Consider the following 115,343-nt stretch of genomic DNA (forward strand, 5'->3'; position numbering starts at 1 on the left):
CCACCACCGGTGAACTGCGGTGCGCGGATCGAACCCTGACGCGCGCGGCCGGTGCCCTTCTGGCGGTACGGCTTCTTGCCGCCGCCGGAGACCTCAGCGCGGGTCTTGGTCGAGTGCGTGCCCTGACGCTTCGCGGCCAACTGTGCGATGACCACCTGGTGCATCAACGCCATGTTGGGCTCGACGTCGAACAGCTCGGCGGGCAGCTCAACGCTGCCGTCCGTCTTGCCATCCGGCGTGCGAACGTCGATCTTCTTGGAAGCCATTACTTCTCACCTCGCTTGACTGCGCTGCGAACGACAACGAGTCCGCCGTTACGACCGGGGATAGCGCCCTTGATCAACAGCACACCGTTCTCGGCGTCGACCTTGTGCACCACCAGGTTCTGTGTGGTGACGCGATCGGTGCCCATGCGGCCCGACATGCGCGTGCCCTTGAAGACACGGCCCGGGGTGGCACAGCCACCGATCGAGCCGGGACGACGGTGCACGGCCTGCGCGCCGTGGGAGGCGCCCTGGCCCTTGAAGCCGTGACGCTTCATGGTGCCTGCGAAGCCCTTGCCCTTGCTGGTGCCTGTCACGTCGACGAAGTTGCCGTCGGCGAAGATCTCGGCGGTCAGCTCCTGGCCGACCTCGTACTCGCCTGCGGCCGCCTCGTCCTCGAGACGGAACTCGGCGAGGTGCCTGCGAGGGTTGACCCCCGCGGCGGCGTACTGACCGGTGACCGGCTTGTTGACCTTGCGCGGGCTGATCTCGCCATAGGCGAGCTGCACGGCGCTGTAGCCGTCGCGCTCGGGGGTACGGATGCGGGTCACCACGTTGGGGCCAGCCTTGACCACCGTGACCGGGACGACCTTGTTGTTCTCGTCGAACACCTGTGTCATGCCCAGTTTGGTACCCAGAATACCTTTGCGTGCCATTAGTTCTGGTTCTCCTACTGGATGTTGACGTCGACGCTCGCCGGCAGATCGATGCGCATCAAGGCGTCAACGGTCTTCGGCGTCGGGTCGAGGATGTCGATCAGCCGCTTGTGGGTGCGCATCTCGAAGTGCTCCCGCGAGTCCTTGTACTTGTGCGGGGACCGAATGACGCAGTAGATGTTCTTCTCCGTCGGCAGCGGCACCGGTCCGACCACGCTGGCGCCCGTACGGGTAACGGTCTCGACGATCTTTCGCGCCGAGGCGTCAATTGCCTCATGGTCGTAGGCCTTGAGCCTGATGCGGATCTTTTGTCCCGCCACGCTTGTCCTACCTCACTATTAACGGGCCCGTGCTCGGGCCTGGTCCTCATGCGCGAGCCCTCGGGTCTCCCCGCGAGCGCACGCTGGCTATGCCGCCGCTGTTTATCTGTCAGTGGTTCACCGACCCCCGCGCTCGGGTGTGTCGCCCTCACGCACACTCGTCCGCGTTGAGAAAACCGTCGCGATCGAGGTTGGAACCGGATGCGCCCGTGAAGGCGCCGGTCGTATGCCCGGCCAGGCGAACCTGGCTCAGGGCAACCCGAACAGTATGCCTCAGATTCGGGTGTCCTCCAAATTGCGGGCGTAACGGGATACGCCATGGTCAATCGGCCTGCCCGAGCCCTACGAGGCGGTTATATCTTACTAAAAAGTAAGATATGGCGCCGCAGGTGGGGAGAATTCCTGCTGGGGACCCCCGAGCGGTGCTCAGCAGCAATAAAATCGACGCAGGCTCACATCCGGGGGGACGAGATGCCATCGGCCTACAGACTTCCTCAGGCCGCGCTAGTGGTTTTCGGCGTGGTCGCTCTTCTGCTCTATCCACTGGCCGTGGTGTGGCCGTCGGGGTGGGCATGGCACGCGGGCGCCCCTCACCAATCGATGTATTTCATGATGATCGTCGGCATCTACGCGACGCTGGGCATCTTCCTGCTCAACGCGGCGCGCGACCCACGGGCGGCGCTCGTCGTGGCCTCCGGCCTCAAGCAGCCCAGCGGGCGCGATCTTACTGGTGAGTAAGATCGGCTGCTGTGACCTCTCCGACCGCGCCCTCCCCGACCACGACCTATCGCATGTGGCAACGCCTGGACGGGCTGCCCGCGGGCAGCAGGCTCTTCTCACTCGCGGCGATGGCCCGCGTGCCGTACTTCGCATCGGTGCTCCCCCACGTGCGACGCATGGAACCCGGCCTGGCGCAGGTCGACGTGCCGAAGTGGTTCTACGTCCACAACCATCTGCACACCGTGCATGCCATCGCCTCCTGCAACGCCGCTGAGATGGCAATGGGGATGCTCATGGAGGCCACGGTGCCGACCAGTCATCGGTGGATTCCGAAGGCGATGAATGTGCAGTACCTGGCCAAGGCCACGACATCGCTGCGCGCCACCGCACGCATCGAGGCGCCCGATTTCGCGTCCATCACCGAGGGCACCGACCTCGTCGTGCCGGTGAGCGTCACCGACCGCAGTGGCTGCGAGGTCGTGCACGCCGAGATCACCGCGTGGGTGACACCGGCCTGAAACTCGGGCGTTTCGTTGATCCGCCGCTGGGGCGGGTTAGCTACAGCGGGATCCAGATTCCGAAGAAGTAGAAGCCCCAGCCGTTTTGGCCCGGATCCCATATCGGCTGCTCGTTGTATCCCCAGTAGTTGATCGGCCCTTGATTCCATGCTCCGCCCGGCGGCGGCAGCGGCCCATTCCACCCTGCCCGCGGTGGCGCCCCCCAGCCCCACGGCGCCGCCCCATCACCCCACGGCGCACCACGAAAGCCGCCGAAGGCGTCAGGAGGCCGCGGCCCCCGGAAGTCACCTGGTCCGCCAGGTCCACGGAAATCGCCGGGACCACCGGGACCACGGCCGACACCAGGGCCACCTGGCCCTTGCGGACCCCCGTGGGACTCACCCGATCCCGGTCCTCCTACGCACTGCGGTGGCATGCAACCACCACCGCCGCCCCCCGGCGCCGCGTATGCAATTCCTGAACCGAACCCCATCAGGGCCAGCCCTAGACCGCCTGCGAGAGAAACTCCCGCGACAGCATTCTTCAGGTCCATTGCCTTACTCCTCAGTCCGGAGCTGTACTCCGGTCTAGCCCGACGCCTCGACGGTAGATAGCTTGTCTATGGTTGCCTCGTGCGCAGGCTAGGAGCGAGCTGTGCAGCAAAAGAAGCCACGTTCGACAAACCATGCCGACCTGCCCGTCGAGGAACAATGCGCCTAACTGGCGAATCGCTACTCGAGGTAGGTGCCGTGACCCTCGCGGACAAAGTCGCCGTCGAACCGGAGCACTTCGTTGACGAGCTGCCCGCGTTGATTGCGGTAGTTGATCACCAGCACCGACTCACCGCGGTACACGGCGATCACCTCGAAGTGCAGATCCGGCAGCAGCCCCAGCGCGTGCACCCAGTAGTCCCGCAGCGCGGGCTTACCGCGCACCACTCCCCCGGTCTCGGGCAGGAAGCGCGCCGCGACCGGTGACGTGAACTCCACGTCGTCGTGAAAGTGCGCGAGAATCGCCTCCACGTCATGCGCGTTCCACGCACGCACCCACTCCTCGGCGAAGATCGCGGCATCAGGAGTCGGCACTGCGGATCACCTCTTCAGGCTCGCCCAGAACGGGCACTGGTGGATCTGGTCGAAGTCAGTGACCACACTGACCCCATCGGGGTGCAATGACAACCGATTTCCCGCGGCCGGGTCGTGCCCGAGTTCCGGCCACTCGGGCGCACCGGCAACTGCCGGGTCGCCCGTGCGGACGAAATTGCTCCAGTAGTCGATCATCTGGTTCGACAGTTCCTGCTGGGCCGGATTCAGCGGCGGCGCGCCGCCCACGTCAAACAGGTAGCGCAGCTCCAGGGAGTGACTTGCCCCGACGGGGAAGGGCAAGGTGCGCAACGGATCCGGAGCGGGCGCCTGCCGATCGGTGAACTCGTAGGCGTAGACGGGGCCCGTGCGTCCGATCTCCTGGGCGATGCGGTCGTCGATGCAGGCGAACATCGAATCCGTCACGGCAGCCGAATAGGCCAGCGGCGCACTGCCGTCGTAGCCGTCCAGTGGGTAGTGGCCGGCAACCGCGGTGGCGTCAGCACCGAACGCGTCGGCCAGCGCCTTCGGGTAACCGGCCGCAACGAGTTCACGGCCACGGAGGTACTCCAACGCCATGAACAGGGTGAATTCGTCGCGGTTGCTGCCGATCGCGACGGGCACGCGTGCTGCCTGCCCCTTGGCGAACGCAGTCATTGGATCCACCGGTAGCACCGCGGTTCCCGTCACCGGACCGCTGATCCCCTCGTCACCGAGTCGGTAGTACCGCACCGGTTCTCGCAGTGCCTCCACCGGCAGTCGGCGCAGGCAGTCGGCCGCGGTCGCCGGATCCGGACAGCCGACATCGCGCGCGTAGTCGAGGCTGATGCGCTCCGCCTCAGCCAGGCCGACCTGCGCCTGGCATGGGGCACTCTGGATTATCGCGGCGCGAAACAGGCCCTGCGATTCCGGCGCCACGAGGTGGTCGCACACCGCCATGCCGCCCGCCGACTCACCCGCGATGGTGACGCGTTCCGGGTCGCCCCCGAAAGCGGAGATGTTGTCGCGCACCCAGCGCAGCGCGGCCTGTTGGTCGGACAGCCCGTAGTTGCCGACTGCGCCGGCCGGCCCCAGTGCGGGATGCGCGAGGAAGCCCATCGTGCCCAGGCGGTAGTTGAGGGTGACCACCAGCACGTCACCGCGCGAGGCCAGCCAGCGCGAGTCATAGATTCCGCCGCTGCCGTTGATGAACGCCCCACCGTGGATCCACACCATCACGGGCCGAGCAGACTGCTGTTCGGACACCGGTGGCGTCCACACGTTCAACATCAGACAGTCCTCATCGGTGCCCCTGCCGTGTTCGAGGTCCTCGCTGACGTCCTGCAGGCAGCGCGGACCCACTCGCGTCGCGTCCCGTACGCCCGGCCAGGGCTGCGCGGGCGCGGGTGGTTGCCACCTCAGCTTGCCAACGGGTGGCGCGGCGTACGGCACTCCGGCGAACAACCGGTGATCCGGTGCGACGACGCCGCGCAGCGCACCGGTGGTGGTCTGCACCAGTGCGGGGTCGGTCGGGGCCTGCGACGGGGCGGCGTCGTGCGCCGGGACGGCGGAATGCCCGCACCCGATGCTCAGGAAACCGGCGGCGAGCAGCGCGACAGCTCCTCGACTGATTCGCCGAATCGTTGCGGGCGCCACGTCCGCCGAGCCTACTCGTGCCGATCCGGGCAATCCCGCCTTCGCCGCCCGCCTATGAACATAGAATTCCTTGACACCCGTCAAATCCCCCATTCCGCGAGCGAGGAGTCGGCATGAGCACCCCCACGATGGACGATGCCGCGAAGGTCTTGGCCGACCCATCGGCGTACGCCGACGACGAGCGGTTGCACGCTGCGCTGACTCATCTTCGGGCGAACAATCCCGTTGCGTGGGTGGACAATCGGCCATATCGGCCGTTCTGGGCGATCACCAAGCACGCCGACATCATGGCCGTCGAGCGCGCCAACGAACTCTTCATCAGCGAGCCACGCCCGCTGCTGGCCACCGCTGCCGCCGACGATCTGGCCAAGCAGCAGCTCGAGGCAGGCATGGGCCTGCGCACGCTCATCCACATGGACGACCCGCACCACCGCAAAGTGCGCGCCATCGGCGCCGACTGGTTCCGACCCAAGGCGATGCGCGACCTCAAGGTGCGCGTCGATGAACTTGCCAAGCGCTACGTCGACAAGATGGCCGACCTCGGCGGTGAATGCGATTTCGTCACCGATATCGCGATCGACTTCCCGCTCTACGTGATCATGTCGCTGCTGGGCCTGCCGGAGTCCGACTTCGGCCGCATGCACATGCTGACGCAGGAGATGTTCGGCGGCGACGACGACGAGTACAAACGCGACGGCGGATCGCTCGAGGATCAGCTGGCGGTACTGCTCGACTTCTTCACCTACTTCGCCAAGTTGACCGCGTCGCGCCGCGAGCAGCCCACCGACGATCTCGCCTCGGCAATCGCGAACGGACGCATCGACGGCGAACCGCTCTCGGACGTGGACACCGCGTCGTACTACGTCATCGTCGCCAGCGCCGGACACGACACCACGAAGGACGCGATCTCGGGCGGTCTGCTCGCGCTGATCGAGAACCCCGGCGAACTGGACCGGCTGCGCAGCGATCCCAGCCTGATGGGAACCGCAGTCGAGGAGATGATTCGCTGGTCCACCCCCGTCAAGGAGTTCATGCGCACCGCCACCGCGGACACCACCATTCGCGGCGTCGACATCGCCAAGGGCGACTCGGTGTACCTGGCCTACGTGTCAGGCAACCGCGATGAGGAGGTGTTCACCGATCCGTTCCGCTTCGACGTTGGACGCGACCCCAACAAGCACGTGGCCTTCGGTTACGGCATCCACTTCTGCCTGGGTGCCGCCCTGGCCCGCATGGAGATGAGCAGCCTGTTCACCGAGTTGCTCAGCCGCCTGGACACCGTCGAGCTGGCGGGTAAGCCCGAACTGAGCGCGACGACGTTCGTGGGCGGCCTCAAGCACCTGCCGATTCGCTACTCGTTCAAGTAGTTTCGCCGGCCCTCGCGTGCGTCGCGAGGAAGCCGTCGACGGCGACCACCGCGACCTCGCGGTAGTCGAAGTCGGCCATGGTGCTGAGCTTGCCCAGCACGATCGGTCCGAGCAGCAGTGCCACCGCGCGCATCCTGTCGATCTCGCCCAGCATCTCGATCGCCTCAGCGCTGTCGAAGACCGCGTCGAAGGGCGCCGCGTACTGCTCGGCCACCCGCTCGCGCAGTGTGGCGACCTCATTGCTCTCGGCCGACCGCTTGTCTCTACTCCACCACGTGTGTTCCAGATCCCCGCCGAGCGCCAGCCATGACATGGCGGCCAGGCTGATGGGCGCCTCCGCGACCAGATCGGCGAAACCCTGCAGCGCTGCGATCAGGCGGTCGCGGACCGAGCCGCCCTCGGGCGGGATCGGCGCGGGCGGGATCAGCGCGTGAAACGCCGCGGCCAGCAGGTCGTTCCCACTGGGGAAGTGGCGATACAGCGTGGCGCGCGCCACGTTGGAGGCACGGGTCACGGCATCGACGGTCACCGCACTGGGCCCACCGGTGCTCAGAAGCGCCGTCGCCGCATCCAACAGCCGGGCCCTCGACCGGGCCGGCCTCGGGTCGGTACGCACCGACGTCACCTCAAGTCACCTCCACACAAGAAACGAGACTGTTAGTCTCGGCGCAAGACGGGTAGTCCCAAAAATATCGCACTCTCCGGAAGGGTTGCGCATGGTTGAGGCACTCGCCAAGCCCGATCAGCCTACCGACCGTGCCCTGGCACGTCTGTCGACGAGGTTTCGCGCGTGGACACTGCTCATCGCGTGCCAGGCAGTCCTGCTCGTCATATCGTCGATGGTTGCGCTGAACACCGCACTGCCCGATATCGCAATGGCCACCGCGGCGACCCAGACCGAACTCACCTGGATTGTCGACAGCTACACACTGGTGCTGGCGTGCCTGCTGCTACCGGCCGGCGCCCTGAGAGACCGGTACGGACGACGCGGCGCACTGCTCGTCGGGTTGGGGTGGCCGGCGCGGGCGCGGCCTTCGTCATGCCCGCCAGGTTGTCGATCCTGACCTCAACCTTTCCAAAAGAGCAGCGTAACAAGGCAGTTGGCATCTGGGCCGGCAACGCCGGATGCGGCGCTGTGGCGGGCATGCTGGGATCTGGTGGCCTGCTTCACTTCTGGCCCTGGCAGTCGATATTCGCCGCATTCGCGGCAGCCGGCGCCGTGCTGTTCGTCTTGACGCTCACCGTCGCGACATCCAGGAGTCCGAACCCAAGCCCCTGGAGTGGCTGGGCGCCGTCGTGATCGGCGGCGGTGTCGCCGTCCTGGTCTTCGGCATTCTCGAGGCTCCCTCCCGAGGGTGGTCGAACGCGCTGGTGATCGGTTGCATCGCGGCCGGCATCGCATTGTGCGCAGCGTTCGGCGTGATCGAACTGCGCCGATTCCACACCTTGCGCAGCGCCGGCAACGACCGCCCCAACACCGGGGTCAACCGCGCCTCGTCGACGCCGTAACTGCGCTCAGCGGACCGCTGATCCATAACCGCCTTCACCAACGCCAACATGTGATTATGCGCGAACCGCGCCGCACCAGCATGAGAGGCCAACGCCCGCAACTGCGTTGGTGCGGGATCCAACGCGAACCGGTACGCCTGCACCGTCCAACCCTGCGGAATCTCGAACCTAGCCACTGACAACAACCTCAGCCCGCTTTGTTGCGGTCACCGCTGGCATCGCCCTATTCCGCGCGCCGCCGCGGCCGTCTAGGCGCGCGCACACCGCGGTCAGCACCTCGACCATGTCATCATCGACGGGCTCGCCCCGGTCGGTGACGAGCACCCTGCGGCCCTGCGCGGACAACGCGGCTTCGAGGTACTCACCCCCGAAACGTGCCAACCGGTCACGATGCTCCACAAGCACCACCGAAGCAGACGGGTCTGACAGGGCCCTCCACAACTTCGGCCGTCTCCCATTCAGTCCCGATCCGACCTCGGTCACGACCTCGCCAATCACATGCCCGTTCGAGGAAGCCCTGCCACTCAGCCGTGCGAACTGCCGATCCAGGTCCGACCGCTGATCAAGCGCAGACACCCGCGCGTACACGACTGTGCAACCAGCCTCCCCGGAAGCCGGCACACCGACCCAGATCGTCCCCGACCCCAACCGGCCAGCGGACACCGGCATTCGGCCCTCACGCAACCACCGCCACGCAGTCTGTGGACGCACAACCTTCGCCCACGCCCACCTCAACCAACTTCACACACCCGCCAAAACACACACTCGATCACGAATACCCACATCTAGCCGAGCAGTTCAACACCCCGCCTCGGGCTTCGCCTGGTGGTCTTCGCCGGTCTGTCACTCATCTCGGTCGGCTTCCTGCTGCTGCGCGGTGTTGAGGTGGACTCCTCCTACTGGGCCGTCGCCTGGCCGCTGCTCGTCATGAGCTTCGGCATCGGATTACTCACGGCACCAACCACTTCAGCGATCATGAACACCGTGCCCGACGACAAGCAAGGCGTCGCATCCACGGTGAACGACACCACGCGCGAGGTTGGCGCCGCCCTAGGCATCGCCCTGGCCGGATCGCTGCTGGCGGCCCAGTACACCAGCGCGCTCGAACCGAGACTGGCGACGCTTCCCGCACAGACCCGCGATGCCGCCGTCGGATCGCTGGGCCAGGCACTCGAGGTGGCCAGACGCATGGGGCCAGGCGGCGCCGAACTCGCCGATCAGAGCAAGGCGGCGTTCGTCGAGGCGATGCACACCTCGTTACTCGCGTTGGCCATCACGGTAGGCATCGGGGCGGTGGTGGTCGGACTGTGGGCGCCCGGTCGCGATGACCAGCAGTTGCGACTCATCCGCCGCATCAGGCTCCGATGAACTCCGCTGCCCGGTGACCGATCATCACGATCGTGGCGTGCGGCCCTCGGCTGGTGATGTCCGGCATGATCGAACCGTCCACCACCCAGAGACCGTCGACGCCGTGCACCTTGCATCGCGCGTCGAGTGCACCGTCGGCACCCATGGGAACAGATCCGCACAGATGCTGTGACGTCGACCAGTGCGACTGCCGCGCTTCGTATCCCGTACCGGCGAGGTCATGCGCCAGGTCCGCGCCGGCCCGCAGCGCGGCGACGTCGGCCGGCTCGCTGTCGTACCGATGATCGATGACGGGTGGCACCGTCGGGTCGGCCGAGACGAGGGTTATCGCGCCGCGCGCCCGTGGGCGCAGCAGAGTGACCCCGAGGTGTGGCCGGTCCTCCGAGTCGCCGTCGGGCCCGCCGGTCATGGCACCGAAGCCCGCCGTGTACGGCCGGATCTCCAGGCCGTCGGACGTCGTCAACACCGCCTCCAGCGGCGGGCGTCCCGGGGCCGCCGGCCAGTCGACGGGAAGCACCCACTCCGGGTGATCGACGCAGCGGGTCCCGACCGGCAGGTCCACGACGACCGGCACGCCTGCGGCCGCCAGCATCGCCGCGGGACCGACCCCGGACACCTGTAGGAGATGGGCACTACCGATTGCACCGGCCGACAACACGATTCGATCGGCTGTCACCTCAACCGGGCCGTCCGGGCCGATGCACTCAACACCGACCGCCCTGCCCCCGACCAGTCGAATCCGCGCCACCCGGGTTTGGTCGAGCACCGACAGGTTGGCCCGACCCACCGCGCGCCCGAGGAATGCGCCGCCGGGCCCAACCCGGGTACCCCGGTCGATGTTCAACGGCACAGCACCGACACCCACCGCTCCCGCGGCGGCACCGTTGAGGTCATCGATCCAGCCGTAGCCGAGCGCGCGTGCCGCATCAATGAAAGCGACTGCACCAAGCTCGAATTCGGCGACCCGGCGGATGACCATCGGACCGTCCGAGCCGTGCAGCGGCCCGTCGAAGTCCAGGTCGTTCTCGATCGCCAGGAAGTGCGGCAGAACGTCGTCCCAAGCCCATCCGGGCAATCCCCAACCGTCGAAGTCGGTGCGTAGCCCCCGGCAGAAGTAGCCACCGTTGACCGCACCCGAGCCGCCCACGACTGCCCCACGCATGATGACGGTCGTACGCTCCGGATCCGAGGTGAGCGACGTCTCGTACCGGCGGACCACCGAGCTGGCGTCACCGATCGGCAGGCGTAGCCCGTCGCTGATCTGGGCCATCACCCGAGGATCGGACGGGCCGGGACCGGCCTCGACCATCACGACCCGGCAGCTTGGGTCCACCGAAAGGCGTTCCCCCAGAACGCAGCCAGCACTGCCCGCACCGACAATCAGGACATCAGCGTGCAAGGCGGCGGCGCTTCAGGTCCGGATCTGGGGCTTGAGTGCGCCCGCGTGGCGCTCGCGCACGACACCCGTCCACAACCCGAGACCATACGCGATGTCGTCGAGCCGCTTGAGTAGCAGATAGGACAGCAGGCCGACGCGGTGGTGCTCGTCCTCGGCGTCGGCGTTGCGGGTGGCCCAGTCGACCACCCCGTCGACGATCGCGGCCACCAGCACCACCTGGCGACACCGTTTGAAAAGCAGTGCCACGACGAGCGCCACGGGCCAGTAGTGCCGACAGATCGCGGAGGCCAGTTGCAGCGCGGCGGCCCACAGGCCGTGGGCCGCGACGGCCGCGACCTCCTTGGGCTCGGTGTCGACCGAACTCAGCGACTTGGCGATGCGGCGTCCGGTGAGCACTGCGACCACCGTGGAGGCGAGGTAACCAATGCCGGAGCCCATCGCCATCAGGACCCAGACCAGAAGGGTCCAGCCCGAGATCACCAGCGGCGCCGTCTTGCCTGGGTGCCGCACCGAGAGCGGCGCGGCAGAAGAACCATAGAATGCCTTGCGCACGAACCACTCTCGCAACTGCGTGCGGTGATCGTGGCCGACCAGCGCGATGGGCTCGTAGCGCAGGCGCGCACCGGCCTCAATGAGACGCCAGCACAGGTCGACGTCCTCACCGGCTTCCAGCGTCTCGTCGAAGCCGTCCAGCTCCGTCAGCGCCTGGCGGCGGCAGATGATGGCCGCGCTGGGTACGTAGGACACCTGACCGAATGGCACCACGGGCGCCTCCCGGTGCCCGAGGTCCAGCGACGAGCGCACCGCCTCGTAGCGGGCCACCATGTTGTCGGGTTCGTGCAGTGCGACGATGCGTGGGGCGACAAGCGCCACCGCGGGGTCACAGAAGTGCCCCAACAACGCCTCCAGCCAGCCCCGCCGCGGCACCACGTCGGAGTCCAGGAACGCGACCAGGCTGGTCTCGCACACCCGCAGGCCGGTGTTACGGGCCGCTCCCGGTCCCCTGCTCGCGTCATGCCGCAGCACCGCCACGTCACAATGCGAGGCCTCCAGGTCAGCGACCTGGACCGGGACCACCGAGCCGTCATCGACCACGATCACGCGCAGGCCGCGCAACGCCATCAGCAGACGTTTGAGCCCTAAGTCGTTGTCCCGCACCGGTATCACCACGGTGACATCCCGATGGGACGGGCCACTCGCGGGACGTGGATGGGCCACCGTGGCGTCCAGCAGCGTTCTGGCCAGCTGCGCACTCTGCGCGTCATGAACCTCGAGACGTCCGCCCCTCAGCATCGTCTGCGCGGCAGGTGCCAGCCGCAACAGACGGGTGGGTGAGCCGCCGAGTAGCGCCGAGCCCTCCCCGAGAACCTTCACCCGCCGATCCACCTGGACGGCGAAACCGTCGGGCAGCCGAGGGCCGGTCACGTCAGCATCCCCCGACGGTCGGGCGCCCAGGCCTCGATCCGGCGGACCGCGGTGTCCACCATCTCGGCCAGCAGACGCGCTCCCTCGTCGGCGGTCGCCGTCATCGGGTCGCCGAGTACGCCGACGGGACTCACCGCAGCGACACCGCCGTCCCGCATCCTCGGCAGCAACTCCGAGAGCGGCGCACTGTTCCCAGGCACCCGCTCATCGAGCCACACGTCCTCCGGCGAAATATGTAGCAATACAGACGTTTCGGTGTGGCCGGCATGTGCGTCGCCGCCGCGGACGGTGCACGAACACCAGCCCACGTCACGCCCCTCGTCGCGCAGCAAAGCGACCGCGCCAACCAGCGCCTGGACGTTTCCGCCGTGGCCGTTGACGAAGACCACCCGCGGAGCCCAGTGACACGCCGACCGGCCGAACTCGATCAGCAGCAACTCCAGCGCAGCCGTGCCGATCGACACCGTGCCGGTGAAGCCCTCGTGCTCGCCGCTCGCGCCGTAGCTGACGGCGGGGGCCAGCGCCCAGTCGCCGGAGAGCCGCTCAGCAACGTTCTCCGCAACCGCGACAGCGATCCGGGTGTCGGTGTCCAGTGGCAGGTGTGGACCGTGCTGCTCGGTGGCACCGATGGGGACGATAAGTGCGGGCAACAGATCCTGGACTTGCCTCGACGTCGAGGACCCAAGTTCACTGGGGAATGCCACCCGCCGATGGTAGGCCGAATTCACCTGGTGTGCGCCGATTGTTGGCGTATGAGAAGTATTGGCTTTGCCGATTCTTCCCACAACACCCGCCGAAGCATCACGTCAGCCACGTCAGCCACGTCTGCACCACCGGTGGTCCACCGCCGGACTAGGAGGTCAGACACTCCCGGTGCCGGGCACGCCGAGCGCCCGGGTGAAGCCGGGGGGCACCAGGATGTCATCGAGGCCCAGATCGTGGACCGAGGCCTTGCCCAGCCCCCGCAACGCCGAGTCGATGCCGCCGTGCAGGACATCGAGCACGTTCTCGACGCCGGCCTGTCCCTCGGCGGCCAGGCCCCACAGGTAGGCGCGGCCGATCATGACCGCGCGCGCTCCCAGCGCCAACGCCTTGACAACGTCGCTGCCGCGGCGGATGCCACCGTCCAGCAAAACCTCGATGTCTTTGCCGACGGCATCGGCGATGGCCGGCAGCGCCCGGATCGAAGCCGGGGTGCTGTCCAGGTTGTTGCCACCGTGGTTGGACACCGAGATCGCCGAAACACCCGCGTCGACAGCGCGTTTGGCGTCATCCACGCGAATCACGCCCTTGAGCATGAAGGGTCCGCCCCACAGTTCACGCAACCACGCGATGTCCTCCCACGTGGGCGGAGGCGTGCCCATCCACTCGCCGTAGGCCTGGAAGAACGGCGGCCCGGGCTCGCCCTTGGCGCCCTGATTGGGGACCGACAGCGCCGGTGGACGCATAGTCTTGGCCCACTGGTAGAACCAGCGTGGTTTGGTGAGCACCTCGGGACTCATCTTGACGATGGTCTTGAGGTCCATCCGCTCGGGGATCTTCGGGCTGCCCCAGTCCCGGCCGTGACTGAAGCTCCAGTCGGTGGTGACGATGAGGCCGACCGCACCGGCGGCACGTGCCCGTTCCACACGCGCCGCGATCGCCGCACGGTCGCCCAGCCAGTACACCTGGAAGAACAGTTTGGGGTTGACCGCGATGACGTCCTCGATGGGCTTGCTCGCGAACGAGGACAGTCCCATCGCGGTTCCCCGGGCCGCGGCGGCACGTGCCACCGCGACCTCGCCGTCGGGATGCACCGCCTGCACCCCGGTCGGTGAGATTACCACCGGCAGCGAAATGTCCTGCCCCATAACGGTGGTCGACAGTTCACGCTTCTCGTGTGCACCGATCACGTGGGGTGCGAAGCCCAACTCGCCAAATGCCGCGACATTGTCGGCGACGGTCAGGCCCTTCTCACTCGCCGAGATCAGCGAAGAGTAGGCGGACTTGGGCAGACGCTTCTTCGCGCGCTCCTGCGCGATGGCGACGGTTTCGAACCAGGTATCGCGGGCCATTGTCAGACGGGACTTTCGTTGCAGAACTTCTTGGGCGGGACGGTCAGAAGCTTGAGCGGGATGGGCCCCTTTCGGCCCCCGGCACGCGAGTGGTCGCCACTCGGCTTCGGCTTGTCCCGTTCGAGCGCGAGCGCAGGCTCGCCGTAGCCCTGCACGCATTCGGGATCCGGCCCGTCAAGCGGCAGGCCGGTGAAGAACTTGGCGGCCATGCATCCGCCGCGGCACGCGTCATAGTGGGCGCAGCCAGTGCATGCTCCGGCCGACTGCGGTTCGCGCAGCTCGCGGAACAGTGGCGCGTTCTTCCACACACTGTCGAAACCGCCGTCGGACAGCACGTTTCCGGCAAGGAACTTGTCGTGAATGGCGAACGGGCAGGCGTAGACGTCACCGATCGGGTCGATAAGGCACACCACCCGGCCGGCTCCGCACAGGTTCAGGCCGGCCAGTGCGCCGGGCTCCCCCAAACCGGACAGGTGGAAGAACGAGTCGCCGGTGAGCACATTCTCACCGCGGGCGACCAGCCAGTCGTAGAGCTGGACCTGCTGCACGGGCGTCGGGTGCAGCTCATCCCACACGTCGGCGCCGCGGCCCGACGGCCGCAGCCGCGTGATGCGCAGGGTGGCGCCATAGTGGTCGGCCAGCGCCTTGAAGTCGTCGAGCTGATCCACGTTGTGGCGGGTCACGACAACCGAGATCTTGGCGTCCTTGAAGCCCGCCTCGGCGAGGTTCTCCAGCGCGCGGATCGCCATCGCGAAGGAGCCGGGACCCCGGACCTCGTCGTTGACCTCCGCGGTGGCGCCGTCGAGCGAGATCTGGACGTCGACGTAGTCACTCGCCGCGAGCTTGGCCGCCACCTCGGGTGTGATCCGCACGCCGTTCGTGGAGAACTTCACTCCGACGTGGTGGGCGGTGGCGTAGTCCACCAACTCCCAGAAGTCGGGTCGCACAGTGGGTTCGCCACCACCGATGTTGACGTAGAACACCTGCATGCGCTCGAGCTCGTCGATGATGTCCTTGCACTGCTGCGTCGACAGCTCGCGCGGATCGCGCTTGCCGGAGGCCGACAGACAGTGCACGCAGGACAGGTTGCAGGCGTAGGTGAGTTCCCAGGTCAGGCAGATGGGGGCGTCGAGGCCGAGCTCGAACTGGTCGACGAGCCGCCCGACGGGCTGGGCAGGCGCCGTTGGCGCGGGCGCCGTTTCAACCACCGGCGCGGGCGCCGTTTCAACCGAGGTCATGGGGTCTCCTTGCAGACGAGCATCTTGGATGCGACCAGCACCCTCAGGGCGTGCAGATAGGGCGCCTGTAGATCGTCGGTGATACCCGCGGCCCGCAGTGCGGACCTGGCATCGCTGTGATCACTCAGCGAGTTGACCACTTCGACGATCTTTCGATTCTTGAGAAACGAAAGCTTGCGGGTGCCAAAGTGATAGAGCAGAGCACCGAATGGCTCGGGCCGCACCGCCACCTGGTGGTGCAGCCGCCAGCCGAGATCGGGATCGAACGCCGCCGCCCCCGGGGCGGCGTCCACCGACTCCGAGGACAGAGGCGCCGACATCGTCAGTAGACCCCGCACATACCGTCGATCGAAACCTCTTCGACCAAGCTCTCGGTGACGAGTTCTTCGGCAACCTCTGCGTGCTGATTCGGCTCCATGGGATTCCGCCTTTCGTGTCGTGGGTCTCGACAATTGTGACCGAGGTCGCAAGAATATGGCATCGAGTGCCGAAACGGAAGGGGTGGCCCGATGAAATCTGACTCCGGTCGAGAGACCGGCCGAAACGCCCCTGCCGCGGGAGACGTCGCGCCGCGCGTCGGACGCCGGCGTTCGACCACCCAGGACCACATCAGCGCCGTCGCGCTCGAACTGTTCGCCACCCGGGGGTTCGACGAGGTCAGCGTCGACGACGTAGCCCACGCCGCGGGTATCGCCCGCCGCTCGCTCTTCCGCTACTACCCGTCGAAGAGCGCCATCCCATGGGGCGACTTCGACGCCCATCTCGACCACATGCGCGACCTGCTCAACGCGGTACCGGAAGGGGTGCCCGTCCGCGAGGCCCTGCGCTCGACGTTGTTGGCGTTCAACAGCTTCGATGTCGCCGAGACGGCACGGCACCGCCAACGTATGCGGGTGATCCTCGAGACGGACGCCCTTCAGGCGCACTCGATGACGATGTACGCGGGTTGGCGCGCCGTCATCGCCGCCTTCGTCGCAGGCCGCCTCGGCCAGGGCGCGGGCGACCTGGTGCCCCAGACCGTGGCCTGGACCATGCTCGGCGTCGCGCTGTCGGCCTACGGGCACTGGCTGGCCGATGAGACCGCGTCGCTGCCGGGCGCCCTCTGCGCCGCCTTCGACACCATCAGTGCGGGCCTGGGAAACCTGGAATCGAAGAAATCTTGATTTGGGCCGTCGGAGTTGACCCTCCAACGGCGACGATGAGGGTGTGAGCGACGAATCGGATCCCCCGGGCGCCCCGCGGGTCCTGTTGGCGCTGTACGACGAGGCCCTGCCGTCGGTGTACGGCTACTTCGTCCGGCGCTGCAGTGACCGTGCGACGGCCGAGGACCTGACCTCCGAGACATTCCTTGCGGCCATGGACGCCGCCCGCAAGGACGAGCCACCGTCGATCACCGTGCCCTGGCTGATCGGGGTGGCACGCCACAAACTGGCCGACCACTACCGGCGCAGGCACGACCGGTTCAGCATTCCAGTCGCCGAGTTGCCCGAACCCGTGGCACCGACGGATGACTGGGACGCCGAACTCGACCGGATAGTCGCCGAGAGCGTGCTCGCCCGGTTACCCGAACACCACCGGACGGTGCTCGCGTTGCGCTACATGGACGACCGTCCGGTGCCCGAATGCGCGGAGTTGATCGGACGCACGGTGCACGCCACGGAGGCGCTGTTGGTGCGCGCCCGTCGCGCATTCAGAAATCAATACCCAGAGCCGGAGGGAGGGGCGTGATGAGCCAGTACAACAGCCACGATCCGCTGACTGTCCTGCGCGGCGCCGACCACCCGGTCCCGCCCGATCCCGAATTCGCCGCTCGACTGCGCGCGCGTCTGGAATCGGCTCTGTCACTACCGAATCGAACAGGAGATGTTGCCATGAGTGGCACCGATACCGCCATCGCCGAACTGAACGACACCGTCGCCACCACCGCCACCGTTCCGCGCTCGGCCGCCCTTCCCTACCTCGCCGTCGCGGACGCCCGCGCGGCGATCGCCTGGTACCTCGATGCGCTCGGGGCCTCGCTGATAGGCGATCCGATCGTGATGGAGGACGGCCGGATCGGGCACGCCGAACTGGCGCTGGCCGGTGGCGTGCTCTACCTCGCCGACGAGTACCCCGAACTGGGCCTGCGGGCACCCGCCCCACAGGCGGCCTCGGTGAGCCTGATGCTCGCGGTCACCGACACCGATGCTGCGCTGGAACGCGCCCGTGACCGTGGCGCCGTCGTACACCAGGACGCCCACGAGGCGCATGGATCGCGCAACGCCACCATCGTCGACCCGTTCGGCCACCGGTGGATGTTGAGCGGCCCGATGACGGGCGCCGCCGTCGGTATCCAGCACGGCGACGTGGGTTACGTATCGGTGTGGACGCCTGACGCAGAGAGGGCCGCCGAGTTCTACGGCCACGTCCTCGGGTGGAGGTATGACCCGACCAGCCACCGGGTGACCAACACCCGCGAGCACATCGGGCTGTTCTCGGTGCCCGGTGCGCCGACGATGTTCTGCTGCTACGCGGTCACCGACCTCGACGGCGCCCTGCAGTCGATCCGCGATGGCGGGGGCCGGGTCGGGCAGCCACAGGAGTTCGACTTCGGCACCGTCGTGGACGCGACCGACCCCGCCGGCGCACCGTTCGCGGTGTACCAGCCCACCCCCGGCCAAGCTCGGCCCGACCTCAACGGCGCTGGGCCAGGCGAACTCTCGTACATCACCTACGAGGTGCCCGACGCATCGGCATTCAAGGCCTTCTACAGCCGGATGCTGTTCTGGTCGTTCGAGCTGGGCCGGGTGGACGACGGCTGGGGCATATCGGGCACGCACCCGATGGCCGGCGTGGCAGGCGGTAGCGACCGCAGCGTTACGGTGCCGATGTGGACCGTCGACGATGTCGATGAGGCCGTCGGCAGGGTCCGCGAGGCCGGCGGCACCGTCATCGACGAGCCGTCACGGCAGTCCTACGGCCTCTCGGCGCTGTGCACCGACGACCAGGGCACCCGCTTCTACCTCGGCCAGTTCTAGCGATTTCGGCGCGTTTTCCGTCGCTCAGCGAATGAAACCGCGCCGAAATCGCGTCAGGATCAGGAGGGGGTAGGCAGGACGTCGGCGATGGGCGCACCGTTGGCGATCTTGGCGCGCGTTTTCATCACCTTGCCCGGCATACCGCCGCCGACGACGCCCACCACGACACCATCGCGCTCGTAGAAGGCCAGGAACTTGCGGCCGTCATCCTCGACGATGTGCACGATATCGTCGGCCTCGGGCTCGCCCAGGCACTGGATCTTGACGTCGTACTGATCACTCCAGAAGTAGGGCACCACGACCGCGGACGTGGTCGCTTCGGCACCAAGCAGCGCAGGCACGATCACGCGGGCCTGTTCGGCGACGTTGCTCCAATGCTCAACGCGCACTTGGTGCCCCAAGGCATCCTGCCAGGACGCCACATCACCGATCGCCCACACCTTCGGCGCTGAGGTTCGGCCCGCGGCGTCGCAGATCACGCCGTTGTCGACGGCGACACCGCTGCCCTCGAGCCAGTCGGTGGACGGACGCGAACCGATGCCGATCACGACGACGTCGGCGTCGAGCTCGGTGCCATCCGACAGCTGCACCTTCTCGACGTGGCCGGTGCCACTGACACCCGAGACACCGACTCCACAGCGCACATCAACACCCTCGGCGCGGTGCAGCCGGGCCACCAGCTCGCCGATCTGGGTACCGAGCACCGAGGCCAGCGGGGCAGGCTGCGGTTCCACAATCGTCACCTCGGCGCCGAGCTTGCGCAGGCTTGCCGCAACCTCGCAGCCGATGAAACCGGCCCCGATGATCACGGCGCGCTTCACCGAGCCGGCGTGCTCACGCAGCGCGATGCTCTCGCCAAGAGTGCGCAGCACGCGGACACCCTCGAGGTCGGGCAGCGACGGAATGCGTTTGGGCACCAGGCCTGTCGCGATGACGAGTTCCTCGTAGGCCACCGTCTCGCCGTTAGCCAGGGTCACGGTCTGCGCAGCAGTGTCCAGCGCGCTCGCCCCGGAGCCCAGCATCAGCGTGATGTTGTTCTCGTCATAGAACTCTGCGGGTTTGAGCAGGACGTCATCGGTCTCCGCCCGCAGCACTTCCTTCGACAGTGGCGGCCGATCGTATGGCAGATGCTCCTCATCGCTGACGATGGTGATGGGTCCGCTGTACTCGGCACGACGCAGTTGCTCGGCGGTGCGCGACGCGGCAAGTCCACCACCGACGATGACGATGCCTCCACTAGTAGTCACGTGGGCTTTCTTACACGATGCACCGACAATGCGGTAAGTCACCCCAACCCGGACAGGGCTTCAGGGACGGGTTCGCTCGATGATGTTGGACAGCACGACGATGCTCTCACTGCGCTCGATGTCGGCACTGGCGCGAATGCGCTCCAGCGCCTCCTCCAGGTGACGCATGTCCCGCGCCAGCACGTGCAGGATGGCGTCGGACGTGCCCGTCACGGTGGCGGCACTGACCACTTCGGGGATATCGACCCAGGCCCGCCGCAACTCGTCAGGGGCGATCGTGCCGTGACAGTAGACCTGCACATAGGCCTCGGTGGTCCACCCGATGGCATTGCGGTCCACGAGGGTCGTGAATCCACGAATGACACCACTGTCGAGCATGCGGTCGACACGCCTCTTGACCGCGGGTGCGGACAGGTTCACGCGCTGCCCGATCTCGGCGAAGGTGGCACGGGCGTGCTCGGCCAACTCGGCCAGGATTGCCTCGTCGGTCTCGTCCAGACGGTCCATGAGACAGCCCCTTCCCGCTCCACGCAACAAAGCTTCACAATCCTACGCTTGACACAATAGATCGCTACCCAATACGCAATGAGTGGTGATTGATTGCGAGATCAGCGCTCCATATCGTCTATTTCATGACGATCTCACATATCGCGGCGTCGGTGGCTGCGGTGACGCCGCGATCCCGCAGTCCGCGGCTGCGCCACTACGTCATGACGGCTCCGACACACTTCGCCGTGGAGTACGCAATCAATCCCTGGATGGACACGTCGACACCCGCCGACGCCGACCTCGCGGTTCGCCAGTGGCAGGCGCTGCACCAGACCTACGTCTCGCTGGGGCACACCGTCGAACTGGTTGATCCGGTCGCCGGCCTACCCGACATGGTGTACGCCGCCAACGGCGGCCTGATCGTGAACGGCGCTGCCGTCGTCGCGCGTTTCGCCTACCCGCAACGCGCCGATGAGGCAGTCGCATACGGACAGTGGATGACTGACCACGGCTTCGAGACCGCCGTTACCGAACACACCAACGAGGGCCAGGGCGACCTGCTGGTCATCGGCTCAATGGTGTTGGCGGGCCACGGATTTAGGACGGATCGGCGCGCACACGACGAGGTGGCCGCCATCCTGGGAATGCCCGTTGTCAGCCTCGAGCTGATCGATCCGCGGTTCTATCACCTCGACACCGCGCTCGCAGTCCTCGACGACGACACCATCGCCTACTACCCGCCCGCCTTCAGCGAGGAGGCGCGCGCCCTGCTGCAGGACTTGTTCCCCGACGCCATCCAGGTCGCCACGGCCGATGCCTATGTGTTGGGGCTCAACGCCGTGTCGGACGGATTGCACGTCGTGCATCCGGCCGCTGCCACCGGCTTTGCCAAACAGCTCGACGATGCCGGGTTCGAGCCCATCGGCGTGGATCTGGCCGAACTCCTCAAGGGCGGCGGATCTGTCAAATGCTGCACCCTGGAGGTGTATCCGTGACCATCCTTGAGGACATGATGACCGCAGCGGCCCCTCGGACCGGATCGGTCACCGCGGCGGCGATCGCGGTGGACGATCAGTACGCCGCGCACAACTACTCCCCGCTTCCGGTCGTCGCCGCCTCTGCCGAGGGTGTGTGGATCACCGACGTCGAGGGCCAGCGGTATCTGGACTGTCTGGCGGCGTACTCCGCGGTCAACTTCGGGCACCGCAATCCCGAGATCATCGCGACCGCACACCACCAGCTCGACACCGTCACGCTGGTCAGCCGGGCGTTCCACTCCGACAGACTCGGACCGTTCTGCGCCGCCCTTGCGCAACTGTGCGGCAAGGGCATGGTGCTGCCGATGAACAGCGGCGCCGAGGCCGTGGAGAGCGGCATCAAGGTCGCCAGGAAATGGGGCACCGACGTCAAGGGCGTACCCGCCAACCAGTCCAATATCATTGTGGCGCGCAACAACTTCCACGGCCGCACGACGACGATCATCAGCTTCTCCGACGACGACACCGCCCGGCGTGGTTTCGGTCCGTACACGCCGGGTTTCCGCTCTGTGCCCTTCGGCCCCGACGATCCCCACGCCGATGCGCTGGCCGCCGCCATCGACGAGAACACCGTGGCCGTGCTGATCGAGCCCATCCAGGGCGAGGCGGGCATCATCGTGCCCCCCGACGACTACCTGCCGAGGGTTCGCGCGCTGTGCACCGCGCACAACGTCCTGATGATCGCCGACGAGATCCAGGCGGGTCTGGCCCGGACCGGGCGCACCTTCGCCTGCGAGCACTGGGGCGTGGTCCCCGACGTCTATCTGCTCGGCAAGGCGCTCGGCGGTGGCGTGGTCCCGTTGTCAGCCGTCGTCGCCGACCGCGATGTGCTCGGCGTCCTGCACCCCGGGGAACACGGCTCCACCTTCGGCGGCAATCCACTGGCGGCCGCGATCGGTGCCACGGTGGTCTCGATGCTGGGTCGGGGCGAATACCAAACCCGCTCCGCAGAACTCGGTGGCGTCCTACATGGGCGACTGCGCGCGCTGATCGGTCACGGCGTGCTGGCCGTGCGGGGCCTCGGCCTGTGGGCGGGTGTCGACGTGGACCCGAGCATCGGCTCGGGCAAGGAGATCACCCTCCGCTTGGCTCAGCGCCGTGTTCTCGTCAAGGACACCCACGGCTCCACGTTGCGCTTCGCTCCGCCGCTCGTGATCACGGAGGAGGAGATCTGCTGGGCCGTTGACCAGTTCGCGGCCGCGCTGGCCGACGCCCGCGCGAACACCACTCTGCACTGACCCTCGACTGGAGGCACCATGACACGACCCACGGTGAGCCTAACCACGCAGATGCTCCGGCGTCGGCCCGTCATCGGTGCGCCCGTCGCCCACGGCGCCGACGACCACCTCAAACGCACCATCGGCGTGTTCCAACTGACCATGTTCGGTGTCGGTGCCACGGTCGGCACGGGTATCTTCTTCGTGCTGTCCGAGGCCGTTCCCGAAGCGGGTCCGGCCGTGATCCTGTCGTTCCTGCTCGCGGGCTTGGCAGCTGGGCTGGCCGCAATCTGTTACGCCGAAATGGCCTCCGCGGTACCAGTTTCGGGGTCGACGTACTCATATGCCTACACCACGCTGGGCGAACTGGTCGCCATGGGCGTCGCCGCATGCCTGCTGCTCGAGTACGGGGTGTCGACCGCCGCGGTGGCGGTGGGCTGGAGTCAGTACCTGAACAAGCTGCTGGAGAACATCTTCGGATTGAGTCTGCCGCAGGCGATCACCGCCGCACCGTGGGATGCCGATCCCGGCGTGATCAATCTTCCCGCGATCATCCTGGTCGTGATGTGCATGCTGTTGCTCATCCGCGGTGCGTCGGAGTCGGCCAGGGCCAACACCGTCATGGTCATCATCAAGCTGGGTGTCCTGGCCATGTTCGCGGTGATCGCCTTCACCGCGTTCCAGACCGACCGGTTCGCCGACTTCGCCCCGATGGGTACCGCAGCCGTCGGACTTGCGGCCGGCACGATCTTCTTCTCCTACATCGGCCTGGACGCCGTGTCCACCGCCGGTGACGAGGTCAAGGACCCACAGCGCACCATGCCCCGCGCCATCATCGCGGCACTCATCATCGTCACCAGCGTCTACGTGCTGGTCGCATTCGCCGCGCTCGGCGCGCAGCCGTGGAAGGAGTTCGAGGGCCAGAGTGCGGGGCTGGCCGTGATCCTGGACAACATCACGGGAAATATCGCCGCCAGCACCATAATCGCTGCGGGCGCGGTGATCTCGATCTTCTCGGTGACGCTGGTGACGATGTACGGCCAGACCCGCATCCTGTTCGCGATGGGCCGCGACGGCCTGCTCCCGGCGATGTTCGCGAAGGTCAATCCTCGCTCGATGACGCCGGTCAACAACACCATCATCGTCGCGATCGTGGTCAGCATCCTGGCCGGCCTCATCCCGCTGGACAAGCTCGCTGGCATGGTGTCGATCGGCACGCTGACGGCGTTCATCGTGGTGTCCCTCGGCGTGATCATCCTGCGCCGCCGCGAGCCAGACCTGCCACGCGGTTTCAAGGTGCCGCTGTACCCGCTCACGCCGATCCTCTCGATCATCGCGTGCGGCTACATCTTGTACAGCCTGCACTGGTACACCTGGATCGCGTTCGGCGCCTGGGTCGCCGTGGTGATCGCCTTCTACCTGCTCTGGGGACGGCATCACAGCGCCCTCAACGACGGCGGTGACGGCGTCATCGTGTCGGCCGCTCCTGGCATCGACGATGTCGACGTCATCACGCCGCCGAAGGATCGCGCATGACTGGCCAGCGAGAAGCGAAGGTGGATCGCGCATGACAATCGTTGTGGGCTACCTATCCGGCAAGGCGGGAATCTCGGCACTGCACCTCGGGGTGGAGGCAGCCCGGACCCGCAAGGTGCCGCTGGCCGTGGTCACCGTCGTCCCCAAGCCGTGGACCACTCCGTCTCCGGCGCGCGTCGATGCCGAATATGCCGAGTACGCAGACCGACTGGCGTCCGACTCGGCCACCCAGGCCGGCGAGTGCATCGCATCGCTGGATGCGGGGCTTGAGGTCAGCTTCCACAAGTACGCCCACCGGTCCGCCTCGGGTGGCCTGCTGGATGCCGTACGGGATCTCGACGCCGACGCACTGGTGCTGGGGTCGGCGGCCGACGGCCAGCTCGGACAGGTGGTCATCGGCTCGACCGCGGACCGGCTGCTGCACTCGTCTCCGGTTCCGCTGGCGATCAGCCCGCGCGGTTATCGCGGCGCGAAGACACACGGTCTGACCCGAATCACCTGCGCCTATCCCGGTACACCGGAGTCTCGCCACGTCGTGGAGCGGGTCGCGGCGTTCGCGGCGTCGCTGTCGGTGCCGATGCGCGTCATCACATTCGCGGTCCGTGGTCGCACGATGTACCCACCGTCGGTCGGTCTGCACGCCGAGGACACCCTTTTGGCATCGTGGGCATCGCAGGCGCGAGAGGCGTTGGCCAAGTTGAGGTCTGACGGAGTCGTGAGTGACGACGTCGAGTTGCAGGTCGTCACCGGCAATGGTTGGGATCAGGCTCTCGACGCCGCCGAGTGGCTCGACGGCGAACTGCTGGCGCTGGGCACATCGCCGCAGGGCGCGATCGCGCGAGTGTTCCTCGGTTCGAAGGGCACCAAGATCGTGCGGCACAGTCCGGTGCCGGTGCTGGTGCTACCGAGCTAGTTCCCGAAGGTCTCCGCCAAGTGGTCGACGAGATCGCTCCACGCCCGCCGGGCCGTGGTCTCGTCGTACTGGATGCCTCGTTCGGGCGCATTGGCGAACGTCGCCATGAAGGCGTGCAGCGCGTGTCCGTAGGCGTGCAACTGCCAGTCGGCGCGACGCTCGGTCAGTTCGGCCGCGAGCGCGAGCACGTCGGATGGCGGCGCGAGGGGGTCATCCCAGCCGTGGTAGACCGCCACCTTGGTGTCGATGGGCGCCTCGGGCGCCTCCGGCAGCGGTGTGAGCAGGCCGTGAAATGCGCCGATGGCCCTCAGCCCCACCCCGTGGCGTGCCGCGTCGAGGACACACAGACCGCCGAAGCAGAACCCGATGGCCGCCAGCGCATCACTGTCGACGTCGGGCAGGTCACGGATCGCATCGACGACGCCGATGATCCGTTCCCGCAGGGCTTTCCGGTCCTTGAGGAACCCGTCCATCGCAGCTGCACATGCGTCGGGACCGGCCGCTGTGACGTCACGTCCGAACACGTCGACGGCGACGGCCCGATAACCCAACGCCGCCAACCGAGTACAGAACTCCAGCTGCGCGTCGCTGCGGCCCTCCATACCGTGGAACACCAGGACGGTGGCTGTCGCGTCGGGACGCTCGCCCGACACCAGCACTCCGTCGAACTCAAGGCCGTCGAGGGTGTAGCCGAAGGGCTGGGCGAAGGTCATGTCGCGAACCTACCCACGACGGGTCGCCGAACGGAACTCCGTTCGCTCAGCGCTTAGGTTGTCAGGGCCGTCAGTACTTCGCGGTGCCGCGATCGATCGCGATCTGGGACCCCGATATCGTCGCGGATCCGTCGCCGGCCAGCCAGGACACGACATCCGAAACCTCTTCGGGCGTCATGAATTCCTGCAGGCCCTTCTTGCCCTCGTGGTTGATGGGCTTGTAGGGCATCGGGGAGAAGCTGTGCAGGAACTGCGGGTACTTGGTGAAGACCTCCATCATCGCCTCCGGCTCGACCATCGGGGTTCCGATCGAGTACGGGTGAATGGAGTTGACCCGGATTCCGAACTCGCCCACCTCGATCGCCAAGGCATTGGTGATCGCGACAAGGCCGTGTTTGGACGCCGAGTAGTGCCCGTTGCCCGGTGTGGCCTTCGTTCCGGCCGACGAGCTCACGATGATGATGGAGCCGCCGTTGCCCGCCTCGATCATCGCGGGGACCGCGGCACGGATGGTGCGCCACGTCCCGTTCAGGTTGACGTCGATGACGCTGTCCCACTGCTCCTCGGACATCTCGAACATGCGGCCCCAGCTGAGGATGCCCGCGTTGGCCACCACGATGTCGAGCCTGCCGAACTGCTCGATGCCGTCGGCGACGACCTTCTGCTGAGCCGCGAGGTCACGGATGTCCACCTCGCGGGCGAGCACCTTGCGCCCGGTCGCCTCGACGGCGCTGACGGTCTCGGCCAGTTCTGCCGATGTTGCAGGCGGGTAGGTGACGGTGTCGGAGACCGGGCCGCAGATATCGATGGCGATGATGTCGGCGCCCTCGCTGGCCAGCCGCACGGCGTGCGCCCGCCCCTGTCCACGGGCAGCGCCCGTGATGAATGCCACGCGTCCCTCGAGGGGTCCGTTCGCTGCCGCCATTGCCAGTCCTTTCGTCAGCCCGGGCCCAGGCTAGCAGCCGAATTGAAACGTGTTCTAGAAAGGCCCAACGAGGCCGAGGGGTTAGTAGTCGACCGGGTCGCGGGTGATCGGGCAGGTCATGCAGTGCCCGCCGCCACGGCCGCGGCCCAGCTCGGCTCCGACGATGGTGATGACCTCGATACCCGCCTTGCGCAGCAGGGAATTGGTGTGGGTGTTGCGGTCATAGGCGAACACCACGCCAGGCTCTACCGCGACGAGGTTGTTACCGCTGTCCCACTGCTGGCGCTCCGAGTCATACGCGGTACCGCCCGTCTCCACCACCCGCAGCGCACCGAGCCCCAGGGCCGCGGCAACCACCTCGACGAAGGGTTTGGTCTCCACCACGACCTCGACACCGGGGGTCCTATCGCTGGGCAGCAGCGTGAAGGTCTGCATGTTGTCCACGATCTCGGGATAGATCGTCACCACGTCGCGGTCGGCGAACGTGAACACCGTGTCGAGATGCATCGCGGCGCGCAGTTTGGGCATGCCGGCGACGATCACCTTCTCCACGGCTCCCTCAGCGAACAGCTTCGCGGCGACCTGCGTGATGGCCTGACGCGAGGTGCGCTCGCTCATGCCGATGATGGCGACGCCGTTGCCCGGCACCAGAACGTCACCACCCTCGATCGTGGCCATCCCGAAGGAACTCTCGGGGTCACCCCACCACACCTTCGAGCCGACGTAGTCGGGATGGAACTCGTAGATGGCCTTCATCAACAGCGTCTCGTCGTGCCTGGCGGGCCAGAACAGCGGGTTCAACGTCACCCCGCCGTAGATCCAGCAGGTGGTGTCACGCGTGTAGAGGGTGTTGGGCAGCGGCGGCATCAGATACTCGGTGACACCGGCCGCCTCGCGGGCCAGTGCCCGGTAGCCCGACTGGATGTCCGCGGGCAGATCGCGGGTCGACATGCCGCCGATGAGGAACTCCGAGAGCCGACGCGTCTGCAGGGAGTCCAGGAACCCGCGAGTGTCATCGACCAGTCCGAGGCCCACTTCGTTGGGCACGATCTTGCGATCCAGCAGCCACTTCTTGGCCTCTGGAATGTCCATGGTCTCGGTCAGCAGGTTATGCAGTTCGACGACCTCGACGTCGCGATCACGCATCTTGTCCATGAAGTCGAAGTGATCCCGACGCGCGTTCTGCACCCACAGCACGTCGTCGAACAGCAGATCGTCGCAGTTGGACGGGGTGAGCCGCTCGTGAGCAAGGCCCGGCGAGCAGACCAGTACCTTGCGCAGCTTTCCGACCTCGGAGTGCACACCGTAGGAATCAGAAGTCGTGGTCATTTCGGTCCTCTCGGTGACTCTCGGATGACTTTCGGTCCAGCTAGATTTGGATGGCGCCGGTCGCCAACGACACCACGCCGGCGATCGCGCCCAGCACGATGATCCCGAACAGCACCGCCTCCGCGGGGCTGAAAAGCCGAAGATTGCGCTCCCGGCGGGCCTTGGCGTAGAGCAGGGCGCCCGGCGCGTAGAGGATGCACGACAACAGCAGGTGATCCCATCCGGCCGCGTACACCAGGAACAGGGTGTAGATCGTCGCCAACGCGGAGACGATCATGTCCGGAACCAGAGACCTTCTGTCGCCGTACGTCTCCCGGGTGATGGTGAGCTTGAGGGCATATCCGGCGGCGAGCAGGTAGGGAATCAACGCCAGCGCCGCCGTGAGATCAAGCATGAAGTCCAGGGCCTCGGAGGTGAACAGCAGCAGGATGAGCAGCAGCTGCACCAGGCCGCCGGCCATGACGAGCGCGACGACCGGGGCACCCTTGGCGTTCTGCTTGGCCAAGAACTTCGGCATGTCCTCGGATTTCGCTGGGATGTAGAGGATCTCGGCGGCCATCAACGTCCAGGCGAGATACGCGCCCAGCACCGACAGGATGACGCCGACCCGGATGAGAATGGAACCCCACTCCCCGACAACCGATTCCAGCACTGAGGCCATCGACGGCTGTGCCACCTCGGCCAGTTCGGACTGCGACATGACGCCGTAGGACGACAGAGTGACCAACATGAACACCGCGAGAACGGACAGGAATCCGATCACAGTTGCCCGGCCCACGTCCTCCCGCTTGCGCGCGAAACGGGAGTAGACGCTGGCTCCCTCGATACCGAGGAACACGAACACGGTGATCAGCATCGTGCCCTTGGCCTGCTCGAACAGTGAACTCCAGGAGTAGTTGCCGTCACCACCCCAGAAGTTGTCGGTGAAGACGTCTGCCTTGAACGCGATCACGACGATGACGATGAACATCAGGATCGGCACGATCTTGGCGAACGTGGCGATCTGGTTGATGATCGCGGCCTCCTTGACCCCGCGCAGGATCAGGAAGAAGAACAACCACACACCGACCGACGAACAGATCACCGCCAGCACGGTGTCGCCAGCGCCGAGACCGGGGAACAACGTACTGGTGGTCGCCATGATCAGCACCCAGTACGAGGTATTTCCCGCGCACGCCGACGCCCAGAACCCGAAGGCGGAGTTGAAGCCCACATAGTCGCCGAATCCCGCCTTGGCGTAGGCGTAGATGCCGGCATCCAGGTCAGGCTTTCGAGTCGCGAGCCGCTGAAAGACGAAGGCCAGCATCAACATGCCCGCACCGGCGATGGTCCACGCGATGAGCGCCCCGGCCACGCCGGCCTCGACGCTGAATCGCCTGGGCAGCAGGAAGACACCGGAGCCGATCATCGAGCCGATGACCATCGCGGTCAGCGTCGGCAGGCTGACCTTCTGTTTGTCGACCTCGGCCTCGGTGCTGGTCACGTGACTCCTTCAGCATCGCTCAGCGCCAGACTGGCACCGCATGAGTTCCACGGAACCAGAGGCGATGACACCGTAGCGCGATCGGCGACGAGTCGAGAGAGGTTCTACGGAGCCGGTTCAGGACTCGCTACAACTCGGCGATGATCTGCTGGCGTTTGGCGCTGTACTCCGATTCGGAGATCGCACCCGTGGCTCGTAGCGTCTCGAGTTCCTGTAGCCGCTGCGACGTCGACGGGTCCGGTGCCGACATGAACGATTGGGGAGGCGCCGCCGCGGCGGGGGCCGCCATGTGAGCCGCGGGCGGAGCCTGTTGGGCGGCCGCCCGTCGCACGACGCTCATCACCTGGTTGCGCACCACGGGATTGGACCGGATGTCGATGGTCCCGTTCATCGGCACGTTGTTGGCCTTGAGGATTCCCATGATCTCCATCAGTGGCCCGGCCTGACCCGACAAGTCATAGGTGCGGTTGTCCTCGGCGAGGGTGAACTGCGCGGGCACCATGCCACCAACCAGAGCGCTTCTGTTCCAGTCGATTTGGTACGCATTGGTCGCCGGGTCGACAAGCACGACGAGCTTTCGGCCGGTGATGAGCGGCAACCTCGTCACCGACGCGATCACCGAGTCCTTGGCGTCGAACGGCGTGAGGCCCGGACCCTCGATGTGCAGGCTCACCTTCACCAGCGGCTGATCATTGATCCGAGTGCCGGTCTCGGCGATACCCGTCACCTGGGCCAGCGCGAGCACCCCACTGGCCTCGAGCATCTGGGTCTTGGCATCGGTCCGCTGCCCATAGCTCGCCAGCCCCAACGCGATCAGCACGTCAAGGGCGGTGACCAACAGCCCGACCCAGAACATCCACTTGAGCAGAGGATCCTGACCCGTCGCGAAGAACACCGCCAGAAAGATCGGGCCCACCAGGCCACCACACAGCAGAACCATGAGCTGTGCCTTCACATAACGCCAGATCATGTCCCCCACGCTCCTCGATTAGCCAGTCGTTCCGGTTGCATCTGGGCGTCAGACTATCGCCGGAAGCGATCTACCGATCCCAATGTCGGCCGACAGCGTCCGACTCAGGGGCCCGACTCAGGGGCCCGACTCACACGTCGGCGACATCGACGATGACGAACGAGAAGTTGTCATCGGCACCGTTGGCTCGGACGGCCTCGGTGATCGCGGCACACCACTGCGCGCTGTCATCGGACTGCACCGCATCGGCGAACTCGGCGTCGGTCATCATGCCGCTCACCCCGTCCGAGCACATCAGATAACTCCCCTCCTTCAGCGGGAGTCTCAGTACGTGGGGTCGCACCGCATCGGGCTGCCCCAATGACTGGGTGATGATGTTGGTGGGCCTGCCGTCGGCTCCGAAGATCGAGTCGTCGATCGACAGCTGCTGCAGCTGCCCGTCGGTGATCGAGTAGATGCGGCTGTCACCGACGTTGAACGCAATGAGTTCATCTGCCAGAAAGCACAACCCGGCTATCGTCGTGCCGAGGCCCTCCAGTTCGGTCTCGGCACCCACGGCACGCACCTGCGCGTTGACGTCGTGCAGCGCCGCCTCGACGTCCGCGGGCGAACGCCAGGTCCGCGAGACCTCCGCTATCACGTTCAACGCGACCCGACTCGCGAGGTTGCCACCGGCATGCCCGCCCATCCCGTCGGCGACCGCGCAGACGAACGGAGGCGTCGGCGCGAACTCGAAGGTCGCCAGCGATCCGTCGTGCGTCTGGCACAGCCAGCCGGCGACGAGCACTGCGTCCTCGTTGCGTCGGCGCCGAAGCCCGACGTCGGTGAACGCGCGGACGGTGAACCGGGTCATGCGGCCATCATGGCGCAGAACGGAATCCGATCCGTGCATATCGCGCCACCGCGGTCTCGACGCGTCGCGTGGCGATCCTCCCCGCGAACGCAGAAGCGGCACCCACCCGAAGGTGAGTGCCGCTTCCGTGCGTGCTTTGTCAGATCACCAAATTACTTGAGGATCTTCGTAACTCGGCCAGCGCCGACCGTACGGCCACCCTCGCGGATCGCGAAGCGCAGGCCCTCGTCCATGGCGACGGGCTGGATCAGCACCACCGAGATGTCGGTGTTGTCACCGGGCATCACCATTTCGGTGCCCTCCGGCAACGTCACAACGCCGGTCACGTCCGTGGTACGGAAGTAGAACTGCGGACGGTAGTTGTTGAAGAACGGCGTGTGGCGACCGCCCTCGTCCTTGGACAGGATGTAGACGCTGCCCTCGAACTCGGTGTGCGGCGTGGTGGTGCCGGGCTTCACGACGACCTGGCCGCGCTCGACGTCCTCGCGCTTGATGCCACGGACCAGCAGACCGACGTTGTCGCCAGCCTGACCCTGGTCGAGCAGCTTGCGGAACATCTCGACGCCGGTGACGGTGGTCTTGGTGGTCGTCGGCTTGATACCGACGATCTCGACCTCCTCGTTGACGTTGATCACGCCACGCTCGACACGACCGGTGACCACGGTGCCGCGGCCGGTGATCGTGAAGACGTCCTCGACGGGCATGAGGAACGGCTTGTCAGTCTCGCGAACCGGGTCCGGGATGGACTCGTCGACGGCCTCCATGAGTTCCTCGACGGCCTTGACCCACTTCTCGTCGCCTTCGAGTGCCTTCAGCGCCGAGACCTTGATGACCGGGGCGTCCTCATCGAACTCCTGGGCGGCCAGCAGTTCGCGGACCTCCATCTCGACGAGCTCGAGGAGCTCTTCGTCGTCGACCATGTCGGACTTGTTCAGTGCGACGAGGATGTAGGGCACGCCGACCTGGCGGGCGAGCAGCACGTGCTCGCGAGTCTGCGGCATCGGACCATCCGTGGCGGCAACCACCAGGATCGCGCCGTCCATCTGGGCGGCACCGGTGATCATGTTCTTGATGTAGTCCGCGTGGCCGGGGGCGTCAACGTGCGCGTAGTGACGCTTCTCGGTCTGGTACTCCACGTGGGAGATGTTGATCGTGATGCCACGCGCACGCTCTTCGGGCGCATTGTCGATCTGGTCGAATGCGCGCGACTCGTTCAACTCGGGGTACTTGTCGTGCAGAACCTTGGTGATTGCTGCGGTAAGCGTGGTCTTGCCGTGGTCAACGTGACCAATGGTCCCGATGTTGACGTGCGGCTTCGTCCGCTCGAACTTCGCCTTCGCCACTGTGGTGTCCTCCTGGACTTGTGTTGGTGCTTGCTAAAAGCAGTGTTGATGTATTCAGTTGTGCGGTTCAACGAACCGACGTGTCAGATTACTGACCCGTAGCCTTCGCGATGATCTCCTTCGACACGTTGGCCGGCACTTCGGCATACGAGTCGAACACCATGGAGTAGTTGGCCCGGCCCTGAGTCTTCGACCGAAGGTCGCCGACGTAGCCGAACATCTCTGACAGCGGCACCTGCGCCTTGACGACGCGAGCTCCGCTGCGCTCCTCCATGGCCTGGATCTGACCACGGCGGGAGTTAAGGTCGCCAATCACCTCACCCATGTAATCCTCCGGGGTGGTGACCTCGACGGCCATGACCGGCTCCAGGATCGTCGGCTGCGCTTGCGCGGCAGCCTTCTTCAGCACCTGGGAACCGGCGATCTTGAACGCCATCTCCGAGGAGTCGACGTCGTGGTAGGCACCGTCGAGCAGGATGAGCTTGACGTTCACCAGCGGGTAGCCGGCCAGCACGCCGTACTGCATGGCGTCCTGCGCACCGGCATCCACGGACGGGATGTACTCGCGCGGGATACGTCCACCGGAGACCTTGTTCTCGAACTCGTAGGTCGCGCCATCCTCGCCGCTGAACGGCTCGATGCTGACGAGGACCTTCGCGAACTGACCCGAACCACCGGTCTGCTTCTTGTGGGTGAACTCGACCTTCTCGACCTTGCGCTTGATGGTCTCCTTGTAGGCCACCTGCGGCTTGCCGACGTTGGCCTCGACCTTGAACTCGCGACGCATCCGGTCGACCAGGATGTCGAGGTGCAACTCGCCCATGCCGCCGATGACGGTCTGGCCGGTCTCGGAGTCCTGGTGGACCTTGAAGGTCGGATCCTCTTCGGCCAGCTTCTGAATCGCCAGGGACAGCTTCTCCTGGTCGCTCTTCGTCTTCGGCTCGATGGCGACCTCGATCACCGGATCCGGGAACGTCATCGACTCCAGAACGATCTGCTTGTTCGGATCACTCAGGGTGTCACCCGTCGTGGTGTCCTTCAGGCCGATCGCGGCGTAGATGTGCCCCGCCGACGCGGACTCCACCGGGTTTTCCTTGTTCGCGTGCATCTGGAACAGCTTGCCCAGGCGCTCCTTCTTACCCTTGGTCGCGTTGACGACCTGGGCGCCGGAGTCGACCTTGCCCGAGTACACCCGGATATAGGTGAGCTTGCCGAAGAACGGGTGCGTGGCAACCTTGAACGCCAGGGCCGCAAACGGCTCGTCGACACTCGGCTTGCGGCTGATGATCTCGTCTTCTTTGCCGGGCACGTGGCCTTCGGCAGCGGCGACGTCCAGCGGGGTGGGCAGGTAGTCGACAACCGCGTCGAGCATGGGCTGCACGCCCTTGTTCTTGAACGCGCTGCCACACAGCACCGGGTAGGCCTCGGAGTTGACGGTCAGCTTGCGGATCGCGCCCTTGATCTCCTCGATGGTGAGTTCCTCGCCACCGAAGTACTTCTCGAGCAGCGCCTCATCGGTCTCGGCGACCGCTTCGAGCAGCTTGGTGCGGTACTCGGCTGCCTTCTCGACCAGATCCTCGGGGATGTCGATGGTCTCGTAGGTCTCACCGAGCTTGGTCTCGCCGCGCCAGACCTTGGCCTTCATCTCGACCAAGTCGACGATGCCGATGAAGTCGTTCTCGGCACCGATCGGCAGCTGGATCGGGATCGCCCGGGCCCCCAGGCGCTCCTCCATGGTGCGCACCGAGAAGTAGAAGTCAGCGCCCAGCTTGTCCATCTTGTTGACGAAACAGATGCGCGGCACGTCGTACTTGTCAGCCTGACGCCACACCTGCTCGGACTGCGGCTCGACACCCTCTTTGCCGTCGAAGACGGCCACTGCACCATCGAGCACACGGAGGCTGCGCTCCACCTCGACGGTGAAGTCGACGTGCCCGGGGGTGTCGATGATGTTGATCTGGGTGCCGTTCCAGAAGGAGGTCACGGCAGCGGAGGTGATGGTGATCCCGCGCTCCTGCTCCTGTTCCATCCAGTCGGTGGTGGAGGCGCCGTCGTGGGTCTCACCGATCTTGTAGTTGACCCCGGTGTAATACAGGATCCGCTCGGTCGTCGTCGTCTTACCGGCATCGATGTGCGCCATGATGCCGATATTGCGGACCTTGCTCAGGTCGGTGAGCACGTCTTGTGCCACGGCTAAATTCCCACTCTTTCGCTTGCTTGGATGCTGTTGTCGTGACGCCCGGGCGCTGAATTACCGCCGGGCGAGTAAATCACCAGCGGTAGTGCGCAAAGGCCCGGTTCGCCTCGGCCATCTTGTGGACATCCTCGCGACGCTTGACAGCGGCGCCCAGTCCATTGCTGGCGTCGAGGAGCTCGTTCGCCAACCGCTCGACCATGGTCTTCTCGCGGCGTTGCTTGGAGAAACTGACCAACCAGCGCAGTGCGAGGGTCGTCGAGCGCTCCGGACGCACCTCGACGGGCACCTGGTAGGTGGCGCCACCGACGCGGCGGCTGCGAACCTCGAGGGCCGGCTTGACGTTGTCCATGGCGCGCTTGAGCGTCACCACGGGATCGGTGCCAGTCTTCTCGCGGGCCTGCTCGAGCGCACCGTAGACGATGCGTTCGGCCAGCGACTTCTTACCGTCCAGCAGGACCTTGTTCACCAGCTGGGTGACCAGCTGCGAACCGTAGACCGGGTCATTGACCAGAGGACGCTTGGGCGCGGGTCCCTTGCGTGGCATTAGCTCTTCTCCTTCTTGGCGCCGTAACGGCTGCGGGCCTGCTTGCGGTTCTTCACGCCCTGGGTGTCGAGCGAGCCACGGATGATCTTGTAGCGCACACCGGGGAGGTCCTTCACACGACCACCACGCACCAGCACCATCGAGTGCTCCTGCAGGTTGTGACCCTCACCCGGGATGTAGGCCGTGACCTCGACCGCGCTGGTCAGCTTGACGCGCGCAACCTTGCGAAGTGCCGAGTTCGGCTTCTTCGGGGTGGTGGTGTACACGCGAGTGCACACGCCGCGACGCTGCGGACTGCCCTTGAGTGCCGCGGTCTTGACCTTGGCGATCTTGTCGCGGCGACCCTTGCGGACCAGCTGGTTGATGGTTGGCATGTACCGGCTTTCTGTGTTGCTACTGGTTGCTACGTGTAACGCTTCATCTTCAAGTCTGTGTACTGCGGTTTCACACCCCGCCGCTACCCCGCGACCGGGCGTGTCGCACGCGCCCCCGCATCGATTTCTCCGATGCATAGTGGACATGCGAATTGGCCCGGCGTGCAGGCATGCCTGCGCGTATTACAGCCGCAAGCGCCTTGGCCAGGCACGAGCGACCACGATACCCGCCCGCGGTGGCGCAGGTCAAAGCGCGCCGGAGTGCCCCCGCCCGACCGGGCCGTCAGCGCCTCTCCATGCCTGCTGCCAGTCGCAACACCATATCGGTGAAGACGGCGTCGGTGTCGATGTCGTCCATGACCCCGGTCATCTCCAACAATACGAAGCCGTGCAAGGCCGACCAGAACTCCAGCGCCGAGTAGAACGCGTTCTCGTCATCCAACCCGTAGGACATCAGGACCTGGATGACCGGCCCAGCCGCGGCACGCGTGGCGGCCGTGTACTCGGGATCATCGCCGCCGAACGGCATCCGGGTGAACGCCGAATAGCGTCCCGGATGGTGGTGGGCGTAGCTGCGATACGCGCTTGCCATGGAGACCACGGCGTCGTCGCGGGTGCGCCCGTCACCAACGGTGTTGAGCATCCCGATGAGGTCGTCGACGACGCGCATCCGAACGGTCCTGCGCAGGTCATCGAGGCTGTGCACGTGGTTGTAGAGCGACGGACCCTTGGTGCCGAGCTGATTGGCAAGGGCGTTGATGGTCAATGCATCCCAGCCGTCGCGGTCGAGGAAGGTCAGGGCGGCGTTCACGATGGCGTCGCGGCTGAGCTTCGTGGTCCGCGCCGGCGGCCTGACGCGCCCGCCCACGGTGAGCGGCTCCGGCCGACCTGCCATGTGTGCCATTTCCTTCGGTCGTTTCTGGCCCTGGTGCTCGCTTCCACGAACTTGGGTGACTAATGACTCTAACCGGAAACACGCCCCACGGGTCAGTTCACACGGTCCTGACTGCGCTGGGCGAGTTGCTCGGCGACCACGCACAGATCGGGCAGCATCCCGGGGTTCATCGTCTGGATCGACCAGGTGATGACGTCCTGACCCTTGGTCACGTAGATGCTGCAGGCGTTGTCATCGTGGGCCTTGAACCCCTTGTTGCCGTCGAGCGACATCTCGGTGAGCTCGCGTCCGGCGCTGCGCTCCAGCGTGCGCTCGGTGTCCAGGTCGCTGCCGCGGTACCACCACGTGGAGATCCCCATGCCGACGCCGAACGTGCCGATGACGGTGTTCTCCTGCCAGAAGCAGCCCGAGTCGTTGTCCACCACCTTCGTGAACGACGTGGCGCCGACCGCCTTCGCGATGTCGGCATCGGTCACGCCGTTGCAGTCCATGGCACGAAACCCCGGACCTGCCGGGGTGGTGGGTGGCGGCGACTCCGGGGCGGGTGCCGAGCCACAGCCGGCGAACGCCGCGGCTGCCAACACTGCGCCCACCAGGGCGCTGAAGGCGCGGGTGGCGCGCGACGGCATCGCAGGCGCCATCACATGTCCGAAGAGAGAGTGGCGGCCAGGAGCGTCTCGGCGTCCAAGCATGCCTCGGTCCCGACACCGGGACGGAACTGCACCCACCAGGTCAGCACACCAGTGCCCGCAGCGGCCGTCGCCGCGCACGCCGCGGGATTGTCCTCGGTGGTGGCCGTGAAGGCGGGGTGACGCTCGATGTCGGTGTCGGCGACCCGTGCGCCGCGTTCGGTGGCGAGGTCGCGTTCGCGATCCAGCGTGCCGGTCTCGAACCAGGAGAACACCACGTCAACCAGAGCGCCCTGCCGGACCAACACGTATTGGCAAACCGCGCCGCTGTAGGGACGCACGACACTCTCGGCCCGCAGCGTGTCCTGGACGGTGCTGTCGAGCAGGAACCCGCAGCGGTCATCGACATAGCCGTAACTGCGCTCGGGGTCGGGGACGGCGGCTGTGGACCGTCGTGCGGCCCCGTCGACGGTCTGCGTACACGCCGCGGCGGTGACAGTCATAGTGACCGCCACAAAAGCTAACGTCCTGGACCGCCATCGCATCGGCGTCCACGCTACCCAGGGCCCGCTACCGGGGCGACTCATCCGATCGGCGCGACTGGTATCAAACCAACGAAGTGTTGCCACCAGCGCATCCCGGCGACGTAGGCTGCCATGATCCGTACCGCTACGAGGGGGACCACCGTGATGTTCAAGACGCTTGGCGGGTCGCTGGCGACGTGCGTTCTCGCACTCCCGATGGCGTTGGCCGTCGGGGCACCGGTGGCGCAGGCCAAGAACGGCGACACCCACGTCACGGGTCAGGGCATCACTCAGACGCTGGACTGCAACGAGTCCGCACTGCTGGTGACGGGAACCGGGAACTACGTCACCGCCAAGGGAACCTGCTGGGGCATAGCGGTTCAGGGCTCGTCGAACATCGTCATCGCCGACAACGTGATCAACGACATCACCGTCTACGGATCCGACCAGACGGTGCTGTTCCACGACGGCAATCCGCTGCTGTGGGACCGCGGTCGCGAACTCGGCATGGTCAACCGAATCGACCGCGTTCCCGCGTAGTCTGGCAGCGGCGCCGAATCGACGCCGCGATACCCGACGAAGCGAGGAACCATGCGTGCGCGTTACCGCGGTCTGGTCAGTGCAATCGGTGCGACAGCCGCCCTCGTGATTCTGACCGGCTGCGGATCAGACAGCACGGACACCAACGCGCCATCGATCACGGCTGGCACCTCCGGCGCCCAGATCGAGATCGGAAACACTATCAACTACGGCTCGTTCGGGACGACGGCCGATATCGACTGCGCCGACGGCAAGTCCCTCAACGTCGGTGGCTCGAACAACACGCTGACCGTCAAGGGAACCTGCGCCAGCGTGAACATCGGCGGTGCAGACAACAAGATCACGTTCGAGACGGTGAACGACAGCATCAGCGTCGTCGGCCTGAACAACACGGTCAGCTACACGGCCGGCGACCCCAAGGTCGACGACCGCGGCAGCGGCAACAAGATCACGAAGGGCTGATCCGCGCCATCGGTCGCATCCCGATCGGCGAAGGGCGTCAGAAGATCTGACGGTAGAGGTCGACGATCTCCTCGCGCGTCGGTACCCGCGGGTTGTTGTCAGGGGACCCGGAGGCCAGCGCTTGAACCGCCATCGTGTCCAGCTGCGCCTCCCAATCCGCCTTGCCGATGCCGTACGACCGCGGCGTTGGGACTTCCACATCGGCACACAGCTGTCGCAGTTCGGTCACCAAAGCACTTGCCGCTTCGGCATTGTCGACGGATTCGGCAACGACCCCCATGGCCTTCGCGCAGTCTGAGTACCTGTCGATCGCCGAGTCGATCGAGAACTCTGTGACCGCAGGCAGGAGCATCGCGTTGGAAAGGCCGTGTGCGACATGGAAGTGCCCACCGATGGGACGACTCATCCCGTGCACCAACGCGACGCTGGAGTTCGAGAACGCCATCCCCGCCTGTGTTGACGCCAGCATCATCGCCTCACGGGCCTCACGGTCCGCTCCGTCGGCATACGCGCGGCGCAGGTACAACGAGATCGACCTCATGGCAGCCAATGCGAGCGCGTCTGTGAACGCGCTGGCCCGCCGGCTCACATAGGCCTCGATGGCGTGAGTGAGCGCATCGACGCCGGTGTCCGCGGTCAGACGAGCCGGCATCGACACCGTCAGCTCGAAGTCCACGACCATCGCGACGGGCAGGAACGACAATCCGGGGCAGAGCATCTTCTCGTCAGTTCGGCCGTCCGTTATCACCGTGAATTGAGTTGCCTCCGAGCCACTTCCGGACGTCGTCGGCACGGCGACGATCGGAAGTGCCGGGCCCATGTAGCTGTTGGGCGCCTTGAAGGACGCGATCTCCCCGCCGCTGACCGATAGCACCGCCAGCGCCTTGGCGGTGTCCATCGGGCTGCCCCCACCGAAACCGATGATTCCGTCGGCGCCGTGTGTACGGACGAGCGCCAATCCGTCCTCGAGGGAGGCGACCGTCGGGTCGGGCACGGTCTCGGCGAAGACTGCGGGCTCAGATCCCGCTGCCTGCAATATCTTAACGAGGCGCTCGGTCTGCCCGGTCTCGGTGAGGTACTGATCGGTGACCAACACAGGCCTGGCGATCCCGAGTTGAGCGACCACGGATCCAAGCTCATCGATCGACCCGGCACCGAACCTGGCGAAACGGGGCAGGGCGATAGTGAAGGCTTCAGTCATGCCCCAATGATCGAATCTCGTTCATGCACCAGTCAATGGCGAATCCCGCACTGTGCCGTGCGATTTTGCACGTGTAGGTTGGGGTCATGTTCAGTGCGGACAACCTGCGCTTCTTCCTCGAGGTCGCACGTACCGGGCGACTCAATGAGGCCGCCCGCAATCTGGCTGTGGATCACACGACGGTCGGGCGGCGGATCACCACACTCGAGAAATCGTTGGGGGAACGGCTATTTGACCGGTCCCCGGGAGGGTGGCAGCTGACTGAGGCGGGCGCGGATCTACTTCCGCGTGCGGAGTCGGTGGAATCTGCCGTCATCGCGGCGTACGACGCTCGGATATCCGGCGCAGGACCGCTGACCGGCACGGTCCGAATAGTGACTCCCGATGGCTTCGGCGCATTCGTCGTCGCACCGCAGCTCGTCGAACTGCGACGCAGGCATCCCCGTCTCGATGTCGAACTCGTCACCGCGACTGAACACGGCTCACTGTCCGCGCGCCACTTCGATGTCGCGGTCACGCTCGAAGAGCCCCCGCCGCGGTCCGTCCACGTTCAGCAGCTGGCCAGTTACTACCTACGCCTGTACGCCGCCGAGGAGTACCTCGCCGCGGCGTCGCCGATATCGGAGTTGGCGGACCTGAAGAACCACACCCTGATCTGGTACATCGACGCCCTGCTCGACGTGGCGCCGCTACGCATCCTTGAGTCGCTGCCCCACAAGCAACGAGTCGCCATTCAAACCAACAACATCACCGGCCATTGGACCGCAGCCCGCAGCGGGTTGGGCATCGCCCCGCTACCGCAGTATGTGGGTGAGCCGGACGAGTCGTTGAGAGCTGTTCTGCCGGAATCATTCTCGGTTCGTCGCAACTACTGGCTGGTCATTCCGCGCGAACTACGCCAAGTTGGCCGAGTACGCGCCGTCGCGCAGTTCCTTCGCGCGTCGGTGACGTCCAACCCCTACCTGACCCAAGGGACGTAGTGAGGATCAGACGGCGGGGTGTCGTTTGTTCCACGGCGTAACCGCCTGGAAGGCACCCACGATGTCGACGAGCCTGCGCTCCTCGAACGCACTGCCGACCATCTGCAATCCGACGGGAAACGGATGCCCGGCCTCGGTGGTGGTGAAGCCGCCGGGGAAGGTAACCGTCGGGAGCTGCGACAGGGTGAACGGAACGGTGAAACGGTGCACCCCTGCGGTCGTCTCATCGTCCATGCGGACCATCTTCTCGACCGTCGGCGCGATGAAGGACATCGCAGGGATCAGCGCCGCGTCCACCTGACCCAATGCCGCCTCCATCCGTGCCTTGAACACCAGCCGTCGCTGCAGGAGCACGTCGTACTCGATGCCGGACATACCGATCCCGAGTTCGATCAGTTCGCGCAGCGCCGGGCCGTAGGTGTCCTTGTGCACGGGGTACAGATCCCGGTGAGCACGCGCGGTCTGCACAGCACACACGCCGAACCAGTCGGTGATGGCCTCAGTCGGTTCGGGCAGGGTGATAGGTATCAACTCAGCGCCGAGGTCGCGCAGCGTCTGCTCCGCCTCCCGGTGCGCATTCTCGACGTCCAGGCTGACATCGCGATAGCTCCATTCGGGGTCGACACCAATCCGGACGCCCGACAAGGATGCCGGTGACTTCGTGTCGAATCCGGGCACTGGCCGCAATGAGGCCGTCGGATCGCGCGGATCTGCACCGGCGATCGCGCCGAGCACCAGCCCGGCGTCCCGCGCGGATCGGCAGATCGGGCCGACGTGGTCCAGCGTCGCCGCGAGTTCCACGACACCAGCCCGGCTCACCCGACCCCACGTCGGCTTCAGACCCGTCGCACCATTTGACGCCGACGGCATACGGATCGAACCGCCCGTGTCGGAGCCGAGTGCGCCGAAGCACAGGCCTGCGACGGGAGCTACGCCACTGCCGCTCGAGGAGACACCGACCCAACGGTTGGGATCCCAGGGGTTCAGCGGCGCCTTGAACGGGGGTGTGTGCTCGGTGTACACACCCTCGGTGGTGTGCACCTTGCCCATGATGACCGCACCAGCCTGCTCGAGCCTCTCCACAACCGTCGCGGAGGTCGCCGCCACCTGCCCCGCGCGGGCCGCCATCCCGGCTTCGGTGCGCCACCCGGTCTTGTCGTAGATGTCCTTGATGGCCAGCGGCACCCCGTCCAGGGGACCACGTGCCGCGCCTGCCCTGCGTCGCTCGTCGGACTGTGCGGCCTGGGCCAAGGCCTGCTCGGCGGCCACGAAGGCGTAGGACCCCAATCGCTGATCCACTCCCGCGATTCTGTCCAAGGTCAGCTGGGTCAGCGCTTGTGCCGTGACGTCGCCGCCGGCCAGCAGATCCGCCACCTCGCAGATCTCAAGATAGTGCAGTTCGTCTGTCGAGTTCTCATCGGTCATATCGTCAATCTCCCTACACTAACCCCTGTTTCACGTATATCAGTCGACTGCATCTGCCGCCACGACCCGATCGTCACGCTCGTCATCGTCGGCAGCCGCTGCGGGTGAACCGTACTGCGAGCCTCTCGTCAGCACGGTGAGCGGGATGTACACGAGGGGCCCGACCAGCATTGCCGCGAAGGAGGCGAAGTGCATCGGGTAGACGCCCAGGACGCCCAGTGCGCCAACCGTCACGCCGGCCGCCAGGGCCGCCATACCGCACAGGTTCCAGTCCTTGACCCGGCCCTCCCGATACTCGATCTGGCTTCCCGGGGCAAGCTTCAACAGCTTCCGACAGACGAAGTAGTCACTGAGCAAGATGAAGATCCACGTGTTGGTCATGACACCCGTGACGGCGAGGAACTTGTCGGTGTACTGCAGGACATTGATCGGGTACAGCAACACACCGAGACCGACCAGAAGCACCATCCACCATTGCCGTCCAATGCGTTTGGGGGAAAGCACGTCCCATGCGTTGGACAGCGCGAGAGAACCCGAATACAGATTCATCACGTTGATCCGCACCTGTGTCAGGACCGCGAACACAACGCCGAGGACTCCCATCACGACCGCGAATATCAGGCCGGGATCGGTCGCAGCGAGTTCCTGTTCGGCCCGGGTCCCGTCGAAGTGCGAGATCATCGTGAAGCCGAGGAAGACACCGAACAGCATCACCACTGCAATCATCAGCAGCTCGACAAGCATCACTCCGGCTGTTCCGACATACGAGACCGATCGCTTCACGAAGCGGCCGTAATCGGTGGCAATCAGAGCCTGGAACACAACCTGACCATTTGCCAGGCTCAGTGCCTGCCACATGGCAGTCGCCGACACACCGTCCTGCACGGCCCACTCCCCCGGGCCGACGAGCACGTAGCCGTTGGCCAACATCACCATGCCGATGACGAACAGGATCAGAAATATCGGCATCCCGAAGCGTTGCAGGATGTTCATGGAGTGCATACCGCGCCACGAGTAGTACAGCGCGATGAGGGCGACGATTGCGAACACCACACTGGCGGCGGCGGAGTTGATTGATATGCCCGCGATCTCGCTGAGGCCGTGCGAGACGATACTGCCCTCGAAAATGAAGTAGAAGACATAGTTGACGGCGTAGACGAACGAGGCGATCGCAGAACCTCGACCGCCGAAACCAAGCCCGCGAGAGAGAAGCGGCAGCGACAGGCCCTCCTGGCTCGCAATTCTCATCACCAGCGCTCCGACCACGGTCGCGCCGATGACCATGTAGGCGATCGGAACGAGCACCGTCGGCCACCCCACCAGGAAGCCCATCTGGCCGCCCAGCGCAAACCAGAACATCGCTGTCACATTTCCCGTGAGAACCAGGAGAATGGCCGGCCGGCGCCACCGCTGACTATCCGGGACCCGCGTGGTCGCGTAACTCTCTATCTGATCATCAAGGCTGGTGGCCGGGCCCTGAAAGTAGTTACCGAAGCTCAACGTATGAATCCCTTCTTACCGTCACCACGGGACCGATGACGAAATGCACGCTGCCGCAACGTCCGTCGATCAGGGACTCCGGCACGAACACATCTAGTGATGTGCTCTACATCTCAGTCGCAGCACAGCCGTACGTCAACGGACAGTCCTGCAGTCCGGCGTGCAGAAATGCACGGCCGCGGGCCAGGAGTTAGGTACTCGCGCCGTGCCTGCCTGCCCCGTCGGCGAATCGCTTTGCGCCGGCCAGCGACTCGGATGACACCTTCGACAGGCTGGCGAACTCGGCGTCGATTGCCTCGGCCTCGGCCATCCCCCACTGCCCCATCATCGACAGCCGGTCGGCACGCATGCACAGCTGCGGCAACGCGGCGAGTTCAGCGGCCAGCTCCTCTGCGACGCGGCGCGACTCGCCCTTGGGGGCGATGCGATTGGCCAACCCCATGTCCAGCGCCTCCTGAGCGCCGACGGCGCGTCCGGTGAGGATGAGGTCCATCGCCCGACCGTGGCCGATCAGTCGGGGTAGCCGAACCGTGCCGCCGTCGATGAGCGGCACACCCCAGCGTCGACAGAACACCCCGAACACCGCATCCTCCTCGGCGATCCGCAGGTCACACCACAGAGCCAACTCGAGACCGCCCGCAACGGCGTAACCGCTGACGGCCGCGATCACCGGCTTGGACAGCACCATCCGCGTCGGACCCATCGGGCCGGGACCGGTGCGGTGTGCCGGGTTCATGTCTGGCGTACCGAATGCCTTGAGGTCCGCTCCCGCGCAGAAGGTTTCGTTGTCTCCCCAGAGCACCGCCACCGATGCCGAATCGTCGCGGTCGAACTCCTCGAATGCGGCGAGCAGTTCCGCGGCCGCGGGACCGTTGACGGCATTGCGGGCCGCGGGCCGGTTCATGATCACCGTGGTCACCGCGCCGTTGCGCTCGACCCGTACGCCGCCAGTGCCAGCCTCCCGGGTCGCTTCGCTCCTGCCCTCCGGAACCGTACTCATGTCGCCTCCATCAGTGCCGCGTCGTCGCGGCGTGCCACCAGTTCGGTGGCGAAGTCGTGATATGCCACGCGCAGTGCGGCACCCGGCCAGTCGCCGGGAAGCAGCTCAGCGGGTAGCACCGGGTCTGTGAGCAGGTGTCGCACCGCCGCGGCGGCCGCAGTGAACCGGCCGGGGATGTCAGCGGCCGAGGCCATCTCGTCGAGGAGCCGATTCCCGTCGTGCGCCCACGTCGGCAGGTTCCACAGCCGTCCGGCGAGATCGGCCGGATCGTCATCGCGCGCGGCCAGTACCCGCACGCGGTCGCGCAGTCCATCCGGCAGATCCGACTCAAGGTTCGCGGGCCGCATCCACACGCCCTCGCGCAGCTCACCGAAGCGCTTGTCCTGCAGTGCCATTCGCAGCGCAGCGCGACTGCGCGCGTCGATGCCCACGCTCGTCACGATCACCGTCGTCCACAGCCCGTCCCAGCTGCGCACGCGAGGATCCAGCGCTTCATCCTGGCGCCGCTGCCTGGCGAGGAGCCGCTCCGACAGCCGGTAGCCGTCTGCTGACCGGACCAGGTCACCGGCGCCCACCATGCGGGTCAGCGCCACCCGAAGCGTGGATTCGCGGATATCGAAATCGGCTGTCAGCCTGATCAGTTCACCCGCCGACGCCCACGCCGGATGCGCGCCGAGCAAGACGCTCAGCACCACCGACCGCGCGGGCATGCGCTTGTCCACCGATCACACCCCGGACGTCTGGCGCCCGGCGTCGCCGAACGGTTCGTCGCGGCTGCGGACCGCATCTCGGAAACCGTGTTCACGTGCCTCCGCGACGAACGCATGCCCCTCGGGGGTGTGTCTCGCGACGCCGTCGAACACCGTGCTGACCATCCGAGATGTCGCGATGCCCTGGTTGATCAGCGCGGTGTTGAGCGCCAACTTCGCCATGATCAACTGGTTGACGGGCATCGCGGCGATGCGCCCCACCAGGCGTTCGGTGCGCTCGTCGAGGTCTGCGGGATCGGGCGCCTCCACGGCCAACCCCCAGTCGGCGGCCTGGGCGCCCGAGATGCAATCCCCGGTGAAGAGAAGGCGTTTGGCGCGCTGATCCCCAAGCCGGTGGGCCCACAGTCCGGCAGCGGGCACGCCCCACACCCGCATCGGCGGGTAGCCGATCTTTGCGTCCGATGCGGCGATCACCTGGTCGGCGTGCAGTGCGATGTCGGTGCCGCCGGCCACGCAGTAGCCGTGAATCTTGACCACCGTCGGCTTGTCGGCGTGCATCAGGCTGGAGAACCCGCGGACGAACCGGCTCATCATCTGGTAGTCGATCATCGGGTCCCACGGCCGATCCGGCAGATGGTTGATCCCCTGGGTCTGGCCGGAGAGCACGGTGTCCCGGTACGGACTGCCACCTCCCGCCGAGGACGATCCCTCGGCGTAGGCCGAGAGGTCGAAGCCGGCGCAGAATCCCTCACCGCGACCCGAGACCAGGATGACGTGCACGCTGGGGTCGAGGTCGGCGCGCTCGACGAGTGCGGAGAGTTCCAACGGCGTGTCGGCGACGATCGCGTTGCCCTTCTCGGGGCGATTGAACGTGATCCGCGCGACGCGGTCGGTCACCTCGTAGGTCATGGTCTTCAGATCATCGAAGTCCACCGGCCTGATCGCGTGCGTCATCCCTTGACCATGGCGCGCTCGAGGATCGGCGCGAGATCCAGTCCCGTGGGCAGGGTTCCGAACGCAGCACCCCACTGCCCGCCGAGCCTGCTGGCCAGGAACGCCTCGGCGACGGCGGGATGGCCGTGGCGCACCAGCAGCGAGCCCTGCAGGGCCAGCGAGATGTCCTCGGCCACCTTGCGCGCTCGGTACTCGATGGTCTCGAGGTCCCCCTCGGCGCCAAGTGTCCTCCGCAGTGTGGCGACGTGAGCGTCCAGGCGGGCATCCTGACCGGCAGCGCTGTCCAACTCGTCGAAGAGCACATCGATGCACTCCGGCCGAGTCGCCATGGCGCGCAGCGTGTCCAGCGCGCTGACGTTGCCCGAACCCTCCCAGATACCCATGAGCGGCGCCTCACGGTAGAGCCGCGGCATACCCGACTCCTCGACGTAACCGTTGCCGCCGAGACATTCCATCGCCTCGGCCGCATGCGGTGTCGCGCGCTTGCACACCCAGTACTTCGCGGCGGCCAGGCCGATACGGCGCAGCATCGTCTCGCGCTCGTCACCGCGGACCGCCTTGTCGGTGGCGCCGGCCATCCGCATCGCGAGCATCGTCGCGGCCTCGGCCTCCACGGCGAGGTCGGCAAGAACGTTGCGCATCAGCGGCTGATCTATCAGGTACGCGCCGAATGCCTTTCGGTGTGCGGCGTGATGAATCGCGCGGGCCAGGCCGCTGCGCATGCTGGTGGCGCTGCCCAGCGTGCAGTCCAGGCGGGTCAGGTTGACCATCTCGATGATGGTCGGCACACCGCGGCCCTCCTCGCCGACAAGCCAGGCGATCGCCCCGTCGTACTCCACCTCGCTGGAGGCGTTGGCGTGGTTGCCGAGCTTGTCCTTGAGGCGCTGCAGAAACATCCTGTTGCGGGTGCCGTCAGGCAGGATGCGCGGCAGCAGGAAGCAGCTGAGCCCGCCCGGTGCCTGCGCGAGCACCAGAAAGATGTCGCACATCGGCGCCGAGGTGAACCACTTGTGCCCGGTGATGCTGTACGTCCCGAACCCGTTCGGCACCGCCTCGGTGGTGCCCGCCCGAACGTCGGAGCCGCCCTGCTTCTCCGTCATCGACATGCCGGCGGTGATGCCCGCCTTGCGGTTGGGGGCCTTGAGTTCGGGGTCGTAGACACGACTGCTCAGCAGTGGTTCGTAGACGGCCGACAGCTCCGGGTTGAAGCGCAGCGCGGGCACCACTGCATAGGTCATCGAGATCGGACAGATGTGACCGGGCTCCGGCGTCCACACCGACGTCTTGGCGGCCCGCACCACGTGCGCGCCCGCACGATCGTCGGCCCACGGCGCGGCGTGCAGACCGTGACCGACGGCGACGGTCATCAGTTCGTGATAGGCGGGGTCGTACTCCACCTCGTCGACGCGGTGGCCGGTCCGGTCGTGGGTGTGCAGCACCGGCCGGTTGCGGTCGGCGAGTTCGCCCCAACGCTGCGCCTGCGGGCTCCCGGACAGCGCGCCCAGGGCGGCGACCTCGTCCAGGCCCCACTCGCCGCCCTCGCGGATCAGCGCCTCAGTGAGGACCGGCGAGGTCGCGGGGTTGTAATCCTGCAGCGGTGGAACTTGATTGGTGACGACGTGTGTGTCTGCCATACCCCACTGTTACATTTTTCTGACAGTCGCACAAGAGTCGTAACATCGATGTCGGTCCGCGCCAGACATAATGTTCCGCGTGAAGCCGAATACCGCTGTTAGCGCCGCGACCCTGCACCTCGACCACACGCCCGTGCCCGCCGATCAGTCTGTGGGTGGGGCCCCCACGACGGCCACAGCCGCCATCGGCGAGTTCAGTGGCCTCGAGGTCGGCGTGTGGGAGATGACCCCCGGCGTGATGAGCGACGTGGAGGCCGACGAGGTCTTCGTCGTGCTGTCTGGATCAGCGACTGTCGAGTTCGCGGACGACAGTCCGACGCTGCACGTCGGCGTCGGCGACGTCGTCCGACTCGGCGCTGGCGCACAGACCGTCTGGACCGTCACTGAGACCATCCGGAAGGTATATCTGACCGTCGGGTGACGTTATCGGTGGCGGTGGCGGTAGCGGTGGCGCCGAGGATTTGGACGCCGATCTGGACCGCCACGCCTTGTATCGGTTGATGGCGATCATCACGACCGCGGCGAAGGCCCAGCCGATCAGGATGTCCACCACGTAGTGCTCGGCGGTGTAGACCAGCGTGAACGCCATGATCAGCGGATAGGCCACCAGCAGCGGCCGCCACTTGCGGTTCACGCGGTGCCAGAGGAATGCGGCGACCGCGGCCGTCATACCCGCGTGCAGCGACGGAATCGCTGCTACCAGGTTCACACTCGCCTGGCCCTGATCGATCAGCGCACTGGCCGAGTGCAGGTTGAGCTTGCCCCAACCACGCGCGACGATGCGCTCGATCCAGGGGTTTGCGCCGTCGTTGGTCGTCTGCATGGACCCGAGCAGGCCACCGTCGGTCACGCCGCGCGCCGAGCGGAACATGCAGCGCGGGTCCGACGGCCCGCCCTCGACGTCACCGGAAGTGCATCGCGCGGCCGCCCACGGCGGTGCAGCGGGCACGATCGCGTAGACGATCAGTGCCGCGAAGTTCAGCAACACGAACAGCCGGACGAAGGCCTTCCACTCCTCGCGATTGCGCAGCCACAGCACGGCCGCCACCACGTACGGGAGGACGAAGAACGACATGTAGACGGTGCTGATCGCGACTTCCCACCACGGCGGGTGCGGCAGCTTGAGCCGCTCCTGCAGCCACACGGTGGGCATGGTGCCGAAGAACAGCCACCGGTCGAGGTCGGCCTGCCAGTGCCACAGCGTGGGGCGTCCGATCAGGGTCGCCGCTCCCCTGCTCAGGTCGTAGGCGATGAGCACCAGCGCGAACGGCAGCCAGTCTCGAATGACGTACAGCATTCGTCGGCCCTGCCCGATGCTGGCCGCCAGGAGGCCGGTGCTGATGTAGAGCAGCAGCAGCTCACGGTTGAACGCGAAGCCGTCGGTGGCGGTTCGATACACCACAACGCCCGCCCAGACGGCGATGGCCGTCCATCGAAGAGCCCTCAACAGGCGCTCTCGACCGGCTTTGCGACCCTCATCTGGCGTCAATGCAATTGACGTCTGGTCAACTGCTGACACGCCAGCGAGCGTAGTTCATGGGTCGGCCAGCGCAAATTAGTCCGCCGTTCATTTACCGAATCGTGTTCAGGCGAGGTGCTCGCACCCTCCGTGATCCGCCCATTCGGCGGTGAGCACGACCTCGACCGGCGAGCCGCCGGGCAAGCTGCTGACCCCGATGGCCGCACGTGCCCCGACCTGCCCCTCGAAGCAGGCGGCCAGCACCGCGGAGGCGCCATTGGCCACGTCGCTGTGGCTGGCGAAGTCCGCCTGGGAGCGGATGTAGACGGTCATGTTGACGGGCCGGAGAAGCCTCCCGCCTTCCGGCAGTACCTGCTCGCAGGCATCGATGGCGCGCCTCACCGAATGGCCGGCGAGCTCGGCGGCGCGCTCGACGCCGATGTTGCCGGCGTGCCCATCGGTGCCGACGCTTGCGCTGACCGCCAGTTCGCCGTCAATCCGCGGCGTCATACCCGCGGACACCACCGTGTTGCCGACAATCGTGGCAGGCAGGTAGTGACCGAACGGCAGGACCTGCTCGGTAGCCGTCACGGTTGGGCGAGGTCGGTCAACTGGCACGAGGTGATGATCTCGGGGGCACCGTCGGTGATCACCACAGTGCCGGAGAACCCGAAGCCCGCCCTATCGCCTTCGCGCAGCGTCGGCACGACGTGCACAACCATCCCGGGCTCGAACGCGCGGTGCTCGGTCTCCTTCAGGGAGAGGATGTGCCCTTCGCCCCAGTCGGGTGCGAACGCAATACCCACCGAGTACCCGCTGCGCTTGCGGTACGTGTCGAGCAGTCCGTGCGAGTCGATGACCGCGCGGCAGCGGGCATGCGCCTCGGCCGGCGTACGTCCCGGCGTCAACAGTGCGATGGTCTCGTCGCGCGCCTCCTGGCAGGCTTGCGACATCCGGGCCTCGAACTCGGGCAGCGGGCCGGTCCACACGGTGTGCATCAACGGCGCGTGGTAGCGCCCCTTGGCCGCCGCCAGCTCGATCAGCACGCCCTCACCCACACCGATCACCCTGTCGGTCCAGCTGGCGTGGATGGTCCCCGCCCGTGGGCCGGACGCCACGAACGGTTCCATACCAACGTATTCGGATCCGGACGTGATCATCGCCGAGAAGGCGGCCGCTGCAACGTCACGCTCCCGAGCGCCTGGCACCGCCGCCAGCGCTCCGGCACGGAGGCCCACGTTGGTGATCTGCGCGGCCTTTCGGATCTGGTCGATCTCCACCGGCGACTTGATCAGGCGAAGCTCGGCCAGATCATCGTCGATCGGATGAACCGATCGCGGTGCCAGCGCATTCGCCAACTGGCCATGCTGAGCCGGGGTGAGGAACCAGGAGCGTTCCTCCAGGCCGATTCGAGTGCCCGTGCCAATGACCTCGGCAACCAGCTCGGCCGTGCGCTGCAGCGGATCGGCCACATCCGGGTAGCCGACGATGTTCGTCAACCATGTCGAGTGCCTGCCGTTGATCGTCTCAGTCTCTCGCGTCAGCAGCACCGGCTCACCGGTCTGCGGGACCAGCAGACACTGGTAGGTGTAGTAGCCCGGAGTCTCGTGACCGGTCAGGTAGCAGATGTTCTCTGGCGCCGTAACCACGGCAAGGTCCAAACCGAGTGCACTCAAACTCTTCTGGAACCGCTCGACGCGGGTGTCGTACTCGGCGCGATCGAATGTTGGTGTCATGGGTGTCATCCTTCGAAATGGCGTGGATCGGAAAGCGTCGGTCGTAGGTGCTCTAGATAGGGGACGAGGTCGACGTCGCCGCGGCCGGCGGCGAGTTCGGTGACACCGAGCTGATCCGTCGGGGGCAGATCCAGTTCGCACCGACCATGTCTGTCGAAAACCTTTGAGTGCCCGAAGAACTCGTTGGCGCCGATGGCGCCGACGCAATTGGCCACGGCGACGTGGATACCGTTCTCCAGGGCGCGAGCCTGGTGATAGATGTCGTAACGGTGCTTCTCCGCCCCCATCGCGAAGGCCGAGCTGAACAGCACTGCATCCACACCCGCACGCGCATACGACCGGGTGAACTCGGGAAACCCCGCGTCGTAACAGATTCCGATACCCAAGGACAGGCCGTGGCAGTCCACGACAGCCTGGCGATCACCCGGGGTGAACACCGGTCGCTCGGAGGTCCACAGGTGGATCTTCGAGTACACGTGCTCGACGGTGCCATCGGGGCGGAACCACAGCGTGGCGTTGTGCAGTCCACTGGTGTCACGCAGTGCTGCGCCGAGGGCTACTGCCACATTGCCGGCCTCGACTGCCCGGATCAGCGGATCCAACCGGGGATCGTCGATGGTGACCGCCCAGCGTTCCGGTTGCGCGCCGATATCCTCGGGGCGGTATCCGCTGAGGAACAGCTCGGGCAACAGCAGCAACTGCGCGTCCTGCGCCCCCGCCCGTACAACCAGTTCGGCAGCCGCGGTGACATTCTCCTCGACGGAGGAACGAATGGCCGGCTGGCCCACCGCCAGCCTCACGGTGTCAGTGCCCGGCGCAGGATCGCCTCGTAGACATCGACAGCGCGACGCAACTCATCGAGGTCGATCGACTCGTCCGGGACGTGCATGACCTCCAATTCTCCGGGACCGATCACAACCGTGGGGATGCCTGCGGCTCTGAAGTGGGTCATATCGCAGTTGACGATCAATCCGCTCAGCGTCGAGTCGGCGCCGATATCGTCAAGTGCGCTACGGCACGAGAGCACGAACGGATCGGTATCCGCTGTCTGCGAGGGGCCGCCGGTGCTCGGAGCGCATTCAGCGATCGCGGCGGTGACCGGAGCGTTGTCGGCGTTGAACTTGGCGAGCAGCGTCTCGATTTCGGCGAGTGCGGATTCCGCGGTCTCGCCGGGCACCAGGCGACGGTCGACGGTGATGCGACACGAGGCGGGCACGGCGTTGGGGGCCTCACCGCCCGTGATGAGCACGGCAGTTGCCGTTGGGCAGCCGGTCAGCGGATGCACGCGTTCACTCAGTTCGGCGGAGTAGGCCTCCAGCGCCGCCAGCAGTGGCCCGGCCCCGTTGATGGCATTGACGCCCTTACCGGGGGCTGCCGCGTGTGCGGACTTTCCGGTCAGCTCGATGACGGGCCGCACAGATCCCTTGTGCGCGCTGAGCAGTCGCAATGAGGTGGGTTCACCGATGATGGCACCGTCGACACCAGTGAGGTCGGTGAGCAGGTGCCGCGCGCCACGGCTACCGACCTCCTCATCGCCGACTGCGGTGTAAACCACCGTGCCGCAAAGGTTGTCGGCGTCCTCGGAATGCACCAGCCGCAGCAGTGCTATCGCCATGGGCGCCAGGCTGCCCTTGGCATCGGCGCTGCCGCGCCCGAACATCCGCCCGTCGCGAATCTGGGGGTCGAAAGCAGGTGTTGTCCATTCTCCGACCGCCGGCACCACATCCAGGTGCGAGTTCAGCACGATCCTCGGGCCACCCTCGCCGAACGATGCCGACGCTGTGACGTTCACGTGCTCGTCGTCGAAGCGGTCGACAGCCGCCTCCAGGCCATGGCCTGTGAACAGATCGGCAAGCAGCTGCGCGGCACCGGCCTCGTTCCCGCCGGGGTTGGTGGTATCGACCGTAACCATGTCCCGCAAGAGGTCGACGACATCGGGTATGGACGAGAGTTCGCTATTCACACTATCTCCTGAGCAAATGTTGTATCTATGGAAGCAATCCCGTGACCCGCTCCGGCCGGCACCGTGACGCTGCCCTCTCGCATCACCAGGCGGTCGGTCAGGTCGCGTGCGATACCCGCCCAGCCCCAGAGCTCGGCGCGTTCAAGCCCGAGCGCCACAGCGAGGTGGGTGGTCACGGCGCAGCCGAGCTGTCCCTGATCCATCTGTCCGAGCGCCACCGCGAGTCCGTTGACACGTGCCCGGGCCACAGTCTGGAACAGGCGGGCCACGGTGCCGCACTTCTCGAGCTTCAGATGGACTCCGTCGACGGCGCCCGCCGCGGTGAGAAGCTCCACGGAGTCTGCATCGCGTACGGATTCGTCGGCGTATATGGGTATGCCGGCGTCGCTACGCAACCTGGCCAGTTCGGACACTGCCATCACGGGCTGCTCGATCCAGGCCACGCCCAATCCCGCGAGTGCGTCGATTCCGGCGGCCGCGGTGTCGTAGTTCCAGCCACCGTTGACGTCGACGATGAGCGTTAGGTCAGGTCCGACCGCGCGCCTGATCGCCTGCACACGCGCGATGTCGGTCGACAGGTCAGGCGCGCCGACGCGGATCTTGATCCGATCGAACCCTGCGGCGGCGAATGTGCGGGCCGCCTCCTCGGCCGTCGCCGCGTCGCCGAATCCGATCTGAGCGTGGGTGCGAACCGAATCCGTTTTGGCAGCAATGGGATTCCACGCCTGGTACAGAGGCACGTCGGACTTGCGCGCCACGGCATCCCAGACCGCTGTGTCGACGGCCATCCAGGCGAGCAGGGACTGTCCGGACAGATCGGCACCGATCTCACCGGTCGTTCTGCCCGTCAGCGGCACTGCCCGCAGTGCCGCCACGATGCTCGCCTCATCCTCGCCCGTCGCGTATGCACCGTTGGATCGGACCTCGGCGTAACCACGCACCCCGTCCGAGAGTTCAACCTCCACCACGACCGAGGTCAGTGCCCCGACATCGGCGGTGGCGTGGAGGAGTCGTCGACGCAACGGCAGGGCGACGCTCCAGGCTCGGAACCCGGTTATGGCCTCTGCCGAGTGTTCGTTCACCAGGTTGGTGCTCTCTGCATGTGTCGTCTGGGTGGTCACTGCTTCGCGAACCCCGCTACGACGTCGAGGATCCGGCCCAGTGCGTCATCCCACACCTTCTCGTCCTGGGCGAAGCACAACCGGATATGCCCGCGGCCCGCGAGGCCGGACTGGTAGCCGGGATTGACCACAATGCCCGCATCGCGTTTGAGAGCGATCGCGACCTGTTGCTCGGTGGCATCCACCGTGATCTCCGGGAACACATATGCCGAGCCGTAGGCCGACCGGACCCTCATGACCGACGAGGCGTTGATTCGTTCGACCGTGGTGTCGCGCAGCGCTTGGTATTCGGTGGTTCGCAGCTTGACGAAGTCCTGATCGTCGGCCAGCCAGCGGGTGAGCAAGTGCTGTGCGTAGGACGGCGCGCGCAGCGCCGTGCACGACTGCACCTCCTCCATGTCATCGACGAGGTTGGACGGACCGACTGCCAGGCCAAGGCGATACCCGGACAGCGATTCCGTCTTCGACGGTCCGAGCAGCGTGACAGTGCGGTCCCTCATTCCGTCGAGATTGGCGATGTGGGTGAAGGTTTCGTTGTCGTAGACCAGCCGGCAGTACAGCTGGTCGGCGAGGACGTGGAAGTCGTGCTGGTTCGCCAGGGATGCGATGAGCGCCAACGTCGAGTCGTCATAGATCATGCCGGTGGGGTTGTTCGGGTGCGAGAACACCATCAGCTTCGGCTTGCGGTTCGCCGCGGCGGTGAGCTTGTCAGCGTCGAGCACGGGGCGGCCGGCATCGGAGTGCACCACGGGTACCCGCACCACCTCGGCGCCGAAGTATCGCAGCATGCGTTCGGTGGAGAGGTAGTCGGGATCCGGCAGAATCACGACATCGCCGGGCTCGATCAGCGACGCCAGAGCGATGAACAGTGCGCCCTGGGTACCGGGGGTGAGGATGACCTGCGAGGGGTCGGTCGCCGGCATACCCAGTACCGCTTCCACATTGGCGGCGACTGCGGCACGGACATCGTTGTCACCACGGTAGGGCGTGTAGGTCATCCCGGCTCCGCTGGCGGCTTCGCTGAAGGTGGGCAGCGCCCACTCCGGCGGGGGGAACCGGTGGGTGTCGGCGTAGGTCGCATCGAGGAAGTACCCGGGCGCCAGCGGGGTTTGCGCGAGCTCACGCTCGGCCTCCCGCAATGAGGTACCGATGGCCGACGCCAGTTCGGGCACCGAGAGTCGCTCGATTGCACTGGGCGCGCGGCGACTTACGGTGGCAGACGGGGATAGGGACATCGGGAATCGACTCTCTTTCATGTGGTGATGTAAAAAGTGGTGACTAAAGGAAAGCGGGCTTACTCGCTCAAGACGTCGACCAGTACGTCAATACCACCGCGAACATGCTGTCCGACAGCAATTTTCACGCGGTCGACATCGTGGCATTTCAGCGCATCCAGGATCTCGCGATGCTCCTTGACACCCGAGATGGCCCTGTTGATATCGCTCATGTACATCGCGATGTAGCGGTCGGACATGGCACGCAACTGCTGTTGCGCCTGCAGGGTGCGACTCAGCCCAGAGGCCTCGTAGATCCGGTTGTGGAATGCCCGGTCATGCTCCCTGGCGAGATCCAGATCCCTCGCGTCAAGCGCCTTCTGCTGTTCGTCGAGTGTCGCCTCGATCGCCGCGATCTGGTCGGGAGTGATGAGCGGCACGGCCCTTTCAGCGAGCAGGATCTCCAGGGCCTCGCGGCCTGCGTATACATCGCGGGCGTCGTCGAGGGAGACGGCCGATACCACCCAACTCTGGTTGGGACGGTGCACGACGAATCCCTCGGCGTACAACCGACTCAAGGCCTGCCTCAAGGGAATGCGGCTGATCGACAACTCACCCGCCAGAGTGTCCTGGTCGAGCTTCTGGCCGGGCGTGAGCACGCCAGTGAGGATCCAATGGCGGATCTGAAGATAGGCCCACTCCTGTTTGTTGAGTGGGGCGTTCTGAAGTATCCGAGCTGTCACGGCCGGATCCCTTTCTCTGAAGCGCTGCCGCTGCGGCACGTGCCGTCCATCAGCTGACGAGAGTCTGTTCTAGGAACTTCTTGGTGCGATCGTTCTTGGGCGCGGTGAACAGATCGCCGGTCGGTCCCTCCTCCACGATCCGGCCCTCGTCGAGAAATACCACCCGGGTGGAGAAGTTTCGGGCAAAAGCCAATTCATGGGTGACGACGACACATGTCATCCCCTCCCGGCTGAGCTTCTTCATGACGTCAAGCACCTCACGGGTGTACTCCGGGTCAAGTGCACTGGTGGGCTCGTCAAAGAACATGATCGCCGGGTTCATCGCGAGGGCGCGGGCGATCGCGACACGCTGCTGCTGCCCACCGGACAGTTCAGCCGGGTAGTGATCAACCTTGTGTGCCAGTCCAACGTCCGCGAGGAGTTTCGTGCCGTCCTCGTCGGCCTTCTGCTGCGAGACCTTCTTGACCCGCCGCGGCGCCAGGGTCACGTTCTGCAGCGCCGTCAGGTGTGGGAACAGGTTGAACTGCTGAAACACCATGCCGATCTGGCCCGACGTGGAGAACGGCTTTCCCTCCGACGATGAGAGGACTTTGTCCCGGAACATCACCTGTCCGCCTTGCAGCGGCTCCAGGCCGGCCAGACATCGCAGAGCCGTCGACTTTCCCGCACCCGAAGGGCCCATGAGGACAACCGATTCGCCCTCTTCGATGGTGAGTGAGACGTCGTTGACCACAGGCAAACCGTGGTAGTTGCGAATGACACCCTTAGCGGTGAGCAGTGCGGTCATGCGGCTCCCTCCATGGCTCGTCCGGCCTTCTCACCCTTGCGCCGGCGCTTGTCGGAGCGGATGTCGATATCGAGTCGGCGCTCGCACTGACGGAGCACGAACGTGAACGCGGTGGTGAGGATCAAGTAGTAGATGGCGGCGGCCGCAAGGCTGCCGATGTAGTCGAAGTTGCCCGAGGCCTGACGCTGGGCCGTGAGCAGCAGATCCGAGACTGCGACAACGGAGGCCAGCGCCGAGGTCTTCAGCATTCCGATGAGCTGATTACCGGTCGGCGGGAGAATCAGTCGAGCCGTCTGCGGGAGGATGACGTAGCGCAGGCTCTGGACCGGACTCAAGCCCAGCATGTGCGCCGCGGTGCGTTGCCCCTTGTCCACACCGAGCAGACCACCGCGAATGATCTCCGCCATGTAGGCGGCCTCGTTGAGGCTCAACGCCACGATCGCACAGGTGATGGGAGTGAGGGTGAGTCCGAATGTCGGCAGCACGTTGAAGACGAAGATCAGCTGGAGCAGTACCGGGGTGCCGCGGAACAACCAGATGTAGAAGTCGGCTGCCCAACGGACAGGTGCCACTCGACCTGATTTCAGCAGCGCCAGCAACAGTCCACCCGCGATGCCCAGCACCATCGAAACGACAGTGAGGTACAGCGTGACCCAGGCCGCCTCGAAGAAGGTCTTGCTGAAGACGTAGTCGATGATCGATGTCATCGGTCTACCTTCGAATCCATTGGCAGGTTGTACTTCTCGAGCAGCTTGTCGTACTCGCCGCTGTCGATGAACTTCTGCACCGCGGCCTCCATAGCGGCCTTCAGCTCCGGTTTGTCCTTGGGCACGGCGATGCCGATCTGGGTATCCAGTGCGAAGGTGTTGAACACCTTGAACTTGTCACCAGCCTGCGACAACGTATGCGCTGCACCGGGAGTGGAGGTATCGAAGAACTGCGCACGCCCGGATTGCACGGCGAGCAACGCATCCTGATTGTTGGGCAGCGCCATGATCTCCATCGGCGGCAGACTGGCGGCCTTCAGTTGGTCGTTGAAATCGTTCATGTAGGTCTCTCCGATGGCACCGCGGGTGACCGCGACGGTCTTGCCCGAAAGATCCTCGGGCAGCTTGGAGATGGAGAGGTTCGCATCGGCTTTCCCTATCAGGGACTCACCGATCTTCATGTAGGGCACGAAATCGACGACGCCCGCGCGCTCATCGTTGATGTACATCGCCGAGTTGATGATGTCCACCCGCCCGCCCTGCAGGGCCGGGATCAACCCGTCGAAGTCGATGTCGAGGACCTTGGTGCGAAGGCCCAGGTAGTCGGCGAGCTGCTTGCCCATGTCGATATCGAAGCCGACGAGTTCACCGTTGTCCTTCGACTCGAACGGCGGGAAGGACGCAGCGGTCCCGTACGTGAGGTGTCCGTTGTCCACCAGGCCTGCCGGCGGGTTGATCACTGCAGTCGGCGGCGCCTCATCGGGCGTCGACGAGCAGGAGCACAGCACCGCGATCGCCGCGCACAGCGCAGTGAACGCCATCGGAATTCTTCGAGTCATGGAATACCCCTGGAGAGGACGGAGGAGATACTGGATCGAAAATCTTGGATATCGGATATCGATGATCCTATCGAGGATGTGATGTACGTCAAGCGGAAGGGAGCCGATGGCCCGCATCACGCCGGCTCCGCCGCAATGCAAAATGCCCGTCACGCAGCGTTTAGCGTGTGACGGGCTATTTGCTCGGCAAGCGACTGGTGGTGTCCGGTGAATGCGTGGTCATCCGGCGCACGGCCGATTGGCGGAGAAGATCAGCCGAGGTTCTCCCGAAGGAACGCGATGTCGTCCTTGCGGCCCTCGTCCGACGTCTCACAGATGACCGGTGCGTCGGCCGTCTTGACGACCGCGACCAGCAGTTGCGGGTCGATCTGGCCGGTGCCGAAGTTCGCGTGCCGGTCAGCGCCGGACCCGGCGGCGTCGCGGGAGTCATTGCAGTGCACCAGGTCAATGCGCCCAGTGATGGACTTGATGCGCTCCACGGCGTCGATGAGCGCCTCACCTGCGGCCCAGGCGTGGCATGTGTCGAGGCAGAACCCGATCCCCATATCGCCGATGCGCTCCCACAGTCGAGCGATGGTGTCGAAGTGCCGCGCCATCGCGTGGTCACCTCCGGCCGTGTTCTCGAGGTAGACAGGCACGTCGGTCTTGAGGCTGTCGAGCGCCTTGACCCACCGTTCGAAGCCGGCCTCCATGTCCTTGTCGTCGGCGTGCCCGCCGTGCACGATCACGGCCGTGGCGCCGACCTCGGACGCCGCGTCGCACGTGTCCTGCAGGATCTTGCGCGACGGGATCCGGACCCGGTTGTTGGCCGACGCGACATTGATGAGGTACGGCGCGTGCACGTAGAGCGGGACCGTCGACGCCTTAAGCGCCGCTGCGTCCTCACGCGGTTTGGGCTTCTTCCAGCTCTGCGGGTCACCGAGGAAGAACTGCACGACCTCTGCATTCTCGGCCGCGGCAGCGGACAACGGGTCATCACCGTGGACATGTGAGCCAATCAGCACGAAACCCAGTCTAGGTCGGCCGTCCGACGCTCTCCAGACCGCTGCGGATCATGGCCGATCACGTAGCCCCCACATCCCAGAACCCGCGCTCTAGCATGGGCATTGCCTTGTGGTGGTTCGAAACTCGCAGCTCACCCGTAGATCACCACCCATCGGCGCACCAGACTCCGTGCCATTCCGACGCCCACTGCGGACCGCACCGTCGAGTGAACGAAGTGCCGCCCGTCGTCGTATTAGTCATTGAGAAGGAGTGAGCCCATGAGCGTCATTGCCAGTGTCCGCGGAGAACTACCACCGCACCGCTACACCCAGGCCGAGGTCACCGAGGCCCTGCTCGCGCTTCCCGGCTATGCCGAACACGAGGATGCCATCCGCCAGCTCCACAAGAGCGCGAAGGTCGACAGCAGGCACATGGTGCTGCCGCTGGAGGACTACGCCGGGCTCAATGACTTCGGCCGCGCCAACGACATCTTCATCGAGCATGCTGTGGAACTGGGGTGTGCGGCGATAACCGGTGCGCTCGCCGAGGCCGGCCTCGAGCCCGCCGACGTGGACGTCATCTTCACGACGACCGTGACCGGCGTCGCCGTCCCGCCCCTGGACGCCCGCATCGCCGGTCGGATCGGGCTGCGGCCCGACGTCCGACGGGTACCGATGTTTGGCCTGGGCTGCGTCGCCGGGGCCGCCGGGATTGCTCGCGTCAACGACTACCTGCGCGGTGCGCCCGATGACGTCGCCGTCCTGCTCGCGGTGGAACTGTGTTCGCTGGTGCCCAAGAGCGACCCGACCATCGCCACCGTCGTCGGCAGCAGCCTGTTCGGCGACGGCGCCGCCGCGGTGGTCGTCGTCGGCGATCGGCGCGCCGAGCAGATCGGGGCCAGCGGGCCTGAGGTGCTCGACTCCCGCAGCCAGCTCTACCCCGACTCGCTGCGCACGATGGGCTGGGACATCGACTCGAGCGGCTTCCGTCTGGTGCTGTCCCCCGACGTGCCCAAGGTCGTCGAACGCTATCTCGGCGAGGGCGTCACGAGTTTCCTCTCCGACCATGACCTGACCATCGGCGACATCGGCGCGTGGGTGAGTCACCCGGGCGGCCCCAAGGTCATCGAGGCGATCACCGCCACGCTCGGCCTGCCCGACAGTGCGCTCGAACTCACGTGGCGATCACTGGCCGAGGTCGGCAACCTGTCCTCCGCATCGGTGCTGCACGTACTCCGGGACACCATCACCAAGCGCCCGCCCGCGGGCAGCCCCGGCATGCTGATGGCGATGGGCCCGGGGTTCTGCTCCGAACTCGTGCTGCTGCGTTGGCGCTGACGGGAACCGGCAGATGATCTGGTACACGCTGCTGATCGCCGTCGTCGCCCTCGAACGCGTCGCGGAACTGATTGTCTCCAACCGAAACTGGGCATGGTCGCGCGCCCGCGGCGGTGTCGAGTTCGGCAAGGGGCACTACCCCGTGATGGTGGTACTGCACACCGGCCTGCTCGCGGCATGCCTGCTGGAGCCGATCCTGCTGCACCGCCCGTTCATCCCCGCACTCGGTTGGTCGATGCTGGCTGTCGTCATCGCAACCCAGGCCCTGAGGTGGTGGTGCATCACCACCCTCGGCCCGCAGTGGAACACCCGGGTCATCGTCGTACCCGGCGCGGCACGGGTGACCGCCGGCCCGTACCGCTGGATCCCGCACCCGAACTACGTGGTGGTCGTCGCCGAGGGCATCGCCCTGCCGCTCGTCCACACCGGGTGGCTCACCGCCATCGTCTTCACGGTCGTCAACGCGTTGCTGCTGAGAACACGGCTGAAGGTCGAGAACGCCGCGCTGGCGAGCCTGACATGATCGACCTGCTGGTGGCCGGCGGCGGTCCCGCGGGACTTGCGACCGCGCTGTACGGCGCACGGGCGGGCCTCGAGGTCGCCGTCGTCGAACGCCGAACCGGAGTGCTGGACAAGGCCTGTGGCGAGGGAATGATGCCGCACACGCTGAGCCATCTCGATCACTTCGGCATCGCAGTCACGGGTCGCCCGCTGCGCGGGATCAGCTACATCGCGGGTGCGCGACGCGTCGACGCCACCTTCCGTGCGGGCGCAGGCCGGGGGGTGCGCCGGACAGTTCTGCACGCCGCGCTGTGGCAGGCCGCCGAGGCCGCCGGGGTGAAACTGGTCCACGGCGAACTCGGTGAGATCACCCAGGACGCGGAGTCGGTGTGCGCTGGCGGGTTTCGGGCCCGCTACCTGGCGGCGGCGGACGGACTGCACTCCCCCATCCGCACGTCGCTGGGACTGTCGCGACCGAGCCGAGGTCCCCGGCGGTGGGGCATCCGCAGGCACATCGAGATCGCACCGTGGACCGACTCCGTTGAGGTGCACTGGGCGCCCGGTGCCGAGGCCTACGTGACGCCGGTAGCGCAGGACTGCGTGGGCATCGCGATCCTGTCCGCCAGCAGGGGCGGATTCGACCGGCACTTCGAGGAGTTCACCGAGTTGCGCGACCGCGTGCACGGTCTCGAGCACGGCCAGGATCGGGCCGCGGGCCCCCTGCGGCAGAACGCCAGCAGTCGGGTGGCCGGGCGCGTCCTGCTCGTCGGGGATGCCGCCGGCTACATCGATGCACTCACCGGTGAGGGTATGGGCTTGGCGTTCAGCGCGGCGCAAGCACTGGTCAATTGCGTTGTGCAGGAACGAGCCGAGACCTACGACCGGCAGTGGCGCCGGCTCACCCGCCGGTACCGCCTGTTGACCGCGGGCCTGGTTGCCGCGGGCAGCCACGCGCCGGTGCGATCGCGCATCGTCCCGGCGGCCACCGCGCTGCCGCGCGTCTTCGCCGCCGCGGTCAACCAGCTGGCGTACTGACCCGCGCGAGCAGACGCAAAAGCCCCTCAATCGTGGCAAATGAGGGGCTTTTGCGTCTGCTCACCGGTCCGCTGTTGCGACTTCTCACCCGTCCAGGTGATGGAACACGCGCCCAACGAGATCCCGTGGACGCTGGCGTACGTCATCGACCACGATCGGAACCGACGTCCAGCCACACTCCTGCAGCCGCGCCACCTTGATTCGATCGTGCTTCAATGCCTCTGGCGACGCGTGCCACTCCATGCTCTCGTACTCGGCCACGACCATCGCATCCGGCCAGGCGAAGTCGACTCGCCATAGGTCGCCGCAGCGGTCGACGATCTCGTATTGCAGTTCGGGCCCGGGCAACCCACCATCGATGAACACCAGTCGGGCCTCGCTCTCCATCGGCGACTCCGCACGGGCGTCGGCGTACTCCAAGAGTTCGCGAACGCGAACGATTCCGCGCCGCCCCTTCTGCTCACGCGCGGCCCATATCAACTCGTCCCGCGTACAGGCCCTCACATGCAGTGCCGCATCCAACGTCGCCAAAGCCCTTGGGCGGCGCAGCGTCCGGGCCACCTCCACTGCGGTCCACGCCGGCGCGGTGGCCAGCCGGCCCTGCGCTCGGCGTAGCGGGGCGCCCGTCCGTTGATGAACCATCAAACCCGCGGTTGGTCGCATTCGAATGCCCGGGTCCAGGACGTGTAGTCGGGAATCTCGTTCGGTATCGAAGCCGTGAAGTCCTGCCGCAGTGCCCATGCACGGCACCACGGACGTGCCCACCATCAAGTCCAGTGCCGCGAGTCGTCCCAACACATCCGGCGGCGACGACGCGTAGACGCCGTGGCACACGCGCACGATCTCACCGGTGCGAACGTGGGTGGACAGCATCTTCGGCGACATCACTGCCAAGAGTTGGGCCGTCGACACCTGGCCGCCTGCCTCTGCGATCAGTTCATGTACGAACACTCAGTCGACGCTGCCGCCTCGTCGACCGGCGCAACAGACCCGCGCACCACTTCTGTGGATGAACGCGCCACTGTTAATGACCCAGCAGACGCAAAAGCCCCTCAATCGTGTTGATTGAGGGGCCTTTGCGTCTGCTCGCGCAGAGGTGACTAGCGGTAGTCGCTGAAACCGTAGTCGTCCAGCGGCACAGCCTGACCGGAGCTCTGGCCGAAGTCCGGGCTGTAGTACTGATCCTCGTAGGACGGGATCGTGTACGCCGCGGCGCGGGCCTCCTCGGTCGGTGCAACCTGGATGTCGCGGTAGCGGGCGATACCCGTACCGGCCGGGATCAACTTACCGATGATCACGTTCTCCTTCAGACCCTGCAGCTTGTCGCTACGGCAGTTGATCGCCGCATCGGTCAGCACACGAGTGGTCTCCTGGAACGACGCCGCCGACAGCCAAGAGTCCGTGGCCAGCGATGCCTTCGTGATACCCATCAGCACCGGACGTCCGGCGGCGGGCTCGCCACCTTCGGCGACGACGCGACGGTTCTCCGACTCGAACTCGGCACGCTCGGTGAGCGAGCCGGGCAGGAACTCCGTGCTGCCCGAGTCGATGATCGTCACGCGACGCAGCATCTGCCGCACGATGACCTCGATGTGCTTGTCGTGGATCGACACACCCTGGGCGCGGTAGACCTCCTGTACCTCGTTGACGAGGTGCATCTGGACGCTCCGCTGACCCTGCACGCGAAGAACCTCGTGCGGGTTGGCCGAACCCTCCATCAGCTGCTGGCCGACCTCGACGTGGTCACCGTCGGCCAGGAGCCGCTCGGAACCGTCGTCGTGCTTGAACACCTTCAGCCGCTGGCGCCGAGAGATCTTGTCGTAGACCACTTCTTCGCTACCGTCATCCGGCACGATCGTGACCTTGTAGAACTTCTCGGTCTCCTCGAGACGGATCCGTCCGGAGACGTCCGCGATCGGCGCATTGTTGCGCGGCACGCGGGCCTCGAACAGTTCCTGCACGCGGGGCAGACCACCGACGATGTCGGCACCACCGGTGACACCACCCTGGTGGAAGGTACGCATGGTCAGCTGCGTGCCGGGCTCACCGATGGACTGCGCGGCGACGATGCCGACGGCCTCACCGATGTCGACGAGCTTGCCGGTGGCCATCGAGCGGCCGTAGCAGAGCGCGCAGACGCCGTTGCCGCTGGCACACGTCAGCACCGAACGGACCCGAACCTGCGAGATGCCGGCGGCGAGCAATGCGTCGATCGCCGGGTCACCCAGATCGTGGCCACGCTCGACTACGACGTTGCCCTTCTCATCGACCGCGTCGCTGGCCAAGGTGCGGGCGAACGCCGCGGTCTCGACGTGCGGATCGCGGATCAGCGTGCCATCGGGACCGGCCTCGGCCAGCACGACGGCAATACCGCGCTCGGTATCGCAATCGTGCTCGCGGACGATGACGTCCTGGCTGACGTCCACCAGACGACGGGTCAGGTAACCCGAGTCAGCGGTACGAAGTGCCGTGTCCGCCAGGCCCTTACGAGCGCCGTGCGTGTTGATGAAGTACTCCAGAACCGTCAGGCCCTCGCGGAACGAGGACTTGATCGGGCGCGGGATGAACTCACCCTTCGGGTTGGTCACCAGACCCTTCATGCCCGCGAGCGTGCGGGTCTGGGTCAGGTTGCCCGTGGCGCCGGACTTCACGATCGTGATGATCGGGTTGTCCACCGGGTAGTAGGCCTCGAGCGCGTCGCCGACCTCTTCGGTCGCCTTCTGCCAGACCTTGACCAGCTCGCCGTTGCGCTCCTCTTTGTTGAGGGCGCCGCGCTGGTACTGCTTCTCGATGTGCTCGGCTTCTTGCTCGTGACGCTCGAGGATGCCTTCCTTCTCCGGCGGCACCAGAACATCGGCCATAGACACTGTGACACCCGAACGGGTGGCCCAGTGGAAACCGGCGTCCTTGAGCTTGTCGACGGTCTGCGCCACCACGATCATCGGGTAGCGCTCGGCCAGATCGTTGATGATCCTGGCCTGGACCTTCTTGTGCATCTGCTCATCGATGAACGGGTAGCCGCGGGGCAGCAGCTCGTTGAAGAGCACCCGGCCCAGCGTGGTCTCCGCCGTCCAGGCGTCGCCCTGCTTCCAACCATCCGGGAACAGTTCGGCCTCACGGTCAGCCGGCGGACGCAAGTGCGTCAGCCGAACCTTGATCCGAGCCCGCACCGACAGCGCGCGCAGATCGACGGCCATCTGAGCCTCTGCGGCAGAGCTGTACACGCCCGTCTCCGGCTGATCCTTGGCGGCGGGCGTGTACTCGCCCGTGTCGCCAGCGATCTCGGTGGTCAGGAAGTACAGGCCCGTCACCATGTCCAGACGCGGCATGGCCAACGGCTTGCCGGACGCCGGGGACAGGATGTTGTTGCTCGACAGCATCAGGATGCGAGCCTCGGCCTGCGCCTCCGCGGACAGCGGAAGGTGCACGGCCATCTGGTCACCGTCGAAGTCGGCGTTGAACGCCTCACAGACGAGCGGGTGCAGCTGAATTGCCTTGCCCTCGACCAGCTGCGGCTCGAATGCCTGGATGCCCAGGCGGTGCAGCGTTGGTGCGCGGTTCAGCAGCACGGGGTGCTCGGCGATGACCTCTTCGAGGACGTCCCACACCTGCGGGCGCTGACGCTCCACCATGCGCTTGGCGCTCTTGATGTTCTGCGCGTGGTTCAGGTCGACCAGACGCTTCATCACGAACGGCTTGAACAGCTCGAGTGCCATCAGCTTCGGCAGACCGCACTGGTGCAGCTTGAGCTGCGGGCCGACCACGATGACCGAACGGCCCGAGTAGTCGACGCGCTTACCGAGCAGGTTCTGACGGAACCGACCCTGCTTGCCCTTGAGCAGATCCGAGAGCGACTTGAGCGGACGGTTGCCCGGCCCGGTGACGGGCCGGCCACGACGGCCGTTGTCGAACAGCGCATCCACGGACTCCTGCAGCATCCGCTTCTCGTTGTTGACGATGATCTCGGGTGCGCCGAGGTCGATCAGCCTCTTGAGACGATTGTTGCGGTTGATGACGCGGCGGTACAGGTCGTTGAGGTCGGAGGTCGCGAAGCGGCCACCGTCCAGCTGCACCATCGGACGCAGTTCCGGCGGGATCACCGGGACGGCGTCGAGCACCATGCCCATCGGCGAGTTGCGGTTCATCTGGAACGCGGCCACAACCTTCAGGCGCTTGAGCGCACGAAGCTTCTTCTGGCCCTTGCCGTTCTTGATGGTGTCGCGCAGCGACTCGGCCTCGGCGTCGATGTCGAAGGTCTCGATGAGCTTCTTGATCGACTCCGCGCCCATGGCGCCCTGGAAGTACTCGCCGTAGCGGTCCTGCAGCTCGCGGTAGAGCACCTCGTCGACGATCAGCTGCTTGGGAGCCAGCTTGACGAACGTCGTCCAGATCTCGTCGAGCCGGTCCAGCTCACGCTGGGCGCGGTCACGGAGCTGACGCATCTCGCGCTCGCCACCGTCACGCACCTTGCGGCGGACGTCAGACTTGGCGCCCTCCTTCTCGAGCTCGGCCAGGTCGTTCTCGAGCTTCTGGCTGCGCTCGGCAAGATCCAGATCGCGCTGGTCCTCGACCGACTTCTTCTCGACGACCATCTCGGCCTCGAGCGTGGACAGCTCGTTGTGCCGCATCTCGGTGTCGACGGCGGTGATGACGTAGGCGGCGAAGTAGATGATCTTCTCGAGATCCTTCGGCGCCAGGTCGAGCAGGTAGCCCAACCGCGACGGCACACCCTTGAAGTACCAGATGTGCGTGACGGGCGCGGCGAGCTCAATGTGGCCCATCCGCTCACGACGCACCTTGGCGCGAGTTACCTCGACGCCACAGCGCTCACAGACGATGCCCTTGAAGCGGACGCGCTTGTACTTGCCGCAGTAGCACTCCCAGTCGCGAGTCGGTCCGAAGATCTTCTCGCAGAACAGGCCGTCCTTCTCTGGCTTGAGCGTGCGGTAGTTGATGGTCTCCGGCTTCTTGACCTCACCGAAGGACCAGTTGCGGATGTCGTCCGCGGTCGCGAGACCGATGCGGAGTTCATCGAAGAAGTTGACGTCTAGCACGTAACTCCCTTTCCCCTTGCGGGATTTCGAATCTAATTACCAATGGCTGTGCTGGACGGAGGTCTCTAAGCGAGATCCTCGACCGACGGAGACTCGTTGCGGGACAGGTTGATTCCCAGGTTCGCAGCAGCGCGTTCCAGGTCCTCGTCGTCCGTATCGCGCATCTCGATCGCAGTGCCCTCACTGGAGAGCACCTCGACGTTGAGGCACAGCGACTGCAGTTCCTTGAGAAGCACCTTGAACGACTCGGGAATGCCCGGCTCGGGGATGTTCTCGCCCTTGACGATCGCCTCGTAGACCTTCACGCGGCCGACGGTGTCATCGGACTTGATGGTCAGCAGCTCCTGCAGCGTGTATGCCGCGCCGTAGGCCTGCATGGCCCAGCACTCCATCTCGCCGAACCGCTGGCCACCGAACTGCGCCTTACCGCCCAGCGGCTGCTGGGTGATCATCGAGTACGGCCCGGTGGAGCGAGCGTGAATCTTGTCGTCCACCAAGTGGTGCAGCTTCAGGATGTACATGTAGCCGACCGTCACCGGGTACGGGAACGGCTCGCCACTGCGGCCATCGAACAACTGCGACTTGCCGTCGCCGTTGACCATGACGTCGCCGTCGCGGTTCGGCAGCGTTGACGAGAGCAGACCCGTGAGCTCGTTCTCACGCGCACCGTCGAAGACGGGCGTGGAGACGATGCTGTTCGGCTCGGCCGACAGCAGGTTCTCGGGCAGGTTGGAGGCCCAGTCCGGCGTGCCACCGACGACGTCGATGTTCCAGCCGGCCTTGGCGACCCAGCCCAGGTGCGTCTCGAGGATCTGGCCGATGTTCATCCGTCGCGGCACACCGTGCGTGTTCAGGATGATGTCGACCGGCGTGCCGTCCGGCATGAACGGCATGTCCTCGATCGGCAGGATCTTGCCGATGACGCCCTTGTTGCCGTGGCGTCCGGCGAGCTTGTCACCGTCGGAGATCTTGCGCTTCTGGGCCACGTAGACGCGGACCAGCTCGTTGACGCCGGCGGGCAGCTCGTCGTCGTCCTCGCGAGAGAACATCCGAACGCCGATGACCTTGCCGGACTCACCGTGGGGCACCTTGAGCGACGTGTCGCGGACCTCGCGGGCCTTCTCACCGAAGATGGCACGCAGCAGGCGCTCCTCCGGGGTCAGCTCTGTCTCGCCCTTGGGCGTGACCTTGCCGACCAGGATGTCGCCGTCGCGGACCTCGGCGCCGATGCGGACGATGCCGCGCTCGTCGAGATCTGCCAGCACCTCGTCGGAGACGTTCGGGATGTCCCGGGTGATCTCCTCGGCGCCCAGCTTGGTGTCACGCGCGTCGATCTCGTGCTCTTCGATGTGGATCGACGTGAGCACGTCCTCCTCCACGAGCCGCTGGCTCAGGATGATGGCGTCCTCGTAGTTGTGACCCTCCCACGGCATGATCGCGACCAGCAGGTTCTTGCCGAGCGCCATCTCACCGTTCTCGGTGCACGGACCGTCGGCGATGACCTGGCCGGACTCGACACGCTGCCCGGCGTCCACGATCGGGCGCTGGTTGGCGCACGTGCCGTGGTTGGAGCGGGCGAACTTGCGCATCCGGTAGGTGTGCCGGGTTCCGTCGTCGGCCATCACCGTGACGTAGTCGGCGGAGACCTCCTCGACAACACCGGGCTTGGCCGACACGACGACGTCACCGGCGTCGATCGCGGCACGCAGCTCCATACCGGTGCCGACCAGCGGGGCCTCGCTGCGAACCAGCGGAACCGCCTGGCGCTGCATGTTGGCACCCATGAGGGCACGGTTGGCGTCGTCGTGCTCGAGGAACGGAATCATGGCCGTGGCCACCGACACCATCTGGCGCGGCGAGACGTCCATGAAGTCGACGTCGGCGGGCGTGACGTTCTCGACCTCGCCACCCTTACGACGAACCAGGATGCGCTCCTCAGTGAAGCGACCCTCCTCGTCGATAGGCGAGTTGGCCTGCGCCACGACGTGGCGGTCCTCCTCGTCGGCGGTGAGGTGCTGGATCTCGTCTGTGACCTTGCCGTCGATGACCTTGCGGTACGGCGTCTCGATGAAGCCGAACGGGTTGACCCGTGCGTACACCGAGAGCGAACCGATCAGACCGATGTTCGGACCCTCAGGGGTCTCGATCGGGCACATCCGGCCGTAGTGGCTGGGGTGCACGTCGCGAACCTCGAGGCCGGCACGCTCACGGGACAGACCACCGGGGCCAAGCGCCGACAGGCGACGCTTGTGCGTCAGACCCGACAGCGGGTTGTTCTGATCCATGAACTGCGACAGCTGGCTGGTTCCGAAGAACTCCTTGATCGCCGCCACGACGGGACGGATGTTGATCAGGGTCTGCGGCGTGATCGCCTCGACGTCCTGAGTGGTCATCCGCTCGCGGACGACGCGCTCCATGCGGGACAGGCCGACCCGGATCTGGTTCTGGATCAGCTCGCCCACGGTCCGCAGACGACGGTTGCCGAAGTGGTCGATGTCATCGACCTCGACGGGCACCTCGATGCCGCCGGGGGCGGTCATCGTGGTCTCGTTGTCATGCAGCCGCACCAGGTACTCGATGGTGGTGGCGATGTCCTCGGGCGTCAGCGTCGAGCTGGTGATCGGAACGCCGGGGTTCAGGCCCAGCTTCTTATTCACCTTGTAGCGACCCACGCGGGCCAGGTCGTAGCGCTTCTCCTTGAAGAACAGGTTCTCCAGCAGGGTCTGCGCGGACTCCTTGGTCGGCGGCTCGCCCGGGCGCAGCTTCCGGTAGATGTCGAGCAGCGCCTCGTCGGGACCGGCGGTGCTGTCCTTCTCGAGGGTGGACATCATGATCTCGGAGAAGCCGAAGCGCTCGGTGATCTGCTCGCTGGTCCAGCCGAGCGCCTTCAGCAGCACGGTGACGGGCTGGCGACGCTTGCGGTCGATGCGCACACCCACGGTGGCGCGCTTGTCGACGTCGAACTCCAACCATGCGCCGCGGCCGGGGATGACCTTGACGCTGGTGAGGTCGTTCTCGGTGGCCTTGTCCTTCGACTTGTCGAAGTAGACGCCAGGCGAACGGACGAGCTGGCTCACCACGACACGCTCGGTGCCGTTGATGATGAACGTGCCCTTCTCGGTCATCATCGGGAAGTCACCCATGAACACCGTCTGGCTCTTGATCTCGCCAGTGGTGTTGTTGATGAACTCAGCGGTGACGAAGAGCGGGGCCGCGTAGGTTTGGTCCTTCTCCTTGCAGTCGTCGACGGGGGCCTTGACCTCGTCGAAGCGCGGGTCGGAGAAGCTCAGCGACAGTGTGCCGGCGAAATCCTCGATCGGGGAAAGCTCGGTGAGCACCTCTTCGAGACCACCAACGGGGTTGACCTCGCCACGGGCGATGGCCTTCTCCCGCCAACCGTCCGAACCGATCAGCCACTCGAACGAGTCCGTCTGCACGTCAAGAAGCCCCGGAACCTCGAGGGGCTCACGGAGCTTGGCGAAGGAGACTCGATTGGGTGCTCCAGGAACGGAGTTGTTGGTGGTTTCGACTGACTTGCTCTGGCTAGAGACTGCCAAGATGCATCCTTCCAGCACCTCATGCGACCATCCGGAGGGCGCGAGCGCCGGTTCCTTGTAATCGCGATATCTGCGTCGGTGTCGGCTGGCATTCTCAAGTCCGAGCCTCCGACGCACGGCACACCACTAGTTGACTGAGCAGGGCTCAGGCTAGGACCACGGTGTCGAGTGCGATGAGGTGGGCAGGATGCAGCCAGCGCAACGTCCAACAGTACCGCAGGACGGTGTATTCCTCAACTAGCGCATGCAGCGGCGAACTAGGCGCTGGCTGGCGTCCTCAAACCGTGCATTCATGCTGCCCAACAGATTGGCCCGTTTGCTTCCTTCCGTCAAGAGATAGCGCGGTGTTTCCTGTGGAGTTTCGCGCCGAGTTTCCGTGCGGCTCGCCCGGCCCGCCGTGTTGAAGACCGCGTCGACGGGGAACGGCGGGGCAGCCGGCACGGGCGGCACGCGGGCGCGAGCCGGCCCAGCATCGTGTCAACGGCGCTGGTCAAGCCCGGGGGTTCGTTGAATTCGATTGCTTTGCAAACGAATTCAACGACCCAGATATGTCGCTATGTCACCTGAGGTCGGCGGCCCGCGACGGTCTGTGAGGCGGCGCTGATCCGGCGCGTCACATCGACGAGTCCCGCGTCGCGCATGACACCGGTGATCTCATCGACGTCGAACAGCCGCAGCGGCGCCCAGCGCGATGCGGCGACACTCATCCGCCGCACGACGGCGGGTCCCCTCGCGGAGGTCGTCAGGATGGCGATCCGCCCGCCGGGGGCGAGCACCCTGATCATCTCCACCAGCGCCGCGGCCGGGTCGTCCATCAGATACAGCGCGCCGTAGCAGCTGACGGCGTCGAACGTCGCGTCGGCGAACGGCAGGTCGATCGCGTCGGCGCGGACGTACCCCACGGGACTGCCTGCCGGGCTGTCGCGCACCGCCTGAGCGAGCATCGTGGCCGAACTGTCCACCCCTACGGCGAGCCCGTCGGGCCCGACCTCTGCGACCAGGGTGCGGGTGGTGTTGCCGGGCCCACACGCGACATCGAGCACCACATCACCGGTGTCGACGGCGAGCAGGCGTCGCTTGATGCGGTCCTCATCGGCCGTGTTGCGCATCGTGAAGCCGAAGAAGGCCACGGGTCGCCAGATTCGCTCATAGATCCGCGGCAGCGCGGTCGATGCCATCAGGCGCTGGGCCGTCGTCTGCGGGACGCTGGCCCGACCCATGACATCGAGGTAGCCGTCGACCTCGACGGCCGGACGGTTCAGCCGATCGCGGACGGCCGCCAGGGCCGTCCGTCGATCGGGATCGGAGGTGCTCAGCCCTCGCTCTGGACCGGGATAGACGCCGTCGGCGCCTCATCCTCGGTGCGGTGCCGGGCGATGACGTCGCCGTGACCGGGCTCGCGAGCGGAGTACTTGTGGGTGCCCTCGAGGTCGTCGCGGATGGCTTCCTGCGCCGCGGGCGGCAGGGTGTGCATGATCTCGCGCACGCGAGCCTGACGACGGTGCACGGCCTGGCGCTCCGGCATACCCGGGGTGGCCTGGATCTGCGGCGGCACGCCCTCGATCTCCTCGACACCACCGTCATGGTGACCGGCATCGGCGAGCGCCTGCTCCTCGGCCATCGTGCCCTCGTCCTTCTCCTCGGACATACCGATGGGGCCGAGGCGGCGACCGTTGAGGAACTGCTTGACGACGGGCTCGTCACTGGTCAGCAGCACCTCGCGCGGACCGAACATCACCAGGTGCTTGCGGAAGAGCATGCCCATGTTGTCGGGCACGGTGCGCGCGATGTTGATGTTGTGCGTCACGATCAGGATCGTGCAGTCGATCTGGGCGTTGATGTCGATCAACAGCTGCGACAGGTAGGCGGTACGAACGGGATCCAGACCGGAGTCCGGCTCGTCGCACAGGATGATCTGGGGGTCGAGAACCAGCGAGCGGGCCAACCCGGCGCGCTTGCGCATACCGCCGGAGATCTCACCGGGGAACTTGGTCTCATCACCGGTCAGACCGACCAGGTCAAGCTTCTCCATGACGATCTGGCGGATCTCGGATTCCTTCTTCTTCGTGTGCTCACGAAGCGGGAACGCGGTGTTGTCGTACAGGCTCATCGAGCCGAACAGCGCGCCGTCCTGGAACATCACGCCGAACAGGGTCCGGATCTCGTAGAGCTCCTTGGCCGAGCACTCGATGATGTTGGTGCCGTCGACGATGATCTTGCCGCGCTCGGGGCGTAGCAGGCCGATCAGCGACTTCAGGAACACTGACTTACCGGTACCGGAGGGGCCGAGCAGAACGCTGACCTCACCCGGCGGGATATCGAACGTGACATCTTCCCAGATTCGCTGAGACCCGAAGGACTTGGTCAGTCCCTCAACCTGAATGCCGATACCCACGCGAGATCCTTCCACCAGTATGTCGCACTACCACTGGGCGCCCCGCCTGTGGCTTGAGTCACTGTAGCTTACGGTCCCTCGTGGCAACGAGTAACCGCCCACGCAGCAGGAGGACCTCCCCCAGAGAGGCCAGAGGGCATCCCCCAGAGACGACTGTGGGGCCGATCCGTTTGCCGGATCGGCCCCACAGTGCAATTTTTGTCGGCATGCCGACGTGCGTTTCGTCGGCAACGCCGACGAGCGCAGAACTACTTGACGGTGACCGTCGCGCCTGCGGCCTCGAGCTTGGCCTTGGCGTCCTCGGCGGCGTCCTTGGCGACCTTCTCGAGCAGCGGCTTGGGTGCGCTGTCGACCAGATCCTTGGCCTCCTTGAGGCCCAGGCCGGAAACGATCTCGCGGACGACCTTGATGACGCCGATCTTCTTCTCGCCGGCACCCTCGAGGATGACGTCGAACTCGGACTGCTCATCGGCAGCCTCGGCGGGCGCACCGGCGGGGCCGGCAGCGGCGACGGCCACGGGGGCGGCCGCGGTGACGTCGAAGGTCTCCTCGAACTGCTTCACGAACTCAGAGAGCTCGAGCAGGGTCATTTCCTTGAACGCGTCGAGCAATTCGTCGGTGCTGAGCTTGGCCATGTGAATGGTCCTTCCTTACTTAATTTCTTGGTACGAACTTGGTGATGGGTGGATCAGGCGGCGGATTCTTCGCCGGCCTTCTTCTCTTGCAGAGCTGCGGCAAGTCGAGCGACCTGCGAAGCCGGAGCGACGAACAGTGCAGCCGCCTGGGACTGCTTGGCCTTCATTGCACCAGCCAGCTTGGACAGCAGCACCTCGCGCGACTCCAGGTCTGCGATGCGCTCGACTTCAGCGACGGTCAGTGCGCGACCGTCCATGTAGCCGCCCTTGATGACCAGTGCCTTGTTGTCCTTGGCGAACTTCTTGATCGCCTTGGCGGCGTCGACCGGCTCACCATTGATGAACGCGATCGCGGTCGGTCCTGCGAACAGCTCGTCGAGGCCTTCGACACCGGCCTCACTCGCTGCAAGCTTCACCAAGGTGTTCTTGGCGACGGTGTAGGTCGCGGCGTTACCCAGCGACCTGCGCAGCTCGGCAAGGTTGGCAACCGTCAAGCCGCGGTACTCGGTGACGACGGTGGCCGTCGACTCCTTGAACTTCTCGGCGATGTCGGCGACCGCGGTGGCCTTTTCAGCCTTGGCCATGCTTGCCTCCTCGTGTTGGGTTGGACGTACCACCAACCGCCGGACGCGAGGGGCCGGAAATGACGAACGCCCCGACGCAGATGGTCGGGGCGCGCAGAGAGGCGGACGATTGATCCGCGTTACGTACCTCGTCCTCCTGCGTGGGCCGCCGGGTAATCCCGGACCTTCAACCGATTGCTCGGTGACCAACGGTCTGTGGTGGAACTCGGAAAGGATAGCGCGCCGCCCCACGATCAGCCAAAACGCACCCCTCCCAGGCGCCTCCCCGGTGCGACTTGGGCGCGGAAACCGTCGCTCAGCGATCGTTAGCGCGCCGAAATCGCGAGGAGCACGAACACGGCGGCGAGCATCCCCACCCGCAACCAGTGGAACGCGTCCCACCGCGCCGTCAGGCCCCGGTCGACATCGTCGTCTGTTCTCCACCGACCGACGCGGTTGTTGATCGGCACCAGAATCGTCACCGTCAACAAAATGGCAGCGGCCATGACGACGGCCGCCGCGATCGCCAGCCCATCGGCGTGGATGACGGCCACGGCGACGAGAAGCGCCATCGCGCCGATGTACCAGAACGGCATCAGCGCACCGAGCCACCGACTCCCACCGCTGCGGATCACGCGGAAACCGCTATCGGGCAGCTTGGCGGCCAGCGGGCCGACGACGGCCGCGACGCCCAACTCGATACCGACCAATGGTCCCGTGACGACAATGGCCGCGATCCAGACAATCCGCTCCATGTCGTCAACCCTGATGGCTATGCTGACATAAAACAAGGTACTGACAAATTTGGCAGCACTCGGAGGTGACGATGGCGGTGTCGAAGAAGGGTGTGAGCGACTGCCCGATCGACTCGGCGCTGTCGGTGATCGACGGCCGATGGAAGGGCACCATCATGTGGCGGCTGCTCGACGGCCCGATGCGCACTGCCGAACTACGTCGCAGCATCCCCGACATCACTGAGCGCATGCTGATCCGCCACCTGCGCGAGATGGTCGACGACGGGATCCTCGACCGCCACGATGCGCGGACCGTACCGCCGTGCGTGCACTACTCGATCTCGGAGTACGGCATGACGCTCGGGCCGGTGCTGGCGAGTCTGTGCGACTGGGGCCGCACCCATATGGAGCGCAGGGCTCCCGCGATTTCGGCGCGGAATCGCTCGCTCAGCGATCGTTAGCGCGCCGAAGTCGCCAGGGCGGCGGCTCCGACCAGGCCGGCGTCGCCGCCGAGTTCAGCGGGCAGGACGCGGATGTCGCGGATGAAGTCCAGGCCGGCGAACGAGGCCAGGGCCTCACGCAGGGGGTCGAAGAGCAGCGCACCCGACTTGGCCACCCCGCCGCCGATCACCACCAGGTCCAGATCGCACACCGCCGCCACCGAGGCGATGGTCGCGGCCACGGCGGTCGCCCCGCGACGGAACGCACGCAGCGCCACGGGGTCGCCCCGCTCGGCGGCTTCGGCGAGTTCCCTCGCGTCGGCCTCCGGTCCGGCGTCCCAGCCGTTATCGCGCGCCCACGCCGCCAGGTGCGGCCCCGACGCGACGGTCTCGACACAACCGCGGCCTCCGCACGTGCACGCCGCACCATCGAGTTCGACGACGACATGCCCGACGTGTCCGGCATTGCCGGTGCGTCCGTCATACGGTGCGCCATCGAGCACCAGCCCACCGCCGACGCCGGTCGACACCACCATGCCCAGCAGGAACTCCGCGCCCCGGCCTGCGCCGCGCCAACGCTCGCCAAGGGCCATGCACAGCCCGTCGCCACCGAGTCGGACCGGCGCATCGGTCAGCTTCGACACCCGGTCGACGATCGGAAATCGTCGCCAGGCAGTGATGTTGATGGGGCTGACCGTGCCGCTCGGCAGATCAATCGGACCGGCCGACGCAATACCAACAGCCGCCACCGGACCGCCGGCCTCGCGCAGCTCCTCCGCGATGAGCTCCGCGGCGACGGCCCACACCGCCTCGGCGTCGGCAGTGGGGGTCGGCCGTTGCGCGCGGTGCACCAGCGTGCCGTCGGCATCGACCAGGCCCACGGCGATCTTGGTGCCGCCGACGTCGAGCGCGAGGGTGTATCCGGTCATCAGTGCCTATGGGTGTTGTCGGGTTGGCGGGGGTCGCCGGGATGTTCGTACCCGGGCGCCAGTTCCACCAACGCGGCACGCCGGGCATCCAGCCAGATCCGGAACATCCTGCGGCGCGACGAGGCCAGCAGGTGTGCCGTGATGGCGGGCCGGACATCCTCGAGCGACAGCGTCGCGGCAGGCCGGTGCCAGCCGCCCGCGGTCGGCTCTGGCGCGGCGAACCGCAGGGGGTTGCGTGCGTGGTACTCCGAGACGTCATGGTCGTCGACGACGATGTCGGCGGTGACGCTGACGAACACCGCGCGGGCCAGTGGGTCCTGCAGCGCTGACGCGGCGATGCTGCCGATCTCCAGTCGCGCGGTGGTGTCCGGCAGCAGGTCGTCCTCCGTGGGAGCGCTGTCGGGATCGATGCCGAGAGCGGCGGACTCGATCGCGATGACGCGTTCGGTGACGAGCAGCTGGACCAGCCAACGGCGAAGCTGACGGCCCTCGCTGGTGCCCGGCCTGGGCAGCGCAGCGGCCAGAAGCGAGCGGCGTAACCGGTCCTCGCGGTCATCGATCTCTGCCACGGACACGGGACAACCGTCGACGCTGGCCACCACCTCAGCACCGCTCGTATATGCCCTCACCGGACAGTCACCTTCACTGCGGGCGAGTAGATAAGGTGCCCCGCGGACGCCACCCGGATCAGCGCCCACCACTGTCCGGGCTCAATCCAGGGCGGCGGTGCCACCTCGAAGATGAGTTCGGCGGTGCCACCCGGCGGAAGTTCCGCGGCGACGACGGCGGGCCCCAGCCAGTCCCATGTACCCCACGGGCTGATCAGATGCGCCTCGAGCGACAGGGCGGCCCGCGCATCGGTGCCGACCGTGATCCCGATGGTCGCGGTCTCCCCCGCCGCCACCTCGACCGGCGCCGGTTCGGTGACCAGCCGCAGCATCTCGTCTCGTGTGTCGCCGACGACGACGGTGCACACGTCCTCGACCACCTGCCGCCACGAGGTGGGCATGCGGCCGTTGCCGGTGACGGCGAGCTCGGCGCGCACGGGGTAGCGGCCCGGCTCCGTTCCCGGCGGCATCGCCAGCGTCAGCGCGGTCTCCAGGTAGTCGCCGGGCGGCAGCAGGAACGGCAACTCGTCGGGATCACTCGTCCACCCCGGAGGGCAGACGAGCCGCACCGTGCCGTGCAGGGACGCGTCGGTGCAGTCGCTCGCGGCCGTGAGCCGCAGCTCGATCGACTCCCCCGGTGCCGCCGTCACCAGATGCGGGTGCAGGTGGGCGACGGCGGGCAGTCCACCCAGTGGCGCGGGTCCACGGTTGTGCAGCCAGTACCGCGCGTAGAGCGGTTGTGCCACTTCGGCTTCCGGCGCGATGGCATCGGGGCTGCCGGTGATCACGCGGGGCAGGTTGAGCTGCGCGTGCAGCGTGGCGATCTCGTATCCGTGCAGCGCGGGCCGCGGATCGGCATCGCCCAGCGGCTGCTCCAGCAGATCGAGACGATGCGATGTCGTCACGGTCCGCAGCCCCGAGCGCAGCGCCACCTCGGTGGCGCGCCCGCGGGTCTCCACCAGGCGCAGCGTGATGCCGTCGGCGGGCTCGGCCGCGGCGGTGCTGCCGTGGGCGATCGGGTTACCCGTGGCCTTCAGCGCGCCGAGGGCCACCTGCCCCGCTGGTTCGATCTCGAGCAGCGAACCCGATGTGGGCAGGCCGCCGGAGTTCACGACGTGGCGGGAGGCCACGCCCAGTAGAGGTTGGGAGTACTCGGCGCTGCGGGCCGGCAGGTCGGCGTCGCGCCAGTCCCCCGCGGCGACCACCACCGCGTAGTCGAATGTGTGGGTCCAGTGCTGCAGTTGGAAGTTCGATCCGTCCGGTGCGGTGCGCCGCGGCGGATCGATCCAGGTGCCCGACGGCCAGCCCGTGCAGGACCGCATGAGCGAGGTGTGCAGGGTGCCGTCGGCGTCGACGGCGAAGCCAGGTACGCCGCGGTTGAGGACGGCGACGGTGCGCGCGTCGAAGGCGCCAACGCCGTGCGGTGCGGTCTGCTCGACGGTGATCTCGGCGTCGGCCAGGTCGTCGACGACCGGCAGGAGAACGTCGGTGAGATCGCCGGCCGAGGCGAGCACCAGTACCGGCAGGGCGTCCACGTCGCGAAGGTCGGCTCCGGGCACCCAGCGCTCGGCGAGATCGGCGGCGGCCGGAACCCACACGCGCGCTACGCCATCGGTGTCGAGTTGGCGGCGCAGCTCTTGCGTGTAGGCCGGGCCGGCTCCTGCGAGAACCGCGGCGGTGAACGCGTTGACGTCGGGACCGCCGACCGCGATGCGGGCATCGGGCAGGTTCGAGTCGACCGACAGATCGCCGTAGCGCGGCTTGTCCGCGCTGCTGCAGGTGGCGGTGACACCTGCACGGACCAGGGCGACGACGAGGTCCCGGATCGGCGCGGCGGCCTCCTGCCCGTCGGGGGCCACCACCTCGGCGACGGCCACGGCGCGAACGTCGTCACCGACGCGGATCCGTACGGCTGAGGACAATCCGAACCAGCCGTAGGCGGGGTTGTCCAACGTGTACGGGTGGATCGCGCTGTCGACGGCGTGCCCGTGATCGTGATCGTGCATCAGGCCGAATCCGCGCCCGATCACGGCGTCTCCGACCTCACTGACCGGCATTGCTCCTGGCACCGGGCACGGCCACCGCAGCCGCAGTAGCCGGTCCTCACCGGCGAACTCGTCGATGGTGGTTCGGCAGTCCACCCGGTCCACCCCGCGCAGGAGTGTCAATGTCTGTGTGTAGCGCAGCAATCCGTCGATGGCGCCATGCACGATCAACCGCTCCCCCAGTGCGCACCGCTGGGCGTGCACCTGCGCGGGATAGGACGATGAGGACACCACCGGCCCCTTGGGCAGCAGGTGCCACGGGCCCTCACCCGCCTCCGGATGCGCCGAATACTCGTCGTAGACGGCCAACTCGTTGCCGACGCGTCCGTCGGCGATCAGCTCACGGCCCGTCGCGGTCAGCGATGACACCCCGCCGCCACGGGCGGCGTCCACCCGCAGCCGGTAGTGCTCATTGGCGATCTCGTCGCCGTCGAGCGGCTCCCACGTCGACGACGATCCGTCGCGCAGCCGGTAGGCGCGCCACCCCAGGGACGGCACGTCCGCGGCGATCCAACTGACCGAGCGGCCACCGTGTTCGACCAGTGCCGGAATCTGCGCACCCTCGGCGTCACACACCCCGCCGGTCAGCGGTTCGTCGAGGTGCACGGTAACGAGGTCGGTCCTGCTGTGGGCCAACGGGTTCCACACCACGATGTCACCGTCGACGGCGGTGGACAGCAGCGTGAGCGCATTGTCCCGGGCGGTGCGGCCCAGTTCCCAGGCGTCGCGCCAGCCCGTCAGCAGATCGAGGTAGACCTGGTCGGACTCCGAGCCTGTGATGGCGTCGTGGTGGGCGCCGTAGGCCAGTTGCACCCACGCCTTGGCGAGAGCGGCGTGCGGATACTTCGTCCCGGCGAGGAGTCCGGCGAACACCGCGAAGCGCTCGGCCTCGAGCACTGCGTGCTCGGCGGCGCGATTGGCCTGCTTGGTGTCGATGTATGACACGTCCTTGCCGGTGTAGATCGGGTTCATGTCACGGGTCTGCGGAGCCGGTGCCGAACCTCGTTGCGCCAGTTCGGAACGCACGGCGGCGAAGAACTCGCGGGGTAGGGCGCACACGAACCTGGGCCAGGTGTAACGCGCATTCCAGTCGCGGTGAATCTCGGTGACCCACTTGTTCGGTGGCGTGTAGTCGGTGCCGACGGGCAGCAGGACGTTCCGGGTGAGCGCCACCTTCTTCAGCCCCGCGAACAGGTCGTAGGTGGCGGTCTGCGCCTCGGCCAGCGAGGCCGCCGAGTCCATCCACCACCCCGCCGCGTAGTGCGCGGGCATGTAATGCGTCAGCAGACCGCGGCCCGACGGCGCGGTCCACTCAAACTCGCTGGCGAACTGCATGCGCTCGGGGTCACCGGCCCGCCCGTTCTGGCTGGCCATCGGCCCCCACTGGTGGTGCGGGCCACGCGCCCACGAACTCGACGTCAGGCCGGCGTCGGCGGCCATCCCGGGAAACTGCGGATCGTGGCCGAACACGTCGAGCTGCCACGCGGTGGCCGGATCGGCGCCCATCACGTCACGCTGGAATCCGATGCCAGCCACGATGTTCCGGATCGTGGTCTCGGGGCTGGTGAGGTTGGTGTTGGGCTCGTTGTAGGTACCGCCCATCACCTCCACGCGGCCTTGGGCGATCAGCCGCTTCAGTTCGGCGCGGTCCTCGGGGCGGGCGTCCCAGTACGGCTTGAGGTAGTCCACCTCGGCGAGCACGAACTTGTACTCCGGTTCGCGGCGCGCCATTTCGAGGTGGGCGGCCACCAGGTCGAAGCCGTTGGTCTGCCTGCACCGGCCGGGTGGGTCCTCGGTCCACAGACTGGTGTAGGCCGCCTGCGTGTTCCACCACACCGGGTCGTAGTGGAAGTGGCTGATCATGTGCATCGTCCAGCCCGGTTCGGCGTCGACGAATGTGAACGGTGTCATGGTGCCCGCCGCCAGCACCCGGGCCTCCCGTCGGCGCCCCGGCTCGGGGTCGGTCACCGCGACGGGAATCTCGACGACGCCGGAGGCGGCCGATCCAGTACCGACGCCGGAGGCGGCCAGGACATCCGCGTCACAGGTCAGACCGTCGCCCTCAACCCGAATCGACACCGGCTGCGCCACTGCGGACAGCTGCACACGGACCACTTGGCGCAGCGCATCCTCGGCTCCGACGAAGAGATCGGTTGACTCCGCTGAGACCTGCGGGACCTCCTCGACGGCCATCACCGCACTGTACGTTCGCCATCACGGTCCGCCGCGAGTTTTCGGGAACCGAATGGGCCGGGGACCCAAATCGCCGTGAACAGTGCTGTTGGGCAGCAATTCATTTCACCGACGCACGAGGTGTCCCCGTCCCGGCGTGCCAGCTTCGTCGAAATCTGGGACAGTGGAGTCATTGTGAATGAACATGGCACCGCACCCGAACCGTCGCGACCGCGGCGGGATCCGCTGTCGCTGGGCTTCGAGGCCCATCGCGGCCTGCTGCTGCTGCGTCTGCGCCTGCACAACGCCGCCACGGCCCGCCGACAGTCCCGCCAGGGCTGACCCGCAGTCAGCGCGGCGCGGCCGCCCGGCGCAGGCGTTCGGCCACGGATGCCACGGCCTCGACCACCTCGGGCGGTTCGAGCACCTCGAATTCCACGCCCGGCATCGCCAGCCACGGCACCATCCGTTCGGGGTCGTCGGCACCCGTGGTGACGATGCATGCGTCCGGACCGTCGGGCTCGACCTGGACCGACGCCGCGGGAAAACACGCGGCCAGGATCTCCTGCGCCGCCTGGTATCGGACCCGGGCCACATAGCGGTAGGGCGAGGAACTAATGGCGCGTCGCACGTAGCTGGCGGCATCTGGGGCATCCCGCGGGGTAAAGGTGCTGCCGAGCGCCCGCACGTCGGACATCCGGTCCAGCCGCAGGCTGCGCCAGTCCTGTCGGTCGCGGTCGTAGGTCAGCAGGTACCAGCGTCGTCCCGTCGTGACGAGTTGGTAGGGCTCCAGTCGCCGCGCAGTGGCGTTACCCCGGATGTCGACGTAGCCGGCCGTGACGTGTTCGTGGTCGCGGCATGCCCGGGCCAGCGTCATCAGCACGTCGGGTTCCACCGGGGTGTCGGAATGGCCGGAGGTCAGGGTCACGGTGGCGTCGTGCACCGCGGAGACCTGCGAGCGCAGCCGAGCGGGCATGACCTGGTCGAGCTTGGACAGCGCTCGCAGCGCGGACTCGCCCACCCCGGCGACACTGCCGCCGGCCGCGACGCGCAGACACACCGCCATGGCGACGGCCTCCTCGGGATCGAGCAGCAGCGGCGGCAGGGCGGCGCCCGCCCCCAGCTGGTAGCCGCCGCCGTGGCCCTTGCTGGCGTGCACCGGATACCCCAGGTCGCGGAGCCGATCGACGTCGCGCCGCACGCTACGGCCCGTCACGCCGAGACGCTCGGCCAGCTCCTCACCGCTCCACACCCGACGGGACTGCAGCAGGCCCAGCAGTTGGAGCACCCGGCTGGTCGTCTCGGACATGTCCACAGTCTGCCGCAGTCATAGGACAGGAACTGTCCTATATGCGTGCGAGGGTGAGTGCATGACCAAGAACCTGACCGACGAGCTGGTGGAGCAGCTGGACTTCCACTGGCAGGGAGCGCTGCGTCCGCGACTGAAGGGGCTCACCGACGACGAGTACTTCTTCGAGCCGGTGCCCGACTGTTGGACGGTGCATCGCGACGGCGGGGTCGACTTCGCCTACCCACCGCCGCAGCCCGAACCGTTCACCACCATCGCGTGGCGGATGGCTCACATCATCATCGGCGTGTTCGCCGCACGCACCCACTCGCACTTCGGCGGCCCGCCCGCGGACTACCAGACGTGGGACTACGCAACCGACGCCGACACAGCACTCCGACAGCTCGACGACGCCTACACCGGCTGGATCACCGGGGTACGTGGCCTCGACGAGGCCGACCTGACCAAGCCGTGCGGCCCCGCCGAGGGCCCGTACGCCGACGAGCCGATGATCACGCTGGTCCTGCATATCAACCGCGAGGCCATTCACCACGGCGCCGAGATCGCCTGCATCCGTGACCTTTATGCACACACCCACCCCCAGAAGGAGCACTGAGAATGGCCGCTATGCCCCCACCCATCGCCGACGAGCGCGAGGGCCTCAAGGAGTACGTCGCCGCGCAGCAGTACGCCTTCCACGCGATCGCGTTCGGGCTCACCGACGAACAGGCCCGGTCCGCCCCGTCGGTCAGCGCGCTGTCGATCGGCGGCCTGATCAAGCACGTCACCACGTGCCAGAGGTCCTGGATGGATCGCGTGGCCGCCGCCCCGGACCTGACCGAGGCCGATAAGCGGCCGATGGAGGAGCAGGCAGGCGACTACCAGGACGACTTCGTCATGCGCGAGGACGAGACGCTGGCGGAGGTTCTGGCCCGGTTCGACGAGCAGAACGCTGAGACGCTGCGGCTCATCGAAACCGCGGATCTCGGTGCGGCGGTGCCGATTCCACAGCACGTGCCGTGGTTTCCCAAGGACGTGCCCGCGTGGTCGGTGCGCTAGGTGATCTTTCACATGATCGAGGAGCTGGCCCGGCACGCGGGGCAGGGTGACATCGTGCGCGAGACCATCGACGGCGCCACCCTCTACGAACTGCTGGCCGGCCTCGAGGACTGGGAGGCCACGCCGTGGCTCACACCATGGGGTAAGGCGCCGGTCTGAGCCTCGAGATCGACGAAATGGCTGCTCTCGGGATACTGAGTGCAGCCATTTCGTCGATCTCAGCGGAAAATTGATTAAACTGACAACGTACGTAGCCAGTTTTCTCGGGAGGCCGTCGTGTTGATGCCACACCAGTTGGTCGAGCAGTCTCTCCAGAGCCACTTCGACCGCAATGTCCGCCAGCACTACTTCCGCGGCATGGAGTTCGCCGGCCCGGCGGGCGACCCGGGCTGGTTCGGACCGGGCAGCGCCGTCTGGCACGTCCACTCCCACACCGAGGCGCTTATCTTCGGCCTGCAGTGCGCGGCCTACATCGAGCGTCTCGATCCGTCCATCTACTGGATGGGCATGCACCACTCCCGGCTGGTCAAACGCGATGAGGACGGCACCGCGATCCCCGTCATCGATCCCGAGGGCGCCGCAGTGCGTCTCGGGCACTCCATCGCGTTCTTCATCGGCACCGCCTACGGCAGCACCGAGACCGCCGAGCGGGTGTCGAAGACCGTGCGCGCCATGCACCACACCATCAAGGGCACCCGCCCCGACGGTGCGGCGTATGACGCCGACGATCCCGAGTGGCTGCGCTGGAACTACGCCACGGTGGTGTGGGGGCTGGCGACCGCTCATGAGATCTATCACCCAAACCCGTTGCGCGGCAAGAAACTCGACCAGTATTACGGCGAGTTCGTCCGGGTCGGGCACGCGCTGGGTGGCACCGATCTGCCCAGCACCAAGGCCGAGACGCTGGACTGCCTGCACTCCTACCTACCCAAGCTGGCGCTGACCCACGGCGCGGCCATGGCCACCGGGTCCAACCTGTCGATGCCCCAGAGCGCGGTGGACTGGGCGATACGGGACACCATGCCGAAGTGGGCCAAACAGCTGATCGGACACAACGACCCCAATCCCATCGAGCGCAGGGCCCGGCGCGCCGTGGTCTGGTCGATCATCAACGGCTTGCACACCGCCGCGGGAGACACCTTGGAGTTCGGACAGGCCCGGGCGCGGGTGGCCGGCGGCACCACCGTCTCGCACACCGAACCGGCATACGTTCCGGGCAGCGATCCCGAACTCAGCCGCGACGAGGTGGAGCATTCCTTCGCCTGACGGCGCAAATCACCACTACTGCACCGCGATTCATCACAGTGACGCTGCAGGCTTAGAAGAGTGCCATGACCTCTTTTGAGCACAAGCCGTATTTGTCGCAGAACTTCTTGCAGCTGTCCAGATTCTTCTCACAGCGCTCGGGTTTAGCGTTGAACGCCTCTGCCCTGTTCTCTATCACTTTTTGGACGCGCCCCTCAGGGGATGCAAGCGAGTTGCCCGGCTTGCCGCCGCCCGCGACTTTTGCAGCGCAGTTGAGTGACAGCATGAACTGCTTCGTGTCATGGTCGAAGTTATCGCGAGGGTAGGTCGGCCGATGCGACGATTTCACTATGCACTGATCCATGGGCAGTTGAGATCCCACAATGGTGGAGATGACGACGGTGCCACCTCTAGCGGCGATTCTTTCCGCTGCTTCCGCATAGGTCTTGCCCGCGTACGGGTCGGCAGCGGAAGTGCCCACACCGAAAAGTCCCATCGCCGCCACGGCCGCACCAACGATGACAAAAAATCTGGCAGCGATCGTCTTCACCGTCTCAAACTCCCTAGTGGTACGACCGGACAAGGCGGTCCCCCGTTCGTCTGGGAGCGAATATTAACACTGCAGACAAGATTGCCACGGGCCACGCGCTCTCTTGGGATGATCCGTAAGTCCTCGCCAGGGGGGCGTTGCGGCGACCCGATTGACATGAGATTTCGCCTGACCGCGACCTTTGAGACACTGGGTCTATGACTTCGACTAAGCACCGTGAGGTAGCCCAACTGGATCGGGTGCCGTTGCCGGTCGAGGCCGCCCGCATCGGCGCGACCGGGTGGCAGATCACCCGGACCGGCGCGCGGGTCATCGGCAACCTGATGGGCCGCGGTTCCCTGCAGCAGAAGATCGCCAGGCAGATCCCTCAGACCTTCTCCGATCTGGGCCCCACCTACGTGAAGTTGGGCCAGATCATCGCGTCGAGTCCGGGTGCGTTCGGCGAGCCGCTGAGCCGCGAGTTCCGTAGCCTGCTCGACCGCGTGCCGCCCGCCGACACCGCCGAAGTGCACAAGCTGTTCAAGGACGAACTCGGCGACGACCCGGCCAACCTCTTCAAGTCGTTCGACGAGCAACCGTTCGCCTCGGCCTCGATCGCCCAGGTGCACTACGCGACGCTGCACTCCGGCGAGGAGGTGGTGGTCAAGATCCAGCGACCCGGTATCCGCCGCCGGGTGGCCGCGGACCTGCAGATCCTCAAGCGCGGCGCGCAGCTCGTCGAGCTGGCCAAGCTGGGCAGGAGACTGTCCGCGCAGGACGTGGTGGCCGACTTCGCCGACAATCTCGCCGAGGAACTCGACTTCCGACTCGAGGCTCAGTCGATGGACGCGTGGGTCTCACATATGCACTCCTCCCCGCTGGGCGAGAACATCCGTGTGGCACAGGTGTATTGGGACCTGACGAGTACCCGCGTGCTCACCATGGAGCGCATCCAGGGCACCCGCATCGACGACGTCGCCACCATCCGCAAGAAGGGGTTCGACGGCACCGATCTGGTGAAGGCCCTGCTGTTCAGCGTGTTCGAGGGTGGACTTCGTCACGGCCTGTTCCACGGCGACCTGCACGCGGGCAACCTCTATGTCGATGACGACGGCAAGATCGTCTTCTTCGACTTCGGAATCATGGGCCGCGTCGATCCGCGCACCCGCTGGTTGTTGCGTGAGCTGGTGTACGCGCTTCTGGTCAAGAAGGACCACGCGGCGGCGGGCAAGATCGTCGTCCTGATGGGCGCCGTGGGAACCGTCAGGCCAGAGGGTGAGGCCGCGAAGGATCTTGCCGCGTTTGCCACCCCGTTGACCACGAAATCGCTGGGCGATCTGAGCTATGCCGAGATCGGCAAGCAGCTCTCGGCGCTGGCCGACGCGTACGACGTCAAGCTGCCGCGCGAACTGGTGCTCATCGGCAAGCAGTTCCTCTACGTCGAGCGCTACATGAAGCTGCTCGCCCCCAAGTGGCAGATGATGAGCGACCCACAGCTCACCGGATACTTCGCCAACTTCATGGTGGAGGTCTCCCGTGAACACAAGACCGGTGAACCGGAGGACTGAGCGGTGGACATCCGCACGGGCGCCGCGCGGTCGGGTGATCTGGACATTCACTACGAGGACATGGGCGACGAGAACGACCCCGCCGTGCTGCTGATCATGGGCCTGGGCGCGCAGTTGTTGTTGTGGCGCACGGGTTTCTGCGTGCGCCTCATCAACCAGGGGTTGCGCGTCATCCGCTTCGACAACCGCGACGTCGGCCTGTCGAGCAAGGTCGAGGGCACTCACACCGGTGCGAAACTGCTGCCCCGCATGGCGCGCTCCTATCTGGGACGTCGCAGCGAAGCGGTGTACACGCTGGAGCACATGGCCGACGACGCCGCCGCCCTGCTCGATCACCTGCGCGTCGAGAAGGCGCACATCGTCGGCGGGTCGATGGGCGGGATGATCGCCCAGGTCTTCGCCGCCCGCTACCAGCACCGCACCAAGACGCTGGCGGTGATCTTCTCGAGCAACAACCAACCGCTTCTCCCCCCGCCCGGACCCCGGCAGCTGCGTGCCATCACGACCCGGCCTGCGGACACCTCCCGTGAGGCAGTGCTGGCCAACGCACTCGCGGTCGGCAGGATCATCGGGAGCCCTGGCTACCCGGTGCCCGAGGACCAGATGATGGCCGATGCCGCCGAGAGTTACGAGCGGTCCTACTACCCCGCGGGGGTGGCGCGCCACTTCAGCGCCATCCTCGGCAGCGGCAGCCTGGTGGGCTATGACAGGCAGATCACCGCGCCCACGGTCGTCATCCACGGCCGCGCGGACAAGCTGATGCGCCCGTCGGGTGGCCGCGCGATCGCCAAGGCGATTCGTCGCTCGCGACTGGTGTTGTTCGACGGGATGGGACACGACCTACCCGAGCCGTTGTGGGACGACATCGTCGGCGAACTGAAGACGACATTTTCCGAAGTGCCCTGACCTGCGGAGAATCAATCCTTGGGGTGATGGCATGGATGCGCGTACAGTTCGAAACGAGCACCCGGGGGGGCCTGCCGACGTCAGTGGCGATGCGCGCAGACCTCTGTAACCTCCGAGAGGTAGTTTGCTATGGCTCAAGCCAAGGGCAGAAAGCGCCTGACCCCACACTTCGATAACGTGCAGGCGCATTACGACCTGTCTGATGACTTCTTCCGGCTGTTCCTCGACCCCAGCCAGACCTACAGTTGCGCCTACTTCGAACGCGATGACATGGCGCTGGAGGAGGCGCAGCTCGCCAAGGTCGATTTGGCGCTGGGCAAACTGGGACTTGAGCCCGGTATGACACTGCTCGACATCGGCTGCGGTTGGGGATCGACCCTGCTGCGGGCAATCGAGCGCTACGACGTCAACGTCATCGGGCTGACGCTGTCCAAGAACCAGAAGACGCACGTCGAGCGGGCATTCGCCGCCTCGGACAGCCCGCGGTCCAAGCGGATCCTGTTGGAGGGCTGGGAGCAGTTCGACGAACCGGTCGACCGCATCGTCTCCATCGGCGCATTCGAACACTTCGGCAGGGACCGGTGGGATGACTTCTTCACGATGGCCTACAAGGCCCTGCCCGACGACGGCGTGATGCTGTTGCACACCATCACCGCGCTGACGCTGCCGCAGATGGCCGAGCGTGGGCTGCCGCTGACATTCTCAATCGCCCGGTTCGTGAAGTTCATCCTCACCGAGATCTTCCCTGGCGGATACCTGCCAACCACCGAACTGGCCGCTGAACACGCGACAAAGGCCGGCTTCGACCTCACGCGCACGCAATCGCTGCAGCCGCACTACGCCAGGACGCTGGACCACTGGGCGGCTGCGCTGGAAGCACACCGGGATGAGGCGATCGCGGTGCAGTCCGAGGAGGTGTACGACCGGTACATGCACTACCTCACCGGCTGCGCCAAGGGCTTCAAAGATGGCTACATTGACGTCTGCCAGTTCACCCTCGCCAAGCGACGTCCCTCGGATTAGAGCCCACTTCTTACAAAACGCTAGGGTGTAGGGCTAGTTACGCATTTTGTGGTGCTCAGCCACGTAGGGTGCGTCACACCAGCATCTATGCGTGCGGTCGCGCATGCGGCCATCACGAAGGAAAGGCCACAGCAGCGAATATGTCTGATAACTCCCCAGGCACCAAGGATATGACTCCTCATTTCGAGGACATCCAAGCTCACTACGACCTTTCGGATGATTTCTTCGGCGTCTTCCAGGACCCGACCCGCAAGTACAGTTGCGCATACTTCACCGGGCCTGACGTGACGCTGTCGGAAGCACAGATCGCCAACGTCGACCAGCATCTGGATCGGCTGGACCTCAAGCCCGGGATGACGCTGCTCGAGGTCGGTTGTGGTTGGGGTGTCACCCTGCGGCGCGCGATGGAGAAGTATGACGTCAACGTCATCGGACTGACGTTGAGCAAGAACCAGCAGGCGTACTGCTCGCAGCTGCTGAGCAAAGTCGACAGCAATCGCACCTTCGATGTGCGACTCGAGGGCTGGGAGCAGTTCAACAGCCCGGTCGACCGGATCGTCTCGATCGAGGCATTCGAGCACTTCGGCTTCGAGCGCTACGACGACTTCTTCAAGACGTGTTACGACATCCTTCCCGACGACGGCCGGATGACGATCCAGAGCAGCGTCGGCTACCACCCCTACGAACTGGCCGAGCGCGGCAAGAAGCTGACGTTCGAGCTGGCCCGGTTCGTCAAGTTCCTGATCACCGAGATCTTCCCCGGTGGCCGGATCCCGAGCACCTCGATGATGGTCGAGCACGGCGAGAAGGCGGGCTTCGTCGTCCCCGACCCGATCTCGCTGCGCAACCACTACATCAAGACCCTGGGCATCTGGGCCAACCGGCTTGAGAACGCCAAGGACGAGGCGATCGCGGCCACCGATGAGGAGAACTACCACCGGTACATGAAGTACCTCACCGGGTGCCAGTACTACTTCATCGACGAGACCATCGACGTCAGCCTGGTCACCTACCTGAAGCCTGGCGCCGCCGCCTGACGGTTCAGTCAGGCACTTGACACGTATACAAGAATCCCGGCGGTCTTTGAGCGCCGGGATTCTTTGTTTTCGCCACTTCTTTCGCGCGTCGGTGTGATTGTTGACGGATGCGTAAAGCGGTGAGAGCGCTCCTGCTCGTCCTCGTGTCGTCGGATCCATCGCCCTGGTGGTCGGCTCCGCGTTCTCCGCCGCACTCGCCTTCGGGGCGATCGGACTGCTCGTACCGGGCACGGGCACGCCTGATGCGAACAACGTTTCGGCCTATATGGAAAACGCCCGTAACTGGTACATGCAGGGCACCGCGTGCAACGACTCCGCCAACTGTGGGACGGTCGCAGAGGGGGTGCCGGACCCCACGCTGCAGGGCATCGACTACCCCGCCTCCTTCTGGCCGCTGTCGATCTTCCCCAGTTGGTGCCGGTCGGGTCCCGACGGCTGCGACAAGTGGGACGAGTCGGTGGGCAAGGGCGCCGCGGGGTTAACCGATGCGCTTCGCGACGCGCTGGCGACATCGGCTACGCCGGGAGAACGGGACATCGTCCTCTTCGGCTACTCCCAAGGCGGCGCCGTGCTGTCCAAGGTGCTCAGCGAGTACGGGCTGACTGAGGAGGAGAAGGCCAGGCTGGACATCGTCACGATCGGTGGCATCCAGAATCCCGATGGCGGCCTCTGGCAGCGCCTAGCGTTCCTGCGTTACATCCCCATCCTCAATGTGACGCTCGGCCCGCCAATGCCGGTCGACCCGAACATCAAGACCACGACATTCGGATTCGAGTACGACCCGGTGGTCTACGCGCCGCGGTATTGGGGCAACCCCTTCGCGATGCTGAACGCGCTCGCCGCGTTTGACAACGTCCACGGGTACTACCTGTCGCCCAACGGCAACGGCCTGACGAGCACGCTGCCCTACGGGTACACGCCGGAGACGTTGGCGCCGCACCTGGTCTGCAACGTCGGGGTGAACTGCCGCGTGGATCAGTACGGCAACGAATACATCATGATTCCCGCGACGTCGCTGCCGATCATGAATCTGGTGATGTCATTGACGCCAGCCGCTTTGAAGCCGTTCGTCAAGCCGATCATCGACCTGATCTCGCCGGTGTACAAGGTACTGGCCGATCTGGGCTACGACTGGTCGGGCAATCCCGGCAAGTCGACACCGCTGTCGATCCTGCCGTTCAAGGTGTTCCAGGACTGGTCGGTTGTCGCCGGCAAGCTGGTCGCCGCGGTCATCCAGGGCATCGAGGACGCCTTCAACGGCGGGCCGTCCATCGTTGGGCCGGCCACGGTCCCCGAGACCACCTCGACGCTGGCCGCGCGCTCGATCGCGCCGTCCGATGTGGAGCCGCTTACGGAGGCAAAGAAGTCATTGGTCTCGGAGCTGACATCCAAGTTGGCGTCCGTGACGCAGTTGAAGCCAGCCGACTCCGACGCGGCCCAGCAGGTCCCGGTGACCGAACCCGTGGTGGCCGAGGTCGATTCGACCACCGAGCCGGTTGCATCGGTCGAGCCCATCGAGACGGTCGAGGGTGAAACGGCACCCGCTGACGGGGTCACCGAAGAAGAGTCGGCCGCGGCTGAGGACGCGACGGCCAATGAGACGAAGACCGAGGCGGATGAGCCGGAGACCAAGAAGGACGTCGAGAAGAAGGACGAGACCAAGAACGACGAGACCAAGAACGACGAGGCCAAGCCTGCCAAGCCCGCTAAGAAGGCCAGCGAGTCGGACAATGGCGACGGCGCCGACGACAAGAAGGCCGCTGCCTAACCGCTCGAACGACGGTTAGCGGATTCGGACTTCACATCAGTCGCGGGGCACCAGGGTCTTGGCCCATGTGGTGGACACGGCGGTCGGCGCCGTATCCGAGCTTCTTCGTCAGTGCCGCAACAACATCACGCATCGCGATGATCTGCGCGTCGGGCCAGCGTTCCCGTTCGTCGAAGGTGTAACGATGTCCCGGACCGCAGCGCGGCCGGGGTGAGAGTGGTTCGGGTCAGGTGACGATTCGGAGTTGGGCTTTCAGATGCGGCGCATCGAACCCCACGGTGGTGTCTTCGAGCAGTGGCAGCGCGCGGAGGACGCCGAGGATGACAGCGGCGACGCCGGCTAGGGCGCCGACGGCCACGGAACGGGACGCGCTGGCGTTCGGCCCAGTGGTATCGAGTTTGCTAAATTAGGGCATGGCAACCAGCGTTTCGGTACCGTCGGTACGGTGTTGACGGTTCGGCGCCGCAAACGCCTGGCGATACCCCCACGAAGCGACGCAGCAGCGCCGCAGTCCTACATCGTCACCGGGGCGCGGGGCTACGCGTGTTGTGATTGCGGCTGGGAGGGTCGGCGCCGGTGGTGGCGCACCTCAGCCGTCCACGACGCGGTGCAGCACTTCGTCGAGACGAGGCACCAGTTCATGGGCTAGCCCACTGCCTTTACCCGCAAGTTGGCTGACTGCTCACCGGTGCTCGCAGACGTTGCAGCGGCCCTCCGGGTGGCCCTCGTTGAAGTCAGGGTCTTCGGCGCCATACATGTCGCGTTGAACGATTCGGCCAGCGAACTATCGGCAAATTGACCGGCTAATCGGTGTACTAGGCGATATGCGGCTCTTCCGACTTCATGGGAGCCACACGTGGGTTCGTTAGCGATGTACTTGGTTGGGCGCCCACGTGGTCGGGGCGGGGGGCAGGGTGTATTTCCGACGAGTGGTGCTCGTGGTGGGAGTGGTGCTGGTCGAGGGAGTGGTGATAGGGGGGGCTTCGACGATGGCTGGGGTATCGATAGTGGTTGGTGTATCGACAGTGGTTGGGGCTTCGACGGCGGGTGGGGCGACCGTGGTGAGCGGAGCTTCGACGGCGGGTGGAGCGACCGTGGTGAGCGGAGCTTCGGCGGCGGGTGGAGCGACCGTGGTGGCCGTTGGCTTCGTTGAGATCGGCGTGTAATCAGGGGCGCCCCGCGGTGTATGCACAACCGTCAGCACCGCAAGAACAGCCACGACCACGGTCACCGCCGTCATCACCAGCCCGCGAACAGACACATGCCGTATCAGCCAGTGATTATCGTCCCGCCGCACAGCGCCGAAGGCTACCGCATTGCGATGCCGCCGAGACCGTGGAGGGCTTCATAAGCCGCTTGCGGCTTCTATTGAGCTTCCGTGATCTCGTAGTTGACGGGTGAGAGCCTGTCGGCGGCACTGTGTCGGTGTTGATGGTTGTAGCAGGTGTAGCACCAGTCGATGACCACGACCCGTGCATCTTCCGTACCGCGGAACATGTTTCAGGACAGCGCTTCCCATTCCAGCGAGGAGAAGGCGCCCAGCGGCTGCGTTGTCGACTCCACTCAGTCGATCGCATCGATCGACTGAGTGGAGGGTGTCAGATGGTTTGTGTAACAACTGCAGGTACGCCGACGCCGCTGCCGATCCTGCCGTTCAATCCGTTCCAGAACTGCGGCGACTTCGCCTACCGCCCCGCCGTTGCGACCGTGGGCGGTGTCCCCACCCGTTCCTGGGCAACTTCGGCATCGGCTGGGCAACGATGGCCCCGGCGAGCGTGCTCGACACGTCGTTGTTGGCCGCTACGTCCGGTGAGGAGCAGCTGGTGGGCGCAGCCGTCCCGGGACGTCGCGAAACTGGCGTCGGTCACGGAGCTGAAGCCTACGGGTGCAGATGCGGGGCAGCAGACGCTGATCACCGAACCCGTTGCGGGGTAGATCGATTCAGCTGAGGGTGCACATACGGTCGAGGAGGTGACCGCTCCGGTCGAATCCACCCCCGTGGAGACCGCCTGTGGAGGCAGTCACCAAAAACCGAGGACACAACGGCGGGCGACACAACTGCGAATGTCACAACGGCTGAGAGACGAAGCCCGATCAAATGAAGCGTGAGTCGAAGCCAGCTACGGAGCCGGAGACCAGACCCAAGACGTCCATTGACAAGAAGGACGGCCGACAGCAAAGGCGAGGCGAAGAAGGACAACGCCCAGCCCGCTAAGCCCGTTACGAAGGCTGGCAAGTCGGACGACAAGGACAGCGGCCGTGACGACAAGAAGGCTGCGGCCTAGCCAAATCCGTTCATATCAGTCGCGGGGCACCTGCACGGTGGCCAACAGCGCCCGGTGATCAGTGCCGGGAACGGTGACGGTCGTGGTTGATACCGCGGTGGCGTTGCGGGTCAACACGTGGTCGAGCCCCATGAAGGGCGGGACTCGTCGATTGCTCGGGAAAGTGAACTGTCTTCCCTCGCCGGCCTGTTCAGAGGCATCGCGATAGCCACCAGTCAACAGACGGCGGAACGGGCGCATGTCGATCGTTGAGTTGAAGTCGCCGCCGATAAGGATCGAGCCCTCGTCGGACTGGGCCGCGAGTGCGTCCATGATGCTTGGAAATTCGTTGAGGTCGCGGCGCCAGCCGTCGACCGGGTGGGGCCACGGCGAGGCGAGGTGTACTGATGCAACGGTGGGGTTGGTTGTCACTCCCTCGATTTCGAGCCGGGTACTGACCATGATCCTTTGCAGCCCACCGATTTGAGCAGACGTAGTCATTGGATACCTGCTGTACACGCCCGCCCCGGCGGCCTCCGGGCGGGGCGCCAACAGCTGATGAGGGAACGTGCGCTCGATTCTCGCTGCCTGCAGTCGGCGAGCCGCTTCTGGAGTGAGTTCCTGAACCATCAGGACATCCGCTTGGCCGTCGGCGATGGCAGTGATTACCTCCGCGTCCGCACGGCCGTACAGCATGTTGATGGTCATCACACGGACGGCGACTGACGCCCCGTCGACTCTGGCGGCGACGTACAACGGCACCTGTACCGCGACAATGGCGCCGATGAGGCACGCGGCCAGCGCAGTGAGCACCCACCGCTCACTCCACATCAGCAGGGCGAGAGCTAAAGGCGCGGCCCATAGGAGAAACGGCGCCGCAACTGCGACATACACCGACGGGTGATTTGGCAGCGGCGCGTAACGCACCGCGAAGGCGACACACGCCACGCCCAACAGGAGAACACCGGCAATGGTGCCGATCAGTAGTCGGCTGGTGTTCAGCGGGCCCCCCTCAGATCTGTTTCCCTACTTCTTACCCGCTCGAAACCTAGGCCGCCACAGACCTGTGATGCGTGGAAGCCTTCGGCATGGAGTCGCGAGTCCGCACGGATCAGCCGTGGCGGCAGAGTTCGAGTACTGGCGGCAGGAGATCGGCGATCATTGAACCCACCGTCGCGAAGACCTCTGCACTCTGACCGATGGGGTCGGCGACATCCGATGGGTCATGCGCGGCAAAATGCGAGCGAAGTGCTGCCATGTCTGCGACGGTTCGGGCACTGCCCTCAGAGACGAGACGAGAAGCTTCGATGAGAGTGAAGGTTTTGTGGAGTTGGCGTGGCGCAAGTTCCAGAACAACGTCGCGGTGCGCCGTCGTCATGGTCAGAACAAGATCGGCATCCGAGGCAATCTTGGGGGTGAGCCGCCGCGCCGCGAAACCCGATACGTCTCCACCCAACTTCTCGAGGACGAGGGCCGCATCGCGGTGAATCGGATGCGCGACCATAGCGCGCGTGCCAGCGCTGGATGCTGTGAAGTCCGCAAGCTGAATTCGAGCGGCGTACGCGGCGGCGAGTCGCTCCGCCGTCGGTGACCGGCAGATATTGCCAGTGCAGACAAACAGAACGTGCAGAGCAGACTCCTCGTTCGAGGCGGGCCGGTGATGCGATGCCGGCCGCGGTACCACCAAGACTGGCGTCCCGAAGCCGGACACGGCGAACTCCCACACTACGGGTTGCGCTACTACGTTAGTAGGCGCCCTTTCGAGCGAACACAACCTTTGGTGTTTGCAAAATGATTCGCATGTCCCACATCAGCGACCATGAACGGACATACACCGAGTCGAGATGCTGAAGGTCGGCATAAGACAGGTCGCTACGGCCACACACCTGCCAAAGGCCGGTGATTCCGGGCTTGACGTCGAGCCGTGCCAACGCCGCGCCGTCGAGGCGGTCGGACTCCTCGGTGGGCAGTGGCCGCGGACCAACCAAAGACATTTCGCCGCGAACAACGTTTATGAGTTGAGGCAGTTCGTCGAGGCTGGTCTTGCGGATGAAGGCGCCGACCCGGGTGACCCTTGGATCGTTCTCCATCTTGAACAGAGGCCCATCCACCTCATTCTGTTGCGCGACCATGTTGCGACGCTGCCATGCGTCAGCAGTCATCGAGCGGAACTTGAAGATCGAGAAAGGCTTGCCGGCTTGGCCGGTCCGTTCCTGACGGAAGAAGACAGGCCCGCGACTGTCGAGCTTGATCGCCGCCGCAATTATGAGCAACACGGGGCTCGCAATCAGTAGCGCGCATGTCGCGAGCGTGACGTCGATGACCCGCTTCATGATTCGTGCGCTCGGGCCCAACGACGCGGTGGGCAGGTGCATCAGGGTTAGGCCGTGCAACTCCTCGGCCTCGCTGCGCCAGTTGTGCAGTTCGAAGTAGCGCGGGATCTCCGATACCGGCACTTGGCCCTCGAGCTGGCGCAGCGCCTCGAGCACGATGGCGTCGCTAGTGTTGGGAAGGGCGACAATCACTCGGTCAATCTCATGCGCGGCACAGACGGTGGGCAGATCGGGGAGCCCACCGAGGACATCGGTGCCCGGCGCCACGTTGTCGTCAACATGTCCGACGACGAGCGTGTCGGGGCACCTTTGCAGCCTCGATGTCAATCGATCCGAGATCGGTCCCGTCCCGATCACCAGAATGCGGCTCACCGTCGGGTCGAACATCCGAACGACCAGTCGTCGTCCGAACGGAACCAACACAACGGCGGGGATTGTCATCGCCACCGCGGCTGTCAGTGTCATAGCTCGCCCACCACTGAGGGTGAGTGCATCGACGGCGAGTGCGAGCAATGAAGCGGTTGGCAGGCAACGCGCAATCACCGCAGCTCGCCACCACTCACTCGGCCGCAGCCGCGCGGCGGGGCGCCGGTACAGCCCGTGAAGATGGAGTGCCACCGCCATTGCGACCGTTGCGAGCGCGACTTCCCGGTAGCCAAGACTGCCCGCGCGCTCGGCGCTGATGTGACTGAGCGTCACCGCACCGAGAGCCGCGGAGGCCGTCAGCGTCACCAAATCGGCGATCTGCAGAAAATAACGATGCTGGAGACCGAGTTTCTGCGCCTGCCTGGTGTCGTTTTGAGGGAGTTCAGGTGCGGGCGCGGTGTGCCCGTCGGCTACGGCAGCCGCAGGACGCTTAGGAGGCATCTCGATGGTCACAGCGATTCCTTGTCGATGTGGGTGCGGGGGGTCACCAGCCGAATCCGAGCACGCGTAGTCCCGATCCGACGAAGTTGGCTTCGGGCAGGCAATTTCGGCCGTCCACAACGAGATCCCCGCGCATCACTCGACGCAGACCGGCAGGATCAATCTGGCGAAACTCCGGCCACTCCGTGGTCACGACAACCGCGTCCACCCTGTCGGCCGCCTCGTAGACATCACCTGCCAGCCGTATCGCCGCGTATTCCTCGGGCAGCGCTTTCACGACCGGGTCGAAGGCCGACACCACGGCTCCCGCGGCCAGTAGCCGCTTAGCGATGTCCAGGGCCGGAGCGTCGCGGAGATCGTCTGTCCCGGGCTTGAAAGTCAATCCCAGCACCGCAATTCGGCGGCCCTTCAAAACGTGGAGTTCGCGCTGAAGCTTGCGTACCGCGCTCGCCCGTTGCGCTTGGTTGATCTCGACCGTCGCTTGCAGCATCGAGGGTGTGTAGCCGTACTCCTCGCTCGACGAAATCAGCGCCGCGACATCCTTGCCGAAACATGAACCACCCCAACCGACACCGGGGCTCAGGAAGGCGTTTCCGACCCTGTGGTCGGCTCCGATCGCCGGGAGCACCTGACGAACGTCGGCACCGAACAGTTCGCACATCTGCGCCATCTCGTTGGCGAAGCTGATCTTGGTCGCCAGAAACGCATTCGCCGCGTACTTGATCATCTCCGCGGACGCGAGTTCAGTCGTGATCAGTGACGGCCGAACTCCACGCCGCCCACTGTCGAATGACTGGTCGAGCACTGGTTGATAGAGTTCAGCCACGCGACTGACGTCCTCGGATGCGCCCCCCAGCACGATGCGATCCGGATAGAGGAAGTCGTCGAGGGCGCAGCCCTCGCGGAGGAACTCCGGGTTGGAGACAACGTGGAAGGCCAGTTTCCGATTTCCCTCGAGGGCGTCCTCGAGAATCGTGCGGGTCCAGTTGCCTGACCCCACCGGCACGGTCGACTTGTTGACGATGACCGCGTCGGCGCGCAGGAACGGCGCCAGGCTCTCGATAGCACTTTCAAGCTGCGCGAGATCCGGTGACCCGTCAAGGCCCGGAGGTGTTCCTACGCAGAGGAACACGAAGTCAGCATCGGACAGCGCTTCAGCGGGGTTGTCCGTGAAGCTCAGCCGGCCGGACGACAGCGTCGCCTTGAGCATCTCCGGCAGACCCGGCTCGTGGAACGGTACCTGCCCGTCGTTGAGCTGCCCGGCACGGACCGAGTCGCTGTCCAGGCCGCACACGGAGTGACCGAGGAACGCCAGGCATGTCGAGGTGACCGCACCCACGTATCCAGTGCCGATGACCGCGACCCTGTGGCGCGGCTGCACATCCTCGGCCCGGAACCCAAGCGGCGCTGGCGATTCGCTGCGGGAAGCGTCGTCCGCGCGGTCGCGGAACCACGCGATGGTGTCCGATAGGCCGTCACGGATGTCGACCTTCGGTTCCCACTTCAATTCGGCACGTGCGAGTGTGATGTCTGGCTGCCGCTGTGACGGATCATCCTGAGGGCGTTCGGTGAACTCCACTGGAGACTCGGATCCAGTGAGTTCCCGAATGAACTCCGCCAACTCCAAGATCGTCATTTCGTGCGGATTGCCGATGTTGACCGGACCGGATAGGTCGGAGAACAACAACCGCAGCGCCCCCTCGACCAGGTCGTCGACGTGGCACACAGATCGCGTCTGACTTCCATCGCCCTGAACCGTTATTGGGGCGCCAGCCAACGCCTGGGTGACGAAGTTTGGGATCGCACGACCGTCGTTCGGACGCATCCGTGGGCCGTACGTGTTGAAGATCCGCATGATCGCAGTGTTGACGGTGTGCTTGTTCCGGTACGAGACGGTGAGCGCCTCGGCGAAGCGCTTAGCCTCGTCGTAGCAGGCCCGGGGTCCCACCGGATTGACATTGCCCCAGTAACTTTCGGGCTGGGGGTGAACGAGCGGATCACCGTACGTCTCCGAGGTCGACGCGAGCAGGTAGCGCGCGCCCTTCTCCTTGGCCAGGCCTAGCGTGTGCAGCGTTCCGAGCGAACCGGCCTTCAATGTCTGAATGGGAAGCTCGGCATAATCGACCGGTGAGGCCGGGGAGGCGAAGTGGAGTACGTAGTCGACGGGCCCAGGGATCGAGATGTAATCGCTGACATCGACCTTCATCAGCCGAAAACCGTTGCGCCCCTGTAGGTGGGAGACGTTCTCGGGTGAACCCGTAACGAAGTTGTCGAGACACAACACATCGATGTCTAGCGCTAACAGACGCTCCGCAAGGTGTGAGCCGACAAATCCCGCGCCGCCTGTCAGTACCGCTCGCTGCCGCATACGCCCCCTGCTCTCCGTGCATGAATACATGCGAATCGCCACAAGTCCGGGTGGCCCCGCTGCCGTCCCCACAGCCACTTCGCACCGTGGAGGCCTTGTGAGTCGGCCATCGCTGTGAGCAGAACCGTATCACCGACATGAATGCGCAACAAGGCGAATAGCGAACTCAAGCGGGACCGATTTTTGCGGCCTTTAGTATTGTTTACAACGATCTTGTGCAACAGCAAATGGCAGGTGTTCTCCTGCAAGTTCTTTCGTGCCTGGACATTTGCCGATGGTGTCAATTATTGTCGCGGCGGTTCATGCGCAGCAAACAATCATGCGCCTACTTCGTTTCGTTACGTTTGGTTCCTCAAGCTTGTAGACGGGGCGGCCCAGCGGCCATTCGTGAGCCGCGCAGAACATGACTCGGGTAGGACGCCCAGCCTGATCCATGCGACCGTTTCGCGCATCCGCCCGGCAGGCACGTGCGGCGCGATGGCGGTTCCCGCCCATGTCGTCGCTGACTTAGACGTTATTGCTGGCCGGCCAGCGGGGAGTCGCTTCGAGCCCGGAGCGCCCGACGAACGAGTTTGAAGGCATAGCGCCGAAACAATCGCGGCCCATGACCGCCATTTTGGGAGAGCGCAGGCCCTCGACCTGAAACCCGAGGAGACTCCCCCATTTGCGGTGCCGGCGCGGCGTTTGCGTCGCCGGGTGCGCCTCGTCGCGTCGGAACCCAAATGCCCGATCGCCCGTGACCTCTCCACGATGAACACACGACGTGCATACCGATGCCATCCCGGCCGCGCGGACAGACGCCACCGCCGCACCGTACGACCGCACGTCTGCGCTGGACCGCCGTTCCAAGGAACAACAACAGATTCAGAACCCAGGCCAACAGCAACAGTGAAGCAATTCAGAGATTAGTCCCGATACGCATAGGCACGCCATAACTAAGGCCGTAAGGCGTAGTCCGCCTACTCAGAAGCAAGCCCGTTCCCATGAGGGTGAGTTGAACCGGTGTGATGGCGAGAGCCATTTTTCGGGGCAAGTGGACTCAGGCGTTGCACTGCGACTTCCGGTGGCTGTGATTCGCCATGACTAGGGCCCTTTTTATTGACGAAATTCGGACTCATCATTATGCCGATCATTAGCCAAAAGGGAGGCCAAGCGGCAGGAAAGCTACCTAGCCACGCCAGTGCCAAAATCATGACCGCAATGGCTTTGAACGGTATCCGTGAACGCACCGCAAAGCCGAAAATTAACAGAAGATACGCAACCCCGACCACGCCGAACTCGAGCAATAAAACTGCAATCTGAGAGCTCGGATTGTTGCTTAGGGTAGCTGGAACATTTGTCTCATAATGGTTCCTGAGTTGGAAAACGCCCCCTAGGCTATGTCTGTAATAAACATCCACCGCTTCGCTCTGAAAAGAGCCTGCGCCATAGCCCAAGTAACCAGAGTCCACAAGACCGAGAGCGCCGACGGTCCCGTGTACTATTCGGTACGATGTGGTCGTATCCATAAGTGAAATTGGATCCTGGATCGCCAGCCTGAGGAGTTCAACTCCGCGTATCGATTGGGAGGGCAGCAGACTCATTATCATCACGGTGCTTGCCGCCACTACAAGCGCGATCAAACTGCGCCCTACCATTCCATATTTTATCGCAGGGCTAGTCAGCAAATAGACGCTGCCGATCACCGCTAAGCCAAGGTAGCCCGTGCCGGAGAACGAGATCAAAACCGAAGCAACAGCTGTAACAATTGGCCATTTTTCAGCCCGTAATCCCTGCTGCGTCAGGCGACGACGGGTAATCATGCACAGCGCGACTATAAATACCATTGTGAAACCGAAATCAGTCGCTTCGGGTGCCAAGCTAGACGTCCCACGACTATCGGACGAGAAAACGTTAGGGACTAGCGGAGTCACAACTGCGTAATAGATCGCTCCATCCACGTATCTGAGCACTCCAAACGTAAGCCAGACGGGGGTAGCGATCTTGAGTGCTCGCCACAGTGTGGCGGGGGTTAAGTACTGGCACGCAAGGAAAATCCCTGCACACAGCAGATAGGCCCCGGATCTCCGGAGATAGAGGGAAGGGTCGAAGCCTTCCCCCCCGTAGACATTCACCATGAAATAGCCAGCAAAGAACAAGAGAAGCCACTGGAACGGCGTGATCCGAACTCCGGTCCTCAGAGACCGCGCCCCGACCCAGAGCCAAGCCAGGATCCCGCCCCACGGTTGTATCTCCGAGGGTGTCGATATCGGACCGAGATTGATATACGGCAGCAAGCACGCAACCACGACAATGACGAGGGTTGGATCCAAACGCCGGTCCTCAGTGGCGCCCTCCAACTCTTCCGGCGTTCGTAGTCGAGTGTTCAACTGTCCGATCCCCCTTTAGTGTGTTCGCGCGCAGCGAAAAGCCTGACGGGCGACGACGGGAGGACTGGGTGAAGCCAGATGCCCAATTGGCGTCGCGCAATAACGATCATGGCCCCAAACGCTGCAACCGAATAGCCGACTTGTATCCACGCCAGCGCGGCGACACCGAGCGGAGCAATCACTAACATCGCAACAGCAGAAGCCCCTACAACGGCGACGAGGACTGCCAACACGCGCTTCTGACTGCCCGTCATCTTGAGAACCTCGTCGACTGGCCCACAAAGCGCCTCGAACGCTGTCCCAACAAGCAGGATCGTGAGGAGCGGTGCTGCCGCCTTAAGATCCGGGCCAAAAGCGATGCCCATAATGGAGTCTCCGGCTACGGCGCTTACCACTATCGCCAAACACGCGAGCGCAAACGCGACCGACGCCACTCGTCCGCATGTCTCCTTGATTGCGTTCACATCACCGCGGTCAAATGCGCGAACAATCGCAGGCCGCACGGCGAAACGCACAGCGGCAGTCACGGCACCAACTGCAACGGCCATTCGAGCTGCGGTACCTAGATAGCCAGCTTGTACGGGGGCCAGTAGGACGCCGGCGAGAAAGGTGGGCAGCCAAGCCCCAACATAAACGAGTGACCGCGCAACCGACAGCTGACTACCGACTTTCACTAAATGAAGCACCATCGTGGTTGTCGTCCATTTCGGACGAACTCGATATACCGCAAGCGAAACCGCCAGTAACGCCGTGACTGAACCAGCAACACACGTCACAACCGCCACGCCTCGAAACGAGGGAGTTTCTGCCAAAAAAATGTATGGCACTGTGGTCATCAGTAGGCTGAGGTTCATTGCCGGGTAGTAAAAGAACGATCCAAGCGCCTCGCAGCCTCCACCCAGCAGGATTTGGGAAGCGTTGAAGACGAGTCCGTTGGCAATCATGAAAGCCATAATGAAGAGGACCTGCGTGGACGTTGTTGAATCCAGCGGTAGCAGCCAAACGAGCAGAACACCCACCAACGCCACAAGCGTTGCACTTCCCAATGCGACGATAAGGGTCCCACCGGCCAGCGCCGCCACTTCATCGAGGCGTTCACGTTGAATGCGCTTGGGGGCTTCGCGCACGAATGTCTCAGACGCACCCAGTCCGAGCAATGTATACGTAGACCAGACAGCGCCCAGAACCAACATGTAGCGGCCGTAGTCATCCCCTGGGAGATGCCGCGCCAGGATTGCCAGCACCGCGAACTGGACGGCAATCGAACCGTAACGAAGTGCCACCGTCAGGAGCATCGAATGCTCGCCTCTGACTGCGTCAATCGTCGGTCCGGTTCGCTGCGCCGCGCCGCGCCGACTTTAGTCCACGACGTTATAAAGGTGGTCATCCAAATTAGCGAAGCGCTTCCGCCACAATTTTCGAGATAGCGCGTACTCATGCGCCACGGCCCAGTTTGGGTGACAGTTTGAGTAGCATTCTCACGGGGGCAGCAACCCGCCACATTCGTCTCGCCAGTCCGCAAATGCCTCAGGCAACGAATATTGCAGGGTGAAACCGAGGTCGGCGAGACGGTCGGCGCTGACATTCGTATCGAGGTACAACTTTTGGATACGCCTCGGGTGAATGCCGAACCGCGTTCCCATCGGATCCAATAGCGCAAAGGGCGCAGCGGCCGCCAATGCTGGGCGGTAGGGAATGGTGGCGGGCCGGCGATTCCATCCCCAGGCACTATTAATGGCCTCGACGACGTCGCGGACTGTCGTCGGCTCCGGGTACACGGCGTGGTATGTGTCATGCGGCCCGTCATCATCGATGAGCCGGATCAGAAGCCGAACTAAATCCTTGACGTAGATGCAACTCTTGACCGTGTCGTCGCGACCGATATAAACGAAGCGTCGTCGACTCAGGGCGTGGATCAGTCGCCGCATGTTGCCCTCATCGCCAGGGCCGAACACCACCCCGGGACGGACGATGCGCAGACGGCGCCCTGGTTTGGCCGCCTGCCATGCTCGCAGGATCTCCTCAGCCTGCAGCTTGCTGCCTCCATACGCCGTTTCGGGGTCGCCGAAATCGCTCTCCGAGCGCCGTTCGGGACCGGCGGAAAAAGCCATCATCGTGCTGGCGAAGATGATATTTCGCGCACCCGCCTGGTCCGCGGCCAGACAGAGGCGGCGCGTGGCCTCCGCGTTGTTGGAGTAATAGTCCCGCCAGGGGTAGCCGGGTTCCTTGCAGACCGCGGCGAGGTGCACGATGGTCGGAGGGCATTTTAGAGCGCCGAAGCCATCAACCGTGAGAGTCGTCAAATCACAACGAAGCGCGTCGGCGGCAGGCTCCACTGCTCGGTCAACACCCACGATAGGGCGGCCGATCTCGGCAAGGTGCGACACCAAAGCCCGACCGATGAAACCTGCACTCCCCGTGACCATAACCGCATCATCGACCCCCGTCACGGCAACCACAGAGCCATCATGACCACAAGTCCTCGGCTAATCACATGCACGCGGGATAAGCTCCACATCGACTCAGAAGACACTAAATCCGCCAATACGCCCATCTTCTTTGAAGTCATAGCCGCGACACAAGCCTTTCCAATGGCCGAGGTCCTGCACGACGCAGCGCCCGTCCCACAATGCGAGTGTCGGGAACCGGCCCGAGTGGCTCAAAAGTCGTGGTCGGCGATATCGCGATTCCGCCAGCGCCGGCGCCCTGCGTCAAAAGCGTGAGCTCATTCAGATGGAGAAGGAATTCGGGAGATAGATATTGCCGGCGTCCCTCTCGAATCTCCCGAGCCATCTCCGCAATCCCAACGAGTTTATCCTGCGCATAGACCTCACGGCGGCGCAGCCACTCTACGAGTCGTTGCTTTGTCGAAGACCGCATCTGCTGATCCTTCTCGACGGCCTCGGATTTCCAATTTCGCGTCAGTTCGACCCTTCTCCCGCCGACGCCGAACCAGCTACCGAGAGTCCGATGGGTTTGCAGCGTTTCGAGTTTGCGTGCCGTGAGGCTGGCCTTGCTGAAGCGCTCGACGCGCACTGGCGACCGGTAACGGCGGTAGCCCTCAACCGAAATCTCGCCCTCACGCCCGATCACACGCATGCTGTGGTCTCGCGGCGCCACTACGCTGCACGTGATCCGCGCGACTGCGCCGTCCGCGAACTGCAGGTTGGCTACCGAGTAATCCGGCGTACCGACCTTCGCCGGTAGGCCCTCGGCCTTGTGCTCGATGAGTTCACTGGAGAACGCCGTTATGGAGACGGCCGGCCCGAGCAGAGCACAGATCCAAATTAGGTGATAGCCCAAGTGCTCGTATGTGCATCCTTCGTGGATCTCTTCGTGCAACGGCCACGGCGCGCCAGTGCGACTCGAGACTCCGTCGAAGCCCATCAGATGAATAGGGCTATCGTCCAACTCGGCGTAGATCAACAATGGCTTACCAATGAGACCTTCTTCAACGGCCGATAAAATAGTGCGGGATGTATCACTGTAGATATTCGACGGCGCGCTATAGAGGCGAACACCTCGTTCTTCAGCAATCCTAAACAGTTCCCGCGACTGCTCCAGACTTTTGGTCAGCGGCTTCTCTGAGTAGACGTACTTTCCCGCCTCCAAGGCGAGGCGAGAGATCTCGTAATGCGAGCCGATGTTCGTCAGATTGACGATTGCCTCAACTTCGGGGTCTTCCAGCACATCTGTATAACTCTCGTACGCACGGAAGCCGTAGTAGGCAGATACCCGTTCCACACGCTCACGAGATTTGTCGAAGACTCCTGTTATCGTTAACTCTGGGTGCGCACGAATGGTCCGCATGTAGATGTCGAAAACGAATCCACACCCAATGATTGCAATTCTCATGTCAAATCAGTCTTTCGTCAACGGTATCTACACGCGTAGTCAAAGCTTCAGGAGATTGCTCGAACTTCCCATACGAGGCGCCCGGTTCTTTGGTCGCCGACCGGGTTCAGAATAACCGTAGTGGCCGGGCGGCTTTCGAGATAGCGACTGGACCACTCGCCACTTTCCACATCCACGATTCGTCCCTCGATCACCGATAATTCGACGGTAGTATCGCCCTCTTTGAATACAACGCTGTGGTCACCAAGATGAGCGAGCACCCAGTCATCCGACACCGTCAGCCTCACGAATGCGTCAGTGGCGTCACCGAACCACCCGTCCACTATCCGCAACGTGTCGGGACGAGCCTCGAGTCTGCGGTCTACTGCACTTCCGTCGCTCAGTTCCAGCCGTCCCCATACGCTTCCGCCCTCCTCCGAGGCGTTGCTCTCCACAAACTTCGCCTCGCTCATGTTGCCGACCCGAAAGCAGCCCGTGTACTCCACCGGCTCAACGCCTGCCCGGATCGGTCCGTTGTGACTCGAAGCTGAGCGTTCGAACGCCCGCCGCGGACCAGTGGAATACTGGTAGGTCCCCGGATCGACTACGAATCGCCTACTCGCGATATCGATTTCGACCGCCAGAAAGTCGGCGTGGCCGTGGCCTGGACACCAGCGCGGCCCGATTGGGCCAGCATCCATGAGAGCAAAAGCTGCCCCGGACTGCAATCGGGCGTAACCAGCGTTCGGCAGCAGCTCTAAGGGAGCGAAGTCGTGGTGCCCGGCGACGTGGCCCGCCTGCGGAACCTCACCGATCCAGCTGTCATTGAACAGCGCAATGTCACCGTCCGGATGGGTCATCAAGTGCCAGGCACGAACAGCCTTGGCGTGCAGGCTCTCCGCGATCTCGCGTGTCTCCGGCGACAGACATCCCGCCTTCGAGAAGACCTCCAGCGACATCACCGCTAGGCCTTGATACATAGCGGAACGCTCAGCGCTGAACCCATCGGAGAGGATGCACGCGTCCATGATTTTCCGGACCTCGCGGTCCAGTCGAATCCCTATTTTGTTGGGGGGAGAACTCACATAGCTGAAGTACATGCAGAGCGCGGCGAGATTCCGCTCGACATGGTTGTTCCTCAGTTCATGCTCCACGTTCGCAAGAAGGAAGCCCACGTTCCATCGGAGGAACGATTCGATGTCGTGGCGGAGGCCCTCCGGCAGGCCGCGGCCTTGCATGGCAACGACGTATCCGCTCAAGATTGCCAGGATGCGGTGCGAAACGCTGTAGGGGAACCAGTATGACGAGAAGCACCCTCGCACACCGAAATCCGAGGTTTCGCGGTACGAGGCAATTAAGCCTTGGGCCGCTTTCAAATAGTCGTCATTGGCAGCTGTCAGCATGGGACAGACAAACCCCATGTGCGCCAACTTCTGCCGCCAAAGGTGGAAGTCAGTTTCCACGTCGAGTTGGTGGTGCCAGTCGATAGATTCCACGTTGCCGAAATCCACTGTCCTGTTCAACAGCGTGAAGCGTCCTTTGGCGGCGTCGTCAATCATATCGACGTACTCATCGTGGTAAAAGACAGCCACCGAGCGCGCTAGGTCCGACGAGGAACCGTCACCTATACTGGTCAACGAATCTAGGAGCGGCACGGAAGACGCCACGCGCGCAACATAATTCGCGTATGCGACCGGACATTGCCGGGCTAGGAAATCACGGGCGACGCGCTTCACCCGATAGGCCGCCATTCTGGGTGTCACGCGGGAGGCTGCCCGAAGTGTCGCGACACTAACCACTAACGTCGCCCCCATCGGAGGATCGTGCCGAACCCGACGTCGGGCGAATCGCCTCCCTGGCAGCCTCGATCGATGCAGTCAATGTTTCGATTCTCGTTGCACCCACAATCGGCACAGAGATCCTCGGATCGTGGACCGTTTCGATGATTCTCGCCCGAGCGACACTTGCGGGATCCCGTTGTCCAGCAATAGCGCTCACGCCGCCAAGGATTTCACGTGCAACCACTGCTACTCCAGCCTCGACCGCTCTATCAAGAACGTCGGCGTAGATGCCCGCTCCCGGCGGCAGGGGAACCTGAAGCACCCGAACCCGCTCATCCGCCAAACAAGCTAGAGCCGTTTCCGTATCGTCGACGGAGACACCGACAATGCCTACCTTGCCCGCTGCCCGCGCAAGTTCCAAAGCCGATACCGCATCGCCGGCACGAATCACGTCGACCGAGGGACTGTGCAGAAGAAAGACATCGATCCGCTCGCGCTGCAGCCGGCGGAGACTCCCTTCAAGACTTCTGGTCAAGAACTGAGCATCCCAACGCGTGGGCATCGGTTTGGCCCGAACTGTCTGGACCTTCTCTTTGGCGTTCGTAGACCGACGTGTCGAGGCGCGTAAGACACCCTTCAGTGGAACCAGCATTCGCCGGTGCCACGCTAGGTACTTTCCTGCTTTGGACACGATTACGGCATCTTCACGTCCGGCAAGCGCCTCTGCCAGGAGGCGTTCGCTGTCGCCCTGTCCATAGATGTTGGAGGTGTCGAAGAAGCGCACTCCTTCGTCCAGCGCCTTCCTCACAAGGGCGCGACCCTCGGCTGGCGTTGCGCCACCCACCGAACCCAAACGACTACAGCCGAGCCCCAGATGTACGGCACCCGATGGCAGAAGACCCGACATGACCCCCCTCACCCCGGCACCGGAGCGCCCCGGATCGCTGGTTCCGCGCGCACTCGCGACCTTTATCCCTATTCCCAACTCGCCCAACAATAGAGGACCGTTGCCCTCTTTGCACATCCTGCTCGCGGTAAGAAGAAGCGCCAAACAGCGGGGTAATACGTGTTGCCCGTATTTCATGAACTAACCCAACGACGGGGTCGGCCATCGCTAGCAACGGCGACGAACTCTGACTATCAACCTCATCATGCCGTGTCGCCCGAGTCGCCCTGGTCCGCGGTCCCCGTGGTCAGTGGGACTTTACCCGGTTCGATTCTCCTCAGATACAGGGTTCGCACGTGGAGCGCTAGGCTGTCGAGGCATGCGAGACCATCGAACGAAGAGACTGGCAGCTGCGGCAACGGCAGTCGCAGTGGCGCTGCTAATGGCCGCACCGCCACTGGCTCTCGGCGACCGTCCGAGTCATATAGTCGACTCGAAGCCGATGAACCTATATGCCGCACCGGTTCCTTACGCCTTTGCCAACCCGGCTGCGAATGTTTACCGCTTTGAGGTGCACAAAAACGACTTTGGATGGTCGGGCGATTCCAAGAACGCCAAACGCCGAGCAGAACTGATATCCAGTGGTGACAAATACGGTTCAGGCGAGAATCTGTGGACGTCGTTTTCATTCGTGGTCGGTCCGTCTCACGACCCATTCGATGGCGGTAGTGAGCAGAATTTCATCCATCAGTGGCATTCAGTAGATACCACTGAAAATAGAGCACCCGTTGTAAGGGTCGAACTCGTCCACGGCAATTTAGAAATACGCACTCAGTCAGATGCGAGTAGCAAGAGCGTAGTTCGCTACCGTGCAGTACGACCCCCGGACGGGGAGGTTCATAATATCGTAATATCAGGGTTGCTGGGTAAATCTGGTCACATCAAGGCGTGGCTTAACGGAACGCAGATCGTAAACACCGACGCGCCCATTGGGTATTACAACGACGACGGTGGCGAACGCGATCTCGCGTACCCTCAATGGGGTCTCTACCAATCCAACGTCAGTTCCCCTACCGTCATTTATCATGCCAATTTGGCGTGGGGCACTACTGACCTGTCCGCACGGGTGGACGCCCCGCTTGCCGTCGCCACCCCTCCCGGCGGATGGGTGTAATTGGCCTGGACTGAACGTCAGAGCGAACTAGGGCCCGGCCCTGGACCTTGGTGAACAGGCTGTTGAAGGGGGACGCGAACGCATTGAGTTTCGGCTTCGACTGCATTACCCCTAGCCGTGACGCTGCCGGTGGCGTTAGCGTTTGGGTCACAGGTAGCGAAACATTCTCCCGATGGCTCGGTCGAGCAGCCCCACGGCCCTAATCAGCTCGCAGGGGTTGTCATTCCCGGTTTGGCCCTTGACCGTTGATGGCTTTCGGTCGAGGCCTTTGGATATGCAGATCGTCGAGGCAGGCCTACGCATCACTGCGGCGCGGCCTTGGCAGTCTTGCCAGCCGTGCGGACCGGCGAATGTACATGCGGCGGTCAGCCGCCGAGCGCCCTTGCACCAGATCAAAGAAAGCCAGGCACGGCCGATCTTCTCCAACGCGGGACAGGCCCCGCGGGAAGGGGAGACCCCCAACCGCCAGTGAGCCGGTGCAGCTGCCCGCCGGAGACCTCACGGTGCCCACGAAGTCCGAACCGCCACAGGCTGGAACCGGTTTGAGTTTGAACTCGATATTCAGACGGCGAAGGCATGCTCCTGGTCGAATGTGCAACCGCGTCCTACGTGCTGAGTATTAACAGGTGCCGCCCCAGCTCTCACAACTGCTGTTCGGACTCGCCGACGTAACGTTGCCGCGCACGCCGTAATGACGGCATACTGGCGCAGCGTCTGGCCATCACCTCGCAATGACATGACCCCCATTGGAACTACCCGATCAGTGATCCACGCACACGTTGGCGTACCCCCGCGGAAGGAATCTGACTTAAATGCTGCCAGCTATTGCCGGGATCTTTTGGATGATTGCTGGTTTATGTGCAGTCGCGACCATCTATCCATATATCTTGTATCCGGTCATCCTTCGGGCTCTTCCAGCTCGCCCTCTAAGTACCGCAGACATTGCTTCGGAAGGCGGAAAAGAGTTCGCACTGCTGTTCTGTGCGTACAACGAAGCGAAGGCCATACCTGAGAAGATCGACAACTTACGTGTGCTGCGTACGGCGTACCCAAATTTGGAGATCCTCGTCTATGACGATTGTTCCTCCGACGGGACGGCGGACATGCTTGAACGTTCAGGCCTTGACCTCCGCGTTATCCGTGGGATAGAGCGGACCGGAAAAGCGCATGGGATGAAAAAGTTGGCTTCGATGACCACCCGCGAATTTCTTGTGTTCACCGATGCAAATGTTGAATTAGCTCCCGGCACGCTGGACCGCCTTCGTTCCGCTTATTCTGATCCGACCGTGGGCGGGGTATGCGGACTGCTCCGATATATCGACGTCGAGGGAACAGCAGCATCTCAAGCGGGCGGCCTCTATTGGCGCCTTGAAGAGATTATCAAATCACTCGAATCGCGATCTGGAAACGTGATGGGTGCCGACGGGTCAATATTCTCTATTCGTAGCTTTTTGTACCCCGTGTTCCCCGATACAGTCCTCGACGACATGACGGTGTCGATGGAAGTTGTCTTCCAACGCTACCGACTGATCAAGGATCCCCTTGTTATCGCAAATGAGCGACTGGTGGCATCGGCAAAAGATGACTATCACCGTCGCCTACGCATTGCAACACGCGTTTTTCACACACATATGCTCGCAATCCGGCCCAAGCTTCATGACTTGCCGCTCGCGGACCGCTGGCGTTGGTGGTCACATCGGTACGTCAAGTGGCACGGTGCATTTTTTATCGCAGGCGGATACTTGAGCGTGATGATAGCCCTTGGGCTTTCTTCAGAATGGGAAGCAATCCTGATAGCCATTGCGGCGACGATTGTCGTCGCTGTGACTGCGACGTATATGCGACTTGGCCCTGTATCAGCCGCAATCCACATCGTGTCGTCCATCTTCCTGTCCGGAATAGGCGTTATACGGGCGCGGCGGGGTCGCACTGTAACCACATGGAAGCCCCCGTCGACGCGATAGATACACGCGCGTGGGCCTCGCCGGACAGCGATGCATCCCGCGTTTTAGAGCAAAAACGCATAACAGTTATTCCGTAGGCCCTGTCCACGCAAGCGAGCGGTGTCCTCGATCCCGACGATCGAAGCCGACGCCCGAATGTCTTGTGGGGAATCGAGTTCCAGTTCGACTCCACTGTCGACGGCAAGGCAATCAAGATCGCCTCGATGATCGTCGAACACACCCGGCGCTCGTTGCTGAACATCGTCGAACGGTCGATCACCGCCGACCGGCTTGTCGAGGACTTCAAGATGGTGTTCGCCGCCGCTGGCCGGGCCGCCGAAGGTGCTGCGTATGGACAACGGGCCAGAGTTCATTTCCCAAGCACTGCAACAGTTCTGCGACGGCACGACTGGCATGTCGGATATCCCGCCGGGAACGCCGTGGAACAACGAACACATCGAATCGTTCACCAACCAGCAACACAAGGAGTGTCTGAACCGCAATCACTGAAACACCCTGCTCGAGGCCCGCGTGGTCATCAGCGACTTCAAGGAGGAGCACAACCAACGACATCGCCACTCAGCGCTGGGCTACCGAACACGCGCCGAGTGCGCTGCGGCGTGCAGATGCACCCACACCCCAGTGGCCTACGAGATCAACTGAATCCGGTACCAAACAATCCGACTCTGAATTCGGGTGGACTCAGTATCGGCGACTCGCCACTAGGTTTGGACCGTCGTCAACAGACGGCATCGTCTGCGACGACAGCAGCAGCAGCCACCTACGCCTTCTCAGATGCAGAGTGCCCGGCAGGTAGACGACACGGGGCCGAAGTCCGGATCCTGTGCCCGCCGGGGCCATCTCAGTTCAGCGACGCGTCCACTTTGCGCGGATACTCGCCGCCCTCGCTTACGGAACGGTTCTCCAACGCGAGTAACCGCACCCCCAACCCTCATGGTTGAGCATGGCGTTCGCGTTTCAGCGGGCACTCAGGGCGGCGTGGGCACCAATGGGAGACCTTCCTCGGCGACCCACACCATGTTCACGGAAGCCTTCACACCAACCGGGCGGTCCGTAGGCGCAGAAACGTGTCGCCAAAACGCACGCTCACTAAGCAGTCCGCTCGTTCCGACTGTGCGCTTCTCTTCAGCCCCTGGAACTCTCACCGTCACCGATCCGTCCGCCACATCCACCTCAAATCGGTACTGCCGATCCAATTCCAGTGGTGGATCGAACTTTCCGGCGAACACGCGTCGGACCCTGCCGCCATCCCGACGCGTCGATACCGCCCACCCATTGGGATTCACGGTGAGTTGCACCAGATCGGTCGTGATTTTATCGTTCCCCGTTACCGCCATCACCAACGTCTCAGCACCGCCGTTGCTCACCCTCTCCCAACTTGCTTCGGCGCCAACTCGGTGGACGGTGCTGCGGAAGCTGCGCACTGCGTAGACACCCGTGTCGCCTGCGGAGGTATACCGGCCGTTCTCAATGAATCCGTCTGTCGCTGGCGGAAGGATGGGATTGCCGCCCCCGGCGGGTTCGCGCATATCCCAACCGTCACCCAACCCTAGTGGTGTGTCCGGGCGGTCAAAGTTGTCGACGAATGATGATCCCGGCGCTAGCGGTAACAGTGGCTGGGGAGCGGTCGGCGGAGGGGGTGTGTAATGGGACTCGAATGGCGGCGGTTCCGGAGTGCACGCAGCGACCGCTGTCATGACGATCGCGGCGGCAATGACTCTCTTACGGTTCATGCGGCCGGAGTGAACTGCTCGGCGAGCCGTTACGGCCCCGTGGACGCGCGAAACTGATGCCTATGCCGGCTTTTCCGCCATGGACAGATTGGCTCAGCATTTAGCGAGGACCGCCAGCGAGGCTAAGTGTTCGCCGGGCATCCCTGACCGGCATTGCCCTACAGCGCGGCGACACTGTCTGCTTCGGCGGCATCAATAGGATCGTTCGCGTCGATATCGAATCCGGAATCTACTTCGGTGATCGGTGTGCTCCGCTGGCCGATTGCGGGCCGTCCAAACCGTGAGGCTCGTTGATGGAATCGGGCGCAGAGGCCGGTTTGGCCGCCGGTTCGGTGACCTGATCCACGAGTGGTCGCAGCTGCGAGGCGTCCTCGCCATAGGAACTGTATCGGTATCCGTACGACGCGTCGCCGCGAAGGGGGGTCATGGTGAGCACTGCGCCCAGAACTGTTGCTCCGACGTCGTTGAGGTTCCCTATCGCGTGGCCGAGCTGTTCGCGTTTCGTCTGGCCGAACCGCGCGATGATCAACACGCCGTCAGCGTCGGCTGCAAGGATTGCGGCATCCGTGACGGCCAACAGCGGTGATGAATCAACGATGACGTAATCGAATTGCGCCCGCAGTTCTTTCAACACATTCTTTGCGGCTAGTGATCCCAGCAGTTCGCTCGGATTCGGCGGCACGGCACCAGCGGTGAGGACAGTCAATCCTGGGTAACGCGTCTCTTGCAACGCTTCAGCTAGCGATGCCATACCACTCAGGACAGTGCTGAACCCGACCGATCCAACCAAGCCCACATACTTATGCAACATTGGGCGTCGCATGTCCCCGTCGATGAGAACCACGTTATGGTCGGCCTCTGCGAGTGCCAGTGCGATATTTATCGCCGTGGTGGATTTACCCTCTGAGGGAAGCGAACTCGTGATGACGATCACTCGCGGCGGGTTGTCGACAGCAAGGAATTGCAGGTTCGTTCGGAGCTTGCGGAAAGCTTCAGCTATGCCTGAATTGTCCGTGTCGAAGGATATCGCCGGTTCTTTCCGGCGTTCCTTGTCGAGTGGAATACTGCCAACTACGCCTGCGCCTGCGATATCCTCAAGCGTTTCACGCCGCTTAATAGTGTTATCTAGCAAATCCAGAATCACGGCGAGGGCTAAGCCTAACGCCAAGCCCAATGCGAGCCCGGCAGCGATGTTCCGCACCTTGTTAGGCACCACCGGATGGTCGGGAATGGACGCACGTTGCTCGACGACCACGCGAGCATCTGGCCTGGCGCCGTCCTCTGGGGTCTCCAATTCGCGCGCCAGGACAACGAACTCGTCCGATAAGGCGTTTGCGATATCACGCGCTCGGACGGGCGACTCGTCAAGTACGTCGACATCTAGTAACACCGTGTCGGGTTTCGCGCTTGCCTTGACCTTTTCGGTTAGCGCCTCCGCGCTCATATCGAGTCCCAGTTTGTCGATGGTGCGCTGTGCCAGCGTTCTGCCCATCAGTAACTCGGTGTACGAAGTTACCCGCTCCTGCGAAAGCCGATTGCCCTGGTATAGATCCGACGCCGAAGCGCCGCTTGACGTCGTCGAGACAAAGAGGCGCGTCGAGGCCTCGTAGAGCGG

General features: G+C 64.9%; 103 protein-coding genes and 5 pseudogenes (2 of these 108 running past the window's edge). 33 read left to right on the forward strand and 75 right to left on the reverse strand.

All coding sequences use genetic code 11. The features are described 5' to 3' along the window. The 3 genes in view from rplD to rpsJ are tightly spaced (at most 14 nt apart) and all read right to left on the reverse strand, a layout consistent with a single transcriptional unit that may run on beyond the window. Positions 1-266, reverse strand: partial view of a 50S ribosomal protein L4 gene (gene rplD, locus ACZY0X_RS01125; RefSeq protein ID WP_463767768.1) — the start only. The gene continues 394 nt to the left of window position 1, outside the view; 266 of the gene's 660 nt are visible here — the first part of the coding sequence; its start codon is at positions 264-266; its stop codon lies beyond the left edge, outside the window. Continuing rightward, complete coding sequence (gene rplC / locus ACZY0X_RS01130; RefSeq protein WP_241400796.1) at positions 266-919, reverse strand: 50S ribosomal protein L3; 654 nt, start codon at positions 917-919, stop codon at positions 266-268. The genes rplD and rplC overlap by 1 nt, the downstream gene beginning before the upstream one ends. Positions 920-933: 14 nt before the next feature. Next, positions 934-1,239: a 30S ribosomal protein S10 gene (gene rpsJ, locus ACZY0X_RS01135; RefSeq protein WP_003925843.1), complete on the reverse strand. Its 306-nt coding sequence runs from the start codon at positions 1,237-1,239 to the stop codon at positions 934-936. 471 nt (positions 1,240-1,710) lie between these two features. Between rpsJ and ACZY0X_RS01140 the strand changes: the two are divergent. Next, positions 1,711-1,917 (forward strand): annotated as a pseudogene (locus tag ACZY0X_RS01140) (DUF6632 domain-containing protein); the annotation flags it as partial. Positions 1,918-2,030: 113 nt separating this feature from the next. Further along, positions 2,031-2,477 carry a hotdog fold domain-containing protein gene (locus tag ACZY0X_RS01145; protein ID WP_463768721.1) on the forward strand — a complete coding sequence of 149 codons (447 nt, stop codon included), beginning with the start codon at positions 2,031-2,033 and terminating at the stop codon, positions 2,475-2,477. A 710-nt stretch (positions 2,478-3,187) separates the two neighbouring features. Here ACZY0X_RS01145 and ACZY0X_RS01150 read toward each other — a convergent pair. Both ACZY0X_RS01150 and ACZY0X_RS01155 read right to left on the reverse strand, forming a co-directional pair. Continuing rightward, positions 3,188-3,541 carry a nuclear transport factor 2 family protein gene (locus tag ACZY0X_RS01150; RefSeq protein ID WP_463767769.1) on the reverse strand — a complete coding sequence of 118 codons (354 nt, stop codon included), beginning with the start codon at positions 3,539-3,541 and terminating at the stop codon, positions 3,188-3,190. 6 nt (positions 3,542-3,547) lie between these two features. Continuing rightward, positions 3,548-5,173 (reverse strand): carboxylesterase/lipase family protein, encoded by a 1,626-nt coding sequence (locus ACZY0X_RS01155; RefSeq protein WP_463767770.1) that lies wholly within the window; start codon positions 5,171-5,173, stop codon positions 3,548-3,550. A gap of 113 nt (positions 5,174-5,286) precedes the next feature. Here ACZY0X_RS01155 and ACZY0X_RS01160 point away from each other — a divergent pair, with 113 nt between their 5' ends. After that, on the forward strand, positions 5,287-6,540 hold the full coding sequence (locus ACZY0X_RS01160) for a cytochrome P450 (RefSeq protein ID WP_463767771.1): 1,254 nt from the start codon (positions 5,287-5,289) through the stop codon (positions 6,538-6,540). Here ACZY0X_RS01160 and ACZY0X_RS01165 read toward each other — a convergent pair. Beyond that, on the reverse strand, positions 6,533-7,165 hold the full coding sequence (locus tag ACZY0X_RS01165) for a TetR/AcrR family transcriptional regulator (protein WP_463767772.1): 633 nt from the start codon (positions 7,163-7,165) through the stop codon (positions 6,533-6,535). The two genes, ACZY0X_RS01160 and ACZY0X_RS01165, sit on opposite strands and share 8 nt — an antisense overlap. 91 nt (positions 7,166-7,256) lie before the next feature. On the opposite strand from ACZY0X_RS01165, the pseudogene ACZY0X_RS01170 reads away from it, so the two are divergent. Continuing rightward, positions 7,257-7,989, forward strand: a pseudogene (locus ACZY0X_RS01170) (MFS transporter); the annotation flags it as partial. A 104-nt stretch (positions 7,990-8,093) separates the two neighbouring features. On the opposite strand, the pseudogene ACZY0X_RS01175 reads toward ACZY0X_RS01170, so the two are convergent. Both ACZY0X_RS01175 and ACZY0X_RS01180 read right to left on the reverse strand, forming a co-directional pair. Next, positions 8,094-8,225 (reverse strand): annotated as a pseudogene (locus ACZY0X_RS01175) (helix-turn-helix domain-containing protein); the annotation flags it as partial. Continuing rightward, positions 8,218-8,784, reverse strand: a complete 567-nt coding sequence (locus ACZY0X_RS01180; protein WP_463767773.1) for an IS607 family transposase — start codon at positions 8,782-8,784, stop codon at positions 8,218-8,220. The pseudogene ACZY0X_RS01175 and the gene ACZY0X_RS01180, both read right to left, overlap by 8 nt. A gap of 90 nt (positions 8,785-8,874) precedes the next feature. Here ACZY0X_RS01180 and ACZY0X_RS01185 point away from each other — a divergent pair, with 90 nt between their 5' ends. Further along, positions 8,875-9,417, forward strand: a complete 543-nt coding sequence (locus ACZY0X_RS01185; RefSeq protein WP_463767774.1) for a hypothetical protein — start codon at positions 8,875-8,877, stop codon at positions 9,415-9,417. Here ACZY0X_RS01185 and mftG read toward each other — a convergent pair. From mftG to mftA, 7 genes are all read right to left on the reverse strand, one after another. After that, positions 9,404-10,816 (reverse strand): mycofactocin dehydrogenase MftG, encoded by a 1,413-nt coding sequence (gene mftG / locus ACZY0X_RS01190; protein ID WP_463767775.1) that lies wholly within the window; start codon positions 10,814-10,816, stop codon positions 9,404-9,406. The two genes, ACZY0X_RS01185 and mftG, sit on opposite strands and share 14 nt — an antisense overlap. 12 nt (positions 10,817-10,828) lie before the next feature. Beyond that, positions 10,829-12,241 carry a mycofactocin biosynthesis glycosyltransferase MftF gene (mftF, locus tag ACZY0X_RS01195; RefSeq protein WP_463767776.1) on the reverse strand — a complete coding sequence of 471 codons (1,413 nt, stop codon included), beginning with the start codon at positions 12,239-12,241 and terminating at the stop codon, positions 10,829-10,831. Continuing rightward, a complete protein-coding gene (mftE, locus tag ACZY0X_RS01200; protein ID WP_463767777.1) occupies positions 12,238-12,969 on the reverse strand; it encodes a mycofactocin biosynthesis peptidyl-dipeptidase MftE in 732 nt (243 codons plus the stop codon). Before mftE ends, mftF begins: the two co-directional genes overlap by 4 nt. Positions 12,970-13,101: 132 nt before the next feature. Beyond that, complete coding sequence (gene mftD / locus ACZY0X_RS01205; protein WP_463767778.1) at positions 13,102-14,295, reverse strand: pre-mycofactocin synthase MftD; 1,194 nt, start codon at positions 14,293-14,295, stop codon at positions 13,102-13,104. 2 nt (positions 14,296-14,297) lie between these two features. After that, positions 14,298-15,533: a mycofactocin radical SAM maturase gene (gene mftC, locus ACZY0X_RS01210; RefSeq protein ID WP_463767780.1), complete on the reverse strand. Its 1,236-nt coding sequence runs from the start codon at positions 15,531-15,533 to the stop codon at positions 14,298-14,300. Continuing rightward, positions 15,530-15,853 (reverse strand): mycofactocin biosynthesis chaperone MftB, encoded by a 324-nt coding sequence (mftB, locus tag ACZY0X_RS01215; protein ID WP_463767781.1) that lies wholly within the window; start codon positions 15,851-15,853, stop codon positions 15,530-15,532. The genes mftC and mftB overlap by 4 nt, the downstream gene beginning before the upstream one ends. A 2-nt stretch (positions 15,854-15,855) precedes the next feature. Then, the gene (mftA, locus tag ACZY0X_RS01220; RefSeq protein ID WP_241400808.1) at positions 15,856-15,951 is read right to left on the reverse strand and encodes a mycofactocin precursor MftA; all 96 of its coding nucleotides are present in this window, start codon (positions 15,949-15,951) and stop codon (positions 15,856-15,858) included. Positions 15,952-16,042: 91 nt separating this feature from the next. On the opposite strand from mftA, the gene mftR reads away from it, so the two are divergent. The 3 genes from mftR to ACZY0X_RS01235 are packed head-to-tail and all read left to right on the forward strand — an operon-like array spanning position 16,043 to position 18,550. Further along, positions 16,043-16,696: a mycofactocin system transcriptional regulator gene (gene mftR / locus ACZY0X_RS01225; protein ID WP_463767782.1), complete on the forward strand. Its 654-nt coding sequence runs from the start codon at positions 16,043-16,045 to the stop codon at positions 16,694-16,696. A 43-nt stretch (positions 16,697-16,739) separates the two neighbouring features. Beyond that, a complete protein-coding gene (locus ACZY0X_RS01230) occupies positions 16,740-17,261 on the forward strand; it encodes an RNA polymerase sigma factor (protein ID WP_463767783.1) in 522 nt (173 codons plus the stop codon). Then, the gene (locus ACZY0X_RS01235) at positions 17,261-18,550 is read left to right on the forward strand and encodes a VOC family protein (protein ID WP_463767784.1); all 1,290 of its coding nucleotides are present in this window, start codon (positions 17,261-17,263) and stop codon (positions 18,548-18,550) included. The genes ACZY0X_RS01230 and ACZY0X_RS01235 overlap by 1 nt, the downstream gene beginning before the upstream one ends. A 59-nt stretch (positions 18,551-18,609) precedes the next feature. Here ACZY0X_RS01235 and ACZY0X_RS01240 read toward each other — a convergent pair whose 3' ends face one another. Together ACZY0X_RS01240 and ACZY0X_RS01245 are read right to left on the reverse strand one after the other, a co-directional pair. Then, positions 18,610-19,827 carry an NAD(P)/FAD-dependent oxidoreductase gene (locus tag ACZY0X_RS01240; protein WP_463768722.1) on the reverse strand — a complete coding sequence of 406 codons (1,218 nt, stop codon included), beginning with the start codon at positions 19,825-19,827 and terminating at the stop codon, positions 18,610-18,612. Between the two features lie 30 nt (positions 19,828-19,857). After that, a complete protein-coding gene (locus tag ACZY0X_RS01245; protein WP_354524653.1) occupies positions 19,858-20,304 on the reverse strand; it encodes an Lrp/AsnC family transcriptional regulator in 447 nt (148 codons plus the stop codon). A gap of 125 nt (positions 20,305-20,429) precedes the next feature. Between ACZY0X_RS01245 and ddaH the strand changes: the two genes are divergently transcribed. The 4 genes from ddaH to ACZY0X_RS01265 are packed head-to-tail and all read left to right on the forward strand — an operon-like array spanning position 20,430 to position 24,989. Then, positions 20,430-21,281, forward strand: a complete 852-nt coding sequence (gene ddaH, locus ACZY0X_RS01250; protein ID WP_463767785.1) for a dimethylargininase — start codon at positions 20,430-20,432, stop codon at positions 21,279-21,281. Between the two features lie 17 nt (positions 21,282-21,298). Continuing rightward, positions 21,299-22,561 carry an ornithine--oxo-acid transaminase gene (gene rocD / locus ACZY0X_RS01255; RefSeq protein ID WP_463768723.1) on the forward strand — a complete coding sequence of 421 codons (1,263 nt, stop codon included), beginning with the start codon at positions 21,299-21,301 and terminating at the stop codon, positions 22,559-22,561. Positions 22,562-22,579: 18 nt separating this feature from the next. After that, positions 22,580-24,076 carry an amino acid permease gene (locus tag ACZY0X_RS01260; RefSeq protein ID WP_463767786.1) on the forward strand — a complete coding sequence of 499 codons (1,497 nt, stop codon included), beginning with the start codon at positions 22,580-22,582 and terminating at the stop codon, positions 24,074-24,076. A gap of 31 nt (positions 24,077-24,107) precedes the next feature. Then, positions 24,108-24,989: a universal stress protein gene (locus ACZY0X_RS01265; protein ID WP_463767787.1), complete on the forward strand. Its 882-nt coding sequence runs from the start codon at positions 24,108-24,110 to the stop codon at positions 24,987-24,989. On the opposite strand, the gene ACZY0X_RS01270 is transcribed toward ACZY0X_RS01265, so the two are convergent. The 13 genes from ACZY0X_RS01270 to ACZY0X_RS01330 all read right to left on the reverse strand — a co-directional run bounded on the left by ACZY0X_RS01270 (position 24,986) and on the right by ACZY0X_RS01330 (position 37,747). Further along, positions 24,986-25,702: a dienelactone hydrolase family protein gene (locus ACZY0X_RS01270; protein ID WP_463767788.1), complete on the reverse strand. Its 717-nt coding sequence runs from the start codon at positions 25,700-25,702 to the stop codon at positions 24,986-24,988. The genes ACZY0X_RS01265 and ACZY0X_RS01270 overlap by 4 nt on opposite strands. 70 nt (positions 25,703-25,772) lie before the next feature. Next, positions 25,773-26,627 (reverse strand): mycofactocin-coupled SDR family oxidoreductase, encoded by an 855-nt coding sequence (locus ACZY0X_RS01275; RefSeq protein WP_241400819.1) that lies wholly within the window; start codon positions 26,625-26,627, stop codon positions 25,773-25,775. Between the two features lie 81 nt (positions 26,628-26,708). Then, positions 26,709-27,956: an arginine deiminase gene (arcA, locus tag ACZY0X_RS01280; RefSeq protein WP_463767790.1), complete on the reverse strand. Its 1,248-nt coding sequence runs from the start codon at positions 27,954-27,956 to the stop codon at positions 26,709-26,711. A gap of 40 nt (positions 27,957-27,996) precedes the next feature. Continuing rightward, on the reverse strand, positions 27,997-29,439 hold the full coding sequence (locus tag ACZY0X_RS01285; protein ID WP_463767791.1) for a basic amino acid/polyamine antiporter: 1,443 nt from the start codon (positions 29,437-29,439) through the stop codon (positions 27,997-27,999). Positions 29,440-29,566: 127 nt separating this feature from the next. Continuing rightward, positions 29,567-30,409: an SHOCT domain-containing protein gene (locus tag ACZY0X_RS01290; protein ID WP_463767793.1), complete on the reverse strand. Its 843-nt coding sequence runs from the start codon at positions 30,407-30,409 to the stop codon at positions 29,567-29,569. A gap of 130 nt (positions 30,410-30,539) precedes the next feature. After that, the gene (locus ACZY0X_RS01295) at positions 30,540-31,262 is read right to left on the reverse strand and encodes a PP2C family protein-serine/threonine phosphatase (protein ID WP_463767794.1); all 723 of its coding nucleotides are present in this window, start codon (positions 31,260-31,262) and stop codon (positions 30,540-30,542) included. Between the two features lie 152 nt (positions 31,263-31,414). Next, positions 31,415-32,605 carry an elongation factor Tu gene (gene tuf, locus ACZY0X_RS01300; protein WP_463767795.1) on the reverse strand — a complete coding sequence of 397 codons (1,191 nt, stop codon included), beginning with the start codon at positions 32,603-32,605 and terminating at the stop codon, positions 31,415-31,417. A gap of 88 nt (positions 32,606-32,693) precedes the next feature. Further along, a complete protein-coding gene (fusA, locus tag ACZY0X_RS01305) occupies positions 32,694-34,796 on the reverse strand; it encodes an elongation factor G (protein ID WP_463767796.1) in 2,103 nt (700 codons plus the stop codon). 79 nt (positions 34,797-34,875) lie between these two features. Then, positions 34,876-35,346, reverse strand: a complete 471-nt coding sequence (rpsG, locus tag ACZY0X_RS01310; protein ID WP_099037227.1) for a 30S ribosomal protein S7 — start codon at positions 35,344-35,346, stop codon at positions 34,876-34,878. Further along, complete coding sequence (rpsL, locus tag ACZY0X_RS01315) at positions 35,346-35,720, reverse strand: 30S ribosomal protein S12 (protein ID WP_135126427.1); 375 nt, start codon at positions 35,718-35,720, stop codon at positions 35,346-35,348. Before rpsL ends, rpsG begins: the two co-directional genes overlap by 1 nt. A gap of 283 nt (positions 35,721-36,003) precedes the next feature. Further along, positions 36,004-36,615 carry a TetR/AcrR family transcriptional regulator gene (locus ACZY0X_RS01320; RefSeq protein ID WP_463767797.1) on the reverse strand — a complete coding sequence of 204 codons (612 nt, stop codon included), beginning with the start codon at positions 36,613-36,615 and terminating at the stop codon, positions 36,004-36,006. A gap of 92 nt (positions 36,616-36,707) precedes the next feature. Further along, positions 36,708-37,256, reverse strand: coding sequence for a DUF3558 domain-containing protein (locus ACZY0X_RS01325; protein ID WP_463767798.1), 549 nt, complete (start codon positions 37,254-37,256; stop codon positions 36,708-36,710). Further along, positions 37,256-37,747 carry a DUF3558 domain-containing protein gene (locus ACZY0X_RS01330; RefSeq protein ID WP_463767799.1) on the reverse strand — a complete coding sequence of 164 codons (492 nt, stop codon included), beginning with the start codon at positions 37,745-37,747 and terminating at the stop codon, positions 37,256-37,258. Before ACZY0X_RS01330 ends, ACZY0X_RS01325 begins: the two co-directional genes overlap by 1 nt. A gap of 186 nt (positions 37,748-37,933) precedes the next feature. On the opposite strand from ACZY0X_RS01330, the gene ACZY0X_RS01335 reads away from it, so the two are divergent. Both ACZY0X_RS01335 and ACZY0X_RS01340 read left to right on the forward strand, forming a co-directional pair. Further along, entirely contained in the window at positions 37,934-38,308 is a 375-nt protein-coding gene (locus ACZY0X_RS01335; protein ID WP_463767800.1) for a DUF3060 domain-containing protein, read from the forward strand. Between the two features lie 51 nt (positions 38,309-38,359). Further along, on the forward strand, positions 38,360-38,770 hold the full coding sequence (locus tag ACZY0X_RS01340) for a DUF3060 domain-containing protein (RefSeq protein ID WP_463767801.1): 411 nt from the start codon (positions 38,360-38,362) through the stop codon (positions 38,768-38,770). A 37-nt stretch (positions 38,771-38,807) separates the two neighbouring features. On the opposite strand, the gene ACZY0X_RS01345 is transcribed toward ACZY0X_RS01340, so the two are convergent. Next, positions 38,808-39,971 (reverse strand): iron-containing alcohol dehydrogenase, encoded by a 1,164-nt coding sequence (locus ACZY0X_RS01345; protein ID WP_463767802.1) that lies wholly within the window; start codon positions 39,969-39,971, stop codon positions 38,808-38,810. A gap of 86 nt (positions 39,972-40,057) precedes the next feature. Here ACZY0X_RS01345 and ACZY0X_RS01350 point away from each other — a divergent pair, with 86 nt between their 5' ends. Next, complete coding sequence (locus ACZY0X_RS01350; RefSeq protein ID WP_463767804.1) at positions 40,058-40,951, forward strand: LysR family transcriptional regulator; 894 nt, start codon at positions 40,058-40,060, stop codon at positions 40,949-40,951. 6 nt (positions 40,952-40,957) lie between these two features. Here ACZY0X_RS01350 and ACZY0X_RS01355 read toward each other — a convergent pair whose 3' ends face one another. The 6 genes from ACZY0X_RS01355 to ACZY0X_RS01380 form a co-directional block, all read right to left on the reverse strand. Then, on the reverse strand, positions 40,958-42,376 hold the full coding sequence (locus ACZY0X_RS01355; protein WP_463767805.1) for an amidase: 1,419 nt from the start codon (positions 42,374-42,376) through the stop codon (positions 40,958-40,960). A gap of 39 nt (positions 42,377-42,415) precedes the next feature. Then, complete coding sequence (locus ACZY0X_RS01360; protein WP_463767807.1) at positions 42,416-43,735, reverse strand: purine-cytosine permease family protein; 1,320 nt, start codon at positions 43,733-43,735, stop codon at positions 42,416-42,418. A gap of 331 nt (positions 43,736-44,066) precedes the next feature. Then, positions 44,067-44,876: a crotonase/enoyl-CoA hydratase family protein gene (locus ACZY0X_RS01365; RefSeq protein WP_463767808.1), complete on the reverse strand. Its 810-nt coding sequence runs from the start codon at positions 44,874-44,876 to the stop codon at positions 44,067-44,069. After that, the gene (locus ACZY0X_RS01370; RefSeq protein WP_463768724.1) at positions 44,873-45,586 is read right to left on the reverse strand and encodes a PaaX family transcriptional regulator C-terminal domain-containing protein; all 714 of its coding nucleotides are present in this window, start codon (positions 45,584-45,586) and stop codon (positions 44,873-44,875) included. The genes ACZY0X_RS01365 and ACZY0X_RS01370 overlap by 4 nt, the downstream gene beginning before the upstream one ends. Positions 45,587-45,601: 15 nt before the next feature. Continuing rightward, positions 45,602-46,540 carry a crotonase/enoyl-CoA hydratase family protein gene (locus ACZY0X_RS01375; RefSeq protein ID WP_463767809.1) on the reverse strand — a complete coding sequence of 313 codons (939 nt, stop codon included), beginning with the start codon at positions 46,538-46,540 and terminating at the stop codon, positions 45,602-45,604. Beyond that, complete coding sequence (locus ACZY0X_RS01380; RefSeq protein WP_463767810.1) at positions 46,537-48,174, reverse strand: acyl-CoA dehydrogenase family protein; 1,638 nt, start codon at positions 48,172-48,174, stop codon at positions 46,537-46,539. The genes ACZY0X_RS01375 and ACZY0X_RS01380 overlap by 4 nt, the downstream gene beginning before the upstream one ends. A 70-nt stretch (positions 48,175-48,244) precedes the next feature. Between ACZY0X_RS01380 and ACZY0X_RS01385 the strand changes: the two are divergent. Continuing rightward, positions 48,245-48,520, forward strand: a pseudogene (locus tag ACZY0X_RS01385) (cupin domain-containing protein); the annotation flags it as partial. Here the strand turns inward: ACZY0X_RS01385 and ACZY0X_RS01390 are convergent. The 12 genes from ACZY0X_RS01390 to ACZY0X_RS01445 all read right to left on the reverse strand — a co-directional run bounded on the left by ACZY0X_RS01390 (position 48,458) and on the right by ACZY0X_RS01445 (position 59,747). Beyond that, positions 48,458-49,693 (reverse strand): phosphatase PAP2 family protein, encoded by a 1,236-nt coding sequence (locus ACZY0X_RS01390; protein WP_463767812.1) that lies wholly within the window; start codon positions 49,691-49,693, stop codon positions 48,458-48,460. The pseudogene ACZY0X_RS01385 and the gene ACZY0X_RS01390 overlap by 63 nt on opposite strands. A gap of 66 nt (positions 49,694-49,759) precedes the next feature. Beyond that, positions 49,760-50,224, reverse strand: a complete 465-nt coding sequence (locus ACZY0X_RS01395; protein ID WP_463767813.1) for a RidA family protein — start codon at positions 50,222-50,224, stop codon at positions 49,760-49,762. Further along, positions 50,221-51,369 (reverse strand): M24 family metallopeptidase, encoded by a 1,149-nt coding sequence (locus ACZY0X_RS01400; protein ID WP_463767814.1) that lies wholly within the window; start codon positions 51,367-51,369, stop codon positions 50,221-50,223. The genes ACZY0X_RS01395 and ACZY0X_RS01400 overlap by 4 nt, the downstream gene beginning before the upstream one ends. 5 nt (positions 51,370-51,374) lie before the next feature. After that, on the reverse strand, positions 51,375-52,169 hold the full coding sequence (locus ACZY0X_RS01405) for a carbon-nitrogen hydrolase family protein (RefSeq protein WP_463767815.1): 795 nt from the start codon (positions 52,167-52,169) through the stop codon (positions 51,375-51,377). After that, a complete protein-coding gene (locus tag ACZY0X_RS01410; RefSeq protein WP_463767816.1) occupies positions 52,166-53,332 on the reverse strand; it encodes a M20 family metallopeptidase in 1,167 nt (388 codons plus the stop codon). Before ACZY0X_RS01410 ends, ACZY0X_RS01405 begins: the two co-directional genes overlap by 4 nt. Further along, complete coding sequence (locus tag ACZY0X_RS01415; RefSeq protein WP_463767817.1) at positions 53,329-54,453, reverse strand: mandelate racemase/muconate lactonizing enzyme family protein; 1,125 nt, start codon at positions 54,451-54,453, stop codon at positions 53,329-53,331. The genes ACZY0X_RS01410 and ACZY0X_RS01415 overlap by 4 nt, the downstream gene beginning before the upstream one ends. Further along, complete coding sequence (locus ACZY0X_RS01420) at positions 54,450-55,625, reverse strand: aminotransferase class I/II-fold pyridoxal phosphate-dependent enzyme (RefSeq protein ID WP_463767818.1); 1,176 nt, start codon at positions 55,623-55,625, stop codon at positions 54,450-54,452. The genes ACZY0X_RS01415 and ACZY0X_RS01420 overlap by 4 nt, the downstream gene beginning before the upstream one ends. Before the next feature lie 122 nt (positions 55,626-55,747). Then, complete coding sequence (locus ACZY0X_RS01425; RefSeq protein WP_463767819.1) at positions 55,748-56,410, reverse strand: GntR family transcriptional regulator; 663 nt, start codon at positions 56,408-56,410, stop codon at positions 55,748-55,750. Between the two features lie 49 nt (positions 56,411-56,459). Then, complete coding sequence (locus ACZY0X_RS01430; RefSeq protein ID WP_463767820.1) at positions 56,460-57,197, reverse strand: amino acid ABC transporter ATP-binding protein; 738 nt, start codon at positions 57,195-57,197, stop codon at positions 56,460-56,462. Beyond that, on the reverse strand, positions 57,194-57,904 hold the full coding sequence (locus ACZY0X_RS01435) for an amino acid ABC transporter permease (RefSeq protein WP_463767821.1): 711 nt from the start codon (positions 57,902-57,904) through the stop codon (positions 57,194-57,196). Before ACZY0X_RS01435 ends, ACZY0X_RS01430 begins: the two co-directional genes overlap by 4 nt. Then, positions 57,901-58,743 carry an ABC transporter substrate-binding protein gene (locus ACZY0X_RS01440; RefSeq protein WP_463767823.1) on the reverse strand — a complete coding sequence of 281 codons (843 nt, stop codon included), beginning with the start codon at positions 58,741-58,743 and terminating at the stop codon, positions 57,901-57,903. The genes ACZY0X_RS01435 and ACZY0X_RS01440 overlap by 4 nt, the downstream gene beginning before the upstream one ends. Before the next feature lie 251 nt (positions 58,744-58,994). Next, a complete protein-coding gene (locus ACZY0X_RS01445; RefSeq protein WP_463767824.1) occupies positions 58,995-59,747 on the reverse strand; it encodes a deoxyribonuclease IV in 753 nt (250 codons plus the stop codon). Between the two features lie 258 nt (positions 59,748-60,005). Here ACZY0X_RS01445 and ACZY0X_RS01450 point away from each other — a divergent pair, with 258 nt between their 5' ends. The 3 genes from ACZY0X_RS01450 to ACZY0X_RS01460 are packed head-to-tail and all read left to right on the forward strand — an operon-like array spanning position 60,006 to position 62,600. Beyond that, positions 60,006-61,064: a type III polyketide synthase gene (locus ACZY0X_RS01450; RefSeq protein ID WP_463767825.1), complete on the forward strand. Its 1,059-nt coding sequence runs from the start codon at positions 60,006-60,008 to the stop codon at positions 61,062-61,064. Positions 61,065-61,077: 13 nt separating this feature from the next. After that, the gene (locus ACZY0X_RS01455) at positions 61,078-61,587 is read left to right on the forward strand and encodes an isoprenylcysteine carboxyl methyltransferase family protein (RefSeq protein WP_463767826.1); all 510 of its coding nucleotides are present in this window, start codon (positions 61,078-61,080) and stop codon (positions 61,585-61,587) included. Further along, complete coding sequence (locus tag ACZY0X_RS01460; RefSeq protein WP_463767828.1) at positions 61,584-62,600, forward strand: NAD(P)/FAD-dependent oxidoreductase; 1,017 nt, start codon at positions 61,584-61,586, stop codon at positions 62,598-62,600. Before ACZY0X_RS01455 ends, ACZY0X_RS01460 begins: the two co-directional genes overlap by 4 nt. An 84-nt stretch (positions 62,601-62,684) precedes the next feature. Here the strand turns inward: ACZY0X_RS01460 and ACZY0X_RS01465 are convergent, their stop codons facing one another. From ACZY0X_RS01465 to ACZY0X_RS01500, 8 genes are all read right to left on the reverse strand, one after another. Then, positions 62,685-63,551 (reverse strand): type IV toxin-antitoxin system AbiEi family antitoxin domain-containing protein, encoded by an 867-nt coding sequence (locus tag ACZY0X_RS01465; protein ID WP_463767829.1) that lies wholly within the window; start codon positions 63,549-63,551, stop codon positions 62,685-62,687. Positions 63,552-63,700: 149 nt separating this feature from the next. Further along, positions 63,701-67,654, reverse strand: a complete 3,954-nt coding sequence (locus ACZY0X_RS01470) for a DNA-directed RNA polymerase subunit beta' (protein ID WP_241400854.1) — start codon at positions 67,652-67,654, stop codon at positions 63,701-63,703. Between the two features lie 65 nt (positions 67,655-67,719). Next, positions 67,720-71,229: a DNA-directed RNA polymerase subunit beta gene (rpoB, locus tag ACZY0X_RS01475; protein WP_463767830.1), complete on the reverse strand. Its 3,510-nt coding sequence runs from the start codon at positions 71,227-71,229 to the stop codon at positions 67,720-67,722. Positions 71,230-71,765: 536 nt separating this feature from the next. After that, positions 71,766-72,431 carry a methyltransferase domain-containing protein gene (locus tag ACZY0X_RS01480; protein WP_463767831.1) on the reverse strand — a complete coding sequence of 222 codons (666 nt, stop codon included), beginning with the start codon at positions 72,429-72,431 and terminating at the stop codon, positions 71,766-71,768. Positions 72,432-72,523: 92 nt separating this feature from the next. Then, a complete protein-coding gene (locus tag ACZY0X_RS01485; protein ID WP_463767832.1) occupies positions 72,524-73,606 on the reverse strand; it encodes an ABC transporter ATP-binding protein in 1,083 nt (360 codons plus the stop codon). A 248-nt stretch (positions 73,607-73,854) separates the two neighbouring features. Then, entirely contained in the window at positions 73,855-74,241 is a 387-nt protein-coding gene (gene rplL / locus ACZY0X_RS01490) for a 50S ribosomal protein L7/L12 (protein WP_463767833.1), read from the reverse strand. Positions 74,242-74,294: 53 nt separating this feature from the next. After that, a complete protein-coding gene (rplJ, locus tag ACZY0X_RS01495) occupies positions 74,295-74,825 on the reverse strand; it encodes a 50S ribosomal protein L10 (RefSeq protein ID WP_241400859.1) in 531 nt (176 codons plus the stop codon). Between the two features lie 305 nt (positions 74,826-75,130). Beyond that, a complete protein-coding gene (locus ACZY0X_RS01500) occupies positions 75,131-75,559 on the reverse strand; it encodes an anthrone oxygenase family protein (protein ID WP_463767834.1) in 429 nt (142 codons plus the stop codon). A gap of 71 nt (positions 75,560-75,630) precedes the next feature. Here ACZY0X_RS01500 and ACZY0X_RS01505 point away from each other — a divergent pair, with 71 nt between their 5' ends. Further along, positions 75,631-75,999, forward strand: a complete 369-nt coding sequence (locus tag ACZY0X_RS01505) for a winged helix-turn-helix transcriptional regulator (protein ID WP_463767835.1) — start codon at positions 75,631-75,633, stop codon at positions 75,997-75,999. Here ACZY0X_RS01505 and ACZY0X_RS01510 read toward each other — a convergent pair. From ACZY0X_RS01510 to ACZY0X_RS01520, 3 genes are read right to left on the reverse strand one after another with little or no spacing between them, the layout of a single operon-like run. Continuing rightward, positions 75,996-76,907 carry an ROK family protein gene (locus tag ACZY0X_RS01510; RefSeq protein WP_463767837.1) on the reverse strand — a complete coding sequence of 304 codons (912 nt, stop codon included), beginning with the start codon at positions 76,905-76,907 and terminating at the stop codon, positions 75,996-75,998. The two genes, ACZY0X_RS01505 and ACZY0X_RS01510, sit on opposite strands and share 4 nt — an antisense overlap. Further along, complete coding sequence (locus ACZY0X_RS01515) at positions 76,907-77,536, reverse strand: DUF7158 domain-containing protein (RefSeq protein WP_463767838.1); 630 nt, start codon at positions 77,534-77,536, stop codon at positions 76,907-76,909. The genes ACZY0X_RS01510 and ACZY0X_RS01515 overlap by 1 nt, the downstream gene beginning before the upstream one ends. Next, a complete protein-coding gene (locus tag ACZY0X_RS01520; RefSeq protein ID WP_463767839.1) occupies positions 77,533-81,753 on the reverse strand; it encodes a glycoside hydrolase family 38 N-terminal domain-containing protein in 4,221 nt (1,406 codons plus the stop codon). The genes ACZY0X_RS01515 and ACZY0X_RS01520 overlap by 4 nt, the downstream gene beginning before the upstream one ends. Positions 81,754-81,927: 174 nt before the next feature. On the opposite strand from ACZY0X_RS01520, the gene ACZY0X_RS01525 reads away from it, so the two are divergent. After that, complete coding sequence (locus ACZY0X_RS01525; protein WP_354524675.1) at positions 81,928-82,074, forward strand: hypothetical protein; 147 nt, start codon at positions 81,928-81,930, stop codon at positions 82,072-82,074. 7 nt (positions 82,075-82,081) lie between these two features. Here the strand turns inward: ACZY0X_RS01525 and ACZY0X_RS01530 are convergent, their stop codons facing one another. After that, positions 82,082-83,041, reverse strand: a complete 960-nt coding sequence (locus tag ACZY0X_RS01530; RefSeq protein WP_463767840.1) for a helix-turn-helix transcriptional regulator — start codon at positions 83,039-83,041, stop codon at positions 82,082-82,084. 61 nt (positions 83,042-83,102) lie between these two features. On the opposite strand from ACZY0X_RS01530, the gene ACZY0X_RS01535 reads away from it, so the two are divergent. The 3 genes and pseudogenes from ACZY0X_RS01535 to ACZY0X_RS01545 all read left to right on the forward strand — a co-directional run bounded on the left by ACZY0X_RS01535 (position 83,103) and on the right by ACZY0X_RS01545 (position 85,345). Continuing rightward, entirely contained in the window at positions 83,103-83,636 is a 534-nt protein-coding gene (locus tag ACZY0X_RS01535; protein WP_463767841.1) for a DinB family protein, read from the forward strand. Positions 83,637-83,638: 2 nt separating this feature from the next. Beyond that, positions 83,639-84,238, forward strand: a pseudogene (locus ACZY0X_RS01540) (DinB family protein). A gap of 117 nt (positions 84,239-84,355) precedes the next feature. Further along, the gene (locus tag ACZY0X_RS01545; RefSeq protein WP_463767842.1) at positions 84,356-85,345 is read left to right on the forward strand and encodes an oxygenase MpaB family protein; all 990 of its coding nucleotides are present in this window, start codon (positions 84,356-84,358) and stop codon (positions 85,343-85,345) included. Between the two features lie 52 nt (positions 85,346-85,397). Here the strand turns inward: ACZY0X_RS01545 and ACZY0X_RS01550 are convergent, their stop codons facing one another. Further along, positions 85,398-85,874: a hypothetical protein gene (locus ACZY0X_RS01550; protein WP_463767843.1), complete on the reverse strand. Its 477-nt coding sequence runs from the start codon at positions 85,872-85,874 to the stop codon at positions 85,398-85,400. A 197-nt stretch (positions 85,875-86,071) separates the two neighbouring features. Between ACZY0X_RS01550 and ACZY0X_RS01555 the strand changes: the two genes are divergently transcribed. The 6 genes from ACZY0X_RS01555 to ACZY0X_RS01580 all read left to right on the forward strand — a co-directional run bounded on the left by ACZY0X_RS01555 (position 86,072) and on the right by ACZY0X_RS01580 (position 92,804). Next, positions 86,072-87,421, forward strand: coding sequence for an ABC1 kinase family protein (locus ACZY0X_RS01555; protein WP_463767844.1), 1,350 nt, complete (start codon positions 86,072-86,074; stop codon positions 87,419-87,421). A 3-nt stretch (positions 87,422-87,424) separates the two neighbouring features. Next, positions 87,425-88,327, forward strand: coding sequence for an alpha/beta fold hydrolase (locus ACZY0X_RS01560; protein WP_463767845.1), 903 nt, complete (start codon positions 87,425-87,427; stop codon positions 88,325-88,327). Positions 88,328-88,456: 129 nt separating this feature from the next. Then, on the forward strand, positions 88,457-89,350 hold the full coding sequence (locus ACZY0X_RS01565) for a cyclopropane mycolic acid synthase family methyltransferase (protein WP_463767846.1): 894 nt from the start codon (positions 88,457-88,459) through the stop codon (positions 89,348-89,350). A gap of 140 nt (positions 89,351-89,490) precedes the next feature. Then, positions 89,491-90,387, forward strand: coding sequence for a cyclopropane mycolic acid synthase family methyltransferase (locus ACZY0X_RS01570; RefSeq protein WP_241400874.1), 897 nt, complete (start codon positions 89,491-89,493; stop codon positions 90,385-90,387). Between the two features lie 166 nt (positions 90,388-90,553). Beyond that, positions 90,554-92,155, forward strand: a complete 1,602-nt coding sequence (locus tag ACZY0X_RS01575) for a PE-PPE domain-containing protein (RefSeq protein ID WP_463767847.1) — start codon at positions 90,554-90,556, stop codon at positions 92,153-92,155. Positions 92,156-92,600: 445 nt separating this feature from the next. Further along, positions 92,601-92,804 carry a hypothetical protein gene (locus tag ACZY0X_RS01580; protein WP_463767848.1) on the forward strand — a complete coding sequence of 68 codons (204 nt, stop codon included), beginning with the start codon at positions 92,601-92,603 and terminating at the stop codon, positions 92,802-92,804. 1,651 nt (positions 92,805-94,455) lie between these two features. Here the strand turns inward: ACZY0X_RS01580 and ACZY0X_RS01585 are convergent. The 10 genes from ACZY0X_RS01585 to ACZY0X_RS01630 form a co-directional block, all read right to left on the reverse strand. Then, positions 94,456-95,367, reverse strand: coding sequence for an endonuclease/exonuclease/phosphatase family protein (locus tag ACZY0X_RS01585; protein WP_463767849.1), 912 nt, complete (start codon positions 95,365-95,367; stop codon positions 94,456-94,458). Between the two features lie 163 nt (positions 95,368-95,530). Further along, a complete protein-coding gene (locus ACZY0X_RS01590) occupies positions 95,531-96,049 on the reverse strand; it encodes an arsenate reductase/protein-tyrosine-phosphatase family protein (protein ID WP_463768725.1) in 519 nt (172 codons plus the stop codon). A 115-nt stretch (positions 96,050-96,164) separates the two neighbouring features. After that, a complete protein-coding gene (locus tag ACZY0X_RS01595; RefSeq protein WP_463767850.1) occupies positions 96,165-97,631 on the reverse strand; it encodes a sugar transferase in 1,467 nt (488 codons plus the stop codon). Positions 97,632-97,662: 31 nt separating this feature from the next. After that, positions 97,663-100,017 carry a UDP-glucuronate decarboxylase gene (locus ACZY0X_RS01600; protein WP_463767851.1) on the reverse strand — a complete coding sequence of 785 codons (2,355 nt, stop codon included), beginning with the start codon at positions 100,015-100,017 and terminating at the stop codon, positions 97,663-97,665. 929 nt (positions 100,018-100,946) lie between these two features. Continuing rightward, positions 100,947-101,846 carry a hypothetical protein gene (locus ACZY0X_RS01605; protein WP_463767852.1) on the reverse strand — a complete coding sequence of 300 codons (900 nt, stop codon included), beginning with the start codon at positions 101,844-101,846 and terminating at the stop codon, positions 100,947-100,949. A gap of 506 nt (positions 101,847-102,352) precedes the next feature. Then, the gene (locus ACZY0X_RS01610) at positions 102,353-103,651 is read right to left on the reverse strand and encodes a lipopolysaccharide biosynthesis protein (RefSeq protein ID WP_463767853.1); all 1,299 of its coding nucleotides are present in this window, start codon (positions 103,649-103,651) and stop codon (positions 102,353-102,355) included. A gap of 183 nt (positions 103,652-103,834) precedes the next feature. After that, complete coding sequence (locus ACZY0X_RS01615; RefSeq protein ID WP_463767854.1) at positions 103,835-104,815, reverse strand: NAD-dependent epimerase/dehydratase family protein; 981 nt, start codon at positions 104,813-104,815, stop codon at positions 103,835-103,837. 106 nt (positions 104,816-104,921) lie between these two features. After that, entirely contained in the window at positions 104,922-106,211 is a 1,290-nt protein-coding gene (locus ACZY0X_RS01620) for a Gfo/Idh/MocA family protein (RefSeq protein WP_463767855.1), read from the reverse strand. A 47-nt stretch (positions 106,212-106,258) separates the two neighbouring features. Further along, complete coding sequence (locus ACZY0X_RS01625; protein ID WP_463767856.1) at positions 106,259-107,749, reverse strand: heparinase II/III domain-containing protein; 1,491 nt, start codon at positions 107,747-107,749, stop codon at positions 106,259-106,261. 232 nt (positions 107,750-107,981) lie between these two features. Then, complete coding sequence (locus tag ACZY0X_RS01630; protein WP_463767857.1) at positions 107,982-109,055, reverse strand: aldo/keto reductase; 1,074 nt, start codon at positions 109,053-109,055, stop codon at positions 107,982-107,984. A 181-nt stretch (positions 109,056-109,236) separates the two neighbouring features. Here ACZY0X_RS01630 and ACZY0X_RS01635 point away from each other — a divergent pair, with 181 nt between their 5' ends. Then, positions 109,237-110,031, forward strand: coding sequence for a heparin lyase I family protein (locus tag ACZY0X_RS01635; RefSeq protein WP_463767858.1), 795 nt, complete (start codon positions 109,237-109,239; stop codon positions 110,029-110,031). Between the two features lie 812 nt (positions 110,032-110,843). After that, a complete protein-coding gene (locus tag ACZY0X_RS01640; RefSeq protein ID WP_463767859.1) occupies positions 110,844-111,995 on the forward strand; it encodes a glycosyltransferase in 1,152 nt (383 codons plus the stop codon). A gap of 44 nt (positions 111,996-112,039) precedes the next feature. Here ACZY0X_RS01640 and ACZY0X_RS01645 read toward each other — a convergent pair whose 3' ends face one another. Next, complete coding sequence (locus ACZY0X_RS01645; protein WP_463767860.1) at positions 112,040-112,333, reverse strand: hypothetical protein; 294 nt, start codon at positions 112,331-112,333, stop codon at positions 112,040-112,042. Here ACZY0X_RS01645 and ACZY0X_RS01650 point away from each other — a divergent pair. Beyond that, on the forward strand, positions 112,326-112,484 hold the full coding sequence (locus tag ACZY0X_RS01650; RefSeq protein WP_463767861.1) for a hypothetical protein: 159 nt from the start codon (positions 112,326-112,328) through the stop codon (positions 112,482-112,484). The two genes, ACZY0X_RS01645 and ACZY0X_RS01650, sit on opposite strands and share 8 nt — an antisense overlap. Positions 112,485-112,963: 479 nt before the next feature. On the opposite strand, the gene ACZY0X_RS01655 is transcribed toward ACZY0X_RS01650, so the two are convergent. Together ACZY0X_RS01655 and ACZY0X_RS01660 are read right to left on the reverse strand one after the other, a co-directional pair. Beyond that, positions 112,964-113,524: a hypothetical protein gene (locus tag ACZY0X_RS01655; RefSeq protein WP_463767862.1), complete on the reverse strand. Its 561-nt coding sequence runs from the start codon at positions 113,522-113,524 to the stop codon at positions 112,964-112,966. Between the two features lie 433 nt (positions 113,525-113,957). Further along, a protein-coding gene (locus ACZY0X_RS01660; protein ID WP_463767863.1) for a tyrosine-protein kinase domain-containing protein crosses the window boundary here: on the reverse strand, positions 113,958-115,343 show its 3' portion. Its footprint extends 108 nt past the window's final position; 1,386 of the gene's 1,494 nt are visible here — the last part of the coding sequence; its start codon lies beyond the right edge, outside the window; it ends in the stop codon at positions 113,958-113,960.

Source organism: Mycobacterium sp. IDUB_39 (assembly GCF_055419205.1).

What these genes read in the sequence shown, in the direction of transcription:
- rplC (WP_241400796.1), bottom strand. Translation starts at nt 919, where the DNA reads ATGGCACGCAAAGGTATTCTGGGTACCAAACTGGGCATGACACAGGTG.
- ACZY0X_RS01145 (WP_463768721.1), top strand. Translation starts at nt 2,031, where the DNA reads ATGTGGCAACGCCTGGACGGGCTGCCCGCGGGCAGCAGGCTCTTCTCA.
- ACZY0X_RS01160 (WP_463767771.1), top strand. Translation starts at nt 5,287, where the DNA reads ATGAGCACCCCCACGATGGACGATGCCGCGAAGGTCTTGGCCGACCCA.
- mftD (WP_463767778.1), bottom strand. Translation starts at nt 14,295, where the DNA reads ATGGCCCGCGATACCTGGTTCGAAACCGTCGCCATCGCGCAGGAGCGC.
- mftC (WP_463767780.1), bottom strand. Translation starts at nt 15,533, where the DNA reads ATGACCTCGGTTGAAACGGCGCCCGCGCCGGTGGTTGAAACGGCGCCC.
- mftB (WP_463767781.1), bottom strand. Translation starts at nt 15,853, where the DNA reads ATGTCGGCGCCTCTGTCCTCGGAGTCGGTGGACGCCGCCCCGGGGGCG.
- mftA (WP_241400808.1), bottom strand. Translation starts at nt 15,951, where the DNA reads ATGGAGCCGAATCAGCACGCAGAGGTTGCCGAAGAACTCGTCACCGAG.
- mftR (WP_463767782.1), top strand. Translation starts at nt 16,043, where the DNA reads ATGAAATCTGACTCCGGTCGAGAGACCGGCCGAAACGCCCCTGCCGCG.
- ACZY0X_RS01235 (WP_463767784.1), top strand. Translation starts at nt 17,261, where the DNA reads ATGAGCCAGTACAACAGCCACGATCCGCTGACTGTCCTGCGCGGCGCC.
- ACZY0X_RS01245 (WP_354524653.1), bottom strand. Translation starts at nt 20,304, where the DNA reads ATGGACCGTCTGGACGAGACCGACGAGGCAATCCTGGCCGAGTTGGCC.
- ddaH (WP_463767785.1), top strand. Translation starts at nt 20,430, where the DNA reads ATGACGATCTCACATATCGCGGCGTCGGTGGCTGCGGTGACGCCGCGA.
- rocD (WP_463768723.1), top strand. Translation starts at nt 21,299, where the DNA reads ATGACCGCAGCGGCCCCTCGGACCGGATCGGTCACCGCGGCGGCGATC.
- ACZY0X_RS01260 (WP_463767786.1), top strand. Translation starts at nt 22,580, where the DNA reads ATGACACGACCCACGGTGAGCCTAACCACGCAGATGCTCCGGCGTCGG.
- ACZY0X_RS01265 (WP_463767787.1), top strand. Translation starts at nt 24,108, where the DNA reads ATGACAATCGTTGTGGGCTACCTATCCGGCAAGGCGGGAATCTCGGCA.
- ACZY0X_RS01270 (WP_463767788.1), bottom strand. Translation starts at nt 25,702, where the DNA reads ATGACCTTCGCCCAGCCCTTCGGCTACACCCTCGACGGCCTTGAGTTC.
- ACZY0X_RS01275 (WP_241400819.1), bottom strand. Translation starts at nt 26,627, where the DNA reads ATGGCGGCAGCGAACGGACCCCTCGAGGGACGCGTGGCATTCATCACG.
- arcA (WP_463767790.1), bottom strand. Translation starts at nt 27,956, where the DNA reads ATGACCACGACTTCTGATTCCTACGGTGTGCACTCCGAGGTCGGAAAG.
- ACZY0X_RS01290 (WP_463767793.1), bottom strand. Translation starts at nt 30,409, where the DNA reads ATGATCTGGCGTTATGTGAAGGCACAGCTCATGGTTCTGCTGTGTGGT.
- ACZY0X_RS01295 (WP_463767794.1), bottom strand. Translation starts at nt 31,262, where the DNA reads ATGACCCGGTTCACCGTCCGCGCGTTCACCGACGTCGGGCTTCGGCGC.
- rpsG (WP_099037227.1), bottom strand. Translation starts at nt 35,346, where the DNA reads ATGCCACGCAAGGGACCCGCGCCCAAGCGTCCTCTGGTCAATGACCCG.
- rpsL (WP_135126427.1), bottom strand. Translation starts at nt 35,720, where the DNA reads ATGCCAACCATCAACCAGCTGGTCCGCAAGGGTCGCCGCGACAAGATC.
- ACZY0X_RS01320 (WP_463767797.1), bottom strand. Translation starts at nt 36,615, where the DNA reads ATGGCAGGTCGGCCGGAGCCGCTCACCGTGGGCGGGCGCGTCAGGCCG.
- ACZY0X_RS01325 (WP_463767798.1), bottom strand. Translation starts at nt 37,256, where the DNA reads ATGGCGCCTGCGATGCCGTCGCGCGCCACCCGCGCCTTCAGCGCCCTG.
- ACZY0X_RS01330 (WP_463767799.1), bottom strand. Translation starts at nt 37,747, where the DNA reads ATGACTGTCACCGCCGCGGCGTGTACGCAGACCGTCGACGGGGCCGCA.
- ACZY0X_RS01335 (WP_463767800.1), top strand. Translation starts at nt 37,934, where the DNA reads ATGTTCAAGACGCTTGGCGGGTCGCTGGCGACGTGCGTTCTCGCACTC.
- ACZY0X_RS01340 (WP_463767801.1), top strand. Translation starts at nt 38,360, where the DNA reads ATGCGTGCGCGTTACCGCGGTCTGGTCAGTGCAATCGGTGCGACAGCC.
- ACZY0X_RS01345 (WP_463767802.1), bottom strand. Translation starts at nt 39,971, where the DNA reads ATGACTGAAGCCTTCACTATCGCCCTGCCCCGTTTCGCCAGGTTCGGT.
- ACZY0X_RS01350 (WP_463767804.1), top strand. Translation starts at nt 40,058, where the DNA reads ATGTTCAGTGCGGACAACCTGCGCTTCTTCCTCGAGGTCGCACGTACC.
- ACZY0X_RS01355 (WP_463767805.1), bottom strand. Translation starts at nt 42,376, where the DNA reads ATGACCGATGAGAACTCGACAGACGAACTGCACTATCTTGAGATCTGC.
- ACZY0X_RS01360 (WP_463767807.1), bottom strand. Translation starts at nt 43,735, where the DNA reads ATGTTCTGGTTTGCGCTGGGCGGCCAGATGGGCTTCCTGGTGGGGTGG.
- ACZY0X_RS01365 (WP_463767808.1), bottom strand. Translation starts at nt 44,876, where the DNA reads ATGAGTACGGTTCCGGAGGGCAGGAGCGAAGCGACCCGGGAGGCTGGC.
- ACZY0X_RS01370 (WP_463768724.1), bottom strand. Translation starts at nt 45,586, where the DNA reads ATGCCCGCGCGGTCGGTGGTGCTGAGCGTCTTGCTCGGCGCGCATCCG.
- ACZY0X_RS01375 (WP_463767809.1), bottom strand. Translation starts at nt 46,540, where the DNA reads ATGACGCACGCGATCAGGCCGGTGGACTTCGATGATCTGAAGACCATG.
- ACZY0X_RS01380 (WP_463767810.1), bottom strand. Translation starts at nt 48,174, where the DNA reads ATGGCAGACACACACGTCGTCACCAATCAAGTTCCACCGCTGCAGGAT.
- ACZY0X_RS01400 (WP_463767814.1), bottom strand. Translation starts at nt 51,369, where the DNA reads ATGACACCAACATTCGATCGCGCCGAGTACGACACCCGCGTCGAGCGG.
- ACZY0X_RS01430 (WP_463767820.1), bottom strand. Translation starts at nt 57,197, where the DNA reads ATGACCGCACTGCTCACCGCTAAGGGTGTCATTCGCAACTACCACGGT.
- ACZY0X_RS01435 (WP_463767821.1), bottom strand. Translation starts at nt 57,904, where the DNA reads ATGACATCGATCATCGACTACGTCTTCAGCAAGACCTTCTTCGAGGCG.
- ACZY0X_RS01440 (WP_463767823.1), bottom strand. Translation starts at nt 58,743, where the DNA reads ATGACTCGAAGAATTCCGATGGCGTTCACTGCGCTGTGCGCGGCGATC.
- ACZY0X_RS01450 (WP_463767825.1), top strand. Translation starts at nt 60,006, where the DNA reads ATGAGCGTCATTGCCAGTGTCCGCGGAGAACTACCACCGCACCGCTAC.
- ACZY0X_RS01455 (WP_463767826.1), top strand. Translation starts at nt 61,078, where the DNA reads ATGATCTGGTACACGCTGCTGATCGCCGTCGTCGCCCTCGAACGCGTC.
- ACZY0X_RS01460 (WP_463767828.1), top strand. Translation starts at nt 61,584, where the DNA reads ATGATCGACCTGCTGGTGGCCGGCGGCGGTCCCGCGGGACTTGCGACC.
- ACZY0X_RS01480 (WP_463767831.1), bottom strand. Translation starts at nt 72,431, where the DNA reads ATGGGTCGGGCCAGCGTCCCGCAGACGACGGCCCAGCGCCTGATGGCA.
- rplL (WP_463767833.1), bottom strand. Translation starts at nt 74,241, where the DNA reads ATGGCCAAGCTCAGCACCGACGAATTGCTCGACGCGTTCAAGGAAATG.
- rplJ (WP_241400859.1), bottom strand. Translation starts at nt 74,825, where the DNA reads ATGGCCAAGGCTGAAAAGGCCACCGCGGTCGCCGACATCGCCGAGAAG.
- ACZY0X_RS01500 (WP_463767834.1), bottom strand. Translation starts at nt 75,559, where the DNA reads ATGGAGCGGATTGTCTGGATCGCGGCCATTGTCGTCACGGGACCATTG.
- ACZY0X_RS01505 (WP_463767835.1), top strand. Translation starts at nt 75,631, where the DNA reads ATGGCGGTGTCGAAGAAGGGTGTGAGCGACTGCCCGATCGACTCGGCG.
- ACZY0X_RS01510 (WP_463767837.1), bottom strand. Translation starts at nt 76,907, where the DNA reads ATGACCGGATACACCCTCGCGCTCGACGTCGGCGGCACCAAGATCGCC.
- ACZY0X_RS01520 (WP_463767839.1), bottom strand. Translation starts at nt 81,753, where the DNA reads ATGGCCGTCGAGGAGGTCCCGCAGGTCTCAGCGGAGTCAACCGATCTC.
- ACZY0X_RS01530 (WP_463767840.1), bottom strand. Translation starts at nt 83,041, where the DNA reads ATGTCCGAGACGACCAGCCGGGTGCTCCAACTGCTGGGCCTGCTGCAG.
- ACZY0X_RS01535 (WP_463767841.1), top strand. Translation starts at nt 83,103, where the DNA reads ATGACCAAGAACCTGACCGACGAGCTGGTGGAGCAGCTGGACTTCCAC.
- ACZY0X_RS01555 (WP_463767844.1), top strand. Translation starts at nt 86,072, where the DNA reads ATGACTTCGACTAAGCACCGTGAGGTAGCCCAACTGGATCGGGTGCCG.
- ACZY0X_RS01565 (WP_463767846.1), top strand. Translation starts at nt 88,457, where the DNA reads ATGGCTCAAGCCAAGGGCAGAAAGCGCCTGACCCCACACTTCGATAAC.
- ACZY0X_RS01570 (WP_241400874.1), top strand. Translation starts at nt 89,491, where the DNA reads ATGTCTGATAACTCCCCAGGCACCAAGGATATGACTCCTCATTTCGAG.
- ACZY0X_RS01600 (WP_463767851.1), bottom strand. Translation starts at nt 100,017, where the DNA reads ATGTATTCATGCACGGAGAGCAGGGGGCGTATGCGGCAGCGAGCGGTA.
- ACZY0X_RS01610 (WP_463767853.1), bottom strand. Translation starts at nt 103,651, where the DNA reads ATGCTCCTGACGGTGGCACTTCGTTACGGTTCGATTGCCGTCCAGTTC.
- ACZY0X_RS01620 (WP_463767855.1), bottom strand. Translation starts at nt 106,211, where the DNA reads ATGAGAATTGCAATCATTGGGTGTGGATTCGTTTTCGACATCTACATG.
- ACZY0X_RS01625 (WP_463767856.1), bottom strand. Translation starts at nt 107,749, where the DNA reads ATGATTGACGACGCCGCCAAAGGACGCTTCACGCTGTTGAACAGGACA.
- ACZY0X_RS01630 (WP_463767857.1), bottom strand. Translation starts at nt 109,055, where the DNA reads ATGAAATACGGGCAACACGTATTACCCCGCTGTTTGGCGCTTCTTCTT.
- ACZY0X_RS01635 (WP_463767858.1), top strand. Translation starts at nt 109,237, where the DNA reads ATGCGAGACCATCGAACGAAGAGACTGGCAGCTGCGGCAACGGCAGTC.
- ACZY0X_RS01640 (WP_463767859.1), top strand. Translation starts at nt 110,844, where the DNA reads ATGCTGCCAGCTATTGCCGGGATCTTTTGGATGATTGCTGGTTTATGT.
- ACZY0X_RS01650 (WP_463767861.1), top strand. Translation starts at nt 112,326, where the DNA reads ATGGACAACGGGCCAGAGTTCATTTCCCAAGCACTGCAACAGTTCTGC.
- ACZY0X_RS01655 (WP_463767862.1), bottom strand. Translation starts at nt 113,524, where the DNA reads ATGCGCGAACCCGCCGGGGGCGGCAATCCCATCCTTCCGCCAGCGACA.